The organism is Amycolatopsis decaplanina DSM 44594 (assembly GCF_000342005.1).
GTDB lineage: Bacteria > Actinomycetota > Actinomycetes > Mycobacteriales > Pseudonocardiaceae > Amycolatopsis > Amycolatopsis decaplanina.
The window spans coordinates 1-114117 of sequence record NZ_AOHO01000074.1 but is presented as its reverse complement, the minus strand read 5'-3'; the positions used below and the strand labels follow the sequence as shown (position 1 = coordinate 114117).

General features: G+C 68.2%; 108 protein-coding genes and 1 pseudogene (1 of these 109 only partly in view). 49 read left to right on the top strand and 60 right to left on the bottom strand.

Annotation, left to right across the window (positions count from 1 at the left end; genetic code table 11):
- Positions 1-676, top strand: partial view of an FAD-binding and (Fe-S)-binding domain-containing protein gene (locus H074_RS30780; protein WP_007033990.1) — the final stretch only. 2096 nt of this gene lie to the left of the window's left edge; 676 of the gene's 2772 nt are visible here — the last part of the coding sequence; its start codon lies beyond the left edge, outside the window; it ends in the stop codon at positions 674-676.
- A 25-nt stretch (positions 677-701) separates the two neighbouring features.
- Here H074_RS30780 and H074_RS30775 read toward each other — a convergent pair whose 3' ends face one another.
- Positions 702-1634, bottom strand: a complete 933-nt coding sequence (locus tag H074_RS30775) for a phosphotransferase family protein (protein WP_007033989.1) — start codon at positions 1632-1634, stop codon at positions 702-704.
- A gap of 41 nt (positions 1635-1675) precedes the next feature.
- Positions 1676-2242: a TetR/AcrR family transcriptional regulator gene (locus H074_RS30770; RefSeq protein ID WP_007033988.1), complete on the bottom strand. Its 567-nt coding sequence runs from the start codon at positions 2240-2242 to the stop codon at positions 1676-1678.
- 114 nt (positions 2243-2356) lie between these two features.
- Between H074_RS30770 and H074_RS30765 the strand changes: the two genes are divergently transcribed.
- From H074_RS30765 to H074_RS30755, 3 genes are all read left to right on the top strand, one after another.
- The gene (locus H074_RS30765; protein ID WP_007033987.1) at positions 2357-3547 is read left to right on the top strand and encodes a cytochrome P450; all 1191 of its coding nucleotides are present in this window, start codon (positions 2357-2359) and stop codon (positions 3545-3547) included.
- A gap of 2 nt (positions 3548-3549) precedes the next feature.
- Positions 3550-3765, top strand: a complete 216-nt coding sequence (locus tag H074_RS30760; RefSeq protein ID WP_007033986.1) for a ferredoxin — start codon at positions 3550-3552, stop codon at positions 3763-3765.
- Positions 3766-3834: 69 nt separating this feature from the next.
- Positions 3835-5055, top strand: coding sequence for a GNAT family N-acetyltransferase (locus H074_RS30755; protein WP_007033985.1), 1221 nt, complete (start codon positions 3835-3837; stop codon positions 5053-5055).
- Between the two features lie 31 nt (positions 5056-5086).
- On the opposite strand, the gene mtnA is transcribed toward H074_RS30755, so the two are convergent.
- Positions 5087-6052, bottom strand: a complete 966-nt coding sequence (gene mtnA, locus H074_RS30750) for an S-methyl-5-thioribose-1-phosphate isomerase (protein ID WP_007033984.1) — start codon at positions 6050-6052, stop codon at positions 5087-5089.
- 60 nt (positions 6053-6112) lie between these two features.
- Between mtnA and H074_RS30745 the strand changes: the two genes are divergently transcribed.
- Complete coding sequence (locus H074_RS30745) at positions 6113-6511, top strand: RidA family protein (protein WP_007033983.1); 399 nt, start codon at positions 6113-6115, stop codon at positions 6509-6511.
- A 237-nt stretch (positions 6512-6748) separates the two neighbouring features.
- Here the strand turns inward: H074_RS30745 and H074_RS30740 are convergent, their stop codons facing one another.
- The 4 genes from H074_RS30740 to H074_RS30725 all read right to left on the bottom strand — a co-directional run bounded on the left by H074_RS30740 (position 6749) and on the right by H074_RS30725 (position 9714).
- Positions 6749-7213, bottom strand: a complete 465-nt coding sequence (locus tag H074_RS30740; RefSeq protein WP_007033982.1) for a YfbM family protein — start codon at positions 7211-7213, stop codon at positions 6749-6751.
- 3 nt (positions 7214-7216) lie between these two features.
- A complete protein-coding gene (locus tag H074_RS30735; RefSeq protein WP_039923712.1) occupies positions 7217-8011 on the bottom strand; it encodes a PIG-L family deacetylase in 795 nt (264 codons plus the stop codon).
- Positions 8012-8122: 111 nt separating this feature from the next.
- Entirely contained in the window at positions 8123-8833 is a 711-nt protein-coding gene (locus tag H074_RS30730; RefSeq protein WP_007033980.1) for a dienelactone hydrolase family protein, read from the bottom strand.
- Positions 8830-9714 (bottom strand): arginase family protein, encoded by an 885-nt coding sequence (locus H074_RS30725; protein WP_007033979.1) that lies wholly within the window; start codon positions 9712-9714, stop codon positions 8830-8832. Before H074_RS30725 ends, H074_RS30730 begins: the two co-directional genes overlap by 4 nt.
- An 89-nt stretch (positions 9715-9803) precedes the next feature.
- Between H074_RS30725 and H074_RS30720 the strand changes: the two genes are divergently transcribed.
- Complete coding sequence (locus H074_RS30720; RefSeq protein WP_039923710.1) at positions 9804-11156, top strand: TrpB-like pyridoxal phosphate-dependent enzyme; 1353 nt, start codon at positions 9804-9806, stop codon at positions 11154-11156.
- A 75-nt stretch (positions 11157-11231) separates the two neighbouring features.
- Here H074_RS30720 and H074_RS30715 read toward each other — a convergent pair whose 3' ends face one another.
- The 4 genes from H074_RS30715 to araD form a co-directional block, all read right to left on the bottom strand.
- Positions 11232-12446 carry a GGDEF domain-containing protein gene (locus H074_RS30715; protein WP_235096913.1) on the bottom strand — a complete coding sequence of 405 codons (1215 nt, stop codon included), beginning with the start codon at positions 12444-12446 and terminating at the stop codon, positions 11232-11234.
- Between the two features lie 161 nt (positions 12447-12607).
- Positions 12608-13819, bottom strand: coding sequence for an MFS transporter (locus H074_RS30710; RefSeq protein ID WP_007033976.1), 1212 nt, complete (start codon positions 13817-13819; stop codon positions 12608-12610).
- A gap of 144 nt (positions 13820-13963) precedes the next feature.
- The gene (locus tag H074_RS30705; RefSeq protein ID WP_007033975.1) at positions 13964-15766 is read right to left on the bottom strand and encodes a VanW family protein; all 1803 of its coding nucleotides are present in this window, start codon (positions 15764-15766) and stop codon (positions 13964-13966) included.
- Between the two features lie 150 nt (positions 15767-15916).
- On the bottom strand, positions 15917-17635 hold the full coding sequence (araD, locus tag H074_RS30700) for an L-arabinonate dehydratase (protein ID WP_007033974.1): 1719 nt from the start codon (positions 17633-17635) through the stop codon (positions 15917-15919).
- Between the two features lie 35 nt (positions 17636-17670).
- On the opposite strand from araD, the gene H074_RS30695 reads away from it, so the two are divergent.
- The 3 genes from H074_RS30695 to H074_RS30685 are packed head-to-tail and all read left to right on the top strand — an operon-like array spanning position 17671 to position 19844.
- Positions 17671-18330: a GntR family transcriptional regulator gene (locus tag H074_RS30695; protein ID WP_007033973.1), complete on the top strand. Its 660-nt coding sequence runs from the start codon at positions 17671-17673 to the stop codon at positions 18328-18330.
- Positions 18330-18833 carry a metallophosphoesterase family protein gene (locus H074_RS30690; RefSeq protein ID WP_007033972.1) on the top strand — a complete coding sequence of 168 codons (504 nt, stop codon included), beginning with the start codon at positions 18330-18332 and terminating at the stop codon, positions 18831-18833. The genes H074_RS30695 and H074_RS30690 overlap by 1 nt, the downstream gene beginning before the upstream one ends.
- 18 nt (positions 18834-18851) lie before the next feature.
- Entirely contained in the window at positions 18852-19844 is a 993-nt protein-coding gene (locus tag H074_RS30685; protein WP_007033971.1) for a PHP domain-containing protein, read from the top strand.
- A 243-nt stretch (positions 19845-20087) separates the two neighbouring features.
- On the opposite strand, the gene H074_RS30680 is transcribed toward H074_RS30685, so the two are convergent.
- From H074_RS30680 to H074_RS41735, 3 genes are all read right to left on the bottom strand, one after another.
- Complete coding sequence (locus H074_RS30680; protein WP_007033970.1) at positions 20088-20939, bottom strand: chitosanase; 852 nt, start codon at positions 20937-20939, stop codon at positions 20088-20090.
- A gap of 183 nt (positions 20940-21122) precedes the next feature.
- Entirely contained in the window at positions 21123-21269 is a 147-nt protein-coding gene (locus tag H074_RS41740) for a hypothetical protein (protein WP_235096911.1), read from the bottom strand.
- Between the two features lie 184 nt (positions 21270-21453).
- Positions 21454-21717, bottom strand: coding sequence for a hypothetical protein (locus tag H074_RS41735; RefSeq protein ID WP_007033969.1), 264 nt, complete (start codon positions 21715-21717; stop codon positions 21454-21456).
- A 616-nt stretch (positions 21718-22333) separates the two neighbouring features.
- Between H074_RS41735 and H074_RS30670 the strand changes: the two genes are divergently transcribed.
- The gene (locus tag H074_RS30670) at positions 22334-22723 is read left to right on the top strand and encodes a hypothetical protein (protein WP_152521528.1); all 390 of its coding nucleotides are present in this window, start codon (positions 22334-22336) and stop codon (positions 22721-22723) included.
- Between the two features lie 2 nt (positions 22724-22725).
- Here the strand turns inward: H074_RS30670 and H074_RS30665 are convergent, their stop codons facing one another.
- Both H074_RS30665 and H074_RS30660 read right to left on the bottom strand, forming a co-directional pair.
- Complete coding sequence (locus tag H074_RS30665; protein ID WP_007033967.1) at positions 22726-23907, bottom strand: saccharopine dehydrogenase family protein; 1182 nt, start codon at positions 23905-23907, stop codon at positions 22726-22728.
- A 19-nt stretch (positions 23908-23926) separates the two neighbouring features.
- Complete coding sequence (locus H074_RS30660; RefSeq protein WP_007033966.1) at positions 23927-24568, bottom strand: GOLPH3/VPS74 family protein; 642 nt, start codon at positions 24566-24568, stop codon at positions 23927-23929.
- A 202-nt stretch (positions 24569-24770) separates the two neighbouring features.
- On the opposite strand from H074_RS30660, the gene H074_RS30655 reads away from it, so the two are divergent.
- The 5 genes from H074_RS30655 (at position 24771) to hrpA (ending at position 33095) form a co-directional block, all read left to right on the top strand.
- Complete coding sequence (locus H074_RS30655) at positions 24771-26237, top strand: APC family permease (protein WP_007033965.1); 1467 nt, start codon at positions 24771-24773, stop codon at positions 26235-26237.
- Positions 26238-26328: 91 nt separating this feature from the next.
- Positions 26329-26640 carry a hypothetical protein gene (locus tag H074_RS39615; protein WP_083920526.1) on the top strand — a complete coding sequence of 104 codons (312 nt, stop codon included), beginning with the start codon at positions 26329-26331 and terminating at the stop codon, positions 26638-26640.
- Positions 26641-26680: 40 nt separating this feature from the next.
- On the top strand, positions 26681-27898 hold the full coding sequence (locus H074_RS30645) for a cation:proton antiporter (RefSeq protein ID WP_007033963.1): 1218 nt from the start codon (positions 26681-26683) through the stop codon (positions 27896-27898).
- A 13-nt stretch (positions 27899-27911) separates the two neighbouring features.
- Entirely contained in the window at positions 27912-29075 is a 1164-nt protein-coding gene (locus tag H074_RS30640; RefSeq protein ID WP_007033962.1) for a lactate 2-monooxygenase, read from the top strand.
- Positions 29076-29213: 138 nt separating this feature from the next.
- Positions 29214-33095: an ATP-dependent RNA helicase HrpA gene (hrpA, locus tag H074_RS30635; RefSeq protein ID WP_039923706.1), complete on the top strand. Its 3882-nt coding sequence runs from the start codon at positions 29214-29216 to the stop codon at positions 33093-33095.
- Between the two features lie 239 nt (positions 33096-33334).
- Here hrpA and H074_RS30630 read toward each other — a convergent pair whose 3' ends face one another.
- On the bottom strand, positions 33335-35041 hold the full coding sequence (locus H074_RS30630) for a bifunctional 3'-5' exonuclease/DNA polymerase (protein WP_007033960.1): 1707 nt from the start codon (positions 35039-35041) through the stop codon (positions 33335-33337).
- Positions 35042-35240: 199 nt separating this feature from the next.
- Here H074_RS30630 and H074_RS30625 point away from each other — a divergent pair, with 199 nt between their 5' ends.
- A complete protein-coding gene (locus H074_RS30625; RefSeq protein WP_007033959.1) occupies positions 35241-36878 on the top strand; it encodes an acyl-CoA synthetase in 1638 nt (545 codons plus the stop codon).
- A gap of 60 nt (positions 36879-36938) precedes the next feature.
- On the opposite strand, the gene H074_RS30620 is transcribed toward H074_RS30625, so the two are convergent.
- Entirely contained in the window at positions 36939-37928 is a 990-nt protein-coding gene (locus tag H074_RS30620) for a hypothetical protein (protein WP_007033958.1), read from the bottom strand.
- Between the two features lie 261 nt (positions 37929-38189).
- On the opposite strand from H074_RS30620, the gene H074_RS30615 reads away from it, so the two are divergent.
- The 5 genes from H074_RS30615 (at position 38190) to H074_RS30595 (ending at position 42988) form a co-directional block, all read left to right on the top strand.
- A complete protein-coding gene (locus H074_RS30615) occupies positions 38190-39440 on the top strand; it encodes a S8 family peptidase (RefSeq protein ID WP_007033957.1) in 1251 nt (416 codons plus the stop codon).
- Between the two features lie 99 nt (positions 39441-39539).
- Positions 39540-40292, top strand: coding sequence for an SDR family oxidoreductase (locus tag H074_RS30610; RefSeq protein ID WP_007033956.1), 753 nt, complete (start codon positions 39540-39542; stop codon positions 40290-40292).
- A complete protein-coding gene (locus H074_RS30605) occupies positions 40289-41353 on the top strand; it encodes a phosphotransferase family protein (RefSeq protein ID WP_007033955.1) in 1065 nt (354 codons plus the stop codon). Before H074_RS30610 ends, H074_RS30605 begins: the two co-directional genes overlap by 4 nt.
- Positions 41354-42010 carry a histidine phosphatase family protein gene (locus H074_RS30600; RefSeq protein ID WP_007033954.1) on the top strand — a complete coding sequence of 219 codons (657 nt, stop codon included), beginning with the start codon at positions 41354-41356 and terminating at the stop codon, positions 42008-42010.
- A 60-nt stretch (positions 42011-42070) separates the two neighbouring features.
- Positions 42071-42988: an SMP-30/gluconolactonase/LRE family protein gene (locus H074_RS30595; protein WP_007033953.1), complete on the top strand. Its 918-nt coding sequence runs from the start codon at positions 42071-42073 to the stop codon at positions 42986-42988.
- 1 nt (position 42989) lies between these two features.
- On the opposite strand, the gene H074_RS30590 is transcribed toward H074_RS30595, so the two are convergent.
- On the bottom strand, positions 42990-43460 hold the full coding sequence (locus H074_RS30590) for a VOC family protein (protein ID WP_007033952.1): 471 nt from the start codon (positions 43458-43460) through the stop codon (positions 42990-42992).
- A 62-nt stretch (positions 43461-43522) separates the two neighbouring features.
- On the opposite strand from H074_RS30590, the gene H074_RS30585 reads away from it, so the two are divergent.
- Complete coding sequence (locus tag H074_RS30585) at positions 43523-44467, top strand: helix-turn-helix transcriptional regulator (protein ID WP_039923705.1); 945 nt, start codon at positions 43523-43525, stop codon at positions 44465-44467.
- Between the two features lie 410 nt (positions 44468-44877).
- Here H074_RS30585 and H074_RS30580 read toward each other — a convergent pair whose 3' ends face one another.
- From H074_RS30580 to H074_RS30565, 4 genes are read right to left on the bottom strand one after another with little or no spacing between them, the layout of a single operon-like run.
- Positions 44878-45705 carry an enoyl-CoA hydratase family protein gene (locus H074_RS30580; RefSeq protein WP_007033950.1) on the bottom strand — a complete coding sequence of 276 codons (828 nt, stop codon included), beginning with the start codon at positions 45703-45705 and terminating at the stop codon, positions 44878-44880.
- Positions 45702-46394 carry an SDR family NAD(P)-dependent oxidoreductase gene (locus H074_RS30575; RefSeq protein WP_007033949.1) on the bottom strand — a complete coding sequence of 231 codons (693 nt, stop codon included), beginning with the start codon at positions 46392-46394 and terminating at the stop codon, positions 45702-45704. Before H074_RS30575 ends, H074_RS30580 begins: the two co-directional genes overlap by 4 nt.
- A complete protein-coding gene (locus H074_RS30570; RefSeq protein WP_007033948.1) occupies positions 46391-47893 on the bottom strand; it encodes a benzoate-CoA ligase family protein in 1503 nt (500 codons plus the stop codon). Before H074_RS30570 ends, H074_RS30575 begins: the two co-directional genes overlap by 4 nt.
- The gene (locus H074_RS30565; RefSeq protein WP_039923704.1) at positions 47890-48615 is read right to left on the bottom strand and encodes a creatininase family protein; all 726 of its coding nucleotides are present in this window, start codon (positions 48613-48615) and stop codon (positions 47890-47892) included. The genes H074_RS30570 and H074_RS30565 overlap by 4 nt, the downstream gene beginning before the upstream one ends.
- A 48-nt stretch (positions 48616-48663) precedes the next feature.
- Here H074_RS30565 and H074_RS30560 point away from each other — a divergent pair, with 48 nt between their 5' ends.
- The 4 genes from H074_RS30560 (at position 48664) to H074_RS30545 (ending at position 52857) form a co-directional block, all read left to right on the top strand.
- A complete protein-coding gene (locus tag H074_RS30560; protein ID WP_039923703.1) occupies positions 48664-49485 on the top strand; it encodes a PaaX family transcriptional regulator in 822 nt (273 codons plus the stop codon).
- A 169-nt stretch (positions 49486-49654) separates the two neighbouring features.
- Positions 49655-50437, top strand: a complete 783-nt coding sequence (locus H074_RS30555) for a tryptophan 2,3-dioxygenase (RefSeq protein WP_007033945.1) — start codon at positions 49655-49657, stop codon at positions 50435-50437.
- On the top strand, positions 50434-51627 hold the full coding sequence (locus H074_RS30550; RefSeq protein ID WP_007033944.1) for a PLP-dependent aminotransferase family protein: 1194 nt from the start codon (positions 50434-50436) through the stop codon (positions 51625-51627). Before H074_RS30555 ends, H074_RS30550 begins: the two co-directional genes overlap by 4 nt.
- A gap of 159 nt (positions 51628-51786) precedes the next feature.
- Positions 51787-52857 carry a Glu/Leu/Phe/Val family dehydrogenase gene (locus H074_RS30545; protein WP_007033943.1) on the top strand — a complete coding sequence of 357 codons (1071 nt, stop codon included), beginning with the start codon at positions 51787-51789 and terminating at the stop codon, positions 52855-52857.
- An 83-nt stretch (positions 52858-52940) separates the two neighbouring features.
- On the opposite strand, the gene H074_RS30540 is transcribed toward H074_RS30545, so the two are convergent.
- Complete coding sequence (locus tag H074_RS30540) at positions 52941-53129, bottom strand: DUF5302 domain-containing protein (protein ID WP_005162443.1); 189 nt, start codon at positions 53127-53129, stop codon at positions 52941-52943.
- A gap of 74 nt (positions 53130-53203) precedes the next feature.
- On the bottom strand, positions 53204-54169 hold the full coding sequence (locus H074_RS30535) for a winged helix-turn-helix transcriptional regulator (RefSeq protein WP_007033942.1): 966 nt from the start codon (positions 54167-54169) through the stop codon (positions 53204-53206).
- Positions 54170-54298: 129 nt separating this feature from the next.
- On the opposite strand from H074_RS30535, the gene H074_RS30530 reads away from it, so the two are divergent.
- Both H074_RS30530 and H074_RS30525 read left to right on the top strand, forming a co-directional pair.
- Entirely contained in the window at positions 54299-55774 is a 1476-nt protein-coding gene (locus H074_RS30530; RefSeq protein ID WP_007033941.1) for a carotenoid oxygenase family protein, read from the top strand.
- A gap of 126 nt (positions 55775-55900) precedes the next feature.
- Positions 55901-57124 carry an acetyl-CoA acetyltransferase gene (locus tag H074_RS30525; RefSeq protein WP_007033940.1) on the top strand — a complete coding sequence of 408 codons (1224 nt, stop codon included), beginning with the start codon at positions 55901-55903 and terminating at the stop codon, positions 57122-57124.
- Here H074_RS30525 and H074_RS30520 read toward each other — a convergent pair.
- Together H074_RS30520 and H074_RS30515 are read right to left on the bottom strand one after the other, a co-directional pair.
- Positions 57040-57450, bottom strand: a complete 411-nt coding sequence (locus H074_RS30520) for a hypothetical protein (RefSeq protein WP_039923702.1) — start codon at positions 57448-57450, stop codon at positions 57040-57042. The genes H074_RS30525 and H074_RS30520 overlap by 85 nt on opposite strands.
- A 91-nt stretch (positions 57451-57541) precedes the next feature.
- A complete protein-coding gene (locus H074_RS30515; RefSeq protein WP_039923803.1) occupies positions 57542-58411 on the bottom strand; it encodes an alpha/beta fold hydrolase in 870 nt (289 codons plus the stop codon).
- 61 nt (positions 58412-58472) lie between these two features.
- On the opposite strand from H074_RS30515, the gene H074_RS30510 reads away from it, so the two are divergent.
- Entirely contained in the window at positions 58473-59210 is a 738-nt protein-coding gene (locus H074_RS30510) for a TetR/AcrR family transcriptional regulator (protein WP_007033937.1), read from the top strand.
- Between the two features lie 100 nt (positions 59211-59310).
- On the opposite strand, the gene H074_RS30505 is transcribed toward H074_RS30510, so the two are convergent.
- Positions 59311-59931 carry a TetR/AcrR family transcriptional regulator gene (locus tag H074_RS30505; protein ID WP_007033936.1) on the bottom strand — a complete coding sequence of 207 codons (621 nt, stop codon included), beginning with the start codon at positions 59929-59931 and terminating at the stop codon, positions 59311-59313.
- 201 nt (positions 59932-60132) lie between these two features.
- On the bottom strand, positions 60133-61500 hold the full coding sequence (locus tag H074_RS30500; RefSeq protein WP_007033935.1) for a sensor histidine kinase: 1368 nt from the start codon (positions 61498-61500) through the stop codon (positions 60133-60135).
- Between the two features lie 77 nt (positions 61501-61577).
- Between H074_RS30500 and H074_RS30495 the strand changes: the two genes are divergently transcribed.
- From H074_RS30495 to H074_RS30485, 3 genes are read left to right on the top strand one after another with little or no spacing between them, the layout of a single operon-like run.
- Positions 61578-62093 carry a P-loop NTPase family protein gene (locus tag H074_RS30495; protein ID WP_039923701.1) on the top strand — a complete coding sequence of 172 codons (516 nt, stop codon included), beginning with the start codon at positions 61578-61580 and terminating at the stop codon, positions 62091-62093.
- A complete protein-coding gene (locus H074_RS30490) occupies positions 62090-62749 on the top strand; it encodes an ATP-binding cassette domain-containing protein (RefSeq protein WP_007033933.1) in 660 nt (219 codons plus the stop codon). Before H074_RS30495 ends, H074_RS30490 begins: the two co-directional genes overlap by 4 nt.
- On the top strand, positions 62746-63861 hold the full coding sequence (locus H074_RS30485) for an ABC transporter permease family protein (RefSeq protein ID WP_007033932.1): 1116 nt from the start codon (positions 62746-62748) through the stop codon (positions 63859-63861). Before H074_RS30490 ends, H074_RS30485 begins: the two co-directional genes overlap by 4 nt.
- 98 nt (positions 63862-63959) lie before the next feature.
- Here H074_RS30485 and H074_RS30480 read toward each other — a convergent pair whose 3' ends face one another.
- The 5 genes from H074_RS30480 to H074_RS30460 form a co-directional block, all read right to left on the bottom strand.
- The gene (locus H074_RS30480; RefSeq protein WP_007033931.1) at positions 63960-64661 is read right to left on the bottom strand and encodes a response regulator transcription factor; all 702 of its coding nucleotides are present in this window, start codon (positions 64659-64661) and stop codon (positions 63960-63962) included.
- A 76-nt stretch (positions 64662-64737) separates the two neighbouring features.
- Positions 64738-66222 (bottom strand): apolipoprotein N-acyltransferase, encoded by a 1485-nt coding sequence (locus H074_RS30475; RefSeq protein WP_007033930.1) that lies wholly within the window; start codon positions 66220-66222, stop codon positions 64738-64740.
- A gap of 69 nt (positions 66223-66291) precedes the next feature.
- Positions 66292-67098: a sugar phosphate isomerase/epimerase family protein gene (locus H074_RS30470; RefSeq protein WP_007033929.1), complete on the bottom strand. Its 807-nt coding sequence runs from the start codon at positions 67096-67098 to the stop codon at positions 66292-66294.
- Positions 67098-68249: a dihydrodipicolinate synthase family protein gene (locus H074_RS30465; protein WP_007033928.1), complete on the bottom strand. Its 1152-nt coding sequence runs from the start codon at positions 68247-68249 to the stop codon at positions 67098-67100. Before H074_RS30465 ends, H074_RS30470 begins: the two co-directional genes overlap by 1 nt.
- Positions 68250-68327: 78 nt before the next feature.
- A complete protein-coding gene (locus H074_RS30460; RefSeq protein ID WP_039923700.1) occupies positions 68328-69368 on the bottom strand; it encodes a LacI family DNA-binding transcriptional regulator in 1041 nt (346 codons plus the stop codon).
- 38 nt (positions 69369-69406) lie between these two features.
- On the opposite strand from H074_RS30460, the pseudogene pip reads away from it, so the two are divergent.
- From pip to lpdA, 4 genes and pseudogenes are all read left to right on the top strand, one after another.
- Positions 69407-70345, top strand: a pseudogene (gene pip, locus H074_RS30455) (prolyl aminopeptidase); the annotation flags it as partial.
- Between the two features lie 66 nt (positions 70346-70411).
- Positions 70412-70819 carry a nitroreductase family deazaflavin-dependent oxidoreductase gene (locus tag H074_RS42485; protein WP_476692310.1) on the top strand — a complete coding sequence of 136 codons (408 nt, stop codon included), beginning with the start codon at positions 70412-70414 and terminating at the stop codon, positions 70817-70819.
- Positions 70820-70882: 63 nt separating this feature from the next.
- The gene (locus H074_RS30450) at positions 70883-71656 is read left to right on the top strand and encodes a lysophospholipid acyltransferase family protein (RefSeq protein WP_007033925.1); all 774 of its coding nucleotides are present in this window, start codon (positions 70883-70885) and stop codon (positions 71654-71656) included.
- A gap of 51 nt (positions 71657-71707) precedes the next feature.
- Positions 71708-73093: a dihydrolipoyl dehydrogenase gene (gene lpdA / locus H074_RS30445; RefSeq protein WP_007033924.1), complete on the top strand. Its 1386-nt coding sequence runs from the start codon at positions 71708-71710 to the stop codon at positions 73091-73093.
- A 64-nt stretch (positions 73094-73157) separates the two neighbouring features.
- Here lpdA and H074_RS30440 read toward each other — a convergent pair whose 3' ends face one another.
- The 9 genes from H074_RS30440 to H074_RS30405 all read right to left on the bottom strand — a co-directional run bounded on the left by H074_RS30440 (position 73158) and on the right by H074_RS30405 (position 79986).
- The gene (locus tag H074_RS30440; protein WP_007033923.1) at positions 73158-74411 is read right to left on the bottom strand and encodes a site-specific integrase; all 1254 of its coding nucleotides are present in this window, start codon (positions 74409-74411) and stop codon (positions 73158-73160) included.
- The gene (locus H074_RS30435; RefSeq protein WP_007033922.1) at positions 74411-74590 is read right to left on the bottom strand and encodes a helix-turn-helix domain-containing protein; all 180 of its coding nucleotides are present in this window, start codon (positions 74588-74590) and stop codon (positions 74411-74413) included. Before H074_RS30435 ends, H074_RS30440 begins: the two co-directional genes overlap by 1 nt.
- Before the next feature lie 10 nt (positions 74591-74600).
- Positions 74601-76220 carry a replication initiator gene (locus H074_RS30430; RefSeq protein ID WP_007033921.1) on the bottom strand — a complete coding sequence of 540 codons (1620 nt, stop codon included), beginning with the start codon at positions 76218-76220 and terminating at the stop codon, positions 74601-74603.
- Complete coding sequence (locus tag H074_RS30425; RefSeq protein WP_007033920.1) at positions 76220-76606, bottom strand: hypothetical protein; 387 nt, start codon at positions 76604-76606, stop codon at positions 76220-76222. The genes H074_RS30430 and H074_RS30425 overlap by 1 nt, the downstream gene beginning before the upstream one ends.
- A complete protein-coding gene (locus tag H074_RS30420; protein WP_007033919.1) occupies positions 76603-78177 on the bottom strand; it encodes an FtsK/SpoIIIE domain-containing protein in 1575 nt (524 codons plus the stop codon). Before H074_RS30420 ends, H074_RS30425 begins: the two co-directional genes overlap by 4 nt.
- A gap of 316 nt (positions 78178-78493) precedes the next feature.
- Complete coding sequence (locus tag H074_RS41730; RefSeq protein WP_083920525.1) at positions 78494-78748, bottom strand: AMED_5909 family protein; 255 nt, start codon at positions 78746-78748, stop codon at positions 78494-78496.
- A complete protein-coding gene (locus H074_RS30415) occupies positions 78729-78974 on the bottom strand; it encodes a hypothetical protein (protein ID WP_007033918.1) in 246 nt (81 codons plus the stop codon). Before H074_RS30415 ends, H074_RS41730 begins: the two co-directional genes overlap by 20 nt.
- A 303-nt stretch (positions 78975-79277) precedes the next feature.
- A complete protein-coding gene (locus H074_RS30410; RefSeq protein ID WP_007033917.1) occupies positions 79278-79736 on the bottom strand; it encodes a hypothetical protein in 459 nt (152 codons plus the stop codon).
- A gap of 4 nt (positions 79737-79740) precedes the next feature.
- Complete coding sequence (locus tag H074_RS30405) at positions 79741-79986, bottom strand: hypothetical protein (RefSeq protein WP_007033916.1); 246 nt, start codon at positions 79984-79986, stop codon at positions 79741-79743.
- A 242-nt stretch (positions 79987-80228) separates the two neighbouring features.
- Between H074_RS30405 and H074_RS30400 the strand changes: the two genes are divergently transcribed.
- Entirely contained in the window at positions 80229-80972 is a 744-nt protein-coding gene (locus tag H074_RS30400) for a helix-turn-helix domain-containing protein (protein WP_007033915.1), read from the top strand.
- Positions 80973-80982: 10 nt separating this feature from the next.
- Complete coding sequence (locus H074_RS30395; protein ID WP_007033914.1) at positions 80983-81453, top strand: NUDIX hydrolase; 471 nt, start codon at positions 80983-80985, stop codon at positions 81451-81453.
- Positions 81454-81474: 21 nt separating this feature from the next.
- Here H074_RS30395 and H074_RS39605 read toward each other — a convergent pair whose 3' ends face one another.
- The 5 genes from H074_RS39605 to H074_RS30375 all read right to left on the bottom strand — a co-directional run bounded on the left by H074_RS39605 (position 81475) and on the right by H074_RS30375 (position 88323).
- The gene (locus tag H074_RS39605) at positions 81475-84360 is read right to left on the bottom strand and encodes an NACHT domain-containing protein (protein WP_152521527.1); all 2886 of its coding nucleotides are present in this window, start codon (positions 84358-84360) and stop codon (positions 81475-81477) included.
- A gap of 745 nt (positions 84361-85105) precedes the next feature.
- Positions 85106-85477, bottom strand: coding sequence for a PH domain-containing protein (locus H074_RS30390; RefSeq protein WP_007033912.1), 372 nt, complete (start codon positions 85475-85477; stop codon positions 85106-85108).
- Positions 85478-85731: 254 nt separating this feature from the next.
- Positions 85732-86028, bottom strand: coding sequence for a hypothetical protein (locus H074_RS30385; RefSeq protein ID WP_007033911.1), 297 nt, complete (start codon positions 86026-86028; stop codon positions 85732-85734).
- A gap of 76 nt (positions 86029-86104) precedes the next feature.
- Positions 86105-87184: a winged helix DNA-binding domain-containing protein gene (locus H074_RS30380; protein ID WP_235096910.1), complete on the bottom strand. Its 1080-nt coding sequence runs from the start codon at positions 87182-87184 to the stop codon at positions 86105-86107.
- Between the two features lie 2 nt (positions 87185-87186).
- Complete coding sequence (locus tag H074_RS30375) at positions 87187-88323, bottom strand: epoxide hydrolase family protein (RefSeq protein WP_007033909.1); 1137 nt, start codon at positions 88321-88323, stop codon at positions 87187-87189.
- Between the two features lie 62 nt (positions 88324-88385).
- Here H074_RS30375 and H074_RS30370 point away from each other — a divergent pair, with 62 nt between their 5' ends.
- Positions 88386-89339, top strand: coding sequence for a helix-turn-helix transcriptional regulator (locus H074_RS30370; RefSeq protein ID WP_007033908.1), 954 nt, complete (start codon positions 88386-88388; stop codon positions 89337-89339).
- Here the strand turns inward: H074_RS30370 and H074_RS30365 are convergent.
- Positions 89317-89778: a GNAT family N-acetyltransferase gene (locus H074_RS30365; RefSeq protein WP_039923696.1), complete on the bottom strand. Its 462-nt coding sequence runs from the start codon at positions 89776-89778 to the stop codon at positions 89317-89319. The genes H074_RS30370 and H074_RS30365 overlap by 23 nt on opposite strands.
- 100 nt (positions 89779-89878) lie before the next feature.
- Here H074_RS30365 and H074_RS30360 point away from each other — a divergent pair, with 100 nt between their 5' ends.
- From H074_RS30360 to H074_RS30350, 3 genes are all read left to right on the top strand, one after another.
- Positions 89879-90790, top strand: a complete 912-nt coding sequence (locus H074_RS30360) for an NADP-dependent oxidoreductase (protein ID WP_039923799.1) — start codon at positions 89879-89881, stop codon at positions 90788-90790.
- A 260-nt stretch (positions 90791-91050) separates the two neighbouring features.
- Positions 91051-92943 carry a S8 family peptidase gene (locus H074_RS30355; RefSeq protein ID WP_007033905.1) on the top strand — a complete coding sequence of 631 codons (1893 nt, stop codon included), beginning with the start codon at positions 91051-91053 and terminating at the stop codon, positions 92941-92943.
- Between the two features lie 343 nt (positions 92944-93286).
- Positions 93287-94027, top strand: coding sequence for an SDR family oxidoreductase (locus H074_RS30350; RefSeq protein WP_007033904.1), 741 nt, complete (start codon positions 93287-93289; stop codon positions 94025-94027).
- 60 nt (positions 94028-94087) lie between these two features.
- On the opposite strand, the gene H074_RS30345 is transcribed toward H074_RS30350, so the two are convergent.
- Positions 94088-95122 carry an SDR family oxidoreductase gene (locus tag H074_RS30345; protein ID WP_007033903.1) on the bottom strand — a complete coding sequence of 345 codons (1035 nt, stop codon included), beginning with the start codon at positions 95120-95122 and terminating at the stop codon, positions 94088-94090.
- Positions 95123-95193: 71 nt separating this feature from the next.
- Here H074_RS30345 and H074_RS30340 point away from each other — a divergent pair, with 71 nt between their 5' ends.
- Positions 95194-96072: a LysR family transcriptional regulator gene (locus tag H074_RS30340; protein ID WP_007033902.1), complete on the top strand. Its 879-nt coding sequence runs from the start codon at positions 95194-95196 to the stop codon at positions 96070-96072.
- On the opposite strand, the gene H074_RS30335 is transcribed toward H074_RS30340, so the two are convergent.
- Positions 96073-97515 carry a peptide ABC transporter substrate-binding protein gene (locus H074_RS30335; protein WP_007033901.1) on the bottom strand — a complete coding sequence of 481 codons (1443 nt, stop codon included), beginning with the start codon at positions 97513-97515 and terminating at the stop codon, positions 96073-96075.
- A gap of 101 nt (positions 97516-97616) precedes the next feature.
- On the opposite strand from H074_RS30335, the gene H074_RS30330 reads away from it, so the two are divergent.
- The 3 genes from H074_RS30330 to H074_RS30320 all read left to right on the top strand — a co-directional run bounded on the left by H074_RS30330 (position 97617) and on the right by H074_RS30320 (position 100546).
- Positions 97617-98954 carry an LVIVD repeat-containing protein gene (locus H074_RS30330; protein WP_007033900.1) on the top strand — a complete coding sequence of 446 codons (1338 nt, stop codon included), beginning with the start codon at positions 97617-97619 and terminating at the stop codon, positions 98952-98954.
- 14 nt (positions 98955-98968) lie between these two features.
- Positions 98969-99406: a hypothetical protein gene (locus H074_RS30325; protein ID WP_007033899.1), complete on the top strand. Its 438-nt coding sequence runs from the start codon at positions 98969-98971 to the stop codon at positions 99404-99406.
- 66 nt (positions 99407-99472) lie between these two features.
- Positions 99473-100546: a hypothetical protein gene (locus tag H074_RS30320; protein ID WP_007033898.1), complete on the top strand. Its 1074-nt coding sequence runs from the start codon at positions 99473-99475 to the stop codon at positions 100544-100546.
- Here the strand turns inward: H074_RS30320 and H074_RS30315 are convergent.
- Positions 100512-101981, bottom strand: coding sequence for a sensor histidine kinase (locus tag H074_RS30315; RefSeq protein ID WP_039923695.1), 1470 nt, complete (start codon positions 101979-101981; stop codon positions 100512-100514). The two genes, H074_RS30320 and H074_RS30315, sit on opposite strands and share 35 nt — an antisense overlap.
- The gene (locus H074_RS30310) at positions 101978-102667 is read right to left on the bottom strand and encodes a response regulator transcription factor (protein WP_007033896.1); all 690 of its coding nucleotides are present in this window, start codon (positions 102665-102667) and stop codon (positions 101978-101980) included. Before H074_RS30310 ends, H074_RS30315 begins: the two co-directional genes overlap by 4 nt.
- 149 nt (positions 102668-102816) lie before the next feature.
- Between H074_RS30310 and H074_RS30305 the strand changes: the two genes are divergently transcribed.
- Both H074_RS30305 and H074_RS30300 read left to right on the top strand, forming a co-directional pair.
- Positions 102817-103080, top strand: a complete 264-nt coding sequence (locus H074_RS30305; protein ID WP_007033895.1) for a hypothetical protein — start codon at positions 102817-102819, stop codon at positions 103078-103080.
- Between the two features lie 354 nt (positions 103081-103434).
- Positions 103435-103680, top strand: a complete 246-nt coding sequence (locus H074_RS30300) for a hypothetical protein (protein WP_161630705.1) — start codon at positions 103435-103437, stop codon at positions 103678-103680.
- On the opposite strand, the gene H074_RS30295 is transcribed toward H074_RS30300, so the two are convergent.
- The 5 genes from H074_RS30295 to H074_RS30275 all read right to left on the bottom strand — a co-directional run bounded on the left by H074_RS30295 (position 103670) and on the right by H074_RS30275 (position 110440).
- A complete protein-coding gene (locus tag H074_RS30295; protein ID WP_051072037.1) occupies positions 103670-104218 on the bottom strand; it encodes a DUF4232 domain-containing protein in 549 nt (182 codons plus the stop codon). The genes H074_RS30300 and H074_RS30295 overlap by 11 nt on opposite strands.
- 26 nt (positions 104219-104244) lie before the next feature.
- The gene (locus H074_RS30290) at positions 104245-106023 is read right to left on the bottom strand and encodes a choline/carnitine O-acyltransferase (protein WP_007033892.1); all 1779 of its coding nucleotides are present in this window, start codon (positions 106021-106023) and stop codon (positions 104245-104247) included.
- Positions 106020-106874, bottom strand: a complete 855-nt coding sequence (locus H074_RS30285; RefSeq protein WP_200865832.1) for a class I SAM-dependent methyltransferase — start codon at positions 106872-106874, stop codon at positions 106020-106022. Before H074_RS30285 ends, H074_RS30290 begins: the two co-directional genes overlap by 4 nt.
- A 9-nt stretch (positions 106875-106883) precedes the next feature.
- Entirely contained in the window at positions 106884-107735 is an 852-nt protein-coding gene (locus H074_RS30280) for a HalD/BesD family halogenase (protein WP_007033890.1), read from the bottom strand.
- 149 nt (positions 107736-107884) lie between these two features.
- Positions 107885-110440 carry a bifunctional FO biosynthesis protein CofGH gene (locus H074_RS30275; protein ID WP_007033889.1) on the bottom strand — a complete coding sequence of 852 codons (2556 nt, stop codon included), beginning with the start codon at positions 110438-110440 and terminating at the stop codon, positions 107885-107887.
- A 185-nt stretch (positions 110441-110625) separates the two neighbouring features.
- On the opposite strand from H074_RS30275, the gene H074_RS30270 reads away from it, so the two are divergent.
- The gene (locus H074_RS30270) at positions 110626-112182 is read left to right on the top strand and encodes an IS1634 family transposase (RefSeq protein ID WP_007033888.1); all 1557 of its coding nucleotides are present in this window, start codon (positions 110626-110628) and stop codon (positions 112180-112182) included.
- Here the strand turns inward: H074_RS30270 and H074_RS30265 are convergent.
- Together H074_RS30265 and H074_RS30260 are read right to left on the bottom strand one after the other, a co-directional pair.
- Positions 112179-112937, bottom strand: coding sequence for an SDR family NAD(P)-dependent oxidoreductase (locus tag H074_RS30265; protein ID WP_039923792.1), 759 nt, complete (start codon positions 112935-112937; stop codon positions 112179-112181). The two genes, H074_RS30270 and H074_RS30265, sit on opposite strands and share 4 nt — an antisense overlap.
- 8 nt (positions 112938-112945) lie before the next feature.
- Complete coding sequence (locus tag H074_RS30260; RefSeq protein ID WP_007033886.1) at positions 112946-113749, bottom strand: alpha/beta fold hydrolase; 804 nt, start codon at positions 113747-113749, stop codon at positions 112946-112948.
- Positions 113750-114117 lie beyond the last annotated feature (368 nt).

Genomic DNA, 114117 nt, shown 5'->3' with positions numbered 1-114117 from the left:
CAACTACCTCACCCCGGACGTCCTCGACGCCGCGACCGAGGTGCTCACCGCGGCGGGCTACGACGTAGTCCTGCCCGATCGCGGCGTCTGCTGCGGTCTCACCTGGGTGTCCACCGGGCAGCTCGACGTGGCGAAGAAGGTGTTGCGCCGCACGCTTTCCGTGCTCGAACCGTATCTGCGGTCGGGCTACCTGGTGGCCGGGCTGGAGCCGAGTTGCACGGCTCTGTTCCGCGGCGATCTTCCGGCGCTCCTGCCTGGCGACCCGACGGCGGAACTGCTCGCGGAACGGACCAGGACCTTCGCCGAACTCGTCCAGGACTCACCGCTCGAATTCCGGTCACTGAACGTCGAAACACTCAGCCAGGTGCACTGTCACCAGCATGCCGTGCTCGGTTTCGGTGCCGACGAGGCCGCGATGCGCGCCGCGGGTATCCACAATTCCACAATGGATTCCGGATGCTGTGGATTGGCCGGCAACTTCGGTTTCGAGCGCGGGCACTACGACGTTTCCGTCGCCTGCGCCGAAGACCGCATGCTGCCCGCGATCCGTGCCGCGGCCGAGGGCACCGAAGTGGTCGCGGACGGGTTCAGCTGCCGGACACAGATCGAGCAACTCGACGGGCGGCGGGCCCTGCACCTGGCCGAACTGCTGCGGCGCGCGTTGCCTCCCTCGTGAGTGGTAAGGACGGTTAGAACCGTCCTTACCACTCACGAGGTGGCTCACCACCAAGCGCGGCTGAGGCTCTCCAGCGTCGGTTCCTCCGGCGCCGGAAGAACCCGGAAGTACCAAGTGAAGTCGCTGTAGACGTGCAAAGCGCGTACGACAGGCAGCGCAGGGAGAACTCCTCGTCCGGCTTGGCTCCGTATCCGGCGAGCAGCCGTCGCAGGAAGTCCTTGTCCCCGCCGGAAACGAACAGGCCGACGGCGACGAAGTCGTATTCGGCCGCGCCTCGCATCGCCGGTTCGAAGTCGAAGAGCCCGGTCAGCCGCGGGCGTTCGCCGTCGTGGGTGACCATGAGGTGGTCGCGCATGAACTCGGTGTGCAGCGGGACGATCGGCGGACTGCCCAGCTCCACGGAGTCGAGGAACGCCGGGATCCGCGCGATCCAGCTCTCGCCGAGGCCGGTTCGCCGGTGGTGCTCGACGACGTTCGCGCGCTGCTCGGCGACGAACGCGGCCCAGTCCGGCGGATCCAGGGCGTCGAGCCGCGGGTCGTGCAGCGAATGCAGGGCGGCCAGTGCCTCGCCGAGTTCGGGAGCGAGCCGATGTTTGTCCTCTGTGGACAGCCTCGGCCAGGCATCCTTCAGTGTTTCGCCACGTAGGCGCTCCATGAGCACGTAGCCCCAGCCGTCCCGCTCGCCGACGCCGTGCACGGCTGGGGTCGGGATCGGCAGTCTGCCGTGCAGGATCTCGAGCATCGTCCGCTCGGTGGGGAGTTCGTCGAGATGCACCGGCGGGAACAGCTTGAGCACCAGATCGTCGCCGACGGCGTAGACCGGCAGCGAGCCCTCGGTGAACGGGACGACTTCGCCGAGTCCGAGCGACCCGGTCAGCGATGTCACCGCCGGAAGCAGGTCTTGCCTGGTCAGCGCTTCGAACTCGGCTTCGGTGCCGGCGGGCGGGAACGAGATCACGGCACCGACCGTAGAACAGCGCGCCGTGGACGGCGACGCAATTACCCGCTGCGCTCCAGCAGGGTCCGCGCGGCGCCGAGCACCAGACGGCAGACGTCCTCGGGATCGGCGCTGGCCAGCGGTTCCTTGCCGGTGATCTCGCGGACCAGGCCGATCCCGAGCAGCCAGGCGAGGACGAGGTCGGCACGCAGTTCCGCGTCGTCGGCGTCGGTCAGCGTGGCGAGCACCTTCGCGTACTCCTCGCCGAGCTGCCGCCGGACCGCGGCCGCGGCGCTGTCGTGTCCCGTCGAGCGCAGGTAGGCGTCGAGGGTGCGGTCGCGGGCGGTGTCGGACTCCAGCATGCTGCGCAACGCCGTCCCGAGCAGTTCGCCCGGTGGTGTGGTGGCGATCTGCTCGCGTCCGCCGCGCGCGAGGACCTCCTCGAAGAGCGCGTCCTTCGAGCCGAAGTAGCGGAACAGCAGTGCTTGGTTGACCCCGGCGAGTTTCGCGATGTCGCGCACGGTCGTCCGGTCGAAGCCGCGCTCGGCGAACAGCGCCGCCGCCGCGTCGAGCAGTGCCGCCCTGGTCGCGGCCGCGTCACGCTTGCGGACCTGCGGTTCTTCCGTCATCGGGCAAAGGCTAGCCGGACGTCGCAGGGTAGGCGCATTGACGCTCACCGTGATCGTGGTTAGCGTTGTAAGCAGTTGCTTACAAACTGCCGAGCCGGGGGGTTTCCGGACAAAATGACCACCACTGACACTGAATTCGTCGCCTATCCGTTCAACGAAGACGCTGGACTCGAACTCAACGAGGCGTATGCGACCGCCCGCGCCACCAAGGGCATGCTCCGCGTCCGTCTTCCGCACGGGGAGCCGGCGTGGCTCGCCACCCGCTACGCCGACGCGCGCTTCGTGCTGGGCGACCGGCGGTTCTCCCGCGCGATGGCCGCGGACAAGGACGAGCCGCGGATGGCGCCGGGCAGGCGGCCCGGCGGGATCCTGAGCATGGACCCGCCGGACCACACCCGGCTGCGCACGCTGGTCGCGAAGGCGTTCACCATGCGCCGTGTCGAACTGCTGCGCCCGCGCGTCGCCGAGCTGGCGGCGGGCCTGATCGAGGACATGAAGGCCAAGGGACAGCCCGCCGACCTGGTCGAGGACTACGCGCTGCCGATCCCGGTCGCGGTGATCTGCGAACTGCTCGGCGTCCCCGTCGAGGACCGGCCGAAGTTCCGCGTGTGGAGCGACGCCGCGCTGTCGACCAGCCCGCTGACCACCGAAGAGATGATGGCGAACCAGGACGAGCTGCGGGCGTACATGCACGTGCTCGTCGAGCAGCACCGCGCCGAACCCCAGGACGACCTGATGACCGCGCTGATCGAAGCGCGCGACGTCCGCGACAGGCTGAGCGAGCTGGAACTGGTCGACATGTGCATCGGCATCCTGATCGCCGGGCACGAGACCACCGCCAGCCAGATCCCCAACTTCGTCTACGCCCTCCTCGAGCAGCCGGAACAGCTCGCCCGCCTCCGCGCGGACCTGGACCTGATCCCGGCCGCGGTCGAGGAACTGCTGCGGTTCATCCCGTTGGGTGCCGGAGCCGGGTTCGCCCGCTACGCCACCGAAGACATCCAGGTGGGTGACGTGCTCGTGAAGGAGGGCGAGCCGGTGATGGTCGCCATCGGTGCCGCCAACCGGGACGCGCTCCAGTTCACCTCGGCGGAGACCCTCGAATTCGGCAGGGAGGCCAATCCCCACCTCGGTTTCGGGCACGGCGTGCACCACTGCCTCGGCGCCCCGCTGGCCAGGCTGGAACTGCAGGAGGCCTTGCGGGCCCTGCTGCGGGATCTCCCCGGACTGCACCTCGGCGGCGATATCGTGTGGAAGACCCAGATGCTGGTGCGGGGGCCCCGCTCCATGCCGATCGGATGGTGAGCATGAGCTGGAAAGTCGAGGTCGATGGCGACACGTGCATCGGCTCGGGGATGTGCGCGGCGCTGATGCCGGAGGTCTTCGAACTCGAAGGCGCCACGGCGACGGTGGTCAACGGGGAGGTGGATCCGGACGAGACGGTGCTGGACGCGGCGGACTCCTGCCCCGCGATGGCCATCGAAGTGACGGAAAAGGGTGAGGTGATCGGACCGCGGCCCTGAGGCCTGCCCGTCTGTGCTTGCTTCGAAAAAGGCGTGGCGATCGTCGGTGGAGAGGCGTAGGACGACAGGGTGAGCGATGACGGCTTGACCCTCCGCACCCTGACCACCGACGACCTGCCCGCGTTCTCCGCGATGCTCGCGCGCGCGTTCCTCACCGATGACACGGAAGGCATGCAGTACCGCGAAGGGCTGGTGTTCGAGCCCGAGCGTTCACACGGCGTCTTCGACGGGGACCAGCTCATCGGAACGGGTGAACTGCTCACCCGCCGAATCACGGTGCCCGGGGCCGGGCAAACCCCGCTCGCCGCGGTGACCTCGGTCGGGGTGGCGCCGGGCCACCGCAGGCGCGGCGCCCTCACCCGCGTCATGCGGGCGCAGTTGCACGGCCTGCACGAGGACGGCGGCGAGCCGATCGCCGCGCTGTGGGCGTCCGAATCGGTCATCTATCCCCGGTTCGGCTACGGCCTCGCGGCGCAGTTCTACCGCGCGAAGGTACACACGAAGTCCGCCTTCCGGCCCGGCGTCGAACTCGAAACCGAGCGGGTGCGGGAAGTCGCCCGTGACGAGGCGATACCGCTGCTCAAGGCGATCTACGAGAAAGAGGCGCCACTGCGGGTCGGCGCGCTCGACCGGCCCGAGACGGCGTGGGACTTCAACCTCGACGACCGCGAGGTCCGGCACAAGGGCTCTTCGGGCATGAAGTTCGCCGTCCTGTCGGACGGTTACGCGATCTACCGGGTGAAGAGCGACTGGGACGAGGAGGGGCCGCGCGGGACGCTGAGCCTGCAGGAACTCGTCGCGACCACGCCCCGGGCGTACGCGACCTTGTACCGCTTCCTGCTCGACTACGACCTGGTCGGCACCATCGAGCTGAACGCGGCGCTCGACGAGCCGCTCATCCACCTCCTCGCAGACCCCCGCAAGATGTCCCGATCCGCCGGTGACTCCTTGTGGCTCCGGCTCGTCGACGTCGATCGCGGCCTGGTCACCCGCCGCTACAACGCACCGGCCGACCTGGTTTTCGGCGTGCGAGACGCCTTCTGCCCGTGGAACACCGGGAACTGGCGGCTCGCCACCGACGCCGACGGCAACGCCGAGGTGACGCGAGTGGAAGACGCGCCGGATCTCGAACTGGACATCACCGACCTCGGCGCGATCTTCCTCGGCGGCACCAGGCCGAGCACGCTGGCCGCGGCGGGCCGGATCAAGGAGCGGACCGCCGGCGCGGTCTCGCGGGCGACGGCGGCGTTCGCCACCGACCGCGAACCGTCCTGCCTCGAATCCTTCTAGCGCGGCATCACCTGGCGGGTGATCGTGCTGCTTACGGGCGCAGCACGCCTCGCTCGGTGACGACCGCGGTGACCAGCTCGAACGGAGTCACGTCGAAGGCCGGGTTGAGCACCTCCGCGCCTTCGGGCGCCACCTTCGTGCCGCCGAAGCTCAGGACCTCGCCGGGATCGCGTTCCTCGATCACGATCCCGGCACCGTCCGGCATCGCGATGTCCACAGTGGACGATGGGGCTACGACCACGAACGGGACTCCGTGATGCTTCGCCGCGATCGCCAGGCCATAGGTGCCGATCTTGTTGGCGACGTCGCCGTTGGCGGCGATCCGGTCGGCGCCGACGAGCACGCAGTCGACGAGGCCACGGCTCATCGCGGCGGCGGCCGCGCCGTCGGGCTGGATCCGATACGGGACACCGGCTTCGGCCAGTTCCCAAGCGGTCAGGCGGGCGCCCTGCAGCAGCGGCCGGGTCTCGTCGACCAGCACGGACTCGACCAGCCCGCGGGCCTGCAGATGCCATACGACGCCGAGCGCGCTGCCCCAGGCGACCGTCGCGAGGTGGCCCGCGTTGCAGTGGCTGAGCAGCCGCAACGGCCGCCGTCCGCAGTGTTCGAGCACCACTTCGGTCGCCAGCCGGGAGGCTTCGTGGTTGATCCGCTCATCCTCGTCGAGGATCGCCAGCGCCTCGGCGAGGACGGCTTCCGGCCCCTCCGGGAGCTTCGCGAGGGCGCGGGAGACGCCCCAGCTTAGGTTGATCGCCGTCGGCCGGGCCTGGGCGACGCGGTGCGCCTCGGCCTCGACGTCACCTTTCGCGCGAGTCGCGAGCACGACGCCGAGCGCCCCGGCCGCGCCGAGCGCCGGTGCCCCGCGCACCGCGAGCCGCTGGATGGCACCGACGAGTTCGCCGACCGTGCGCAGTTCGAGCACGCGGTACTCGGCGGGAAGGACGGTCTGGTCGATGATCGTGACCGCGGCACCGGTCCAGTCGATCGTCCTGCGCATGGTGTGGTTCCCCCGGAATCCAGTTGGCCGGCCTCGGCCGGTTCGGTGAGGATGCGGTTCGTGACCATTGAACGCCACCATCCGCCCGGTTTGCACCCCACGCCCACCTACCACCACGTGACCATCGTCGAAGGACGGCGGGACATCCACCTCGCCGGCCAGTGCCCGCTCGCCGAAGACGGCAAGGTCGTCGAGGGTGACGTGCTCGCCCAGGTCGACCAGGTCGTCGCGAACACCGCCGCCGCGCTCGCCTTCGCCAAGGCGACCCCGGCCGATGTGGTGCGCACAGTGATCTACGTGGTGACGCCGGACGCCGACGTGCTTTCGGCCGTGTGGGACCGGTTCGTCGAGTCGGAGATCGGGGAGGCCTTCACCACCGCGAGCACCCTGCTCGGCGTCGCGCAGCTCGGCTACCCCGGGCAGCTCGTCGAACTCGACGTCACCGCCGCCACGGCCTGATCTGCCGGCCGAGACTGTGAAGTCCGTGAAGGCCTCCTTGAGGGACTTCGGGTTCGGGCTCGGCAGGTAGCGAAGGGCCCCTTCCTTACCCTCAGGGTAGGGAAGGAGGCCTTCACGGACCGCCGCCCGCCCACGCCCTTGCACCCGGTTCTGTCGCTCGGCCGAAGTACATGAAGGCTCCCTTCCTTGCGATAGGCGCAAGGAAGGGAGCCTTCATGTACTTGGGGCCCGCCGTCGTCAGGTGATGATCGTGACGACCGGCTCCCCGGCCTTCGCGGCCCCGGCGAAGAAGGTCGCCAAGCTGTCGTAGTTGCCCCGTACGTAATCCAGCGCGTCGGGCTCGTCCCAGATCGGCGGGTAGATCCCCTCGGCCTCGAGCTCCGAGAGCTCGACGCCTTGCGAGAGCCGATCGAACCCGGTCCGTGACAACTCCGCCGAGATCGTCCGCACCTCGTCCGCGGTGAAATGCCGCGGCGGCCCGTCACTGTCGGCTTCCCCCAGCAGTGTTCCGCCCAGCACGAAGTCGATCTCGAACCCGGCTCGCTGGACCAGGAACCACAGCGCGTGCCATGCCTTGTCGATGTCCACCGAGCGCTCGGTGCCGTCTGCTTTCTCCGCGTACTCCCAGTACCGATCGGGATCGTCGATCAGCTCGCGCAGTTCACCGAAGGTGACGCGCAGGTACGCACCGCACATGCCCATCGGTCAGAGCCCCGCCATGATGTCGGTCTCGGTGATGCCCGGCCCCTGACCCGCGCGGATGAACCACTCGACACCGAACGCCTGCGCGAACCCCTCGTCGGGCATCGCGAGGAAGAACGAGTCCTCACTGATCTGACTGGCGTGCGCGCGCATCGCGGCCCTCTTGTAGGGCAGGTACGCGGTGACGTCGACCCTCGCCGTCAGGATCGCTTCCGGCTTGCCGAACTCGGAACCGTCCTCGAAATCGGGAAGGTCCTCGGCCTTCATCTGCCCCGTCCGCACCGCCTCTTCCATGCCGCGGCGCATCTCGTCGCTGTTGCTCGTCGCCTCGTAGACCCGCGGCGTGCCCGCCAGCTCGGCCGCGCGCATCCCGACGCGATGCACCTGGATGTGGTCCGGATGCCCGTAGCCGCCGTTGTCGTCGTAGACGGTCAGGACGTCGGCCTGCTCCTCGCGCAGGATCGCGGCCAGCCGCTGCGCGGCCTCCTCGACGTCGGCCTGCCAGAACGTGCCGGACACGTCGTTGCGCGGCTCGCCCATCATGCCGGAATCGGTGTACCCCAGGAACTCGACCCGCTTGGCCCCCAGTACCTCGGCGGAAGCGTGCGTCTCCTGCACGCGGCGCTGCCACAACTCCTCTCCGTCGTCGAGGAAACCGTCCGGCACCTCGCCGACCTCCCCCCTGGTCGCTACGACGAGCACGACACGGTGACCTTCCTCGAAGGCCTTGCGCATGACGCCACCCGCGACGATGCACTCGTCGTCGGGGTGGGCATGAAAACTCACCAATGTGGCCATGGTGGGGAAACTACCGGGAGGCACCGACATATTCCGTAACGCGGGCAGCCCGGATCATTTACCCGGTCGCGTCTCGTGAGTGGTGAGGACGGTTCTAACCGTCCTCACCACTCACGAGCCCCCATCACCCACTCGCGCCGGGAAAACCCGCCCGAGGAACTCCAACGTCAGCGCCCAAGCCGCCGCGGCGGGCTCGGGCTGGTGGAACATCGGCGCCACGTGGTTGTGGAACGCGTGCCCCGCGCCCTCATGGATGTGGATCTCCGCCCCGTCGTGGGAAGCCACCGCGTCAGCCAGCTTCCGCACGCCCTCGACGGGAATGTACGGATCCGCGCCGCCGAACTGGAACTGGATCGGGCAAGTGATCTTGTCCAGCAACGGAAGTTGCTCCGGAACGCGCGACCCGTAGTACGAAACCGCGACATCCGGGTCGCCTTCGGCGGCGGCCGCGTAGGCTATCGAGCCGCCGAGGCAGAAGCCGAAGACGCCCCCGCGGCCGTCGGTTTCGGGCAGCGCGCGCAGCGTCGCCAGGGTCGCGAGCACGTCGGTGACGGCGCGTGCCGGGTCGAGTCGGCCGGAGACCTCCATCGACGCCGAGACACCGGCCTCGTCGTGCGTGGCCGACCAGCCGGGAGCGATCCGCCAGAACAGTTCGGGCACGGCGACGACGTAGCCGAGCGCGGCGAGATCGGCGGCGACCGACTTGAGGTAGTCGTCGAGACCGAAGATCTCCTGGATCAGCACCAGACCCGGACCGGAGCCGGATTTGGGCAGCCACAGCGGGGCGTCGAACGAGCCGTCGGTGACGGTCACCTGGGTCATCGGGTTCCTTCCAGTGCGCGCACGAGGCAGTCCGCCACCAGGGCGGCCTGCGTGCCGTCGGGATCGAGGTCGGGATCGAAGATCGTCAGCTCCAGCCCGGCCGCGCCGGGGATCGCGACGAGGCCGCGCAACAGTTCCACGAGCTTGTCCGGGCTGAGCCCGCCGGGATCGGGACTGTCCACAGCGGACACGAATTCCGGATCGAGGGTGTCGATGTCGATGTGGATCCAGAAACCGTCCAGTGGCGTGAAAATCTCGCGGGCGGCGGCGAGCGCGCCGCCGGTGCCGGACGCCATGATCTCCTGGCTGGTCACGACGCGCAGCCCGGCGTCCCTTGCCTCGGCGGACTCCTCCGCGCGAACGCCGAGCACGAGGACGTCTTCGTCGCGGACGTAGGGACTCAGACCGTCCACATCGGCCAGTTCCGGTTGGCCACGGCCGGTGACGACGGCGAGGGCCTCACCGCCGACGGAGGCGACGTGATCGGAATTGCCCAGGTGCCGGAAGTCGTCGTGCCCGTCGAAGTAGACGATGCCGAAGCGGCCTTCGCGACGCAGCGTCAGCATCGCGGCGAGCGCGATCGAGCAGTCGCCGCCGAGCACGACCGGAAAGCCGCCGTCCGCGCGGATCTTCGCGAGACGGCCGGCGAGGGCGGCGGTGTAGGTCGCGATCCCGGCGGCGTTGCGGACACCACTGCCGGGCGACCAAGCGGGCAGATACCGCGGCGGGGTGACGACGCCGCCGTCGGTCGCCCCCAAACGGGTGAGCAGGCCGTGGTCACGCAGTGCGCCCGGCGCCTTGTAGCAGCCGGGGACCACACCTTCGGCGGGCGGGCGCAGTCCGAGATTGGACGGTGCGTCGAGCAGTACGAGATTCCCCATGGTCACACCGTAGTAGCGATCTCTGGTGCCGCGCCGTCCGTCCCTTTAGGTTGGAGACCGGTCCCGAGGCTCGAACGCAGGAGGCTCAAGTGGTGGAGCGGACGAAGTACGTTCTCGACGAAGCGGACATGCCGGCCAGGTGGTACAACGTCGTCCCGGACCTGCCGGAGCCGCCACCGCCGCCCCTGCATCCGGGCACCCGCGAGCCGGTCGGTCCGGACGATCTCGCGCCCCTGTTCCCGCAGGCGCTCATCGCTCAAGAGGTCAGCACCGAACGGTACATCGACATCCCGGAAGAGGTCCTGGACGTCTATCGGCTCTGGCGGCCGTCGCCGCTGTTCCGCGCGAGGCGGCTGGAGAAGGCGCTCGGCACCCCCGCCCGGATCTACTACAAGTACGAGGGTGTCAGCCCGGTCGGCTCGCACAAGCCCAACACCGCCGTGCCGCAGGCGTTCTACAACGCGGCGGAGGGTGTCACCAGGCTGACCACGGAAACCGGCGCCGGACAGTGGGGTAGCGCGCTCGCGTTCGCCTGCGCCACCTTCGGGCTCGAATGCGAGGTGTGGCAGGTCCGCGCTTCGTACGACCAGAAGCCGTATCGCAAGCTGATGATGGAGACCTTCGGCGCGACGGTGCACCCGAGCCCGTCCGAGCTGACCGCCTCCGGTCGCGCGATCCTGGCCGCCGACCCTGGATCGACCGGGAGCCTCGGCATCGCGATCAGCGAGGCGGTCGAGCAGGCGGCGCAGGCGGAGAACACCCGCTACGCGCTCGGCAGCGTGCTCAACCACGTGCTGCTGCACCAGACGATCATCGGCGAAGAGGCGCTCAAGCAGTTCGAACTGGCCGGGGACACTCCGGACGTCCTCGTCGGCTGCACCGGTGGCGGATCCAACTTCGGCGGGCTCGCCTTCCCGTTCCTGCGCGAGAAACTCGCCGGTCGGATGGACCCGGTGATCCGCGCGGTCGAACCGGCCGCCTGCCCGACCCTCACCCGGGGGAAGTACACGTACGACTTCGGGGACACCGCCGGGCTGACGCCGTTGCTGAAGATGCACACGCTCGGTCACGACTTCATCCCCGACCCCATTCACGCCGGTGGCTTGCGCTACCACGGGATGTCGCCGTTGATCTCGCACATCTACGAACTCGGGCTGATCGACGCGGTCGCCATCGGGCAGGAGGACTGCTTCGCGGCAGGCGTGCGGTTCGCCCGCACGGAGGGCATCATCCCCGCGCCCGAGCCGACCCACGCGCTCGCCGCGTGCATTCAGGAAGCGTTGCGGTGCAAGGAAACCGGAGAGGAGAAGGTGATATTGACCGCGCTGTGCGGGCACGCGCACCTCGACCTTCCGGCGTACGGCGCGTACCTGGCGGGCGACATCTCCGACCACGCGCTGCCCGATGAGGCCCTCGAGAAGTCCCTCGCCGGCCTTCCCTGATTCGCAATTCGGCACCTACTTGCGGTGAATGCGTGCGCAACCATCGCAAGTAGGTGCCGAATCGCGGCGGTGGGGTCAGCCGGTCACCTGGTAGCCCGACGTCCGGTTCCGCCCGGTGTTCTTGGCCTCGTAGAGCGCCCGGTCCGCGACGGCGATCACCGCGTCCAGATCGCTGACGCCCGGCCGGTCGGCGAGGCCGATCGACACGGTGACGTGTTCGGGCAGGTCGCCGGTGCGCGAAGCCACGCTCGACCGGATGCGTTCCGCGATCGCGTGTGCGTGCACGGCGGGCGTGCCGGGCAACAGGACGACGAACTCCTCGCCGCCGAACCGCCCGACCAGATCCGTGCCGCGCACCTCGGTGCGCAGCGTTTCCGCGATCGCCGCCAGATACCGGTCGCCGACCAGATGCCCGTGGCGGTCGTTGATCAGTTTGAACCGGTCGACGTCGACCATCAGCAGACTGGTGTGCCGTCCCGCGCGCCGCGCGCGGTCGAGTTCGTCGGTCGCCGCCTCGCGCCATGCCTTGGCGTTGAGCAACCCGGTCTTGGCGTCACTGCGCGCCTGCCGTCTCAGCTGCCGCAGCAGTACGCCGCGGTGCAGCACCAACGTGATCCCGACGACCAGCAGCAGCACCACCGGCCAGTCGCGCAGCGCCCACGCGACGATGACGCCGAGCGCGATCGTCGCCGCTTCGAGGGCGTATTCGAACGGCTTCGCCACCGCGTCGCGCAGTCGCTCGTGCGGGGTGCCGTAGTACACCGCGACCGTCATCAGCGCGGTATTGACCAGCAGGAACACTCCGCCCGCCGCGACCACCGACACGAACGAGGAGGCGTCGCGGGGGAGTACGTCGAACGGGGCCGCGTACAGCGAGAGGAAGGCGGCGGCCGCGAAACCCGAGAGCACGGTCGCCGACGTGGAGAACGTCCGCCGGAACAACGGGTTCGGCTGACCGCGAAACCAGCGGTAGAAGAACGACACGGCGATGACCAGCGCGGCGAGCCCCGGGTGCACCAGCAGCACGGCCGCGAAGGTCCAGACGCTGTCGAGCGAGATGTGCGGCGTGCCCGCGAACCGTTCCCGCACTTGCTCCACCGGACGTGACAACTCCGTGTACAGCACGGCGCTGGTGATCAGGATCGCGAAAGGGAGGGCGTCACCCTGAGTGAACGGTATCCGGAGAAAAGACCAGGCGGATCCGGCGATCGCCGCGACGTCCACCAGGAGGACGAAGCCGATCAAACAGCGGTTGGGTAGCCGCCACAGCGCCCAATTCGTTAGCGCCACGGAGAAGAACGTAATCGATTGGATACTAGGTGTCACTACGCTGTATGGGTAGGCGTGGGTGCACCACGTGTGACCGGAAGCGGCGCGGGGGAGAGGGCCGCGGGGTGGGAGAGGGGGTGAGCCCCATGCGCGGGCAGAACTGGTGAGTACCGGGTTCCGGTCTAGAGGGGGTGAAGAGGGGCCACGTGGCGCCAAGCCCGGGTGGCCGGAACAGCCACTACGAGACCGGCGAGTGCGATGACCGAGACCGTCGTCGCGGGTGAACCGAGCACGCCGACGAGCAGGCCGCCGGCGATGAGCCCGATTCCCTGCACGGCGATGAGTCCCGACCCGGCGAGGCCGAAGGCCTGGCCTCGTTCGGTGTCGGGTACCAATCGCATGAACGTGGTGCTCGCGGTGACCTGATAGGCCGCGCACATCCCGGACAGCACGAGCAGTCCGGCGGCGTAGGGGAGCGACGGCCGGAACCAGAACGCCGCGAGCGGCACGATCGCGCCGAGCGCCAGCGTTCCGACCATCCGCAACCGGACTTCGGGCCGCACGAGGCGGCCCAGCACGAACACCCCGAGCACGATCCCCGCCGGATGCGCCGCGAGCAGCAGTCCCGCCGTCGCCGCCCCGCCGCCGATCTCCGCGGCGTAGGGCACGGCGAGCCCTTCCGGCACGATCACGAAACCCGCGAGCCACGCCAGGCCGACCAGCGCGCGCAACCGGCGGTCGAGCCAGATCGTCCTTGCGCCCGCCGAAAGCCGCCGCAGGGTCGACGTCGCCGGGCCGCCGGAGCCCGAAGCGGGCCGCGCGTGGACACCCAGTCGCAGGACGATCGCCGAGACACCGAACGTCACCGCGTCCAGCGCCAGCCCGCGGCCCGGCCCGATCGCGGCGATCACCGCTCCGCCCAAGGCGAAGCCGGCGAGCTGGCCGATCTGGTTGGTGATCTTCAGCAGGGACTGGCCGAGCATGTAACGATCCCCGCTCAGCACCGACGGCAGGACCGCGGCCTGTGCGGCGGTGAACGGCGCGTTGGCCAGTTGCACCACCACCAGCACGGCGGCGAGCACGGGCAACGGGATGCCGGGGACGGCGAGCACCGCGACCAGGAGCGCGCGGACGACGTCGGAGCCGACCATCACCGCGCGGCGCGGGAACCGGTCGGCCAGTCCGCCGAGCAACGGCCCGCCGACCAGATCGGGAAGGTAGGTGAGCGCGTAGGTCAGCGCGGGCCAGGTCGCCGAACCGGTCCGCTGGAACACCAGCACCGACAGGGCGACCCTGGCCACCTGGTCACCGAGGATCGACTGGAGTTCCGCGAGCCAGATCGCCCGTAGTTCACCGACCGCGAGGACCTGCCGGAAGGTCGCCTTGGAGTCCACGAGGTGATCACCCCACTCGGTCGGGTGAGCGACTCAGCGTACCGCCCCGGACGCGCGCGGTGAACCTCGTAAGTACGTGAAGGCCCCCTTCACTGCGCTAGACGCAATGAAGGGGGCCTTCACGTACTTACGGGTCCCGTGGGGCTACTCCGTGCCGCAGGTGATCTTCGGCTGCGGGTTGTAGTGCACGTTCCGGGTGTGGCGCCGGATCTCGCGGCCGGTCGCGGCGTCCTTGATGACCCGGGTGTCCGACGTGGTGAAGCCGGGCGCGCCGTTGCTGGGCTTGCAGTTCTCGGCGGGGCCGGGCTTCGTCGGCGGGTCGGACGGGTTGGAGCGGCCGCCCGGGATCGACTCGACGGTGTACTTCTTGGTGCCCCAAAGCCGGATCGTGATGTCCGACGGCGTCCAGATGGTCTGGATCGCGACACCGGTGTCACCGTCGTTGGTGAACTTCAGGTCGATCACGCTGCCGCCGTTGTGGTTCTGGAACACGGTCGCCTCGCGCGCGGCGGGGTAGCGGCTGATGTAGTAGCTGTGTTCCTTGTGCTCGGTGTCCTTCATGCCGGCGAAGTACGAGGCGTTGTACAGCGTCGTCGCGAACTGCGAGATCCCGCCGCCGACCTCGCGGCCGGGCGCGCCGTCCTTGATGACCCCGGCCTCGACGTAGCCCTGTGCCGCGCCGCGCGGCCCGGTGAACCCGTTGAGGCTGAACGTCTCGCCCGGCTTCACGATGGCGCCGTTGACCTTCTGCGCCACGACCCGGATGTTCGTCCCCGAGTCCGGCGCGAACCCGCCGGTCTTGAACTCGCTGACGACCTCCTTGATGCCGAGCTGGTTCGCCTGCTCGGTGGTCACCTTGGCCGGGGTCTTCTTGTAGGTCACCGGCAGCTCGCGGGGCGCGGCGCGCTTGAGCACGTCGAGCACCGGCTTGAGACTCGGTTCCCAGTCGACGACGTTGGCGTCCTCGGAGGGCTGCACGGTCGGCTTGCCGCCTTCGAAGACGATCTGCGCGTCCTTGCCCTCCTTCTCGGTGGACTTCAGCTGCGGGCCCGCGGCCTCGATGATCTTGTTGTTGTCCACCTTCGGGTTCAGCACCCCGCCGTCGGCGGTTTCGAAGGTGAGCGCGCCCGCGATGTCCTCGGGTTTGACGACGGCGTCCTTGCCTTCGCCCTTGATGACCATCGGCGCCGCCACGGCGGGCTTCGCGATCTGCTCGAGGGCGGCGTGGACCGCCTCCGGCGAAACCTTGACCGGCGTCTGGGTGACCGCGAGCGTGAGCGGCTCGCCGCCGGCCCAGCGCTCCAGGACCGTCCGCTTGGCGGCTTCGAGGTCGAGCTTCTGCCCGGTCTTCGGCTCGACGGCGACCGGCTTGGCCTCCTCGAAGCGCACGGTGCCTTCGACGGGGTCGCGGTCGACCTTGTCGCGCAGGTTCTCCAGCGCGGCGGTGAGCTTGCCGTCGTCGGTCTGCGTGACGACGCCGACCTCGGTGGTCGAGAAGAACGACGCGATCCGCGTGAACGGGTTCAGCGGCTGATCGCCCGCCTGGTCGAGGGTGGCGGGCCAGTCGAGGCGCAGACCCGCGGTGTTCGGCGCCAGCGACTCCTCGGCGTCGCCCGCGACGATCTTCACCGGCCGGGTCAGCCGCGGCTCGATGCCGCCCCGGAGCTCCTTCTCGGCCGCCGCGCGGTCCATCCCGCCGACATCGACCCCGGCGACGGTGACGCCGCGGGGGACGCTGCCCTGGGAGACCAGCACGTCGAGGGCGTACGCGACGACCAGCAGGCCGAACACGCCGCCGCCGATGAAGGCGGCCTTGCGGTAGCTGCGACGGCGCTTCGGTGGCGCGGGCTCCTGAGGCGTGGCAGACTCCGCGAACCCGGACGTGACGACCGGGAGAATGTCCGTCTGCTCAGCGTGGGACTCGGGCCAGCGCGGTTCCTGCGGCAACTCTCCACCCTCCACGGTCCGGCTGGAGCCGGGCGTCGTGATCCAGCATCCGGGCCTTCCACACGTTCCGGACGTACGTTCAAGATACGGGGCGCGTTTTGTGGTCGTGCAACTCGCCCGGTTGGGTGAGCGGGCCACTCCGCCGAGTGGTCACTGGGCGTCAGGCTCCGGGTTTTCACCCACATGTGCGAGAAAGTCGAAGTCGCAGCCTTCGTCGGCTTGCGTGATGTGTCCGGAGTACAACGCGCCGTAACCCCGTTCGTAGTGTGGCGGCGGCGGAGTCCACCGAGCCCGGCGGCGTTCCAGCTCCGCGTCGGTGATATCGACACTGAGCCGTCGCGAAGGGACGTCCAAAGTGATCGGATCACCGTCTCGGACCAGTGCGAGCGGCCCGCCCACGTGGGATTCCGGCGCGACGTGCAGCACGCAGGCGCCGTAACTGGTGCCGCTCATCCGGGCGTCGGAAACGCGGACCATGTCCCGGACCCCCTTGGCCAGCAGGTGATCGGGCAGCGGCAGCATCCCGTACTCGGGCATGCCGGGGCCGCCGAGCGGGCCGGATCCGCGTAATACCAGAACGGAGTCCTCGGTGATGCCGAGAGCGGGATCGTTGATGCGCGCCTTCAAGTCCTTGTAGTCGTCGAAAACCACCGCGGGTCCAGTGTGGACGAGCAGCCGGGGTTCGGCGGCGATGTGCTTGATCACCGCGCCCGACGGCGCGAGGTTGCCGCGAAGCACCGCGACTCCGCCTTCGACGGCGACAGGGTTGTCGCGGGTGCGGATGACGTCGTCGTCGTGCACCCGCGCCGAAGTCAGGTTCTCGCCGAGAGTCCGGCCGGTGACCGTCACACGATCGGTGTGCAGCAGGTCGGTCAGCCGGGAGAGCAGACCGGGAAGTCCGCCGGCGTAGTAGAAGTCCTCCATCAGCCAGTCCCCGCCGGGTCGGATGTTCGCCAGTACCGGGACCCGGCGCGCGATCGTGTCGAAATCGTCGACGGACAACGGGATCCGCCCGCGCCCGGCCATCGCGATCAGGTGGATGACGGCGTTGGTGGAGCCGCCGAGCGCCAGCACGGTGGTGATCGCGTCGGCGTACGCGCGCTTGTCGAGGATCTTCGTGATGGTGAGGTCCTCCCACACCATCTCGACGACGCGCGCGCCGCTCGCCGCGGCCATCCGGTGGTGGGCCGAGTCGACGGCGGGGATGGACGCCGCGCCGGGCAAGGTCAGCCCGAGCACTTCGGCGACCGACATCATCGTGGCGGCGGTCCCCATCGTCATACAGGTTCCGGGGGAACGGGCCAGTCCACGCTCCAATTCGGACAGTTCCTCGTCACCGATCAGCCCGGCCCGTTTGTCGTCCCAGTACTTCCACATGTCCGTGCCGCTGCCGAGCACCTCGTCGCGCCAGTGACCGCGCAACATCGGGCCGGCGGGCACGAAGATCGCGGGCAGTCCCGCGCTCGTCGCGCCCATCAGCAACGCCGGTGTCGTCTTGTCGCAGCCGCCCATGAGCACCGCGCCGTCGACGGGGTAGGACCGCAGGATCTCCTCGGTCTCCATCGAAAGCAGGTTGCGGTACAGCATCGGTGTCGGCTTCTGGAAGGTCTCCGACAGGGTCGCGACCGGGAACTCCAGCGGGAACCCGCCCGCCTGCCACACCCCGCGTTTCACCTGTTCCGCCCGCTCGCGCAGATGCATGTGGCAGGGGTTGATGTCGCTCCAGGTGTTGAGGATCGCGATGACGGGTTTTCCGAGGTGTTCCTCCGGGTTGTAGCCGAGTTGCCTGCTCCGGGCCCGATGGCTGAAGCCGCGCAGTTCGTCGCCGCCGAACCAGCGGTGGCTGCGGAGTTCCTCAGGGTTCCTCATGACCGCGAGTATGGCATCTCATATATGATCGGCCCATGTCTTCGACCTTCAGCCTGCCCGCTTCGCGTACCGAAGTGGTGCTCGAAGAGATCCGCCGCGGCATCCTCACCCGGGAGCTGAAACCCGGCCAGCAGTTGGTCGAAGCCGAACTCGCTGCCCGGCTCGGAGTGTCCAAGACGCCGGTCCGCGAGGCGCTCAAGGTGCTGTCCAACACCGGACTCGTGACGTTCAGCCCGTACAAGGGCGCCTCGGTGTGCGTGGTGGACGCGGAGCTGGCGAAGTCCGTCTACGACGTCCGCATGGTGCTGGAGCCCGAAGCCGTGCGCCGATCGGTGGAGCGCCGTTCGCCGGACCTGCTCGAAGACGCCGCGGAAGCGTTGAAAGAGGCGTCGGCGGCGATCTCGGACAAGGACCAGGCCGCGCTCAGCCTGCTCAACCGCCGGTTCCACCGCGCGCTCTACCGCGGCTGCGGCAATCCGCTGATGGTCTCGATGCTGGACGATCTCAAGGACCGCGCCGCGCTGATCAGCGTGGTCGGCTGGGAGACGAATCCCAGCTGGCGCAAGGAATGGACCGAGCACAAGGCGGTGCTGGCGGCGGCGAAGAAGGGTGACGCCGACGGCGCGGCCGGGCTGCTGCGCGCCCACATCGGCGACTTCCTGGACCGGATCCTCGAAGCCATCGGGGACGAGTGATGCGCCTGCTGCTCATCGCCGACACGCATCTGCCGCTGCGTGCGAAGGCACTGCCGGGCCAGGTCTGGCGTGAGGTCGAAGCGGCGGACGTCGTCGTCCACGCCGGCGACTGGGTCGAGGCCGCCCTGCTCGATGAACTAGAGGCCCGGAGTGAGCGGCTCATCGGGGTCTACGGCAACAACGACGGCGCGGACCTGCGAGCGCGGCTCCCCGAGATCGCGCGGGCGGACCTCGACGGCGTCCGGCTCGCGGTCATTCACGAAACCGGCGGCAAACAGGGGCGCGAGCGTCGCTGCGACGAACTGTTCCCGGACGCCGACGTCCTCGTGTTCGGGCACAGTCACATCCCCTGGGACACGGTCACGCCGAACGGGTTGCGGCTGCTGAACCCCGGCTCGCCGACCGACCGGCGGCGGCAGCCGTTCTGCACGTATCAGACCGCCGAGATCCGCGACGGGGAGTTGAGCGACGTCGCTCTGCATGAGCTGCCTCTTCGCCGTTGACGGGGTAGACAGGTAGCCATGGAACCGGCACAGGCGTTGAGGGAGATCGCGTTCCGGCTGGAGCGCGCGGGCGAGCCGACCTACCGGGTGCGGGCGTTCCGGCAGGCGGCCTCGGTGATCGCCAAGGTCAAGCCGGACGACCTGCGCGAACGTGCCGCGGCGGGCACCTTGACCGCGTTGCCGAACATCGGCAAGGCGACCGCGGCCGTCGTCGAAGACGTCCTCGCCGGACGCCGTCCCGCGTACTTCGAGAAGATCGGTGAGCCGAAGCTGCCCGACGGCGGTCCGATGCGGGCGGCGTTGCGCGGCGACTGCCACACCCATTCGGACTGGTCCGACGGCGGAAGCCCGATCGAGGAGATGGCCGAGGCCGCCCGCGCGCTCGGCCACGAATGGATGGTGCTGACCGACCACTCGCCGCGCCTGACCGTCGCCAACGGCCTTTCGCCCGAGCGGCTGCGACGGCAGATGGACGTCGTCGCGGAACTGAACGAGACCATGGCGCCGTTCCGGATCCTGCACGGCATCGAGGTCGACATCCACCTCGACGGCACGCTCGATCAAGAGGAAGAACTGCTGGAGCGGCTGGACTTCGTCGTCGCGAGCGTGCACTCGAAACTGCGGATGCCCGCGAAGGAGATGACGCCGCGGATGATCGCCGCGGTGCGGCATCCGCGGGTCCGCGTGCTGGGGCACTGCACCGGCCGGCTGGTGATGGGAGCGCGAGGGAAGCGGCCCGAGTCGGAGTTCGACGCGGAGGCGGTGTTCACCGCGTGCCGGGACAACGGGGTCGCCGTCGAGATCAACTCGCGTCCCGAACGCCGGGATCCGCCGACGCGGTTGCTGAACCTGGCCGTGGACCTGGGCTGCGACTTCGCGATCGACAGCGACGCACACGCGCCGGGGCAGCTGGACTGGCTGGTCTTCGGCTGTGCGCGGGCCACCGAGCTGGGCATCGAGCCGGACCGGGTGATCAACACGCGGACCGCCGAGGACCTGCTGGCCTCGTGAGTGGTGAGGACGGTTCTAACCGTCCTTACCACTCACGAGCCCCCATCACGTACTGGCCGACCACCTGGGCCGACCATGCGCCCCGCCACCGCCCACGTCGCGAAAGCCACTTTCAGGACATCCAACGTCGCGAAAGTGGCTTTCGCGACACGCCCCCACACCACGCCACGTTCGCCTTACCCCTCAATAACTGTCCTCACCGCTCACGAGACGCGCCCCAACGCCTTGCCGCGCGCCGTGCCCCTAGGAGATCTCGTACGAGTCCCCGTACACCGCCCACTGCAGCGGGGTGTGCAGGTCGAGGTTGCCGTCGTTGAGCCACACCAGCTGGGCGGTGTCGATCCGCGAGGTGTCCGCGTGCGCCTCTTCCTGCTTCATGACCACGCGCCGCGCGTCGAGGAACGCCTTGAGGTACGCCGTCTCGTCACCACCCTGGGACGGCGGCTCGGCCTGCTGGATCGCGGCCGAACGGATGCCGCCGAAGCTGTCCTGGCTGGTGCCCGGGCCGTGCATCACGATGGCGTCGTAGTAGATGAATTGTCCCAGTGCGCCCAGACCGTCCGATTTGGCCTGGTTCACCGCCGGGTCGAAATAGACGCGGTCGCGTTCGCTGTTCTGCGCCGCCTGGAAGTCCTGACGAGCGGCGGCCTCCCGCCACGCGTTTTCGAAACCGCTGCCGAGGCCTTCGTGCGAATCGCTGCCGTCGACCTCGCGCAACGCCGGGAGGTATTCCGCGAGCGGGTTGTCCGGGACCGAGTTCGTATAGCGCTCGACGAGTTCCAGCATGTCGCCGGTGCCGGAGCAGAACCCGATGATGCCGGCGGTGTACCCGCGTCCATCGTTGATGTCCTCGATGTAGGAGTACTGCGCTTTCCAGTCCAGGGAGGAGTTTTCCGCGCTGGAGACGATCTGCATCGCGATCTCCTTCTTCTCCGGCGAGGCGAGATCGCCACCGGAACCGAAGATCGACGCCGACGCCGGGGCAGGTTCGGCGGACGCGAGTGAGGAGATCGCGACCGGGCCGGAAACGGCGAGAGCGAGAACGGAGATAGCGCCGAGAGCGCGGCGCATCGCGGGCCGCAGGATGTCACTCATGAAAGGTGTCCCTTTCCACAGAGAATTGTCATCTTCTGTCAGGTGTTGCTGCGGCGTGCGCACACGATAACCACGGGTGACAGTTTCCGGCAAGGGGGAGAGGCGGTTAAAGATTCCTGCGCAGCAAGGCCGATGCCAGCGGCGTGAGGTGGTGCCGCACCGTGTTGCCCTGGCGCAGGCTGATCACGAGACCCGCTCCAGTACGGCGGCACGGGGGTGCCTCATCAGCGCCGACAAGGCGGAGCCGTGGTCGTGGGGCACGGCCTCGGGAAGTTGCTGCTCGATGGGATGGACGAGCACCGGCACCTGGTCGTTCTCGATCAGGGTCATCCCCGGTCCGCCAGCAGAAGAACGACGGGATGAGCGGCAGCCGCCGCCCGCCGAGGTGGAGGTCGTGGCGCACCGGGTGGTCGACCTCGAGTACCGGCGCTCAACAACCCTTCGACGCCGTTGGTGAGCAGAATCCACGCCTGTCTCGCCAGATCCCGTCGCAGGGCACAGCGCTTGGTGCCGCTCACCAGTTCAAGTTGCTCTTCGAGGTCTTCGCCCGAGGGCGCGAGGAAATCGGGAAGTACCCGCTGGGTGGGACCAGCGTCAGCAACGGCCCGGCCGCCTTCGGAAACCGGCTACGGACGGTGCCGCGCCACTTCCGGACCGGCAGGCCACCGTCCCCACGCTGCAGCCGACGCAGGCTCAACGTCGTCTCCCACATCGGATCCGGCTTCTTCGCGACCCTGACCCTGCCAAGGTCCTCCCCGGAAACATGCACGCGCAGCACAGCTTCTCCTCCCCAGTCCCCGGAGGAATTAGCGCACGAGAGGCGCGGTTTGGCGATGTTTCAGCCGGAACTATTGAGGGGTAAGGCAAAGGTGGCTAAGTCCTGATGGCGAGGCTCGTGAGTGGTAAGGACGGTTAGAACGGACCGGTATTTGCCTACCTGCTGCTGACCTGCACAAGGGCGACGATCCCAGCGGGGTCGGGATCGTCTATGAAGGAATCAGGACACTCAACGTCCCGATTCCTTCATAGACGCGACGTGACCCCCGTCGCGGACCATGATCAACGGAGGATCCGGGACACTCAACGTCCTCAATCCTCCGTTGATCAAGGCTGTGCCACTCAAACCCGGCGGCCGACACACCGCCCACCCGCACCAGCCCCACCGCTCAGGTCGCCTGAATGAAGTACGTGAAGGTCGAGTTTCCTCGGCTCAGCCGAGGGAAGGGGGCCTTCCCTCGCCGACCACCTGGACCGACCGTCCACCCCTGCCTACACGACGTTGCGAAAGAGGCTTTCGCAGCCACCTTTGCCTTACCTCTAACTAAAACTGCGCTGGGCGGCCCAGTGTGCCTGGCACGGTTCGTGGAGCCAGGTCCACTACTGAGGGGATGAAGATGAACATCGGAAAATTCGGCCTCGCCGCCACGGGTGCGGTGATGGCGTTCGGGTCGCTGTTCGCGGCCACGCCCGCCACCGCGGCGACCAGCGGAGAGATCTCGATCCAGCAGGAGTGCCGGAACGCGCCGTACTATCCGTCGGTCGCGGGCGGCTGGGCCGAGTTCACCGTCAGGTGCGGCGGCAACACCGTGACGGTCTCCGGCCGGGTGGTCGACACGAGCGCCGACAACAGGTGCGCTCGGATCAAGGTGTACTGGCCCAGTGAAAACCGGACCTCCTACAGCCCGAAGGCCTGCCCGGAAGGCCAGTCCAAGGACTTCACCTTGTACGGGCTCTACGCGGCCAACCCGCAGGTCACGCTCTACACCGAGCGTGCCGGCGGCTGATCTCAGCCGGCGCGGTGAGGCAGTGTCGCGAAGCGCAGGCCGGCGTCGCTCAGCCTGTCGATCAGCGCCTGCCCCATCGCGGTCGCCGTGGTGACCTGCCCGGCCGTCGCGGGCAGGTCGTCCAGCGCCAGGCACAGGGCGGACTCGCCGAGCATCTTCGCCGTCTCGCCGTAACCCGGGTCGCCGCCGGACACCTCGGTCACGACACGTTCACCGCCGCTCTCGGCGTGGAATCGCACGGAGAACCACGACCGTGCCCGCCGCTGCTCGTCCGGTCCACCGCCGGGTTTCAGCAGCTTCGACAGCGCCCGCCGCGCGGGCGGGAGCTGGGCGGCGGCGAAGACGAGACCCATCCCGGCGGCACCGGCGGCCACCACCGGAAGCCGTTTCACGGCCGCGAAATGCCGGTACGTGAAGTCGGGTCCGTACGCCGGGAGGGCGGCGGCGGAACGTTCGACGATCATCGGGTCGATGGTCGGCAGCGGCACCGCCCAGAAACCATCGGGGTTGCGGTGCGGCGTGCCCAGCGGGGCGCGCGCACGACGGTCTTCCGGCCGCGGTTCGGCCGCCGCGCGGTCGCGCGCGGCGCGGAAACTCGACGGCAGCCGGGAAAACGCTGTCAGCGCTGAAAGGAAAGTGCCGCCGGACGGCACTGCGCCCGCGCGCACGTATCCGTCGATCCGGATCGGTTTACCTTGCGGCAGCTGGGAAACCGTGAAGAGGGCGCCGAGGTCGTGCGGGATCGAATCGAAACCGCACGCGTGCACCAGCCGGGCTCCGGTCCCGGCGGCGCGGGCGTGGTGGGCGAGGTACATCCTGTCGACGAACTCGGGCTCGCCGCACAGGTCGGCGTAGTCGGTCCCGGCCTCGGCGCACGCGGCGACCAGCGGCTCTCCGTAGTGGACATACGGGCCGACCGTGGTGGCGACGACCTTCGCGGACTCCGCGACCTTCCGCAGCGAGTCCGCATCGGAGACGTCGGCTCGCAACAGCGGTAGTCCGGAGAACTCCGGGTTGATCGAGAAAAGCTTTTCCCGCAAGGCTTCCAGCTTGACGGGGTCGCGTCCGGCCAAGGCGAGGCGCAGACCGGGCGGTGCGGTTCGGGCGAGATACTCCGCCGTCAGGCCACCGGTGAATCCGGTGGCGCCGAACAGCACGACGTCGTGGTCACGGTCGGTGGGCATGGCGTCAGGCTACCGCCGGTCATCGCCTGTCGCCGGTGTAGACGACGGCGGCGCTCACCGCGTCCACCCCCGAGATCAGTTCGGCGAGCGCCTTCGGGAGATCCCGGTGGGTGGACTCCGCCCAGGCCCGCAGGCCGGCGCGGTCGAGTTCCGGTTCGCAGAAGTCGTCGAGACCGATGGTCCAGGCCAGCAGGGCCAGGCACACCGAATGCGGATCGGGCTGTTCGGTGCCGAGGACGGCCGTCCTCACCTTGCTGCGCGCGGCAGTCGACATCAGCAGATCCCGCGGCGGGTACCGGTGATTCTTCCGCATGGGCACCCGGTCTGTCTCACGGTCGATCACTCCCGCGGCGAGCAGATTGTCCGCGACCGTTTCCCCGAGATCCTGGCGGAGATGGCCGACCCATTCCCGGACGGTGTGCCGCTCGCGTTCGCCGAGGATTTCCGAGAACACCTCGTCCAGCGGGGGATGGGCGAGGCCGCGCCGGGACAGTGGCCGGATTCGCTTGCGTTCCACGGTGATCCGCTCGGCGAGGAGGAGATCGCAGAGCGCGGAACCGGCCATTCCGATGCCGAGTCCCGTGCGGCGCAGCGCGGGTTTTCCGGTGAACTCGTCGTGGGCGAGGAAGAACAGGGAATCGACCAAGGTCAGCCGACGCATGAATGGCACGCCCCCCGGCGTTGTAGTGCGGGACGGCCAAAGTAGCGGTAGCACGCGTACCGCTGCGACCCTAGGTCCGTTTTTAGCCTGAACGGACGTATCTCGCCGGGGTGCCCGGCCCTAGGGTGGGATGGCTCTCGCAAGATCAAGAACGCGCGCCGAACACGTTCGCCGCCAAACCGACGTCCGGGGGGACGGGTTCATGGGTATGCAAAGGCCGAGGCGCGGTCTCGGTCATCGGCGGCTCGGAGCCGCCCAGATCGTCTTCTTCGTGGTGGCCGCGGCGGGTCCGCTCTTCGCCATCGCGGGCGGGGTCCCGACGAACTACGCGGTCACCGGCAGCGTCGGGGTACCGCTGTCGTTTCTTCTGCTCGCCCCGATACTGGGCCTGTTCGCGGTCGGGTACGCGGCGATGAGCCGCTACATCACCAACGCGGGCGCGTTCTACCCCTACGTCGCCAACGGGGTCGGCAAATCCACCGGCGCCGGGATCGCGTTCGTCGCGCTGGCCTCCTACAACGCCATCCAGATCAGCATCTACGGCCTGTTCGGCTGGTCGGTGTCGACCTGGCTGGGCACGCTCACCGCATCCCCGCCGCCGTGGTGGCTGTGCGCGCTGGTGATGGTGCTGATCGTGGGCGCGCTCGGTGTCCTGCGGGTCGATCTGAACGCCAAGGTGCTCGGGGTGGCACTGTGCCTCGAGGTGGCGGTCGTCGCGATCGTCGACATCGCGTTGTTCGCGAATCCGGCCGGTGGCGCTGTTTCCTGGGTTCCGCTGGAGCCGTCGAGCCTGTTCACCACCGGCGTGGGCGCGGTGTTCGCGTTCTCCGCCGCCGCGTTCATCGGCTTCGAGGGCGCGGCGACCTACGGCGAGGAGACGCGGGAACCCAGCCGCACGGTCGGCCGGGCGACCTTCGCCGCGATCGGGCTCACTGCGGTGCTCTACGTCGTCTCGTCGCTCGCGCTGGCCGTGGGCGCCGGACCGGACGTCATCGTCACCACCGCGGCCGCGCAGGGACCGGATCTGCTGTTCAACCTGGCGGGCCGGCATCTCGGCGAGACGTTCTCCGACGTCGCGTACACGCTGTTCGTGACCGGTCAGTGCGCGGCGCTGCTGAGTTTCCACAACGCCGTCGCGCGGTACTTCTTCGCGCTGGGCAGGGAAGGGCTGCTGCCGCGCGCACTGGCCAAGGTCAGCAAACGCACCGGCGCGCCGGTGGCCGGTTCGCTCACGCAGACCGCGCTCGCGCTGGTGGTCGTGTCGCTGTTCGCGATCGCGGGCCGCGACCCGGTGACCGAACTGTTCACCTGGCTCGGCACGACGGCGTCCACCGGTGTCGTGGTGATCATGATCGCCGTCTCGCTGTCGGTGATCGGCTTTTTCAAACGGCGCCGCCACGCCGAAAACGCTTGGCGCCGCTGGATCGCGCCAGGACTGGCGATGCTCGCCCTGTCGGTCGTCCTCGCGCTGATCCTGCTCAACTTCGATCTGCTGCTCGGCCCGGCCGGGACGTTCCTGTTGCGCTGGGGGCTTCCCGGTCTCGTGCTCGTCGCCGCGCTGGTGGGCTTCCTGCGCGCGGAAGTGTTGCGGACGCGGGATCCCGAGACGTACGCGGCCATCGGCGGTCCGCCCGAAGACGAGGAGTCCGTCGCCGCCAAACTGTCCTAAATGGACATCGTGATCGACGTGCCCAGGTGGCGCGAGTCGTGACGGATCCCTCGTCGATATGTCTATAAAGGAATGGTAAAGTCGTGGGCAGATGACGACGAACCGTGCCCCCGCCTCACGGCACCGTTCCGTCTTCTTCCTCCTGATCTTGCTTGTCTTCGCCTTCGTCACGCCGACCGTTCCCCACGGGCACGGCCGAGCCGCGAAGGAAGACCCTGTAGCCGTCTTCGCGACCCATCCGCTGCCCGCCTTCCATGGCGGGCAAGCCGTTCCCCTCGCCGACGTTCCCGCCGAAGCGGAGACCGTCGACCTCCCCGACGCCGGCCACGTCCCTGAGCAGGGCGAATCCGTCGTCGTCACCCGTGCGGTGCCCCAGGCGCCCGCGCGGGCGCCTCCGCGCTGAGCCGGTCCTCATCCCGCATCAGCCACCATCGGAGGTCTCCATGAGTTCCGGTCATGCCCTGCTGGCCGTCGGCGGGGCGTTCCTCGCCGCCGGTGTCATCGCCAGAGCAGGCGCCCGCATCGGGCTGCCCACCATCCCCCTGTTCATGCTGGCCGGTTTCGTCTTCGGCCCCAACACTCCCGGGCTGTCCCTTGTGGACGATCCGGCCGAACTCGGTGTGCTCGCCGGGCTCGGTCTCGTCTTCCTCCTGTTCTACCTCGGCCTCGAGTTCTCGCTCGACGACCTGGCCAAGGGCGGGCGCAAACTCGTCTGGTCCGGGCTGAGCTACCTGATCCTCAATATCGGCGGCGGGCTCGCCTTCGGCTTCCTGCTGGGCTGGGGGACCAGGGAAGCGCTGGTCATCGCCGGTGCGATCGGTATCTCGTCGTCGGCGATCGTCACCAAGCTCCTGCTCGAATCCCGCCGGATGAACAACCCCGAATCCCGGCTGATCATGGGCATCATCGTGATCGAGGACCTGTTCCTCGCGCTGTACCTGGCCTTGCTGCAACCGGTGCTGTCCGGTGCCGGGAGTTTCGGCTCGGCGATCGCGGACTTCGGCAAGGCCTTCGCGTTCCTGATCGTGATGGCCGCGCTCGCCCGCTGGGGTGGTCGCGTGGTGTCGAAGCTGTTCGGTTCGGCCGACGACGAACTGCTGACCGTCTGCTTCGTCGGTGTCGCCGTCATGGGTGCCGCCGTCGCCGAAGAGGTCGGCGTGTCCGACGCCATCGGCGCGTTCATGGTCGGCATGATGCTCGGCGGGTCGAAGGTCGCGCCGCGTATCCACAAGCTGGTGCTCCCGCTGCGGGACGCGTTCGGCGCGTTGTTCTTCTTCATCTTCGGGCTCAGCATCGACCCGAACGCGGTCGGCTCGGTGGTCGTGCCGGTGCTGGTCGCGGTGGCGCTGACGATCGTGCTGAACCTGGGCGCGGGCGCGCTGGCCGCGCGGCTGCACGGGTTCGATCGCCAGGCCGGGGTGAACATCGGGCTGACCGTGCTCACCCGCGGCGAGTTCTCACTGGTGCTCGCCACGATGGCGACCGCGGCCGGGCTGGACTCGCGGGTCGCGCCGTTCGTCGCGGGCTACGTCCTGCTGCTGGCCGTGATCGGTCCAGTCGCGGTCATCCGCTCGGAGAAACTCACCTGGTTGCTACCGGCGAGTATTGTCCGGGGGACTTCGACCCGCCGAGGCCGCGAAGAACCGGCCCGGGCGACGTGACTAGGAGGCCTGGGTGACGGAGTGGTTCGGCGGCTACCAGAACGAGATCTACCTGCAGGGACTCGGCGGGACCTTCCCGCCGTGCTCCACCGACGCCACGAAACTGGAGGAGTCGGCGCGGGAGATCCTCGGGCCCGGCCCGTTCTGGTACGTCGCGGGATCGGCCGGTTCCGGCGCCACCGCACGCGCCAACCGCGAGGCGTTCGACCGCTGGCGCCTGGTGCCCCGGATGCTCACCGGCGCCACCGAACGCGATCTGTCGGCGACGGTACTGGGGACGCCGGTACCGGCGCCGGTGCTGCTGGCACCGGTCGGCGTCCAGTCGATCGTGCACGAGGGAGCCGAACCGGCGGCCGCGCGGGCCGCGGCGTCGGTCGGCCTGCCCTACGTCATGTCGACGGCGTCGTCCACGAGCATCGAGGACGTCGCCGAAGCCAGTGGTGAGGGGCCGCGCTGGTTCCAGCTGTACTGGCCGACCGACAACGACGTCTGCGCGAGCATCCTGGCGCGGGCGAAGGCGGCGGGCTTCACCACGCTCGTGGTCACGCTCGACACCTGGACCCTCGCGTGGCGCCCGAACGACCTCGACCACGCGTACCTGCCGTTCATCAAGGGCGAGGGGCTCGGCGTCCCGCTCAGCGATCCGGTGTTCCGCGGCCTGCTGGAGAAGACGCCGGAAGAGGATCCGCCCACCGCGATCCTGCGCTGGATCTCGATGATCACCGGCACCGACAGCACCTGGGACCGGCTGCCGTTCCTGCGCGAGCACTGGGACGGGCCGATCGTGCTCAAAGGCATCCAGCACCCCGACGACGCGCGCCGCGCCGTCGACGCCGGGATGGACGGGATCGTCGTGTCCAACCACGGTGGCCGCCAGGTCGACGGCGCGGTCGCCTCGCTCGACGCCCTCCCGGAGATCGTGGCCGCGGTCGGCGACCGGCTCGAGATCCTGTTCGACTCCGGGATCCGCACCGGCGCCGACATCGCCAAGGCGCTCGCGCTCGGGGCCAAGGCCGTGCTGGTGGGGCGGCCGTGGGTGTACGGGCTGGCGCACGCGGGGGAGGCGGGTGTCCGGCACGTGCTGCGGAGCCTGCTCGCCGACCTCGACCTGACCATGGGCCTGTCCGGGCACCGCACCCTCGCCGACCTCACCCCCGCCTCCCTGCGGCACTCCTGACCCCTCGCAATTCGGCACCTGGTTGCGATAGTTCGCTCTGCCAACTATCGCAACCAGGTGCCGAATTGCGGTTGTGGTGGTGACGTGCGGGATATTCGGAGGCCCGGATCGTCACGCAGGGCTATCCTGGTGCCGGTCATGGCTGCTCAACCTTCCCCGCTCGGCGCCCTGCGCGCTCGCCTGCCCGAATTGATGTCGCGCGACGAGCACCGCCTCCGGCGCCGGCTCGACGGTGCCCGGAAAGCGCGCGACGCCCAGAGCGTCGCCGCGCGGATCGAGGCCGACATCGAGGCCGCCGAACTCCGGATCACCCGCAGGCGCGACAGCGTCCCGAAGATCTCGTTCCCCGAAGAGCTGCCGGTCAGTCAGCGCAAGGACGAGATCGCCGAGGCCATCCGCGACCACCAGGTGGTGATCGTCGCGGGCGAGACCGGGTCCGGGAAGACGACCCAGCTGCCGAAGATCTGCCTCGAACTCGGTCGCGGCATCCGGGGCCAGATCGGGCACACGCAGCCCAGGCGGCTGGCCGCGCGCACGGTCGCCGATCGCATCGCCTCCGAGCTGAACACCGAACTCGGCGAGACCGTCGGCTACAAGGTCCGGTTCACCGACCAGTCCGGCCAGGACACGCTGGTCAAGCTGATGACCGACGGCATCCTGCTCGCCGAGATCCAGACCGACCGGATGCTGCGGCAGTACGACACGCTGATCATCGACGAGGCGCACGAGCGCAGCCTCAACATCGACTTCATCCTCGGCTACGTCAAGCAGCTCCTGCCGCGCCGCCCCGATCTCAAGGTGATCATCACTTCGGCGACGATCGACCCGGAGCGGTTCTCCAAGCACTTCGACGACGCGCCGATCGTCGAGGTCTCCGGCCGGACGTATCCGGTGGAGGTGCGCTACCGGCCGATCATCGACCCGGACGATCCGGACGCCGATCAGGATCGCGACCAGACGCAGGCCATCTGCGACGCCGTCGACGAACTCCAGCACGAGGGCCCCGGAGACATCCTGGTGTTCCTCTCCGGCGAGCGGGAGATCCGCGACGCGGCGGACGCCTTGTCCAAACAAGACCTGAAGAACACCGAGATCCTCCCGCTGTACGCCCGGCTTTCGTCGTCGGACCAGCATCGGGTGTTCCAGCGCCACACCGGCCGCCGTGTCGTGCTCGCGACGAACGTCGCCGAGACCTCGCTGACCGTGCCCGGCATCAAGTACGTCGTCGACCCCGGCACCGCGAGGATCTCGCGCTACAGCCACCGCACCAAGGTGCAGCGGCTGCCGATCGAGCCGGTCTCGCAGGCGTCGGCGAACCAGCGCAAGGGCCGCTGCGGCCGGACGTCCGACGGTATCTGCATCCGCCTGTACTCCGAGGACGACTTCGACGCCCGGCCCGAGTTCACCGATCCGGAGATCCTGCGGACCAACCTCGCGTCGGTCATCCTGCAGATGACCTCCCTCGGGCTCGGCGACATCGCGGCGTTCCCCTTCGTGGAACCGCCGGACCGCCGTCAGGTCACCGACGGTGTCCAGTTGCTGCAGGAACTCGGCGCGTTCGAGATGTCGGACGGCAAGAAGCTCACCGAAACCGGCCGCAAGCTCGCGCAGCTCCCGGTCGACCCGCGGATGGCGCGGATGGTGCTGGAGGCCTCGCGCAACGGCTGCGTCCGCGAAGTGATGATCATCGCGGCCGCACTGTCCATTCAGGACCCGCGTGAGCGGCCGGCGGAGAAGCAGCAGGCGGCGGACGAGCAGCACGCGCGGTTCGCGGACAAGACTTCCGACTTCCTGGCGTACCTGAACCTGTGGGAGTACGTCAGCGAGCAGCAGAAGGCGTTGTCCACCAACCAGTTCCGCCGGATGTGCCGCAACGAGTACCTGAACTACCTGCGCATCCGCGAATGGCAGGACATCTTCAGCCAGCTGCGTCAGCTGGCCAAACCGCTCGGCATCACCCTCGGCACCTCCGGCCCGGTCGATCCGCAACGTGTGCACACGTCGCTGATCGCCGGGCTGTTGTCGCACGTGGGCCTCAAAGACCCGGCCAAGGGCGACTACCTCGGCGCGCGCGGGGCGCGGTTCTCGGTGTTCCCGGGTTCGGCGTTGTTCAAGAAGCAGCCGCGGTTCGTCATGTCGGCCGAACTGGTCGAGACCTCGCGGCTGTGGGGCCGGGTCAACGCGCGGATCGAGCCGGAATGGGTCGAGCCGCTCGCCGGTCACGTGGTGAAGCGGAATTACTCCGAGCCGCATTGGGAACGCAAGCAGGGCGCGGTGATGGCGCTCGAGAAGGTGACCCTGTACGGCGTTCCGCTCGTCGCCGACCGCCGGGTCAACTACGGCCGCATCGACCCGGAGACGAGCCGCGAACTGTTCATCCGGCACGCACTCGTCGAGGGCGACTGGGAGACCAGGCACAAGTTCTTCTCCGAGAACCGCGCGCTGCTCGACGAGGTCGAGGACCTGGAGAACCGGGCCCGCCGCCGCGACATCCTGGTCGACGACGAGACGCTGTTCGAGTTCTACGACCAGCGTGTCCCGGCCGACGTCGTCTCCGCGCGGCATTTCGACAGCTGGTGGAAGAAGGCGCGGCACACCGAGCCCGACCTGCTGAGCTTCGAGAAGACGATGCTCATCAACGAGACCGCGGGCGGCGTGCGCGAGGCCGACTACCCCGACTTCTGGACGCAGGGCAGCCAGACCTTCAAACTGACGTACCAGTTCGAGCCGGGTGCCGACGCGGACGGCGTCACCGTGCACATCCCGCTGCCGGTGCTGAACCAGGTCACCGCGGACGGCTTCGACTGGCAGGTCCCCGGTCTGCGCGAAGAACTGGTGACGCAGCTGATCAAGTCGCTGCCCAAGGCGATCCGGCGCAACTTCGTGCCGGCGCCCGATCACGCGAAACTGGTGTTGGCGCGGGTCGGCCCGGCCGACGGGCCGCTGCGGCACGCCGTCGCCGACGAATTGGAAGCCCTGCGCGGGGTGGTGATCCCCGACGACGCCTGGCAGCCGTCGGCGATCCCCGAGCATTTGAAGATGACCTTCCGCGTGGTCGACGTCCGGGGCAAGAAGGTGTCCGAGGGCAAGGACATCGAGGCGCTCAAACGAGACTTGAGCGGCCAGGTGCGGGCGACGATCTCCAAGGCCGCCGACAGCATCGAGCGCGAGGGCCTGACGACGCCCGCGTTCGGCGAACTGCCGAAGGTGTTCGCGAGCAAACAGCGCGGACACGACGTCAAGGCGTATCCGGCGCTGGTCGACGAAGGCGGTTCCGTGGCGGTGCGGCTGCTGGACACGCCGGGCCAGCAGGAACAATCGATGTGGGCGGGCACGCGGCGGATGCTGCGGTTGAACATCGCGTCGCCGATGAAGTTCATCACCCGCAACCTCGGCAACTCGTCGAAACTCGTGCTGAACCGGAATCCGCACGGCTCGGTGGCGGCCCTGCTCGAAGACTGCGTCGACTGCGCGGTCGACAAACTCGTGGCCGACAACGGTGGTCCGCGCTGGGACGAAGCCGGATTCGCCGTCCTGCTGGAAAAGGTGCGCGCCGGGCTGAATCCCGGGGTGCTCGACGTGCTGACCGACGTCGAGAAGATCCTGCGCGCGGCCAACGACGTCGAAACGCGGCTGGCCGACACCAGGGGCCCGGCGGATTCGCTCGCGGACATCCGGGCGCAGCTGGACGGCTTGGTGTACAAGGGTTTCGTCACCGAAACCGGGCAGGACAGGCTGAAGCACGTCGTCCGCTACCTGCGGGGGATCGAACGGCGGCTGGAGAAACTCCCGACCGAGCCCACGCGCGACATCCAGCGCACCGGCGACATCGCGTGGCTGCGTAACGAGTATCAGGCCGCGCTCGACGCGGTTCCGCCGGGGACGAGTTCTCCCGCGCTGCGGGAGATCCGGTGGATGATCGAGGAACTGCGGGTCAGCTTCTTCGCCCAGACGCTGGGTACCGCCCACCCCGTCTCCCTGAAACGCGTCATCCGCGCCCTCGACGACGCCGCCGCCTGATCACGCGAGTTCCGCCTTCAATCACGCGAGTCCCGCGCCCAATCACGCGAGTTCGCCGCCTGATCACGTGTGTCGTCCATCTGATCACGCGAGCCGTCCGGCTGATCACGCGCTCCGCGACGTGGAGGCCGGACTCGCGTGATTGGGGTCGGAACTCGCGTGATTGGAAGCGGGACTCGCGTGATTGAACGGACGACACGCGTGATTGGAGGACGAACTCGCGTGATCGGGGGCGGAACTCACTTCGCGTCCGCGTAGGTGTCCACGGCGGCGATGTGCAGCGGGAACCGTACCGGGCAGGCGGCCCCGAACAGCATCCGCGCCGCCTCGGTCATGCTGTCCACAATGGACTTCGATACCTCGTCGGCGAACTCGGCCGGGGTGTGCACCAGGACTTCGTCGTGCTGGAAGAACACCAGATGCGCGGGGGAGGGGAGCCTGCTCCGCAGGGTCGCCAGCAGGACAGCGGTCATGTCCGCCGCGCTCGCCTGCACGACGAAGTTCCGGGTGAACCGGCCCCAGTTGCGTGACGCCTGGCGCGCCTTCATCTCGGCGGCCTCGTCCTCCGCGCTCCCGCCGGTCAGCGCGCGCCAGGCCTCCGACGGCGCCGGCGAGGTCCGGCCCAGCCGGGACCGGACGCGCTCACCGCGTTCCCCGGCCTGGGCGGCACGCTCCACATAGGACACCGCGTCCGGGAACCTGTTCCGCAGCAACGCCAGCAGCGGTCCCGCCTCTCCGGACGTGCCGCCGTACATCGCCGACAGCATCGCGATCTTCGCCCGGTCACGGTCGTCCCTGTCGTCCCAGGCGGGCACCGGCACCCGGCGCGCTCCGGAGAACATCGCCTCGGCGAGGCTCGCGTACAGATCCGTGGCCGCGGCGACTTCGGCCAGCTTGCGGTCCCCTGACAACGCGGTCAGCACCCGCGGCTCCAGCTGGGCGGCGTCGGCGACCACCAGTTTCCAGCCCGGATCGGCCCGGACGCAGGTCCGGAGGATCTTCGGGATCTGCAGCGCGCCACCGCCCCGGCTCGCCCAGCGGCCGGAAACGACCCCGCCGACGACGTAGTGCGGGCGGAACCGGCCGTCGCGCACCCACTCGTCGAGCCACGTCCAGCCGTTGGCCGAATGCAGCCGTGCGAGTTCCTTGTACTCCAGCAGTGGCGGGACGGCGGGGTGGTCGATGTCGCGCAGCAGGTACTTCCTGGCCGACGTGACCTCGATGCCCTCCCGCCCGAGCGCCCGGACGACGCTGGCCGGGGCGTCCGGATTGACCGGCCGTCCGCCGAACGCGTCGCTGATCTTCGCCGCCAGTTCGACCAGCCGCTTCGGCCGGTGCCCGGCCGGTACACGGGGGCCGAGCTGCTCGGCGAGCAGCTCGAGGTGCAGGTCGGCCCGCCACGGCAGCCCGTCGGCCGACATCTCGGCGGCCGCCAGCGCGCTCGCCGATTCCGCCGCGAAGAGCAGCCGAAGCCGCTCCGGATGATCAGTGAGCGCGACCCGCTTTTCCTGTTCGGCCAGCACCCGGCGCGCCGCGTCGAGCACAGTGACGCCGGAGGGCAGCCGCGGGCCCCGTGTCTCGAACAGCGTCGGCTGGTCGTCCTCGGTCCAGAGCGGCGGCTCGTCGGCGGGCGCCTCCTGCCCGTTCGCCCTGGCCAGCGCGGCAAGCAGGCTCCGCGACTCCTGTGGGCGGCCCTCGTGGCCAAGGAGCAATCCCTCGGTCAGCGCCAGGTCGTGACAGCGCCGCACCCGGACGCCCGCCTTGATCAGCGCCGGGTATGTCCCTTCGGCCGACGGGAACACCCAGCGGGGAGAGTGCTCCGCCTCCAGACGCCGTACTTCGTCGACGAACTCCGGAAGCTTCAGGCCCCGCCGCGGCGGCTGCCCGGAAAGAGAGATCGCGAAGTCGCCATCCTCCTCTTGACCTGCGATCGCCTGCACACTCACATTGTGGTGGTTCCCCCCGACATTTCTGTCACTTGGGTGTGGGGGTCAGCGCAGCTGTCCGTTGAGGGTGGTGGTGGGGCGGGGAGGGCTAGTGCGCCTGCGCTATCGGTCGGCTACTGTCGAGTAGCAACCCCATACCGCCGGTACGCGAACCGCGGGCGGCATGGCGTCTCGCCGCAGCAGCAACGGAGGTGCCCGGATGAGAAACCCCACCGGCCTCGCCACCCTGGTGGCGGGCAAGGTGACCGAGACCGTGCGCAGCATCGACGTGATGCGCCAAGCGGGGCTGCTCCCGATCCCGCGGGTCGACGAGGGCCTGCGTTCGCTGGTCATGGTGCGGAAGTGGGGCCCGTTCGCCGGGGCGAACATGATCGCCGCTCGCCGGGACCCGACCGCGACCGGCATCATCGACGAACTGGGCCCGCTGACCTTCAAGCAGCTCGACACCCAGTCGAACGCGCTGGCCAGGGCGTGGTCCGAGCGTGGCCTCGGCCCTGGTTCGGTGATCGCCGCGCTGTGCCGTGACCACCGCGGTCTCGTGCTGACGATGCTCGCCTCGGGCAAACTCGGCGCCAAACTGCTGCTGATGAACACCGGGTTCGCCAAACCACAGCTCGCGGACGTCGCGAAGCGCGAAGGTGTCACCGCGCTCGTGTACGACCAGGAGTTCACCGACCTGCTGGACGCTGTCGAGGGTGACGTCGACCACTACCTCGCGTGGGTCGATACGGACGCCGAGCTCTCCGGGCACGAGATCCCGATCGTCACCGAACTGGTCGCCAGCACCGACGACCGCCCGTGGCCGGCGCCGGCCAAACCGGGCGGGTTCATCTTGCTGACCAGCGGCACCACCGGGACGCCGAAGGGCGCGCCGCGACCGCACACCTCCGCACTCGCCTCCGCGCAGTTCCTCGACCGCATCCCGTTGCGGACCGGCGAGGCGACCTACATGGGCGCGCCGCTGTTCCACGGCACAGGGTTGTCGCAGTTCATCCTGTCCTTCGCGCTCGGTTCGAAGGTCGTCATGCGGCGCAAGTTCGTGCCGGAGGAGACGTTGCGCGGGGTCGCGGAGAACCGCTGCACCACGCTGGTCCTCGTGCCGACGATGCTGCAGCGGATCGTCGACCTGCCCGAGGAGGTCCGCGCCAAGTACGACACCTCGTGCCTGCGGATCATCTTCGTCGCCGGCTCCGCGCTGTCCCCGGACCTGGGGAACCGCGCGACCGCCGCGTTCGGCGACGTCGTGCACAACCTCTACGGCTCTACCGAGGTCGCGGTCGCGACGGTCGCGACGCCCGAGGACTGGCGCAAGGCGCCGGGCACGGTCGGCCGCGCGCCGGTGGGCTGCAAGGTCGCGCTGTACGACGAAAAGGGCGGCAAGATCACCGAGCCGCATGTCACCGGCCGGGTGTTCGTCGGCAGCGGGCTGAGCTTCCAGGGCTACACCGACGGGCGCAACAAGGAGATCATCGACGGGCTGCTCTCCAGCGGCGACGTCGGCCACTTCGACGAGGACGGTCTGCTGTTCATCGACGGCCGCGACGACGAGATGATCGTCTCCGGCGGTGAGAACGTCTTCCCGATCGAGGTGGAGAACCTCCTGGTCGAACGCGAGGACGTGATCGAGGCCGCCGTCGTCGGCGTCGAAGATCCCGAGTTCGGGCAGCGGCTGAAGGCGTTCGTGGTGCGGGCCGAGAAGTCGGAACTGGACGTCGACGGCGTGCGCGAGTACGTCAAGGCCAACCTGGCCCGGTACAAGGTGCCGCGTGACGTGGAGTTCCTCGACGAGCTACCGCGCAACGCGACCGGGAAGGTGCTGCGCAACAAGCTGCACTGATACTCCCGGCCTCGTGAGTGGTAAGGACGGTTCTAACCGTCCTTACCACTCACGAGGCGGCTAGTACTCCCAGTCGATGCCGAAGACGCCAGGGCCGAAGTCGAGGGCGACGGCGTGGACGCCGTTGCCCTGGTCCGGTTTGAGTTCCTTCCGGTCCAGCGGCGACGTGCCTTGGCGCAGGCCCGAGGTACTCGCTCCGGCCGAGGGCCCGTGTGCGCTGTACTGCCAGCATTTCGCCGGGATGGTGCCTGGGGCGAACCGGACCTCCAGCAGGTACTCGCGCACGGGACGCCGGAACTCGCGGTAATGCGTGTTCCGGCATTCCGGGTACGGCGGCCCAGGGTTGGTCAGCGAGTACTCGATCAGGTGAGTCTCGCCGCGATCGATGGGCCGGTCGAAGAGCAGTTCGGCCACCGTGAGCCCGTGCTCGTCGTCGACCTCGGCGCGGCCGACATGGCAGTTGCGCAGCGTGTTCAGCACGGGCGGCCCGGCCTCCGGGTCACCTTGCGCGTAGACCAGCAGCCAGCGGTCCTGCCCGTCGGCGCCCGCCTGGAACACCGCCCGCGCGGTCACCGCGCGTTGCCCGCCGTCTTCGGCGATCTCGCACAGGTCGTGCAGGCCGACGAGTTTCAGCTGATGGTGTTGTTCGAGCGCGTTGGGCGCGCCGACCTTCTTCAGCAGCGCCTGAAGCGCTTCGAGAGGGAAGGTCAGCGGCTGCTCGGTGGTCGCCCGGCTGCGGCGTGACGACGCCCCGCGCGGCCGCGGCGGCGGCAGCAGGCTGAGCAGTGAACCAGCGGGGATCGCCAAGACCTCTTCGAGGACCCGGACCGCGGACAGCGAACTCTGCCGTTCCGGCTGGCGTTTACCGGACTGCCAGTAACTCAACGCGGTGACACTGACCGACGCGCCCCGAGCGAGGAGCCTGGCTTGGATGCGGTCGAGGCTCAGCCCGCTGGTGGCGATGGCCGATCTCAACGCGGTGGCGAACGCGGTACGCGGCTGATCGTCATCGTCCGTGGTCACTCGGTCCGCCGCGCTCCCCGCCACCATATGCTGCCCGACCGCCCCCGTCTGCCTTTTCCCGACACCGCCCGGTTGATAACAACACGAATAACTTTAACAGTCTGAGGTAACGCTTCAGGGGCACCTTCTGCCAGGCGAAAACGACTTTCCGGACGAGCGCCGTTAGTCCTTATGGCCTAGTACTGGTAACTGTGAATCATTGCCCGGCCGCCAGCGCACCGGCTTGCATGGCTCTCAGCAACGATCATCCTCCCGGGTGATCCGCACGGCGCGGCAGGAAGGGAACCAGTGAGCAAGTCCCGGAAGAACCTGAAGTCCCGAAAGACCCGTAGCGGCCTGGTGGCGGGTGTCGCCCTCGCCGGCGTGACCGCGGCTGTCGCGACGTTCGGCGCGGGTGTGGCCAACGCCGACCAGCAGGGCGAGATCCGCGGCGCGGGTGCGGCCAACGCGGTCGGCGGCAGCTACATCGTCGTCCTCAAGCCCACCGCGGTCGGCCAGGGCGTGGCCGCGGCGAACGAGGTCACCGCGAACGTCGCCTCGAAGGCGCAGGGCCTCACCGGTCAGTACGGCACCACGCTGTCCCGCACGTACGGCTCGGCGCTGAACGGCTTCTCGATCAAGGCCGACGAGGCCGCCGCGAAGCGCCTCGCCGCCGACCCGCAGGTCGCGTACGTCGTCCAGAACAAGACGTTCAAGATCAGCGAGACCCAGGAGAACCCGCCGTCGTGGGGCCTGGACCGCGTCGACCAGGCGGACCTGCCGCTCGACGACAAGTACACCTACCCGAACAAGGCCGACAACGTCACCGCGTACGTCATCGACACCGGTGTCCGCGGCTCGCACGCCACCTTCGGTGACCGTGCCACCGGCGGCAAGGACTTCATCGACAACGACGACACCCCCAACGACGAGCACGGCCACGGCACGCACGTCGCCGGCACCATCGGTGGCACCGAGTACGGCCTGGCCAAGGGCGTCAAGATCGTCGGCGTCCGCGTGCTGGACGCCAACGGCAGCGGCACCACCGAGGGTGTCGTCGCGGGTGTCGACTGGGTCGCGGCGAACGCCAAGGGCCCGTCGGTCGCCAACATGAGCCTGGGCGGCGGCGCGGACGACGCCCTGGACGAGGCGGTCAAGGGCGCGATCGGCAAGGGCGTGACCTTCGCGCTCGCGGCGGGCAACGAGTCCTCCGACGCCGGCACCACCTCCCCGGCCCGCGTCAAGGAGGCCATCACGGTGGCCGCCAGCGACAAGACCGACAAGCAGGCCAGCTTCTCGAACTACGGTTCGGTCGTGGACCTGTACGCCCCGGGTGTCGACATCACGTCGTCGTGGGGCACCGGTGACGACGCCACGAACACCATCAGCGGTACCTCGATGGCTTCGCCGCACGTCGCCGGCGCTGCCGCGCTGTACCTCTCGGCGCACCCTGACGCCACCCCGGCCCAGGTCGCCGAAGGTCTGGTCGCTGCCGCCGCGGACGGCAAGATCAGCAACCCCACCGGTGGCACGGCGAACAAGCTGCTCCAGGTGAAGTAAAACCCTTTCGGACAGGCTGCCCCCGGCGAACTCCAGGCGCCGGGGGCAGCCCCCTGTCCGAGGGCTTCCAGACTTGTTACCAACGGGTAAGCTCCAGTCATGGTCCTGCGGAAGAACATCCTGATCACCGGGGCGAGCTCCGGACTCGGCGAGGGAATGGCCAGGCAGTACGCCGCCAGAGGTCGCAACCTGGCGCTGGCCGCCCGCCGTGTCGACCGGTTGGAAGCGCTCGCCGCGGAACTCAAGAAGGCCTATCCCGGCATCACCGTGGTCACCCGGAAGCTGGACGTGAACGACCACGACCAGGTCTTCGCCGTCTTCGAGGAGTTCCGCGACGAACTCGGCTCCCTCGACCGCGTGATCGTCAACGCGGGGCTCGGCAAGGGGCAGCCCATCGGCTCCGGCCGGTTCGACGCCAACCGGCAGACCCTCCAGACCAACTTCCTCGCCGCGGCCGCCCAGATCGAAGCGGCCGTGGGCATCTTCCGGAAACAGAAGGAAGGCCACCTCGTGGTCGTCTCCTCCTTCTCCGCGCTTCGCGCCTTCCCTGGCAACCTGACCGCGTACGCCGCTTCGAAGGCGGGCGTCTCGGCTTTGGCCGAGGGCACGCGGATCGAGCTGATGAAGACGCCGATCAAGGTCACCACGCTGCTGCCCGGGTTCATCGAATCGGAGATGAACGAGGACATCTCGAAGGTCCCGCTCGGGACGAGGGCGGAGGCGGGCGCGCAGGCGCTGGTCAAGGCGATCGAGTCCGAAGCCGCGAAGGCGTATGTGCCCTCGTGGCCGTGGGCCGTGCTCGCCAAGGTGTTCCCGTTCGTGCCGGCGTCGGTGCTGAAGAAGTTCGCATGACCCTGGCCGCGGACAAGACCGTCGAGGTACGCGGGGAGGACTCGTTCGATCCCGCCGCGGTGCACGCTTGGCTGGCCGGACGGGTGCCCGGGCTCGGCGACTCGCCGCCCGGCATCCGCCAGTTCCCCGGCGGTGCTTCGAACCTCACGTACCTGCTGACCTATCCCGGCAGGGAGCTGATCCTGCGGCGCCCGCCGCTGGGGCACAAGGCCACGTCCGCGCACGACATGCGCCGCGAGTTCCGGGTCCAGCAAGGGTTGCGGCCGGTCTTCCCTTACGTGCCCGAGGTGCTCGCCTTCTGCGAAGACGAAACCGCGCTCGGCGGCGACTTCTACGTGATGGAGCGGCTCGAAGGCCTGATCCTGCGCGGAGATCTGCCCGCCGATCTCGAACTGCCGCCGGAGAGCGCGCGCGAGCTGTGCGGCAAGGTCGTCGACAGGCTGGTCGAGCTGCACGCCGTCGACGTCGAGGCCGCCGGACTGGCCGATCTCGGCAAGGGCGCCGGATATGTCGAGCGCCAGGTGCGCGGCTGGTCGGAGCGGTTCCTCAAGGCACGAACGGAGAACGTCCCGGACTGCGCCGAGGTGATGGCGTGGCTGAAGGAGAACCAGCCGTCCGAGGTGAAGATCTGCCTGATCCACAACGACTACCGGCTCGACAACCTGGTGCTCGACGACGACCTCGATATCGTCGGCGTCCTCGACTGGGAGATGGCCACCCTCGGCGATCCGCTGATGGAACTGGGCAGCACCCTGGCGTACTGGGTCCAGGACGACGATGACGACGTCATGAAGCTCAGCCGCCGTCAGCCGACGCACGTGCCGGGGATGTACACGCGCGAGGAGTTCGTGCGGCGGTACGCGGAGCGATCCGGCCTCGAGATCGGCGACTGGACGTTTTACGAGGTGTACGGCCTGTTCCGGCTCGCGGTGGTGATCCAGCAGATCTACTACCGTTTCCACGAAGGACAGACGACCAACCCGGCGCTGAAGGATCTCTGGCAGTTCGTCGGTTACCTGGACGGGCGCTGCCGCCGGATCATCGGAGGAGGACACGCGTAGATGGGTGCGATCTACCTGGTCCGGCACGGGCAGGCGTCGTTCGGTGCGGAGAACTACGACCAGCTCTCGCCGCGCGGCTTCGAACAGTCCACTGTGGCCGGTGAGGAACTGCTGCGCCGCGGTGTCGAATTCACCCAGGCGCGCTCGGGTTCCCTTGCCCGCCAACGGGACACGGCCGCGACGGCGTTGAAGGTGCTCGGTTCCGGGATCGCCGTCGTCGAGGACGAACGCTGGAACGAGTACGACCACGTCGGCATCGCGAAGTACCACGCCGCCGGTGTCCAGCAGACCGATTCACGGGCGTATCAGGCCGCTTTGGACGGTGCGCTGAACGCCTGGGTTTCCGCCGGTGACGACAGTCCGTGCGCCGAGAGCTGGCCCGCGTTCCTGGCGCGGGTCAAGGGTGCGCTGGCCGACGTCGTGGCGTCGCTGGGCAAGGGTGAGCACGCCGTCGTCTTCAGCTCCGGCGGCGTGATCGCGACCGTCTGCGGCGCGCTCATGGGCACGCCCGAGGCGGGACTGCTGAAACTGAACCGGGTCACCGTGAACGCGGGCATCACCAAACTGGTGTCCGGCCGAGGCGGGGTGACCCTGTTGTCGTTCAACGAACATCCGCATTTCGAGGCGGAAGCCGCGGAACTGCTCACCTACCGCTAGTGTCCCGCACCGGACCGACTCATGCACCGCATTCCGGTGCGCGACACTAGGAGATACGCGATGGCGTTCGGCGAGGTCACGGTCATCCCGGTCAACGGGCACGGTCCCGAGGACGTCGTGGTCGACGACCAGGGGCGGATCTACACCGGCGTCGACGACGGGCGGATCCTGCGCGTCACGCCGGACGGCAAGCGGATCGACGTCCTCGGCGACACCGGCGGCCGTCCACTGGGGCTGGAGTTCTACGGCGACGATCTCCTGATCTGCGATGCCAAGGCCGGTCTGCTCACCATGCCGCTCGCGGGCGGCCCCGTCACAACATTGGCGACTTCGGCGGTGGGCCTCGATTTCGTGTTCTGCAACAACGCCGCCGTCGCTTCCGACGGCACGGTGTACTTCACCGACTCGTCGCGCCGCTTCGGCATCGAGAAATGGCGTGACGACCTGATCGAGCAGACCGGCGGTGGACGGCTTCTGCGGCGTACGCCGGACGGGAAGATCGACCAGCTCGCGGATGGTTTCCAGTTCGCCAACGGTGTCGCGCTGCCGCCCGACGAGTCCTATGTGGCCGTCGCGGAGACCGGCGCCTGCCGGGTCGCGCGCGTGTGGCTCACGGGCGACAAGGCGGGCACGCGGGACTACCTCGTCGACGACCTGTGGGGGTATCCCGACAACATCTCCACCGGCAGCGACGGGCTGATCTGGATCACCGTGGCGAGCCCGAAGGTGCCCGCGCTTTCCTTGGTGCAGAAGCTCCCCGCGCCGCTGCGGGCCGGTGTCCGGGCGTTGCCGACGTCCCTGCAGCCCGCGCCCGCGCGCGAATGCGGGGTGCGAGGGGTGACTCCGGACGGGAAACAGGTTCACGAACTACGCGGGGAGATCGACGGGTTCCATGTGCTCGTCGGCGTTCGCGAGCGGGCCGGAACCCTCTACTTCGGCTCATTGGAGGACAACGCGATCGCCGTGACGGCGGTCTGACTCAGTCGAGGCAGAACTCGTTGCCCTCCGGGTCGTTCATCACGATGAAGCCGAGGCTCAGCGGCTGCTCGGGCTCGAAGCGCTGAATCCGCTTCGCCCCCAGGGCGACAAGCCTGTCGCACTCGGCTTCGAGCGCCGCCATGCGTTCGTCTCCCACCAGCCCGGGAGCGGCACGGAGGTCGAGGTGGACGCGGTTCTTCGCGATCTTGTCCTCCGGGACCTGCTGGAAGAAGATCCTCGGCCCTTCGCCGTCCGGATCTTCGAGGGCCGAGCGGGTGTTGCGCTGATCCTCGGGCACGCCGGCACGCTCGAGGAATTCGTCCCAAACGTCCAGCGGATCGGTGCCCTCGGGCACCTCGACCCCAGGAGGACCGGGGTGGACATAGCCCAGTGCGTCGCGCCAGAAGGTCGACAGTGCTTTCGGGTCGAGGGCGTCGAAGCTGACCTGGAATTCGCGGCTCTTGCGGTTCATGGGACCACTCTGGCACACCTAGCGGACAGGATCGGTCCGCTATGTCTGGCACAGTGGGTGACATGGACGACGAGCGCGGGACGACCGAGCGGGTGCTCACCCTGCTCGGGCTGCTGCAGCAGCGCGCGGTGTGGACCGGCCCGGAACTGGGCGAACGGCTCGGCGTCACCCCGCGCACGATCCGGCGGGACGTCGAACGCCTGCGCGCGCTCGGCTATCCGGTGCAGGCCAGCAACGGTGTCGGTGGCGGGTACCAGCTCGGGCCCGGCCACGACATGCCACCACTGCTGCTGGACGACGAGGAGGCGATCGCCACGGCGGTCTCGCTGCTCGCCGGCGCGGGCAGCGGTGAAGCCGCGCTCCGGGCCCTCACCAAACTCGACCGGGTGCTGCCGGCCAGGCTGCGGCAAGAGGTGCGCGCACTTTCCGGTTCCGTGGTCGCCTTCGACGGAAGCCGCGCGCCGATCGACCCCGACGTGCTCATGACCTTGGCCCGCGCTTGCCGCGACGAGGTCGAGGCGGGCTTCGGGTATCCGTCCTCTTCGGGTTCTACGCAGCGGCGGGTCGAGCCGTACCGGCTGGTGGCCTCCGGGCGGCGCTGGTACCTGCTCGCCTACGACCTCGACCGCGACGACTGGCGCACCTTCCGCGTCGACCGGATGACCGAGGTTTCCGCGCGATCGTGGCGTTTCCGTCCGCGCCCGGCCCCCGACGCGGCGGCCTATGTGCAGGAGAACATCGCCAGCCGGGTCTACCGGCATCAGGCGCGATTCCTCGTACACGCGCCCGCTTCGGTTGTGCGGGCGCAGATTCCGGCGTCGGCGGCTGTGGTGCGGGACCGAGGCCGTTCGCGGTGCGAGGTGGTCAGCGGGGCCGGCGATCTCGACTTCCTGTTGATGCATGTGGTGGTGCTGGGGCATGCGTTCGAGGTCATCGAACCGGTGGAATTGGGGGAGCGGTGCCGGGTTCTGGCCGAGCGGTTGCTGGGGGCTCTGCCTCGCAATTAGTCACCTAATTGCGACCGGCGACGGGCCCCTCGCCATGCCGCTGACACCACGCCAAGGTCAAATGGGTCGTGAGTGGCGATTCGTGTTCTATTGAGGGTGCGGCAAAGGTGTCGTGGTGAAGGTGGCGGGAGCGGGCTCGCCAACGATCCCTGACACCTCTCTCAACTGTCCACAAGGAACGCTTTCCGAGATGAAAACGCCCGATTTGGGCAATTGGCGCGATTTTGCGAGGAGTCGTGAGTGGCAAAGACGGTTCTAACCCTCTTTGTCACTCACGACCCCTCGTATGAACTGGACATATAGGCATCAAGTGGACGATTGCCCTTCGATAAGTGTCCCTTATGGACAAACGGTGGCGAAGAAGTCGTTCACGGCGGTCCGCAATTAGGTGACTAATTGCGACCGGAGGGTCACCGGCCGGTCCACCGAGGCGAACGCCCGGCCGTCCAGGCCGCATAGAACTCGCCATGGTCCTTGGCCGTCATCAGCAGAGCCTGCGTGATCGCCTCCAGTTCGATGGAACTCCCCAGATCCATGTCCAGCTCACGTGTCAACAGAACCTTCGTCGTGCTGTAAGCCAACGCCGGACCATCGGCCAAACGCCGTGCCAGAGCAGAAGCGGAAGAAGCCAAGTCGGAGTCGGGAACGACCTGGGAAGCCAGCCCGATCGCCTCCGCGCGAGCCGCGTCGATCTTGTCGCCCAGCATCAGCAATTCCGTCGCCCGGCCCAGCCCGACCAGCCGCGGCAGCAGGTATGCCGAGCCCATGTCCGCACCGGCCAAGCCGACCTTCGTGAACAGGAAGGCGAACTTCGCCGAGGACGCCAGCAGCCGGAAGTCGCTCGCCAGCGCGATCACCGAGCCCGCTCCCGCCGCGACACCGTTCACCGCGGCGATCACCGGGATGGGGCACTCTCGCAGCGCTTTCACCACCGCGCCGGTCATGCGGGTGAACTCCAGCAGTTCCGCGGACTCCATTTTCTGCAGTTCGCCGATGATCTCTTCGACGTCGCCGCCGGAGCAGAAGCCGCGCCCCCGGCCGGTGATGACCAGCACCCGGACGTCGCCGCGGTGCGGCAACTCGGCCAGCAGGTCGCGCAGGTCCGCGTAGCTGTCGAAGGTGAGCGCGTTCAGTTTTTCGGGGCGGTCCAAGGTGACCGTGGCGACGCCGTCGTCCACGGTGAACTCGAAGTGCTCCCAGTCCGTCGTGATCGGCGGCGTGGCGCGGAACGGGCTCATGACTGGATCCCACCTCCATCGAGGACGAGTGTCTGTCCGTTGATCGCGGCGGCTTCGGGCGCCGCGAAGAAGGTCACCGCGTGGGCGACCTCGTCGGGTTCGAGCAGGCGGCCGAGCGGGGACGCGGCGGCGAGGGCGGCTTCCGCGCCGGCTTCGTCGCGGCCGGTCCGTTCCTGGATCCGGGCCACCGAGGCGGCCGTCATGTCCGTGCGCACGAAGGCCGGGCAGACGGCGTTCGCGGTGACGCCGGTGCCGGCCAGTTCCGCGGCGGTCGCTCGCATCAGGCCGACGGCGGCGTGCTTCGACGCGGTGTACCCGGCCGTGTAGCGGTAGCCGATGTGCGAGGCCGTCGAGGCGACGGTGACGATCCGGCCGGTGTCGCGCGACCGCATGCCAGGCAGAACCGCCCTGGTGCACAGGAAAGCGCCGGTCGCGTTGACCTCGATCTGGGTCCGCCACTGCTCCAGCGACGTCTTCGTCAGTGGGGCGCTCGCCGAGATCCCGGCGTTGTTCACGAGCACGTCCACCGGGCCGATGCCGTCGAAGTACCGCGCGACGGCGTCTTCGTCGGTGACGTCGCAGTCGGCCCGGCCGGGGGCATGCACCTTGTCGCCGGCGGCCCGGAACCGGGCCGCGATGGCCGCGCCGATCCCCCGTGTCCCGCCGGTGACGACGACGATCCTGCTCACTCTGCCTCCACCCGGCGCAACGCGCGCCGATCGAGTTTTCCGTTGGCGGTGCGGGGGAGTTCGGTCACGAACACCACCTCGCGCGGGTATTTGTGCTTCGCCAGATGGGCCCGCGCGTGATCCTTCAGTTCCTCGGCCGTGACGGAAGCGCCCTCGGCCAGGACGACGCACGCCCGCGGGACGACAAGGCCGTCGACGGTCACGCCCAGTACCGCGCAGTCGACGACGGCGGGATGACCGATGAGACAGTCTTCGATCTCGCTCGGCGCGACGAACACGCCGGACACCTTCAGCAGGTCGTCGGCGCGGCCGTGGTGGTGGAAGTACCCGTCGGTGTCGCGGCTGAACAGGTCGCCGGTGCGCAGGGTGTCGCCGTGGAACGTCCGCGCGGTCTTCTCCGCGTCGCCGTGGTACTCGCGCGCGATCGTCGGGCCGGTCACCTCCAGGGTGCCGATCTCCCCGTCCGGCAACGGATCGCCGCTCTCGTCCAGCACGCGAGCGGTGTAGCCGGGGACCTCACGGCCGAGGCTGCCGACCCGCTGCGCGCCGGGCACATTGGACAGATAGATGTGGTAGGCCTCCGACGAACCGATCCCGTCGATCACCGGGACACCGAACAGGGCGTCCCACTTGCGATGCAGCTCGGACGGCAACGCTTCCCCCGCCGAAGTCGCGAGCCGGAGCGAGCTCATGTCCACTCCCGCCGCCGACGGATGGGCGATCATCGCGCTCATCATGGTCGGCACGTTGACCAGGATCGTGGGCCGGTAGCGCTCGATCAGCGAGAACAGCAGATCGGCGGTACTGCGCTGGCCGAACACGATCCCGGAGGCGCCCACGCCGAACGGGAACAACGCGGTCAGATCGCGCGCGTAGCCGAAGAACAGCTTCGGTACGGCCAGGACGCGGTCGTCCTCACGGAGTCCGAGCACGCCGAGCGCGTACCGGTCGAAACTCTCCAGCGCGCTGCGCGCCGGGTGCACGCACGCCTTGGGCGAACCGGTGCTCCCGGTGGTGAACTTCCAGATCGCGACGTCGTCCAACGTGGTCGGCGCGGCCTCCAGTTCGGCCGATGCCGACGCGATCAGCGCGGAGAACGAGTGTTCGCCGGGCTCCAGCGCGACATCGCCGACGACCAGCAGGTTCCGCACCCCGGCTTCGCGCAGCGCGGGCAATGTCGAGCCGTCCGCGATGACGACGACGGCCTCGGTGTAGTCCAGGTAGTACGCGTAATCCTTGGGCCGCAGGAAGGAATAGACCTCGGCGGTGACCGCGCCGATCTTTTGCGCCGCGTACCAGACGGCCACGAACTCGACGCCGTCGTTCAGTGCCAGCAGGACCCTCTGTCCACTTCGGACACCGAGGTCGCGCAGCACGTTCCCGGCCCGGTTCACCAGTGCGGCCAGCTCGGCGTACGTCACTTCCTCGTCGCCGCACAGCAATGCCGTCCGCTCGCCGGGGAGACGGTCCACGAAATGGGTCGCCAGATTGAAGGTCATACCAGCTCCCGGATCGCTTCGACCAGGATGTCGGTGAGCACCGAGAAGGTCTTCTCGCCTTCCTCGGCGGTCGCCTGGGCGGGGGTTCCGCAGTAGGCCTCGGTCATCCCGGCCGAGGCGAAGCCGGTGACCCCGCCGCGCGCCAGGTCGACGTGGACCGCGGGCAGTTCGCGCTGGACGGCCGCGTCGACGAGGTCCGGCCGGTCGGCGAGCACCAGCGACGTCTCGTACTGCCCGGCATGGCACTCGCCGGAGCGGAACTCGTCGGTGAGCCGCGCGGCGTACCGGCGGCGGACCAGGTCGACGAAGCCGACGCCGGCGGTCTCCGCCACTCGCCGTAGCACCGCCAGATGCGCCGGTTCGAAATGATTGTTGACCAGCAGGATCCGGGGAAGCCCCTGCTCGACGAGCGCGCCGCAGATCTCGGTCAGCAGCGCGTACAGGGTCTCTTCGCCGATCGAGACGCCACCCGCGAACCCGGCCGCGAACCGGGTCACGCCGTAGGGCACCTCGGGCAGGATCAGCACGCGAACGCCGGGATCACCCGCCAGCCGTGCGGCGGCGCGCTCGCACATCCCGCGGGAGATCAGGGGATCGGTGCCCAGCGGTGCGTGCGGTCCGTGCGGTTCGACGGCGCCCACCGGCAGCAGCAGCACGGGAACGCGCGCGTCGGACGCGAGCGCGGCCACTTGACGCGAGCTCAACTCCGCGAAGTACGTCACTCGAATCAAGCTACACCGCAGCGGCCTGAGGTGTATAGAGTTGCGTGCATGCCCGAATCGGCCACGCCCCACGGCGACCCAGGTCCCCAGGAGCTGGTGATGACCCTGCTCGGCACCTACGTGTCGCCGCGCGAGAGCCGCCGTGTCTGGTCCGGCGGCCTGGTCGGCGTGCTCGCCGGGCTCGGCTTCTCCGACGGCGCCGCGCGGATCGCGCTGGCCAGGCTCGCCCGCCGCGACCTGCTCGCGAGGCACAAGGCGGGCAGGCTCGTCCACTACTCACTGACCCGCCGCACGATCGCGCTGCTGGAGGACGGCGACCGCCGGATCTTCTCCCTCGGCAGACGCGAACGCGAGGTCGGGGAGTGGACCGTGCTGTGGCAGAGCATCCCGGAGAGCCGCCGCCAGGCCCGGGAACGGCTGGTGCGCCGCCTGCGCTTCCTCGGGTTCGGTCCGGTCCAGGACGGCACCTGGATCGCCCCGCACGACCGCGAGGCCGAGGTGCTCGCCCTGCTGGCCGAACTGGACGTCTCCGAACACGCCGGGCTGATGCTCGGGAAACCGTCGGCGGGCCTCGACGTCCGGCGGTTCGCCGCGAGGGCCTGGAACCTCGACGGCCTCGCCGCGCGTTACGACGCGTTTGTCCGAGACTTCGGCGGGTATTCAGGCGACCTGCCTGACGCCGAGGCGTTCCAGGTCCGAACCTGGCTGACGCACACGTTCCGCGCCTTCCCGTCGCTCGATCCGGAACTCCCGGTCGAGCTGGTACCCGCTCCGCCGAGCCGGGCGGCCGCGGTCGAACTGTTCCACGATCTCTATCAGGCGCTGGCCCCGGCGGCGCAACGCCACTTCGACGAGGTGACAGGAAAATGACAGGTGACCGTGAGGGGCTCTTGATCTTTTCGAGGTCGCGCCGTTCCCGGCCGCCAGGCCCCGTGATCGCGATGGCAGGGCGCCATCGCGGGCAACAGGCGCTGACCGCGAAGGGGGCGCCCTGGCAGCGCGATCACGGTCGGCGCGATAACTATGGAGTGACAGGAAAATGAACGACACTCAGGCCGCATTGAGCTACACGTCCTACCTTTCGCTGGACGAATTACTGGACGCGCAGCATCCGAGGTCCGACGAGCACGACGAATTGCTCTTCATCGTGATCCACCAAGTGTATGAACTTTGGTTCAAACAAGTTCTCCACGAGGCGCTTTACCTGCAGGAGCAGCTCGAAGCGGGTAACACCGCTCACGCCGTCCGCACACTGAGGCGAATCCTGACTATCTTCAAGGTGGTGGTCGCGCAGATCGATGTGCTCGAGACGATGACTCCGAGCCAGTTCACCAGCTTCCGTGCGCGACTCGACGCCTCGAGCGGGTTCCAGTCGGCCCAGTTCCGTGTTCTGGAGGCCGTCCTCGGCCGCCGGGACGAGCGGGTGTTCGCGCATTACCCCGAAGGTGGTGAACAGCGTGCCCAGATCGCGGACGCGATGTCACGGCCGTCGCTCTTCGACTCCTTCGTCACCTACCTCGCGGTGAAGGGGTACGACGTCCCGACCGGGCGCGATGTCACCAAGCCACTCGAACCCTCTCCGGCGCTCCAAGAGGTTCTGTTGCGGGTCTACCGCGATGACACCGGGCCGTCCGTCGTGGCGGAGCACCTGGTCGATCTGGACGAAGGGATGCAGGAGTGGCGGTATCGGCACGTGAAGATGGTCGAGCGCACCATCGGAGACAAGACCGGGACGGGGGGTTCGTCGGGCGCGCACTATCTGCGTACGACGCTTTTCTCCCCGATGTTCCCGGATCTCTGGGCGGTGCGGAGCAGGCTTTGACGAACCTCGACGAACTCCGCCGCGACCCCAACGCGCTCGCGGCGCACTACCGGGAATTCGGTGTGGCGGACCGGATCCTTTTGACCGGGCACTCCCACCAGGCCTGGCCGGACGTCGCGCGGGAAGGCCTTCTCGAGGCTTTCGCCGACGCGGCCGAAGAGGTCGACACGAAGTGGGACCGGGCGTTCGCGAAGGCCGACGAGCTGCGGGCCGGGTTCCGGGCGTTGCTCGGTGATCCACACGGCGCCATCGCGCTCGGCGTCAGCACCCACGACCTGGTGATCCGGTTCCTCTCGGCGATGGACCTCCCGCGTCGTCCGCGGCTGGTCACCACCGACGGGGAGTTCCACACGCTGCGCCGTCAGCTGGGCAGGCTGGCCGAGGAAGGTGTCGAGGTGGTCCGCGTCCCCGCGACGCCGGTCAGCACGCTGGCCGAACGCGTCGCGGCCGAGGTCACCGAAGACACCGCCGCCGTACTCGTCTCGGCCGTGCTGTTCGAGACTGCCCGGCTCGTGCCGGGCCTCGCGCACCTCGCCGACGTCTGCCTCGCGAAGTCGGTGAACCTCGTCGTCGACGCCTACCACGCGCTCGGCGTCGTCCCGTTCGCGCTGCACGACCTCGGGCTCACCAACGCCTGGGTGCTCGGCGGCGGCTACAAGTACCTCCAGCTCGGCGAGGGCAACTGCTTCCTGCGGATGCCCGCGCACGCGCAGGAACTGCGGCCGGTCGTCACCGGCTGGTACGCCGAGTTCGGCGCGCTCGCGGACGAGCGCCGTCCCGGCCAGATCGCCTACGCCGCCGGATCGGACAGGTTCGCCGGATCGACCTACGACCCGACGAGCCACTACCGGGGCGCTCGCGTCTTCCGGTTCTTCGCCGAGCACGGACTCACGCCCGAGTTCCTGCGCGAGGTGTCGCGGCACCAGGTCGGCTTCCTCGCCGAGGGCTTCGACAAGCTCGGTCTGCCCGAGGACGTGATCACTCGTGACCGCGAAACACCGCTGGACCGCATCGGCGGGTTCCTGTCGCTGAAGTGCGCCGACGCCGGCGCGCTGCAGGCCGCCCTCGCCGCACGCGGCGTCCGGACCGACAGCCGCGGCGCGTACCTGAGGTTCGGACCGGCGCCGTATCTGTCCGACCGGCAGCTCGACTCCGCGCTCCGCGTCCTCCGAGAGGTCGTCAACGGCTGAGACAGCCCGCCCCCGGCTTGGCGAACGAACCGGGGCGATCTAGGTTTGCGATGTGGCACCGTCGCCGCCGGACGACCTTCGTCGGGGACCGTGCCTTGTTGCAGGAACTTCGCGCGTGAGCCACAAGCCGCGTGCACTCCAGGACAAGGAGTCACCACAGTGACGGAAGTGTTCGGCCAGGGTACCGGCCACGAACAGGTCGTCTTCTGCCAAGACCAGGCCACCGGCCTGAAGGCCATCATCGGGATCTACTCGACGGCGCTCGGGCCGTCGCTGGGCGGGACCCGGTTCTACCCCTACGAGTCCGAAGACGCCGCGCTCGCGGACGTCCTCGCGCTGTCGAAGGGGATGGCCTACAAGAACGCGCTCGCCGGGCTCGACCTCGGTGGCGGCAAGGCCGTCATCATCGGCGACCCCCAGAAGCACAAGACCGAAGCGCTGCTTCGTGCATTCGGCCGGTTCGTGCAGTCGCTGGGCGGCCGCTACATCACGGCCTGTGATGTGGGCACCTACGTGCAGGACATGGACATCGTCGCCCGCGAATCGGAGTTCGTCACGGGCCGCTCGCCGGAGAACGGCGGCGCCGGCGACTCCTCGGTGCTCACCGCTTTCGGTACCTACCAGGGCATGCGCGCCTCCGCGGACGCCGTCTGGGGCGTCCCGGACCTCGCGGGCCGCAAGGTCGGCGTCGCCGGGGTCGGCAAGGTCGGGCACATCCTGGTCGGGCACCTGATCGAGGCGGGCGCGCAGGTGGTCATCACCGACGTCTCGCCCGCGGCGATCGAGCGCACCCGCGCGGCGTACCCCGGCGTCGAGGTCGTCGACGACATCGACACGCTGATCCGCACCGAGCTCGACGTCTTCGCGCCGTGCGCGCTGGGCGGGGTGCTCACCGACGAGACCGTCGGTCTGCTCCGGTCCAAGATCGTCTGCGGCGCGGCCAACAACCAGCTCGCGCACCCGGGCGTCGACAAGCAGCTCGACGACCGCGGCATCCTCTTCGCGCCGGACTACCTGGTCAACGCCGGTGGCGTGATCCAGGTCGACGACGAGCGGCACGGTTTCGACTTCGCGCGGGCCAAGCGTAAGACGACGGCCATCTTCGACACCACCAAGGCGGTGTTCGCGCTGGCCAAGGCCGACGGTGTCCCGCCGGCGACGGCGGCGGACAGGCTGGCCGAGCGCCGGATGACCGAGGTCGGCGGACTGCGGTCGATCCTGACGGTGTAGCTCTCAAGCGCAATGAAGGGGCCTTTCAGAGCAGAATTCGCTCTGAAAGGCCCCTTCATTGCATCGGTAGGACGCGGGGGAACTCAGCCGCTCTTGCGACGGAAGGTGCGCTTGTTCGCGGCCGGACCGTGCGCGTGCAGGTTCTTCCCGCCGCCGTTCTCGTGCGCCGAGCCGGAGCGCGCCTGGGCCTGCTTGCGCTCCAGGGCCTCGCGGAACTTGCGCTTCGTGTCGTCCTCTTCGCCATCCGCTGGGGACGGTGCCGGTTCAGTCATTGCTACCTCCGAGGTGACGACGTGTGACCACGCCAGCCTGTCAGGAACCGACCGGCTTGGCGAGTCGATTTACGTCACCTGGGCGGGGCGGGCAGCCGGACCGGGCCGCCGAACCGGACGCGGTTCCGCAGCAGCGGCCGCCAGCAGTGGTCGCACAGCAGGATCGGCTTCAGCCGGTTGCCGCAGTCCACGTGCTCCAGCGTGATGTCCGGCTCCTGCCCCGGGGCCTCGAAGCCCCGCGACCACTCGGCGATGAAGGCCAGCGCGGGGAAGAACGCGAGCCCTTTCGCCGTCAGCCGGTAGTCGTGCGCGTCGGTGCGGGTCTTCGCGGTCCCGGTCCGCAGCACGCCGGCGTCCACGAGTTTCGACAGCCGTCCCGAAAGCACGCTCGGCCCGATGCCGAGTTCGCGTTCGAACTCCGAGAAGTGCTGTGCCCCGAGCAGCGCGCTCACCACGAGCCCGGTCGACCACCGGTCGCCGAGGAGTTCCATGGTGTCCGGGAAGAACATCAGCGGGTCGCCCGCGAGAGACTCGGCGTCCTTGCGGCGGAAGCGTTTCGACGCCGTCGCTTCGACGACGCCGGTGTCGTCGAGCCGTCGCGCGTGGACGTCGCGGGCGTCGACCCGGCGTTCGCAGGAGGCGCAGCCGAGCGGCGCCGAGGTGGCCAGTTCGCAGTCGAGGTGGATCAGCGTCGGCAGCACGGCACGCCGTCCCTCGACCCATTCCCGTTCCCAGGCCCAGATCGAGATCAGCAGCGGCCACAGTTCCAGGCCGCGCTCGGTGAGCCGGTACTCGTGCCGTGTGCGGCGCGCGTCCCGGTACGGCGTTCGGACGAGCACGCCCGCTTCGACCATTTCGCGCAGCCGCCCGGACAACGCGGTGGGGGAGATGCCGAGCCGCAGCCGGAGCTCCTCGTAACGGCGGAAGCGCAGGAAAAGGCTCTGCAGGATCAGCAAGGTCCACTGGTCGCCGAGCAGTTCGAGCGCCCGGCGCAGCGGATCGCCCGCCGCCCGGACGCGGTGCGCCGTCGCCTCTGTCACGTACGTGCCTCTCTGGTGGTGTCGCTGTCAACGTATTACTGACTACAGCAGTAGAAGCCTATTGACACCTGACTACAGAAAACATAGTGTCTCAGCCATCGGTCAACACGAACCAGCCGGGGAGTACCGATGTCGAGCACCTCCGAGCAACCGGTCCTGGTGGCAGCGGCCACCGGGGAACCCGAGGTCAACCCGTACCTCATGGGCGTCTACGCCCCGGTCGGCGAAGAGATCGACGCGAGCGATCTCGAGGTCATCGGCAAGATCCCCGCGGACCTCAACGGCGTGTACCTGCGCAACGGGCCCAACCCCCGGTTCGAGCCGGAGGGGCGCTACCACTGGTTCGACGGCGACGGCATGATCCACGCCGTCCACCTGGAGAACGGCAAGGCCCGCTACCGCAATCGCTGGGTCCGTACCAAAGCCTTCGAGGCCGAATCCGAAGCGGGCAAGGCGCTCTGGAAGGGCGTCATGGAGTCGCCCAAGGGCAACCCGTTCGGCAACACGCACGGTCTGAACGTCAAGGACAGCGCCAACACCGACCTGATCTTCCATCGTGGCAAGGTGCTCTCGACCTGGTACATGTGCGGCACGCCGTACTCGGTCGACCCGCTGTCGCTGGAGACGCTGGGCGCCGAAGACTTCCTCGGCACGCTCGTCGGCGACATGATGGCCCATCCGAAGGTCGACGAGCGCACCGGCGAGATGTTCTGGTTCGACTACGGGCCGCGGCCGCCGTACCTGCGCTACGGCGTGATCAGCGCGGACGGCAAGGTCGCGAGCACGACCGAGATCGAGCTCCCCGGCCCGCGCCTGCCGCACGACATGGCGATCACCGAGAACTACGCCGTGCTGATGGATCTGCCGCTGGTCCAGGACATGGAGGCGGCGCGCAACGGCCGTCACAAGCTGCTGTTCGACCGGTCACTGCCGAGCCGGTTCGGGGTGCTTCCACGCTACGGTCACGGTAGCCAGATCCGCTGGTTCGAAGCCAGCCCCTGCTACATCTACCACGTCGTCAATTCCTGGGAGCAGGGCGAGGAAATCGTCCTCGACGTCTGCCGTGTCCAACGCCCGCAGCCGCGGGAGGACGCACGCACCCCGCTCGCCAAGATGTTGTCGTACCTGCGACTGGACGCCTCGCTGCACCGCTACCGGTTCAATCTGCGGACCGGACAGTGCCTGGAGAACCAGCTCGACGACGACAACACCGAGTTTCCGTCCGTCGACTCGAGGGTGGTCGGCGGCCGGAACCGCTTTTCCTACGCGGTGCACATCTCGCCGGACTCGACGCTCAAGTTCGACGGCCTGGTGCGTTACGACGATCGTGCCGGCGCCAAGACCGAATATCGTTTCGGTCCGGGCCGGTGGGGCAGCGAGGCGCCGTTCGCGCCCCGCGACGGCGCGGCCGCCGATTCCGATGACGGCTATCTGGTGACCTTCGTCCAGGACGAGCGTGAGGGGCGCTCGGAGCTGGACGTCTTCGACGCCGCCGATCTCGCCGCCGGACCCGTGGCCAGGGTCCTGTTGCCCCAGCGTGTCCCGCTCGGTTTTCACGCGACCTGGGTCCGGGCGGACCAGCTGGAACCTTCCCGCAATCGGTGATCCCCTTCGCGCTCGCCCACCGCCGCCGGTGTGGGCGGGCGCGTCAGGGCCGGAAAGCCGTGTCCGAGTCGCCCCTGCCAGGGGGTGGGGCGACTCGGACACGGCACCAGAAGGGGGAACGGGCCGATGACGGTCTTCGTACTGGGCGGGGCACAGACCGATTTCGCGCGGAATTTCGCGAAAGAGGGCGGCGGGCTGTTCGAGATGTTCGCCGAGGTGGTGCCCGACGCCTTGGTGGACGCACAGGTCGAGACGAACGACGTCGGCGTCGCCCACGTCGCCAACCTGGCCGCCGAACTGTTCACCGGCCAGGCCCAGCTCGGCGGGCTGCTGGTCGCGGCCGTCCCTGACCTTGACGGTGTGCCGAGCGTCCGGCACGAGGCCGCGTGCGCTTCGGGCGGGACGGCGGTGCTCGCCGCGAGCGCGGACATCGAGTCCGGTCGTTACGACGTCGCGCTGGTGACGGGGCTGGAGATCATGCGCAACACCGACGCGCGGACGGCGGCCGGGCACCTGGGCTCCGCGGCCTGGGTCGGCGCTGAGGCGAAGTCGGCGGAATTCCCTTGGCCCGCCTTGTTCGCCGACGTCGCCGATGTCTACGACTGGTGCTACGGACTGAATCCCGGGCACCTCGGACTGTTCGCCCGCAACGCTTTCGCGAACGCCGCGCTCAACCCGATGGCGCAGGCGCGGGACTGGAGTTTCCCCGACGGCTCGTTCGGCCAGGACGACCGCCTGAACCCGGTCGTGGAAGGTGTCCTGCGCAAGAACGACTGCGGCCGCATCTCCGACGGAGCCGCCGCGATCGTGCTCGCCTCACCGGCGTTCGCCGCGGAGTGGGCGAAACGCCGGAGACACGACCTCGCGGAAGTCCCCCGGCTGGCGGGCTTCGGGCACCGGACGGCGCATTTGTCGTTGCGGGGCAAGCTGGATCGCGCCGAAGGGCAGGAGTACCTGTTCCCGCATCTGCGCGGCGCCGTGCTCGACGCGTACCGGCGCGCGGAGGTCTCCGGCGCCGAGGAGATGGACGTCGTCGAACTGCACGACTGTTTCACCATCACCGCGCTCGTGGCGCTGGAACACCTCGGCGCGGCCCCACCGGGATCGGCGGGACGGCTGATCGAATCCGGTGGGATCGCGCGGGACGGCGTCCTCCCGGTGAACCCCGGCGGGGGGCTGCTCGGGCTCGGTCACCCGGTCGGCGCGACCGGGGTGCGGATGGTGCACGACGCCGCGCGTCAGGTCGCCGGGACCGCCGGGCCGCTTCAGATCGAAGGGGTACGGAAAGCGCTGACCTTGAACGTCGGCGGATCCTTCACGACGGTGGTCGCGATGGTCGTCGCCCGCTGAACCCACCGGCCGCGCCGTGCCGCTCCGGCGAGCGCGCCGAGCCCGGCCGCGGCGGCGAACACGACCGCGGCGGCACCGGTTTCGGCGGTGAACCGGAGGGCGCCCGACGCTCCGATGGTGAATCCCGAATGGACACCCCAGGCGATCACCGCCGTCCCGGCGGTCGCGGTCAAGCTCGTCACGATGCCGGCGACGAGCACGACGAAACCCAATGACAGCAGGGAAAAGCTGTGATGTCGCGCCGAACCGAGGAGTCCGGCGACCGACGCCACGACGACGACGGAGACACAACCGAACGGGAAGCCGAAGCACTCGGGATTCCTCATCCGCCCAGTCAACTCCACGTCACCGGCCGTGCCGCCCGCGTGAACGGCTTCCCTACGCCGCCGCCCGGAAGCTTGACGGAATCCTGACGCCTCAGGCCTTGCGCGTGTGCGCGATGATCGCGTCGGCGATCGCGGGCCACAGCTGCCGCGGCAGATCGTGCCCCATACCGGGGAACAGCAGCAGTTCGGCGTCCGGGATCGCTTCCGCGGTCGCCTTTCCGCCGCTGACGTTGATCAGCGGGTCGCTCTCGCCGTGGATGACGAGCGTCGGGACGTGGACCTCTCGCAGCTTCGCCGTGCGGTCACCCGAAGCGACGACGGCGGCGGCCTGCCGCAACGCGCCGGCGGGATGATTCGCCCGGTCGTAGTTGCGGGCGGCCTTCATCCGCTGGAACTCCACGTCGGTCGGGTGACCGGGCGAACCCACGAGCTTGAACCACTCGACGCAGTCTTCGATCGCCTGCTCCCGGGTGGCGGCGGGCGGCCGCGTCAGCCCGGCGAGCGCGGCGGGCTCCGGATGCCCGACCGAGGGATCCCCGGTGGTCGACATGATCGACGTCAGGCTGAGCAGCCGCCCTGGCGAGTCGATCGCCAGCTGCTGCACGATCATCCCGCCCATCGACGCGCCGACGACGTGCGCGCGTGCGAACCCGAGCGCGTCGAACAGCCCGGTGACGTCGGCGGCGAGATCGGACAGCAGGTACGGCGCGGAGGTCAGGTCGCCCGCGGCGAGCGCGGCAAGATCCGGTGCGGGGAGATCGTCCAGATAGGACGAGAGGCCGATGTCGCGGTTGTCGAACCGGACGACGTGGAGCCCGCCCGCGGCGAGCAGTTCGCAGAAGCCGACCTCCCACGTCACCATCTGGGCGCCGAGCCCCATCACCAGGACGAGCGGTGGATCCTCGGGGGAGCCGAAGGTGTCGTACTCGAGTTCGAGGCCGTTCACACGCGCGCGGGGCATGTCCTGATCCTGCCGGAAGCCCCCGCCGTACGACCAGCCGAATGCGGATACGGTAGCCCGCATGCCGACTTTCTCCGAAGACGCGGGTTCCCGCCCGAGGTCCCGCGCGGCTTCCGGACGACCGGCGGTCACCAGGGACCGGATCGTCGACGCCGCGCTGGAGCTGTCGGCCGAGTCGGGCCTGGAGAACTGGACGCTGCGGCAGCTCGCGGCCGCCGTCGACGCCTACCCCGCGGTGATCTACCACCACGTGGGCGACCGGGACACCGTCGTCGTCGCGGTACTCGACCGGGTGGTCGGCGAACTGACCCTGCCCGACGAGACGTGGGCGTGGCGGGACTGGTTCGGCGAGTTCCTGCCGACCGTGCGGACCGTCCTGCGCCGCTATCCCGGTTCGGCGCGACGGCTGGCCCTGTTCGGGCCGTCGGTCGCCGCCGCCGTGCCGACCATGAACACCGGGATCGGCCGCCTGCTCGCGGCGGGCTTCGGGAGTGAGGCGCCGTTCGCCTACAACCTGCTGCTCGCCACCGCCTGCCAGTTCGTCGCGATGGAGGACGACCGCGAGAGCGCGATGGCGCTCCAGCTCGACCGATGCGAGGGCTATGCGGCGTATCGCACGCGCGAGGACCTGCCGGGCATGGCGGCGCTGGGCGAGTCGATCTCGGCGCTGGTGACGGATCCCGACCTCGCGGCCGGGTACTACGAGCGTCTTTACGATTACGCCGTGCAGCGTTGTCTCGACGGACTCGAACTCCGGCTCACCCAGTTGAACGCTCTCGGAAGTTTGACAGAGCCGTGACAGTGAATCGGCGTAGTGTGGAGGAATACCGGTGCTCGTCACCGGTCCCGAAGCCCCTGGCACCAACCTCCCCCTCGAGGTGCCGGGGGCTTCTCCCTTCTCAGCCGCGCTGAATCTCGGGGAAGACGTCGCCGACCAGCGTGACCAGCGACTTGCTGAGCAACGTGTGCACCTGCGCGCGATCGAGCGAACCGCGCACGAGCCATTCGCGGCCCGCCGCCTTGACCATCCCGCCGAACGCGCGGACCAGCGCGTTCAGCTCCGGCCCGTGTTCGCTCTCGCGGGAGAGCCCGACCGCTTCGAGCACCCGGTCCGCCGATTCGCGATCGGCCTCTTCGAGGATCCGTTCGACCTCGAGGTCCCGGCCGATACCCTCCGGCGCGATCGCGGCCAGCCACATCTTCTCCTGGCTGGTGACCATGTCCAGGAACCAGTCGATGGCGACATCGGCGCGCAGTTCGAGCGGGCCCTCCGGCAGGATCTCGACCGCGAGCCGCGGCACGGTCAGCGCCCGCCGGATGATCTCCAGATAGAGTTCGCGTTTCGTGCCGAAGTAATGGTTGATCAGACCCCTGGCGACCCCGGCCTCCGCCGCGATGTCCGAAGTGGACACTTCCGAGTACGGGCGGTCCCCGAAAAGCCGGGCCGCGCAGGCGAAGATCTGCTCCTTGCGTTCGTCCGGTTCCAGTCTCCGCCATCTCGGCGCCGGCTCGGTGGTCATGCGTTCAATCTTCCCACGATCGATTCAGCCCGGCTGGGCGGTCACCGAATTTCTGTGACATCGAAAAGCAAAGTGTCAGTTAATCCGGCGTGTACCGTCTGTTGGCCCGCTGGTCTTTACGGTCTTCATTCAGGTGGCATGCCGTGCGCGCTGTCGGGGCGCGTTTGCCTCCTACCGGCCCGGCCTGGCGAGTAACCCCCCCTAGCTCGCCAGGCCCGGGCCTTCTTCATTTCGCGGTGAGGGGCGTTCGGCGGGCAGAAGCAGCGTGAACGTCGTCGGCGACGGGCTGGTCAGCCGCAGCCGCCCGCCTTCCGCCTCGGCCAGGCTCCGCGCCAGCCGCAGCCCGATCCCGTTGCCCTCGCGCTCCTCGGTCCGGTCCTCGGTCACGAACGGATCGCGCCCGTCCTCGATGGCGCCCTCGTCGCTGACGTCGATGGCCAGCGCGTCCCCGGCGTCGCGCGCGAGGACGGAGACCGTGCCGCGTCCGTGCGCCGCCGCGTTGTCCAGCAGCACGGCGAGCACCTGTCGCACGGCCGCGTCCGCCGCCCGCGCCGGCAGAGCCTTACGTCCGCTGATCCGCAGCGCGCGGCCGCGTCCGGCGAGCAGGCCGTGCCAGGTCTGCCGGACCTCTTCGAAGAGTTTGCCCAGGTCGAGCAGCGCACGCGGGGCCCTGATCTGCTTGGCCAGCGCCAGCAGGTCGTCGATGGTGCGTTCCAGCCGGTCGGCCGACGCGATGCCGTCGCGGATCGTCGCGTAGGGGTCGCGGTCAGGGCTTTCCAGCGCGGCTTCCAGTTGCAGGCGTAGCCCGGTCAGCGGCGTCCGCAGCTGGTGAGAGGCGTCGGAGGAGAAGGTCCGCTCGCGTTCCAGCGTCTCTCCGATCCGCTCGGACGTGACGTCGAGGGCTTCGGCGACCTGATCGATCTCGCGGACCCCGGTCCGGCGGGCGCGGACGGTGAAATCGCCTTCGCCGAGGCGTTCGGCGGTGCCGGCCAAATCCTCCAGCGGCCGCGCCAGCCGGGTGGCGATCCGGCGCCCGATCAGCCAGCTGGCCCCGATCGCGAGTCCGGCGAGCGCGGCCATCTTCAGCCAGGTCATCCGGATCAAGGCGTCCAGTTCGGACCGGGGATGGGCGGCGCGGACCACTCCCACCAGTGATGGTCCACTGAGCACCGGGACGGCCAGGACCACCTCGTCGTCGCGGGTCCCGGTCGCCATGTCGGTGTAGTGCGCTTCGCGGACGAAGCGGTCTTCGCTGGCCGGGCCGTTGCCGGTCAGGAGCCTGCCGGTCGGGGTGTAGACCGCGACCCTGATCCCGCGGATCCGGTCCTTGTCCGGTTTGATCGGCTTGAGCTCCGGGACCCGGCCGTTGGCGAGTTCGCCGGTCACGTCGAGGACGACCGTGTCGGCGACCCGTTCGAGGTCGTGGGTCGAGTTGCCCTCGTGGAACCTGGCGACCGCGATGGCCAGCGGCGCCCCGAAGAGGGTGATCGCCAGCACCGCGGCCAGCACGGTGAGGGTGACGATCCGGCGGCGCACGGACAGAGTGTGGCCGACGACGATGAGGATCACCCACCCGGCGCGATATTTTGCCGTCCGTTGACCTGAGGTCAAGCCGATGTTGACCCCGTTCGCCTTACCTTGGGGCAATGCGCCGACGAGCCGCCGTCATGGCAGGCCCGGGGCCCGGATCCGTCCCCCTTGTCCGGTTCGCCGTCCCGGGCGAGTGTGTGGCCGTGCTGCCCGCCGGAAGTGGCGGCGCTCCCGGCGGCGCTCCCGGCGTCGGAGTGCTGCTCAGGCGCGGGAATCTCTTCGATCACCTCACCATCGGGCAGAACGTCGTGCTGGCGGGGAGGCTCGCCGGCCGCCGCTCCCTCCCCACCGCCGACGACCTGCTCGGACTGGTCGGGCTGGCCGGACGCGGTGACGCCTATCCAGGCACGCTGTCGGCGCTGGAAGGTGCGCGGGCCGGAGTGGCCGTCGCCCTGGCCGGAGCGCCGGAGGTGGTCCTCGCGGACGAACCGGCCGGTGAACTCGACGGGCTCGCCACGCTCGAACTCATGGATCTGCTGTGCGCCGTCGCGGCCCGCGGGACGGCCGTCGTCGTGGCGACCCGTGACCCCCAGATAGCGGCGGCCGCGCACCGGATCGTGAGAGTGGCGTGACGGCACCACTGGTCCGTACCGACGAGCTGGCGCACACCTATGGTTCCGGGCTGACCGCCGTGGTCGCCGTGCACGGCGTCACCTGCGTGATCGGCGCGGAGACCCGTGCGGTGGTGACCGGCAGGGCGGGCGCCGGGAAGACCACGCTGCTGCACCTGCTCGCCGGGTTGAAGAAACCGACGGCGGGCACCATCGAGTGGCCTGCCTTCGAGCCGTCGCCGCCGGGTCCCGACCTGATCGGGCTGGTGCTGCAGGACGGCGGGCTGCTGCGCGATCTCGACGTCCGGCTCAACGTCGCCCTGCCGCTCGTCCTCGCGGGCCGGACCGGCACCGCGGTCCGTGACGCCGTCGACGGCGCGCTGGACCTGGTAGGCCTCGCCGGCTTCGCCAAGAAGGCACCCCGCGACCTGACCGGTGAGCAGCTCCGGCTCGCCATCCTGGCCAGGGCGCTCGCGCCCGCGCCGAAACTGATCCTCGCCGACGACCCGGCGGGCTGGCTCGACCAGCGTGCGGGGGAGCGAATCCTCGGCAGGCTCGTGCGGGCCGCCGACCAGCTGGCCGCCGGACTGCTGGTGGCCACGGCCGAACCGGCCCCGGCCGGGCTGTTCGGCGAACGCTGGACGATGGTCGACGGGAAGCTGGTGCGGGACCGGTGATCGCGGCGATGGCGCTGTGGGTCGGCGGGATCGCGCGCGTGCGTCCCGCCAGGCTCGGCGTGCCCGCGGCCGGGGTCGCGATCGCGACCACGCTGCTCGCGGTACACGGCTGGGCCTGGGAACCGGCACCGCCGTGGGTGCCCGCGACGGTGCTCGTGGTGCTGCTGGCGACTCCGTCCGAGCGGTCGTTGCGGGCGGATCAGGATCTCCTGCGCGCCCGGGGAGCGACCGGCGGGCAGGTGCTCGGGCTGGCCTCGGCCGAAGCCGCGGCTTCCGGACTGGCCGGTGGGCTCGCCGGTGTCGTCGTGTCACTGGCCGGTGGTTTCCTGACCGTATCCGGCATGGCTCTCGCCTGGGAAATCGTTCTCTTGCTCCTCGCCGGGACGGCCGTCGCGGCCATCGCCGTCCTGCCCTCGGTGGTGCGCGAGTGGTATTTCGTCCCCGCCGACGAAGGACCGCCGTGGTGGTCGCCCTACGGCCTCGACTTCATCCTGCTCGCGCTCGCCTTCGTCTGGCCGCTCTTCGGCTGGGCGGGCGGCACGATGCTGTTGTGGCGGCTGGTGGAGCTGGCGCTGCGCAAGGGCAAGCGGGTGATCGGCGGGGTGCTCAGGCCGCTCGTCTCGGGGCTCGCGGGTGTGCTCGCGTTGTCCATTTCGTGGCGGAGCGCGCTGCTGGGGCGGTCGGTGACGCTGGTCGCGCTGGCGGTGGCGTTCGCGATCTCGTCCGCCTTCACCCAGGACGGCTGCAGTGCGGCCAAGGTGGACCTGATCGCGTCGCTGATCCTCGCGGCCGCCGCGGCCGGACCGTCGTTCGGAGCGGCGCTCAACGAACGGCGTCGCGATCTGCTGATCGTGAGCACGCTCGGCGGGAAACGGCGTCAGGTGGCGGCGTTCATCGCGGGTGACGCGCTGGTCGTCGGCGGTGGAGGCCTGATCGGCGGGCACCTGCTGGGGGTGGTGTTCGTACTGCTCGCGCACGTGGAGAGAGCGCCTTCGCCGCACGGGTACTTCGGGATGCTGGCAGCGGTGGTGATCGTGTCGTGCGTGGCGGCGTCGGCGCGGATCGCGCAGCTCGCCGCCCGCGACGAGGTCTCCGACCTGCGCGACTACTAGCCGCACTCGCGTGCTTGAACTCCGCACTCGCGTGCTTGAAGACCGCACACGCGAGATCCGGGTTCAAGCACGCGAGTGCGGTGTTCGCGCTCGGATCCCTAGCCCTCGAAGGGCTGTTCGAGGCGGTAGCCGTGGCCGCGCAGCGTCGAAATCCTCGGCGCCTGCTCGGGGGTGGGCGCCGACTCGGTCAGCTTCCGGCGCAGCGCGGCGATGTGGACGTCGAGGGTCTTCGTGGAGCCGTACCAGTGCGCGTCCCACACCTCCGACATCAGCGTGTCCCGGCTGACCGCGACGCCCGGTTGCTCGGCCAGCCGGGCCAGCAGGTCGAACTCCTTGGCCCGCAACGAGATCTCCCGGCCGCCGACGCTGACCCGCCGCCCGGCGGTGTCCACCCGCAGATGACCGATGGCGATCGCGGGCCTGCTCTCCGGCGGAGCCGTCCCGCGCCGCAGGTGCGCCCGGACCCTGGCGAGCAGTTCGCCGAGCCGGATGGGTTTGGTGAGGTAGTCGTCGGCGCCGGCCTCCAGGCCCACGACGACGTCCATCTCCTCCTGCCGGGCGGTCAGGATGACCAGGACGGCGCCGGGGAGCTCCGCCCGCAGCCGACGGCAGACCTCGACCCCGTCCAGATCCGGCAGACCGAGGTCGAGCAGGACGAAGTCGATGTCGCCGCCCGCGGCGGCCGCGAGCGCGGTGCGGCCGTCGCGCTGCCACGACACCTCGTAGCCGTGGAGACGGAGGGTCGATTCGAGGACGCCGCCGATCGCGTCGTCGTCTTCGACCACCAGCAGTTTCGGCATGCGGGGGAGCTTAACCCTTGAACACTGTTCTTTTCGGGTATGACGTTACGAACACCACCCCTTCCGTAACAGGGCGCTAACGTTTCCCTGTGCGCCTTCGCCGATAAGTCCACAAAGGACAGAGCGTGGCGGCGGCGAGACACAGCCAGGCGAACACGTCACCGACACGGCCGTACACGGTCTGTGTCCTCGGTTGCACCGGCAGATCCGCGACGAGCGTCTGCTGATCCGTGCGGTGGAAGTCGGCGTGCCCGAGCACCCGGCCTTGACTGTCCACAGCTGTTGAATTCCCGTGGGTGGAGTGCCGGAAGAGTGAGTAACCGTTCTCCACCGCGCGGAAGCTCGCCTTTTCCGCGTGCAGTGAGCCGAACCCCGGCCAGTCGTTGGCGGGGACGAGCATCAGCGAGGTCTCCTTGCCCGCCGCTTGGCGCATCAGGCCGGGGAAATCCGCGTCGTAGCAGATCACCGCCGCGAGCCGCCCGTACGGAGAGTCCGTGGTGTGGACCGTGCCGGGGCCCGGAGTCATCGGTTCCATCGGCGTCGGATGCGTTTTGTCGTAGGTCCACGCCACTTCACCGGTCGGCCCGACGAGTACGGCCACGTTGCGGATGTAGGGAGCCTGTGCGGTGTAGAGCGCGTACGCGAGTCCGACGTGGATCCCGGCTTGCTTCGCTTCGGCGCCGACCCGGGCCAGCAGCGCCGCCTGATCGCGTTCCAGCACGCGGGCATGCGTTTCCGGCCAGAGCACGATCTTCGCCCCCGCCGATGCCTGCTGCCGGGTCCTGATCACGAGATCCTCGGTGACCGGCGCGAACGCCTTACCGACCGCGACCGGGTCGGCCGCGCCGACTTCCTCGGCACGCCAGTACTTCACCCCGATCCGTTCCAGCGCGTCGGAACTCGACCGGTCCGCGTCGGACGAGGGGCTGATCCCCGCGATCCGCACGGTCTCCGTCGTGGGGGCGTCGAACAGCAACCGCGCGCCACCGGCGGCGAACACCACGCCGAGCACGCAGGCGTGGACGAGCGCCGTGCGCCTGACCCGCGGCCACCCTTCCGTCCAGACGGTGTTCGCCACCGAGGCGAACCACGCGAGGACGAAGGTGACGCCGTACACGCCGGTCACCGACGCGGTCTGGAGCAGCGGCAGATTCGTGGACTGGGTGCTGCCGAGCGCGCCGAAGTCCCCGAAGCCGGTGATCACCGTGAAGAGGTACTCGCCCGCGACGAGCGTCACCGGGAACACCAGTGTCCTCACCGGTCCGGCGCGGTCGGCGAGCAGGCGATCGGCCAGGAACGCGGTCGTCTGCAACACCGTGAGCAAGGTGAACGCGAGCAGGCCGGAGAGCACGAACAGCAGGCCGGTGACCCCGAGCCAGAACAGTTGCCCGATCAGCAGGGACAGGCCCACGATCAGGATCGCGCGCCGGAGAGGTACCTGGCGGGCGTAGCGGAGAAGGAAGACCGGGAACACCCAGGCCGCGAGCGGAACGTTCCAGTCGGTGTGGACGGCGAGCAGGAGCAGCGCTGTGCCCAGCCACCAGAGCAGCCGTGGTTTCATACCGCGAACGGTAGGAAACCACGGCCGCCCGGACAGCGGACCTTGGGCAGCGAGCGACCCTTACTTTCGTCAGGAAACGTGGTCCCGGTACGCCTTCACGGTCTCCGCGAGCACCTCGCCACCGGGGCGGCGCCAGAGGTCGGCGTCGAAGACCTCGACCTCGATCGGACCGGTGTATCCGGCGGCCTCGACACACGCCTTCAGGCGCCGGTGGTCGATCGGGCCGTCACCGGGCAGCGCCCGGCCGAGCAGGGTGTCGGTCAGAGGTACCTTCTGGTCGCACACGTGGAATCCGGCGATCCGGCCCGTCGCGGCGGCGATCGACTCCTCGATCCGCGGGTCCCACCACACGTGGAACTCGTCGACGATCACGCCGACCTGCTCGGCCGGATGCTCCAGCGCGATCGTCAGCGCCTGATCCACTGTGGACAGAACCGAACGTTCGGCGCATTGCATGGGGTGCAGCGGTTCCAGGCCGAGGCGGACCCCACGCTCACCGGCGTACGGCGCCAGCTCGCCGACCGCGTCCGCGACCCGCTGCCGCGACGACGCCAGATCGCCGTTCACCCCGCCGACGACCAGGACGAGCACGTCCGCGCCCAGCGCGGCGGCTTCGTCGATCGCCTCCCTGGTCTGCGCGACACCGTCCACAGGGGACCCTTCCGGGGTGATCCCGGTGAAGAAACCACCACGGCACAACGACGACACGCCGACGTCGTACTCCTTGAGCAGCCGGGCGGTCTCTTCGACGCCGGTCTCGGCGACCTTGTCCCGCCACAGGCCGATCCAGCGGACGCCCGCCTCGGCGCAGCCCGCCACGGCCTCCGGCACCGACCACGCCTTGGTGGTGATCTGGTTCAGGCTCAACCGGTCCATCAGGCCACCCCCGCCGCGGCCAGCAGCGGCCGCATCCTCGCGACGGCGAGATCCGGGTCGGTGAGCGCGCCCGCGGCGTCGGCCAGGCGCAGCAGTTCGGCCAGATGCGTGATGGAACGGGCCGACTCGCGGCCCGCGACCATGCGGAAGTGCTCCTGGTGCCCGTTGAGGTAGGCGAGGAAGACGACGCCGGTCTTGTAATTCCTGGTGGGGGCCCGGAAGATCGCCCGGCTCAAGGCCACCGTCGGGTCCAGCAGGCCGTGGAAGCCGGCCTTGTCGCCTTCGTCGAGCCGGGCGAGCGCGGCGCCGGCGACCTGCGCGACGGCGTCGAAGATACCCAGAAGCGCTTCGCTGTGTCCCTGGTCATCCCCGGCGATGAGCTCCGGGTAGTTGAAGTCGTCGCCGGTGTAGCACTTGACGCCTTCGGGCAGCGCGCGGCGGAAAGCGGTCTCGATCGACGCGTCGAGCACCGAAACCTTGACCCCGGCGATCACGCCGGCGTGCTCGGCGCAGAGCCTGCCCAGTTCCTTGGCCGCCTCACGGACGTCGCCGTGGCCCCAATAGCCGGCCAGCGCCGGGTCGAACTGCTCGCCCAGCCAGTGGAGCAGGACCGGACGATCCGTACCGGAAAGCAGTTTCCCGTACGCGGCATGGTAGTCCCCGGGGCCGGACGCCGACGCGGCCAGCGCCCGGCTGGCCATCACGACCGGGATCGCGCCCGCCTCGCCGACCAGGTCCAGCTGCTCGCGCCAGGCGTCCACAATGGACCCCGCAGTGGCTTCACCGTCGGGAAGCTGGTCGGTGCCGACGCCCGCCACCCACGGCCGTCCGGCGGCGAGCGCCCCGGTGCGCCGGATCAGGTCCTTGGTAGTGGCCCAGTCCAGGCCCATGCCGCGCTGCGCGGTGTCCATCGCCTCGGCGACGCCGAGACCGCAGGACCACAGGTGCTCGCGGAAGGCGAGCGTGGTGTCCCAGTCCAGCACCGCGCCTTCTTCGGGGTCGGCGGCGGCGAGCGGGTCGGCGACCACGTGTGCGGCCGCGTAAGCGATCCGGGAGGTCGGCGGTGACGCCGGTTTCGCGGGCGTTTCCGCCCCTCGCGGCGTCCACTCCACCAGTCCGCCTTCGGCGGTGGGCAGGGCGATCAAGGTCATCGGGTCTCCGTGGCGCGGGTGTGAGAAAGCGCTTTCTCGGGCCACGGTAGGTCACCTCGCGGCTCGCACACAAGGGTTTCAGCGAGCGGGAGCGGCGGTGCTGTGGCGCAGGACGACCTCGCCGGACATCCGCACCATCCGCGGCCGGGTGCCGGGGGACGCCTTGAGTGCCAGGTCCATGGCCCGTTCGCCCAGCTTCTCCAGCGGCAGCGCGACGGTGCTCAGCGCCGGCGTGAGATCGCGCACTACCGGGATGTCGTCGAAACCGGCGATCGACATCTCGCCGGGCACGGAGACACCGGCGTCACGCAGCGCCGACATCGCGCCGATCGCCATCACGTCGGTCACCGCGAACACACACGTCGGCCACCGCTTCCGCGGCCGGGCGAGGACCTTCTCCATCGCCTCGTAGCCGCCGTCGCGGGTGAACGCCGCCTCGACGACGTCGTCCTCGGCCAGTTCGACGCCGTGCTCCAGCAGTTCCGCGGCGAAGCCGTCGAGGCGGTCGACGACGGTGGTCAGGCTCTTCGGACCGGCGAGCACGGCGAATCGCCGGTGCCCCAGGTCCAGCATGGCCTTCGCCAGTTCGGCACCGCCGCCCCGGTTGTCGGGCTGGACGGTGTCCACTTTGAGCCCGCGATGCCTGCTGACCGCGGCGACGTGCCCGCCACCGCGCCGGTACGGCTCGAGTTCGGCGGCCATCGCCTTCTCCCACGCCTTGTCTTCGAACGCGGAACCGATCAGCAGAATGGCCGACGCGCGCTGGGCGCGCAGCGTCGAAACGTAGGCGACCTCCTTGGCCGGATCGCGGAACGTGCTCGCGAGCATCACCAGAAGATCGTTTTCACTCGCCACTCGCATGACCCCGCCGGCGATCGCGGCGAAATACGGGTCGCCGACGTCGTGGCAGATCACCCCTACGGTGGGCTGTGAGCCACCGGCCAACGCCTGAGCGTGAGCATTGGGGGTATACGACAGCTCGGACGCCGCGGCGATCACTCGTTCGCGGAGATCTCCCCGGACGGTGGCGGTGCCGTTGAGTACGCGGGACGCGGTCGCGAGCGACACGTCCGCGGTGCGCGCCACATCTTCCAGCGTCACGTGGGGGCGAGCCTTCATCGATCCTCCAAGCTGGCGTTTGGGGCATAGTGGCGGACATGCTCGGCCTTTATCCGGAAATCGAACCTTACGTCCAAGGGATGTTGCCTGTCGGTGACGGCAACGAGATCTATTGGGAGGAATGCGGCGATCCCGAGGGCAAGCCGGTGATTTTCCTGCACGGCGGCCCCGGAGGGGGTTCGAGCCCGAGACATCGGAGACTGTTCGATCCCGGGCGGTACCGGATCGTCCTTTTCGATCAGCGCGGCTGCGGGCGCAGCACGCCGAACTGCGCCACCCCGGAGGCGGATCTTTCGGTCAACACGACGTGGCACCTGGTCGCCGACATCGAGCGCTTGCGCGAGCATCTGGACATCGAACACTGGATGGTCTTCGGCGGCTCGTGGGGGAGCGTGCTCGGGCTGACCTACGCGGAAACCCACCCGGGACGGGTCACGGAACTCGTGCTCCGCGGTGTCGCCACTTTGCGGGTGAAGGAACTGCAATGGCTCTACGGCGGGGGAGCGGCGTTCCTCTTCCCCGAGGCGTGGTCGCGTTTCCTGGCCCCGGTGCCGTTTTCGCGCCGGCAGGAGAACCTGATCGAGGTCTATCACGAACTGCTGAGCCATCCGGATCCCGCCGTGCACGGCCCCGCCGCGATCGCGTGGAGCCGCTGGGAGGGGGAAACGGTCAAACTGCGCCCGCGGGACGAAGTGATCGACGCGTTCAGCGATCCCGCGTTCGCCCTCGCGATCGCGAGGATCGAGAACCACTACTTCCGGCACGGCGGCTGGCTGGCCGAGGACCAGCTGCTGCGCGACGCCGGGAAGCTCCGGGGCATCCCGTGCGTTCTGGTCCAGGGACGCTACGACGTGGTCACCCCGGCCATCACCGCGTGGGAGCTCAGCCAGGTGCTGGCGGGCGCGGAACTGAAGATGGTCGGCGACTCGGGTCACGCGTTCGACGAACCCGGCACCCTGCACGAGTTGATCAGCGCGACCGACCGGTTCGCGTCAGACTGGCAGGGCGCCATCGCACCCCAGGACGAGGAGAGGAACGCAGACATGCTTTTCGGTGACGAGCACGTCCGTCGCTACGAAGAGACCGACGGCGAGGTGGGTCACGACTGGGAGAAGGGCGCGCCTTGCCTCATCCTCACCACCAAGGGCCGCAAGACCGGCGAGGACCGCAAGTTCGCGCTGATCTACCAGTTCGACGACGATGACAACCCGGTGATCGTGGCCTCCAAGGGCGGCGCGCCGGAGGACCCGGGCTGGTACAAGAACCTCCAGGCCACCCCCGAGGTCAAGGTCCAGGTCAAGGCGGACAAGTTCACCGCGCGGGCCCGGACCCTCGAGGGCGAGGAGCGCGCGAAGCTGTGGGAGAAGCTCGCCGCGGTGTGGCCGGATTACAACGAGTACGCGAAGAAGACCGACCGCGAGATCCCCGTGGTGGTGCTCGAGCGCGTGTGATCCACGCCGCGTTCGCGCGTGGTTTCAGCCGAACCGGGGCGGGTTCGGCTACGAATTACCTCCATGGTGCTGAGACCCCGTGAACGCTGGACCGCGCTGAGCCCCGCTTCGGGTGACTTGCTGACGTTCCGCCAGATGATCGCCTTCGGCCGGCGCTTCGCCCGCGCCGGCCGGGGCGCCTGGTTCGCTTTCGCGATCAACGTCGTGTGGCCGTTCCTGGTGCTGTTCACCCGGTTCCGGGTGCGCGGCGGGGAGCACCTGCCCTCGTCGGGCGGCTTCCTGGTCGCGTCGAACCATCTCTCGTTCGCCGACCCGACGACAGTGACGGCATATTGCCTCGCGCACGGACGCGTGCCCCGATACCTGGCGAAAGCCAGCTTGTGGGACGCGCCCGTCATCGGCTCGGTGATGCGCTCCGGCAAGCACATCCCTGTCTACCGAGGGGCGGCGACGGCGTCGGACGCGTACCGCGACGCCGTCAGCGCCGTCCGTGAGGGTGAATGCGTCGTCATCTTCCCGGAGGCGACCTTCACGGATCATCCGGACGGGTGGCCCATGCGCGGCAAGACCGGGATCGCGCGGATCGCGCTGGAAACCGGCGTCCCGGTCATCCCGCTGGCGAACTGGGGCACGCACCACCTGCTGCCGTCGGACGCCGTGCTTCCGCGCGCCTTCCCGCGCAAGACGGTGAACCTGATCGCCGGCCCGCCGGTGGACCTCTCGGACCTCATGACGCCCTCGCCGTCCCGTGAGGTGCTGGAGGAGGCCACGAAGCGGATCATGACCGCGGTGACCGACCTGCTGATCGAGATCCGGGGCTCGCGGCCGCCGGCCTGAGTAGGCAGTCTCACCCTTCGGACCGTCCCGGTGAGGGGTAGGTTTCGGGGTATGAGCGCACACTATGACGTCGTTGTTCTGGGTGCCGGGGTCGGCGGTTACGTGGCGGCGATCCGGGCGTCGCAACTGGGGCTGAGCGCGGCGGTCGTGGAGGAGAAATACTGGGGCGGTGTTTGCCTCAACGTCGGCTGCATCCCGTCGAAGGCACTGCTGCGCAACGCCGAACTCGCGCACATCGTGACCAAAGAGGCGAAATCCTTCGGGATCCAGGTCGAAGGGAAGGTCAGCTTCGACTACCAGGCCGCCTTCGACCGCAGCCGCAAGGTCGCGGACGGTCGCGTCAAGGGCGTGCACTTCCTGATGAAGAAGAACAAGATCACCGAATACGACGGGCACGGCACCTTCCTCGACGCCAACACCATCGAGGTCAACGGCGAACGGGTCACCTTCGACCACTGTGTGATCGCCACCGGCGCCACCGCGCGCCTGCTGCCGGGGACCACGCGCAGCGACCGTGTGGTCACCTACGAACAGCAGATCATGGAAAACGAACTGCCGGAGAGCATCGTCATCGCCGGCGCGGGCGCGATCGGCGTCGAATTCGCCTACGTGCTGCACAACTACGGTGTGAAGGTGACCATCGTCGAATACCTCGACCGGATGGTCCCGCTCGAGGACGCCGAGGTCTCCGCCGAACTCGCGCGCCGCTACCGGAAGCTCGGCATCGAGGTGCTGACTTCGACCAAGGTCGAGTCCATCGACGACACCGGCGAGCGCGTACTCGTGACCGTGTCGAAGAACGGCGAGTCCCGGGTGCTGGAAGCGGACAAGGTGTTGCAGGCCATCGGTTTCCAGCCGCGGGTCGAGGGCTACGGCCTCGACAAGACCGGCGTGGAGCTGACCGAGCGCGGCGCCATCGCCGTCGACTCGCGCGGCCGCACCAACGTCCCGCACATCTTCGCGATCGGCGACGTCACCGCGAAACTGATGCTCGCGCACGCGTCCGAATCCATGGGCGTCGTCGCCGCCGAAACCATCGCGGGCGCCGAGACCATGGAACTCGACTTCGTGATGATCCCGCGCGCGACCTACTGCCAGCCGCAGATCGCCAGCTTCGGCTGGACCGAAGAACAAGCCCGCGAAAAGGGCTTCGACGTCCAGGTGGCGAAGTTCCCCTTCACCGCCAACGGAAAGGCGCACGGCCTCGGCGAAGCCGTCGGCTTCGTGAAGATCCTGAGCGACGCTACGCACGGCGAACTTCTGGGCGCGCACCTGATCGGCCCGGAGGTGACCGAACTGCTGCCGGAACTGACTTTGGCGCAGCAGTGGGACCTGACGGTGCACGAAATCTCGCGGAACGTGCACGCTCACCCGACCCTCGGGGAAGCGGTGAAGGAAGCGGTGCACGGTCTCGCGGGCCACATGATCAACATGTAAACGTGAACCTGCCCTGACCTGCGGTTTCGCGGGTCAGGGCAGGTGTCAGGCCGTGGCCAGGCCGTCATGCAGCTTGGTCATCGGAGGCGGAGTCTTCGAGCGCCTCCGCGAAGAAGTCGTCGACGGCCTTGCGCGTCCGGGCGTGGCTACTCGGCAGGAGATGCGTGTACACCCGGAGCGTGAAGCCGGGATCGGTGTGGCCGAGGTACTGAGACAGCGCCTTGATCGACTCGCCAGCGTCGAGCAGGACCGAGGCGTAGAGGTGCCGCAGCGCGTGCACGCCGTCCGCCCTGGTCGGCTTCTCCACCCCGGCGTCCTTGAGCGCGGGCAGCCAGAAGTTCACCCGGAACCACTCCGCGCGGAAGACCCGTCCGTACCCGTTGACCATGAGCAGACGAACCGTGGTCGGTTCGCCGCCCGGATGCGACCAAGGGAGCGTGACTTCGGTCGCCGGGAACTCCTCGGCGTACTCGTCGAGGAGCCCGAGGAGCTTCCGCCCGATCGGCACCTCACGCGACTTACCACCCTTGGGCGGAGCGAACACCGGTTTCCCGGCGACCACTCGCACCTGTCGGGTGATGTACGCCAGGTCCTTACTCCGGTCGACATCATCGAGCGAGAACCCGAACAGCTCACCCTTCCGCAGGCCCAGACCGGCCGGGACGTCGACAGCGGGCTTGTACCGCCTCGGGAGGTTGTCCCGCACCGCCCGAGCACGTTCACGGGACCAGGGCACGACCTGATTGCGACTCGCCCTCGGACGCGAGATCACCTTGGACAGCGCCGGATTCTCGGAGATCTTCTTGTCCGCCATCGCGAAGTTCAGGATCGACACCAGGTGCCCGAAGTAGAGCGCCCGCGAGGTCTCCGAGGCTTCGTCGTCCTGGAGCTTCCGTAACCAGGTCTGGATGTGACTCGGCCGGATCGACCCGACCGCCTTCTTGCCGAAGTACGGAAGCAGGTGAACGTTGACGCGCGTCGCGAAGCGCTCCCGGCTGGTGTAGTCGACCGTCTGCGAGTCCAGCCAGCTCTGTGCGACGACCTCAAAGAGCACCAGGCCCGCGCGCGGGTCGATGTACTTGCCCTCGCGCTTGTCCGACTCCATCTCGATGAGGAAGTCTTCGGCGCGCTTCTTTTGCTTGTCCGGAAAGGACTTTGACCGTTCGCTGCCGTCCGGGTCGAGGTAGCGGACCTTGTACCGCATCCCGACGCCGTACAGCTCGGTCTTCTCCAGAACGGGTTTTCCGCGAGCGTTGAGCCGCAGGTGCCCCTTGGCGTCCTTGGCGGGTTTGTACCAACGGTCTTGGATGTGTCCCATCAGGCGGCCTCCTCAGCAACCCAGGCCCGGACCTTGGTCGGGTCATAGCGGAGGTGACGGCCGATCTTCCGTACCGGTGGTCCCTCACCGAGCCATTTCCATTGGTAGAGCGTCTTCACGGGCACGCGGAGGTAGTCCGCGACGTCTTCGACTGACCACAGTGGATCGATGCTGTCCATGCCTTCCCCCTTAAGCCGCGAGCGGAGTTGCCGAAAGATTTGGTGGACTCTGCGCGGCTAGTAGTGCCTTGTCGTACTCGGCTTTCCAGGTGATGCGTTCCGAGATGGCGTGCATCACCAGGTGGTCCCGAGGTGGCACATTCGCGTCGCCGGAGTCGACCTTGCGCCACACCAGCCGGGCCGGGTCCGGTGCCGGTTTCTCGATCCCGACCGCCGCCAGCGCCTCTAGGACGAACGCCTTTCGGTCCGCTTTGTGGTCGACGAGCGTCTTCCCCGACCACTTGCGCGACACCAGAACCCGACGCCCAGGTAGCCCGAGCGTGGTCCGCCGGTGAGCCCGTCCTTTGCAGTGTCCTGGTGTGGTCTTTCCGTTGGTGCCCTTGGGATTGATCCCGTACAGCAGCCACACGGCACACCGGGGCGAGCAGGGTGTTACCGACAGTTCCGCGTGCAACCTGTCGTGGTGATCCTTCTGCCGTGCGGTGTCGGCTTCGACGACCTCACCCGTGGATTTGGTGAGGTACTTCGTGAGGTAGCCGATGTGCCGTCCGGCTTCTTCGGAGCCGCCGAGGATGCCCTTGGAGTGGACCTGACGGCCGAAGGTGACCACGTGCGCCGGGTTCTCCACGGCCTCTACCGCGTCGTCCCACGAGGTGAGCGGTTCGCGGGTGTCCGGGTCGACGAACACCCGGCGGTCGCCGTCCCACAGCGGCATCCGGTCGACGTAGACGACCTGGTCATGGTTGGGCCACCAGACCTGGTGATAGGTCGCTTCGGTGACTTGGCGGATCACGTCGTGCGGGACCGATCCCCGGATAGCCGCGTGCAGGTGCGGAGCCGCCCGCCGTTGGGGTTCGACGGTGGCGAAGTACTGCGCGTCCCAGCCCACGACCCGCCGCAGGTTCTGCCACCACCGGTCCACCAGCGCGGAGAAGTGGACCGCGTCCCGAGCCGCCCGCCGGTAGTCATAGGTCGACGGGTCGACCGGGGCGCCGTCGGAGCGGACTGGGCCGTAGGTGTCGCAGGTGAGCGTGACGAACATCGACGGCCGGAACCGCCCCGCGTACTCCCGCCCGAGCGTGGTCTTGGCGACCTTGCGCCGAGGCAGGTTCGGCGCGTCCTGCCGCCGCTTGGTCGACCGCTTCACGACCTTCTTCGTCGGCAGGTCGATCGAGGGGAGACGGCCACGCATCCCGAGTTGCCGAAGTTCGTCATCGACGCCCTGGATCTCTGCCCGCAGCTCGTCGGCTTCCGCCTGATCTGTCTCTTGCCGGTAGGCGGCGACGAGGTCAGCCCGGAACGCCAGAAGCTCCGTCTGGACCTCGGTCGGTGGCTCTGGGGTGAAGTCCGGTTCGGTGTCCATGTGCCAGCCCTCGCGGCACTGGACCTGTCGCAGCGCTTTCGCCTTCCGAGCGCAGGGCAGGCAGACCGATTCGACGGTGGAGCCGCAGGGGACGGGGACGTAGCGGAGTTCTCCGGTGTCGGTGTCGCCGACTTCCATCGTGAACGGCCGGACACAGACACCGTGCTTCTCGGCGGTCGCTTTCACGACGTCGGAGGCGAGGGGTTCCCGCATCCGGGCGGCCCGAGAGTTGGCCGGCATGGTCACCGCGGATTCGGTGGTACTCATCAGGCGGCCACCTCCCCGGGCGTGTTCCACTGCCGCAGGACGAACACCGGCATTTCCTGCCGCATCCCCGCAGGCAGGTCCGGGAACGTGGCTTCGTCGAACCAGACGCCGCCGTAGACGACTACCGGGATGCCGCAGGGAGTCCGGCCGCTGAGTTCGAGGTGCACCGAGGCACCGCCTTCAGGACGCCACAGCGATGCCGTCACGTCCTCCAGGGAGTTGGCCCACGTGAGCAGACCACGGGCAACGTCCTCAAGCCGATGAGAGTCGAGTTGCACCGTGATCGGATCAGCACCCACCCCGACACGTACGGACGCGGCCGGAGGCAGAGCGAATGAGTCGAGGTGATCGCGGATCGCGTCGAGGAAGACCATGAGCCGGTTCACGCCGCCACCCCCTCAGGTCCGCGACGGGTGGCCAAGTCGACGACCTGAGCGCCGCCGTTGGTCACGTAGGTCTCCAGCGCCTTGACCGTCTCGTCCGGCACCCAGCCAGCCCGGACCCGCAGCGGTTCGCGGATGCCCTCGCCCCAGATGTAGCCGACGCCCGCAGCCGACTCTTCGATCCGGTTCGCCCACGCCCCGCGCTCATAGGCGCCGTCGCCCAGGACCATCCCGACGTGCGTCTTCGAGGTGACGCGCAGGCACACCCGCCGGGGGAACAGCTCCCGCACGGGAACGGTGTCCTTGGTGGGTTCCTGCACATACCCGCGCACCGTGTAGCCCAGTGCCCGACCTTGAGTGGTCAGAATCGCCACCCGTTCGACGATCGCTTCGCGGGTCTTGCGGTCGGTGTACTTGGTCAGCGCCCCGATCTCGTCGAACTCCAGAACCTCCAAGGGATGCTCGGTGGAAATCGGGACGTTGCGGGTGTGTCCGGCGAACTCGCGCTTGCGCGATTCGAGACCGTCGAGCAGGTCGTCCAGGACCTCGATGGCTTCCTTGCCCGTGACGCCGTAGCGGGCGAAGATCCCGCGTCCGTAGGCGAGTTCCATCCCCTTGGGGTCGATCCCCGAGACGCGCACCGTTCCGGCCCGGATCGCCGAGGCCGCCGACATCAGCGGGCACCACATGACCGAGTTCTTTCCGGCTCCGGTGGCTCCGGCGACGAGCATGTGCGCGCCAGGACCGGTCAGCGGCAGCCGCCAGTCCTGCCCGTACTCGGTGCGTCCGGCGAAGACCCGCCGTAGATCCACGCCGTCGACGGCCGCCAGGTCGGGCAGCTCCGCACAGTCGACCGGTGCTGTGAGGAGGTCACGGCGTTGGAAGTCGAGCGAGACGACGTTGGGTTCCAGCTCGCGCACCTGGCACCGTGTGACCTTGCGAGCTACGGCCAGAGCGCGGGCGGCGTCGTCGAAGTCCTCCGGCTTCTGACCAGGTACGAGCCGGACCCGCACCTCATCCCACGACGGACCCGACTTCACCCCGAGCACCTTCGGGACCTGCACAGCCGTGCCACCCGCAGTGCGCGAGACTGCCTTGCGACGGCGGCCGACGAGGTTGACCGTCACTTCCACGGGCACGGTGCCGTCGGAGATGGACAGGCCGCAGGCGTGCAGCCAGCCCGGCAGTTTCCGAGCGTAGGTGAACCAGCGCAACCACCACGCCCGCAGGAACCGACCACAGCACCGGTCGAACGACACCAGGTCAAGCAGCCGCCACGCCAGCAGTACCGCGCCGACCGAACCCGCCGTGATGGTGAGCGAGAGCCAGCCGAGCCACTGCCACCAGGCCACCAGCGCGACCACGCCGAGACTGGTCCGCCAGCGTTGGAAGACTTGCTTTCCCAGCCACACCAACAACTTCACAGCCGACCACAGGGCGATGAAGACCACCGCAGCGGCGGCGAGGACTTCCGCGATCGTGGCCAGGGCGCGGCCGAGTTTGTGCAGCAGCCACACCATCACACCCAGCACCCCGCCGCCGACGAGGAGAACACCGATCCCGTTCGTGTTCATCGGCGACCACCGCCCGCACCGGTCAGATCCAGCGGCAGCATTCCCCGGCAGGGAGCGCACTCGGTCTCGCCGGGTAGAAGCTTCGCGAAGCGTTTGCATATTGTGCAGCGCGTTCGGGTGACCCCGTCTAGCGCATGGTTGTTGCCATCGTTTAGCGTTGTCATTGTTCACTTCCAGAGGTTGTGGACAGCGCAGGACCGGCGAGGTTTCCTAGGCCAGGTACCGGTTCTGCGCCTTACGAGACACGGGAAGCGCGTGAGGACGTGTTTGTACACCGCACGTCCCCACGCACGTTTTCCCTACAGCTATTCAGTTCTCAGCTAGCTTGTGACTTCCTCTTTTGGATCTGTGCGGCCACCTCCTCCGCTTTCCCTAGCTCATAACCAACCCAGTACTTGAGTTCGTGGTGGTGCCAGCGGTCCACATCGGACACCGCTTGGTACATGCGCGCGTTGGCCTGATGGAACTTCAGCCAGGCCGTCAGATTCGCCCCAGGCTTCGGCCTGCGAGCCGAGGCGACCGCGTGCGCGTCCCGGAGAGTCTGCGGCTCATTACCTCCGGGTGTCGTCATTGCGCACCGCCTTGTGCTTGTCGAGGAACACGGCCAGTTCGTCCGCGCTGTCGCGGATTTGGCGAAGGAGCCGGATGAACTCCGGCCACCCGGCCGGATCGGACGGCGGCAGGATCGCCAGGCTGTCCGGATCCAGATAGATCACCAGCGCCGGGTTCGCCGAACCATGCCCCTGCATCCCCGCGACCGCCTGCGACCCCGGCTTCCACATCGCGTTGAACGCCACGGACCTGCCCTTCCTCACGTCGTGCGCGCATCTCCCAGGACCGCGCGTTCTCTTCGAAACCTTCTGCCGCCGCTGTCACGGCCGCGAGCACCCACCACGGCAACTGGCTCTCGGCGGCCAGGTCCCGCCAGGACGCCGCCACCGCCACCGAGGCGACAGCCAGGTCATGAGCCGCCACAGCATCAGCGCCGGGTGCCGCCGTCGCTCTCAGTGCGCTGTAGTGGCGATAGGCCCTCTCCCACGCCTGGACCAGGTGCGGAGGAACCACCGCCACGCAGTGGCTCCCCGGCACCCCGCCCGGCATCACGCAGCCTTGGGCGTCGACTCGGCAGCGCCCGAGGTCCGCGACGACTTCGACGCCCCACCCGCCGCCGCCTTGAAGCCGGTCGCGCGGAACACGTAGGACTGATATTTGAACTCGCCCTGACCCGCCACCTTCGGCTCAGCCGTCAGGCCCTCCAGCTCAATCGGCCGCATCCCCGGCAGCACCTCCGACGTCGTCGGCACCGGCTGCACATCGGCCAGCAACGTGATCTCGAACGACGCACGCTTCGCCTTGACCTCGTCCGGGTCGGTCACTGTGGCCTTCCACTGACGCTTGCCCGTCACCTCATCGACCCGCTGCCGCGCCGGACGACCCGCAGCCCGGTCTTCCCGCGACTGGTACTCGTTGTCCGGCGAGACCTCGCCGACCATTACGAGGCCCTGCGAGAACGCTTCGTCGAAGTCAATGGTGAAGCGGTGTCCTTTGTAGATAGCCATGTCATTAGTTCCCTTGCTTGTCTGTGTCTGTCGGCACTTCGTCGCCGTCTTTGCCCCTTGCGGCAGCCGCGTTCAGTACGGCCTGTACCTCTGCGAGTTCTCTCCCCAGCACCGCTATCGCGTCGGAATCGACGAGCAGGACCACGGGGAACGCCTTGCCGAAACGGATCTCCGCCCGGTTGGCGTAGGTGAGCGCGCGGACGCGGATCGGCAGGTCTGCCGTGACGTGGATCTGGACCGTGTCACGCATCAGGCGCTCAGATCGCGAACCGGCGAGCTGTCCATGTTCCCGAGCCGCGCGCGGACACTGCCCGACCGGCGGTTGGAGTCGTCATGCCTGCCTCCCTCTTGGTGTCGAGGTGCTGGGGCGAGTCCCCGGCAACCTGGCACCTAATCTCCGCCAAAACGTGGGACGTGATCACCATCTGGCGGGACATCTAGGGACGTCCCTGGTACGGTCGAAGACGTCCCTACAAGTCCCTAGGAGGGCGAATGCCGAACGAACGCCTGCGGGACGCCCTGCTGCGCAACGGCCTCACGCCGAAGCAGGTCGCCGACGCCACCGGGGTCGATCAGAAGACCGTGGAACGGTGGATTACCAAGGGGCGGACGCCGTACCCGAAGCACCGGCACAAGATCGCCGCGATGGCACGCGAGTCCGAGACCTACCTCTGGCCGGACTCGGTGGCCCCGGAGCGCAAGGCCGAGACGGCAGCCGCCGAGGTCGTGCGCGTGTTCCCGCACCGCAACGCCATCCCCGTCGAATTGTGGGACCGGCTGATCAAGGAAGCGTCGGACACCGTCGAAGTCCTGGTCCACGCTGCGCTGTTCCTGGTGGAGCGCCCGCGGTTCATCAAGGACCTGACAGCAAAAGCGCAGGCCGGGGCCAAGATTCGACTGATCTTCGGGGACCCCGAAGGGGACAGTGTCGCTCTGCGCGGGGACGAGGAGCAGCTAGGCGACGGGACGCTACCGGCGCGCATCCGTAACGCACTCGCGTTCTACCGGCCACTGATCGGGGTAGACGGGGTGGAGATGCGCTTCCACAACACCACGCTCTACAACTCAATCTTCCGCTTCGACGACGAAATGATCATCAACACGCACGTCTACGGCTTCCAGGGAGCCCACGCCCCATCCCTGCACCTCCGCCGGCTATCCGCCGGGGACCTCTTCGAGACCTACTCGGAGAGCTTCGAAGCCGTCTGGAACCTCGCCAAGCCCGCCACCTTCTAGGAGGCCACACATGGCACGCGTCGACTACTACAACGACCCCAACGCCCCCAAGGCCAACAGCATCGCGGTCGCAGTGTCCGCGTTCATCCAGGACGACGAAGGCCGCATCCTCATGATCCGGCGCACCGACAACGACCTGTACTCGATCCCCGGCGGACAGCTCGAACTCGGCGAGACGCTGTCGCAGGCCGCCGTGCGAGAGGTCCGCGAAGAGACCGGGATCGAGTGCGAGGTGACCGGCGTCATCGGTCTGTACTCGAACCCGAACCACGTCATCGCCTACGACGACGGCGAGGTTCGGCAAGAATTTTCTATATGTTTCCGGGCAGATCCTCTGAGCGGAGTCCTCCGCGCCAGTGATGAAAGTTCAGAGGTGCGGTGGGTTTCTTCCGCCGAGCTGGCCGATCTCAATATCCATCCTTCAATCCAACTTCGCCTTGGGCACGGTCTCGGTTCGGGCGGCGATATATACTATCAGTAGCAGTGAAATTGAGCTCTCGCATCAACCTAATTCTTTAACTAGTCTCGCGCCATTGACCCAATTCTTCGCCCAAGCGGGAAAGTCGGCGACCAGTGCGGTTGCCTGCTTTCGCGATAACACTTTTGCTTCCAGTGATTCGCTGTATAGTCCAAGCCTGCTTTCGCGTGTTGCGACGATGTTGGCGAAGTTTTGTAGCCCGATCACGCCATCGACCATCTCATGAAACATAGTTATGGTGTTGTCGCGGGCCTCGCATGTAATAAATGCTAACCAGAGGAGTATTTCCCTGAGGGGCTCTACTTTTGAAGCCTGCCTTTCGATGTCGCGTCTAGATAGTCGGCTATGAAATCTAATCTCGTCATCTAGTATGTAAGAGACGGCCTTTGCTAAGTTTGTCTCGATGTAGCGGTTTCGTTCAAGATATTTAGACAGCCAAGCTAAGATATCCACGCGGGCACGTTCGTCGTGCAGTGCTTCGATTACTGCAGTCATTAAAGCGCCTGGCCCGTATTCGTCGAAGGTTGGAACGATCCAGTCCGGGCGTATCGGCCCGTCCTCGGTAAACTCCGAAACCTCAAATTCGCTCCGGCTTATCAAGTAGTTCACTAGAGAAGATGATGAACGCGCGAACAAGCCCTCCCTAATGTCATTGGCAACAGTTGTGAAGTGAGGAGATAGCTCTTCTTCCCATTCTGGCTCGAAATGGTGAGTTAGTCCTAGGGAGTCGAAACGAGCCCATCTTCCACAAACGGAATGGCGGAATTCGGTCGATGGTAATCCTTCGATAGGGTTATCTTCGGACATGGCGCGAATCATTCTTCTTCTGGGGTCTCGATATAGCTCGAAGAAGGCCACGGAAGAGACTCGAGTCTTGTCCATTCCGTCTAATCTCTTCCAGAAGTCATGTACCGATTTTGGAAGATCGCTAGAGATTCTTGCTGACATTGGCGAAGAATTTACGATGCGCAGGCAGAGGGACAGATAGCTGTCGCCGTACCTTGCTACCTTGCGAGCTCTTCTCAATAGTTCAATTAGGATTTGCTCGGCGCCACGGTTAACTTTGTCTTCGGAACATTGCACCATCACGTCGGCAAGAACGGAACTGGGATCTGATTCATATACTCGAATTACTTCGTCGACTATCTCGTTGATATTATCTGCATTGCGCACCAGGGCTTCCGCCGCCATGTACTCCATGAACGTTCGATGTGTGAAGGAGAAGAGTCGTTGGCCTCGACTGCTTGTTCCTTTTGCGGATAGTAGCCATGCGCGGTCGGCGCAGAAATCGAGGAACATTTCGGCGCGACTGTGACTCTCGGGTGGTTCAATACCTGCGGTATCCTGAAAAAAATGCGATATAAGGCGCTTCAGTTGCTCTTCCTCGATACCTGCCTGTGCGTTCTGGCTGCGGTAGAAGAACCTGGCTAGCTCCTGCATTAATCTTTGACCATACTGTCGATGGTCAAAGGGCTGCTCGATCTGCCGCATTGAGTCCCATCGTTGAAACAGTAGGTCAGTGCAGTCCTTATATACTTGTCTGCGATTTCGAGGGATATGCCCACGAGCCCTATAGAGTGCGCAAAGTAGAGACAGAATAAGGGGATTTCTTCTGATGTCCGGAACTACTTCCGATTCTCTAATAAAAGCCCACTGTTCATCCTCTGCCCGGTGCGTGATCCTAAACCAGCGAATTACGTATTCAAGAAACTGATTATGGGTGAACTCTTCAAGTTCGTACAGCTTAAAGTAATTTGGCTGAAACTGTGCACGCTGGTAGCCAACGAGCCTGCTAGTGGCTAGGACATGGACCAGTGGATATCGACGCGAGAAAGATTCAATTTTCCGTATCATTTCGCGGCGCTTCTGAATATCCGTGATTTCGTCGACACCGTCAAATATTATAGATGCAGATCCGGTGGATAATATGTCTTCGAGCTCGTCGTCTTGAAGTTCAAGCGAGCACTCCACGGATATCTTCACTCTTAGAAAGTTGTTGAACGACGAACCCCAATGGCTTCCAGCGTACTCGCGGCATTGAAAAAGCAGGGGAGCTACGCGTGAGTTGAGTTCGTCGATCGTTGAATGAATCAGGTGTCTAACTAGAGTGGTCTTTCCGACGCCTGGATGCCCTAGTACTACGACACGTGGACTTTGATGCTCAGGTGAAAGTATTGACTCGGCGCTGATTATTTCATCATCGGATCTCCGCTTGAGTGTGCGGTCTACGTAGAGCTCGGAAATCTCGAACCGATAGTCGTCCTGCGTGTGCGTCAGCTGAATTTCGCTAAATTTCTTCTCGATCTCTGTGCATAGATCCGAAACTGTGTGCCTGATTCGTATCAGTCTTTTCGGGTCCCCTAGTGCGGCGACAATGTCCCTGGCAAATTTAGGCGCTTCCCGTTTTCCGGATTTAGTAAGGCGGGTTGTTATGGTAAAGCGTTCAAATATTTCTCGCCGGTCTTTACTTTCGAGCTGGTAGCGTCTTATGTTGTCTGCGATCGATTCCAGGTTCCTGGTTGTTAATTCCCATATCTTTCCGGCTAACGAACTCCATTCCTGTCGGGTTTGATGACACCATTGAAGTGCCATGGAGGTAAAAGTGTCTTCTAGGCGCTCAAGAAGTTCAATTTTCTCCGAATCGGCAAAATCGCCGATTCGGAGCACGCACCACGATTGAATAAGCGCTGAGACTTGTGGTGTTTCTAAGAAGCGGTCTATATCGTCTAGTTGTTCCTCTGTGACGATAGCAAAAGTGTCATTCTCGCCTGATTCCAGCGAGTGCAGTGCATCATGAGAATGAAGGGTAGGGTCACTTGCCTGGTTCTCTGGGCCGAAGATTGACGTTAGGGCTCGGCCACACAGTCGTCCGACTATTGCGCCGACGATTGGGCTTACAGGGTCCACCACACGCGGTCCTTTCGACACTTCTCTTCTACAAGGCGTACGCGAACCCGATCCGCAGAGCAATCGTCCATGCTGCCGAACTTGGCTCTATGGGATCAAGGCGCGCCGCCGTCGGCGGCGCGCTGGTCACCTTGCGTCCGCGTCTCGCCTGCGGGCGCACCTTGCCCGACACGGCGGGCTGCCGCTCCGCTCCGCCCACCGGCCGGGCGGCGCGCCCGCTGCCGCCGTGGACAGGTTTAGCCGCCGCCAACGGCGCACAGTTACGTCAATGAGCACGTCGGCCCCCTCCCTGAGACGTTCGTGTCACCGATGTCGCGAACGGACCAACGGCTGTTACGCGGAGCCATCGCCCCGATGCCAGATCGTCACAACGGCCGTCACGACGCGTCAAGGCGGGAAAGCGTGCCTTGACCCGACGCAACGGCCGCGTGGATGGCTTCGTATCGGGGAGATGGGGGAGGAGTGGGCGAGTGCCAGGCCGTCTCCAGGCCGTCGGACGTCGGGCAGGGGTGAGAACACGCGAGAAGTGCCCAGCCCTGTCCGCGCAGCTCAACGGCAGTGCGCGGCGATCATGCCCAGGTCGGCAGAGACCGGCGATTAAAAGATCAACATGTAGGAAATGGTGAGTGTGGAGGATTTGGGACACTCGGCTCCCAAATCCCACATCGTCAAGGCGTGCCAAGGTCAAGCGGGTCGTGAGTGGTAAGGACGGTTCTAACCGTCCTTACCACTCACGAGGCCCCGGAAGCTAAAGCGTGTGCGTGGCGATCAGCTGGCCGATCGCCCGGATGTCCGATCCCCGGAACTCCAGGCGCACGTTCCCCAGCCCGCTGAACCAAAGATCCAGTTCGGCGTCCAGGTCGAAAGTGCCCGCGGTCTCGATCGAGAACGCCTGGATCCGGTTGTAAGGCAGCGAGTTGAAGTCCTTCTTCTTGCCCGTCATGCCCTGGACGTTCACCGCGATCAGCCGCTTGTTCGTGAACACCACGAAGTCGCGCACCGCCTTGAACGACGAGATGATCTGTTCTCCGGGGATGATGATCGGTTGCACCGTCGGCGCGATGTCCTTCGGTTTGCACGGCGTGAGCTTGAAGACGGTGTCCTTGGAGAAATCAATCATGCTCTTCACGGTACGGACGAACGCGACATCGGGTCGACCCCTTCCTGGCGGTGCCCCGCATACTGCCGGGCAAAGTTCGCGCTCGCGGGCGGCGAGATCGGGATCGGCCGCAGGCCGACGTCCGCGTGGGGGAGAACGCCTGGTGGAGCGGTCGCCCGTCGGCGGCTGTCGCGAGAGCTCGCGCTGTCCACGACCCTCGTTACGCCGGGCCTCGCCCTGATCGAGGCACTCGACTGAGTGTCCATAGAGGACGGTTAGCGCACGCCTTCCATCGCCGCCTTCGCGACGTCGCTGTCCTCGTCCGCCTTGGTGGCCACCTTCACCAGAGCCGCTGTCGCCTGATCCCGGCTTTCTTCGGCCTTCACGCGTCCCGCCGAGGCCGCGTTCACGCCGAAGAAGGCGCCCACCACGGTGCCGATCACCGTTCCCGCCGCGGTGATCACCGCCGTGACGTCCGACGTGTTCGGGTACCGCCAGACCGCCGCGACCGCGATCACCGCGAGTGCGCTCAGGCCCGCCAGCACCGTCATGAAGCCGTAGTTCTTGCTCATGGCCCGCTCCCTCCAGGCTCTTTGCGGCATTGCTTCGCCCGAACGGTGCCCATCGTTACGGCAAAAGGCAGGACTGTTATCCGCCGATGTCGAAACGGATGTCGTGGGCCAGTCCCGGAACTACGAATTCCAGTAGCCGCGCCCCCTCTTCGGCGATCGAATCCTGATCTCGCAAAGGTTTCCGCGATTCGATCGCCAGAGTCGCCCCTTTGATCGCCCAAATGGCCAGGAATTCACCGTCGACGAGCAGGGTGCCCCGGCGGCCGCCGTTACCCGGTGGCAACGGCACGCGGCGGCCGTCCGGGATCATCCGCGCGCGGTCGGCGTGGGAGAGCAGGACGTTGTCGTATTCGGGCAGGAACCGGTGCGGCGCCGGGGTTTCCGGGTCGGGACGCGGTGCGTCGGGAAGGTCGAACAGTTCCTTCCCCTCGGCGTCGGTGAAGGTGATCAGTTGTGGACGGAGCCGCTCGAAGACCTCCTTGAGCTTGGTGAGCCCCGACCAGACCTGCGCGTCGCGGACGGTCGCCGGGCCGAACGCCTCGAGGTAGCGCAGCACCAGGTCGTCGAGGGTGATGCCGTCCGTGATCGGCTCGCCGACCCACTCTTCGAGCAGCGAGAACGCGGCCGGGCCGGTCTGGCCCCACAGGCCACGCGGGGTCACCTGCGCGAGGGGAAGAAGGCTCTGGATCGCGTAGGCGAGGGTGGTCGGGTCGGCGTCAGGCCATCGGTCGGCCAGCGCGGTCCGGAGCTCGGCGCGGGTGCGGGGCCGTTCGGACAGCAGGGCGCGTCCCGCTTCGGCGATCGCGGCGAGGTCGAGTCCGGCGACCTCCCGGGAGTAGTGGCCCAGGAAACCGCGCTCGACCACCGGTTTGATGGTGGGCCACAGGGCGAGGCCGTCACCTGCCGTCACCAGGTGCACCGTGCCGCGCATCAGGGTCGACCGGACGACCTCGCGGGCGGCCAGCGGTTTCGCCAGCTCGTCCACCTGGAAGTCCCGAAGCCGTGACCACAGCCCGACATAGGACGAGTCGGGGGCCTGCGCCTGGAGGCCGGCCAGCCGCTCGATCGCGGTGATGGCGGGCAGATCGGCGCGGTCGAGCAGGAGCTGCCTCGCCAGGGTCGCGCGGTTGAGGGCCCGGGGGCTCAGCTGCTCCATCGTCAGGCGCACTTTCGCAGGAAGGAACGGAGGTCTTCGGCGAACAGGCCGGGGACCTCCATCGCCGGGAAGTGGCCGCCGGTGTCGTACTCGGACCAGTGTGCCACCGGGCCGTCCTGGAGGCTCCGGATCGTGGTGTCCCCGGCGAAGACGGCGATCCCGCGCGGCGGACCGGCGGGCGCCTCGCCGCCGTCGTCCCAGCCGCCTTGGGACATCTGCCGGTAGACCTCCATGCCTTCGTACACGGCGTGCGCGGAAGAGGCTCCCGCGCCGGTGAACCAGTACAGGCTCACCGCGGCCAGCAGGTGATCGCGATCGACGGCGTCGTCCGGCAGTTCCTTGGCCGGATCGGTCCACTCCGCGAACTTCTCCACGATCCACGCGAGCTGGCCGGTGGGGGAGTCGTTCAGTGCGTAGGCCAGCGTCTGCGGCCGGGTCGCCTGCAGGTGCAGGTAGCCGATGCCGTCGGACTGGAACCGGTTGAAACGTTCGCCGCGCTCGCGATCCTTCTCCGTGAGGCCCTCCAGTTCGACGGCGGGACCGAACGGCATGCCCGCGCTGGTCCCGGTGAGGTGCACGCCGACGACCCGGTGCGCCGCGATCATCGACAGGATCCCCGCGACTCCGGCGCCGGCGTCGGTGCCGTGGACGCCGAAGCGCTCGTAGCCGAGGCGGTCCATCAGCGTGGTCCACGCCTGGGCGACCCGGAACAGGTTGCCCCAGCCGGGTCCGCTCACCGGGTTCGAGAAGCCGTAGCCGGGCAGGGACGGGATGACGAGGTGGAACTCTTCGGCGAGCTCGTCGACGACCCGCCGGAATTCGAACGGCGAGCTCGGCCAGCCGTGCGTGAGGAGCACCGGCAGCGCGTCCGGGGCGGTCGAGCGGATGTGCAGGAAGTGGATGGTCTGGCCGTCGATCTCGGTGGTGAACTGCGGGAACTCGTTCAGCTCCGCTTCCTGGGCGCGCCAGTCGAAGCCGTCGGCCCAGTACTCGGCCAGTCCCTTGAGGTAGGCGACCGGGACACCTCTGCTCCAGTCACCGGTGACCTCGCGCGGCCAGCGGGTGCGGTTCAGGCGGTCCTTGAGGTCGTCCAGTTCGGCCTGGTCGATCGAGATGCGGAAGGGCTTGATTTCGGTCATGGGGCTAGATTAGGAACGATTGCGGAAGGTTTCGTTCCGCGATTGCGGACAAGGTGGGATTCATGGCGGAAACTTCGGCGAGACTGCTGCGACTCCTGTCGTTGCTGCAGGCCAGGCGCAACTGGACGGGCCCTGAACTGGCGGAGCGGCTCGACGTCACGACCAGGACCATCCGGAACGACGTCGAGCGGCTTCGCGGTCTGGGTTACCCGGTCGACGCCACCCCCGGCGTCTCCGGTGGCTACAGCCTGGGCGCCGGCGCTGCCATGCCACCTCTGCTGCTCGACGACGAGGAGGCCGTCGCGGTGGCGATGGGCCTGCGCACCGCCGCGGGCGGCACGATCGCGGGGATCGAGGAGACGTCGGTGCGCGCGCTGGCGAAACTGGAGCAGGTGCTGCCGTCGCGCCTGCGGCACCGTGTCGCGGCGTTGAATTCCGCGACGCTCGCGGTGCAGGGCGGCGGCCCCACGGTCGACGCCGAGGTGCTCGCGGTCATCGCCGCCGCCTGCCGTGACCGCGAGACCCTGCGCTTCGACTACGTGGGACACAACGGATCCGAGACGCGAAGGCAGGTCGAGCCGCACCGCGTCGTGCACATGAGCCGCCGGTGGTACCTCGTCGGCTGGGACGTCGACAAGCAGGACTGGCGCACGTTCCGCGCGGACCGGGTGCGGCCGCGTACGCCCAACGGACGACGTTTCGAGGAGCGCGAACCACCCGAAGGCGGCGTGGTCGCCTACCTCCAGCGTGGTGTCGGCGCGGCGTTGTGGCGGCACCAGGCGACGATCCGGCTGCACGCCCCGGCCGCCGAAGCCGTGGCGAAGGTGCCGCCCGCCGTCGTGGTCGAAGCCGTCGACGAGCGGACCTGCCTGCTCAAAGCCGGTGCGGACACGCTGGAGTATCTGGCGCTCTACCTGGGCCTGCTCGACACCGACTTCGAGGTCGTCGACTCCCCGGAATTTGCGGGGCACCTGCGCAAACTGATCGGCCGGTTCAGCCGTGCGGTGGATGTTTGACGTCGAAGACCAGTTCCGGGCGCTCCCAGGTGATCTTCGGCGGCCTGGGCGGTACGACCCCGACGCGGCGGGCGCCCATCCGCTCGTAGAACCCGGCGGCGGGTGGATGGGAAACGACACGGATCTCGGTCATACCGAGGTCCCCGGCCTGCCCCAGCATGTGCTCGACCAGCCATGCGCCGATGCCCGTGCCCTGTGCCGAATCGGCGACGAACAGCAGGTCCAGTTCGGCCGGGTACTCGATCAGGCTGTAGAAGCCGACCACGTCCCGCTGCGCGTGGGCGACGAACGCGGGATGGGTGGCGAGATAGTCCTCGGTGACCCGGTAGTCCTCGAGGATCGAGGCGTATTCCCCTTGGTAGGCGGCCGATTCGTGCATCAGCGTCGTCAGCCTGGCGGCGTCGGAAGCGCTTGCCCTGGAGATGCGGTAGCTCGTCACGAGCGCAGCTTAGAACGTCACACCGACAATTCTTGACCTCCAGTTATCTGGAGGTATGAGGCTGGGTTCCGACAGCTGGGGAACGAACTGGAGGAACGAGATGAAAGCGGCCGCGTTCACGGAAGCCGGCGGCCCGGAGGTGCTCCGGGTGCTGGAGCTGGAGGAGCCGCACGCCGGGGCGGGAGAGGTCCGGGTGCGGGTGAAGGCGGCGGGGGTGCAGCCGTACGACGCGGCCGTGCGGGCGGGCTGGGAACCCGCCGGGCTCGAGCTGCGTTGGCCGCGTGTCCCGGGGAACGAGTTCGCCGGGGTCGTCGACGAGGTCGGTTCCGGGGTTACCGGCCTCGTCGCGGGGGCCGAGGTGCTCGGCTTCACCGCCGTGCAGGCGTACGCCGAGTACATCGTGGTGCCCGCGGAGAACGTCACGCCGAAGCCGGACGAGATGCCGTGGGAAGTCGCCGGTGGGTTCACGGCGGGGACGCAGACGGCGTATCTGGCGCTGGACGCACTGCGGGTCGCCCGTGGCGAGACGCTGCTGGTCCACGGGGCGGCGGGAGCGGTGGGCACGGCCGCCGTCCAGCTCGCCGTCCTGCGCGGTGCCAGGGTGATCGGGACGGCGAGCGAGGCGAACCAGGACTACGTCCGCTCGCTCGGCGCCGAACCGGTGGTCTACGGCGACGGTCTCGCAGGCCGGGTGCGTGCCCTCGCGCCGTCCGGCGTCGACGCGGCGCTGGACGGCGCGGGCGGTGCCGCTTTCGACCTTTCGCTGGAGCTGGTCGGCAACCCGGACCGTGTGCTCACCCTGGTCGAGCACGCCCGCGCGCCCGAGGCGGGGGCGCGAGTGGTCACCGGCACGAGGTCGGCCGAGCGGCTGGGGATGCTGGCGTCGTTGTACGTCAAGGGGGAACTGCGATTCCTGGTGCGGCGGACGTATCCGTTCACCGAGGCCGCGGCGGCGCATCGGGAGATCGAGACCGGGCACGGTCGGGGCAAGATCGTGTTGACCTTCCCGTGAACCTCGTGAGCGGTAAGGACGGTTCTAACCGTCCTTACCACTCACGAGGACCAAGGTATTTCGGTCTTTTCGGACTGAAATCGCTCTCACGATGTGGATCCTCCCCCGTTCCCGACTTTGGTCGGTGGACTCGTCACCGATCGCTCTTTAGATTCTCCCCATTACACCCGGTCAGGGGTAATTCATTCGGGCAACCGAATGAATTTCTGTTACGGGCCGTGTCGTGTGAGCAGGGTTTTTGAAAAGCCAGGGAGAGTTCGATGAGCAGATTCAGCCGGGTGGTCACATGCTCGGTTCCGGTCGCGGTCGGCGCTTTGCTGCTGTCGACAGCGGTTTCCGTCGCCCAGCCGTCCGAGGAGGCGCGCACGCAGGCCGGGATCACCGCACTGCAGAGCATCAAGAAGACCCTGACGCCGGCTGAGCGCAAGCAGTCGAGCCAGCTCGTCGTCGAGAAGCGACTCCGCGCAGACAAGGGCCTGGCGGGCAAGCTGCCCGAGTACCGGACCGGGCTGGGCGTCAGCGACGCAGGCACGGTCGCGGTGGACATCAAGGGCGCCGGACAGTCCTTGGTGGACGCGGTCAAGGCGGCTGGCGGCACCGTTCGCTACGCCTCTCCCGCCGGCGCGATCCGCGCCGACCTCCCGCTGAACGCCGTCGACGCGATCGCCGGACGCGGCGACGTCGCCGAGGTCAAGGCCGCTTCCCAGGCCATGACCTGGAACGAATCCGCGTCACAGGACCGACGGCAGGCCGCGGTCAAGCAGACCGCCGCCGCGCTGCAGGTCGCCGAGGGCGACAAGGCGCACGGCAACGACACCGCCCGCACCAAGTACGGCGTCACCGGCGCGGGCCAGAAGGTCTGCGTGCTTTCGGACGGCATCAAGTCGCTGAAGGCGTCCCAGACCGCGGGTGAGCTCCCCGCCGTCGACGTCCTCGCTGGTCAGGCGGGCAGCGGTGACGAAGGCACCGCGATGCTGGAGATCATCCACGACATGGCGCCCGGTGCCGCGCTCGGTTTCGCGACCGCGTTCACCAGCGAGCAGAGCTTCGCCGACAACATCCGCGCGCTGCGCACCACCGGCAAGTGCACGATCATCGTCGACGACGTGTCCTACTTCGACGAGTCGCCCTTCCAGGACGGCCCGGTCGCGCAGGCCGTCAACGACGTGACCGCGGCCGGTGCGCTCTACTTCTCCTCCGCGGGGAACTCGGGCAACCTGACCGACGGCACCAGCGGCTACTACGAGGGCGACTTCCGCGGCTCCAGCAGCAGGATCTCCGGGATCACCGGAACGCCGCACGACTTCGACCCGAGCAGCACGACCCAGTTGTACAACGCGCTTTCGCCGAACTCGGTCGGCCGCTACGTCACCCTGTTCTGGTCCGACCCGTGGGGCAAGGCCACCAGCGACTACGACCTGTTCGTCCTGAACTCGTCCGGTTCGGTCGTCGCCTCCAGCGAGGGCACGCAGAACGGCACCCAGAACCCGTACGAGATCGCCCAGGTCCCGGCCAGCGGCACGGGCTTCAAGGTCGCCGTGGTCAAGTACAGCGGCTCCGACCGGTTCATCGCGCTCAACGTGATCCGCGGCCGCTTCGTCACCTCGGGTGCGCTGAAAGCCTTCAGCACCAACGGTGTCACCTCCGGTCACTCGGCAGCCGTCAACGCCTTCAGCGTCGCGGCCACCCCGGCCGCCGGTGCCTTCGGCCGCGCGCTCGAGACCGGTGACCCGGCGAACCCGGCGGGTCCGTACCCGGGCCTGTTCACCTCCGCCAGCAAGTGGGAGCGGTTCACTTCGGACGGTCGCCGTCACCAGTTCTACAACCCGGACGGTTCGGCGATCACCCCCGGCAACGTGTCTTCGACCGGTGGTACGACGCGGAACAAGCCGGACATCACCGCGGCCGACGGCGTCGCGACCTCGGTGAGCGGCTTCCAGCCGTTCTTCGGGACCTCCGCCGCCGCGCCGAGCGCCGCCGCCATCGCCGCGCTGCTGATGCAGGGCAAGCCGACCGCGACCCCGGCCGAGATCAGGAACGCGCTCGTGTCGACCGCGATCGACCTCGGTGCTCCCGGCTTCGACCCGGTCACCGGCGCGGGCGTGATCATGACCGACCCGGCGCTCGCCGCGCTGGGTGTCGCCCCGAAGTAGTCTCACGTTCCGCGTGAAGGCCCCCTTCCTTTCGGCTCAGCCGAGGAAGGGGGCCTTCACGTACTTCAGGCAGCCTGAGCGGAGGCCCGCCACCAGGACACGCCACGTTTGCTTACCCCTCAATAATCTCCGGGGAACGCACTTTCCGTGAATGGTCTGTTCGCCGGTCTTGACCAGGTGAAAGCGTAAATTCTTCTTCACTGTCCACTGCTCCGGCGACGAAGGCGCGACGGCCGACGGGTGAACGTTTTCCTCCGGCGGCGCGCTAGCCTGAACGGACGCGGGTAACGCGGAAGACAATCACCGAGCCGGATCGGTCCGGCACGGTCTGCGAGGAGGATCGATGGGCAACGGCAGGACCGCGGTCGTCACCGGGGCGGGTTCCGGGCTCGGCAGGGAGATCTCCCGCGCGTTGCTCGGCGCCGGTTACCGAGTCGCGCTCGCCGGCCGACGCGCGGACGCGCTGGCCGAGACCGCCGGCGGTGAAACGAACGCGCTTCCCGTGCCCGCCGACGTCGCCGATCCCGATTCCGTCGCCGCGTTGTTCGAGAGGGTCCGCGCGGAGTGGGGGCGGCTGGATCTCCTGGTGAACAACGCGGGCGTGTCCGTGGGCGGGACCGTCGACGAACTGTCCATCGCGGACTGGAAACGCGCCGTCGACACCAACCTGACCGGGATGTTCCTGTGCGCGCAGCAGGCCGTGCGGCTGATGAAGGCACAGGACCCGCGCGGCGGCCGGATCATCAACAACGGTTCGATCTCCGCGCACGCGCCGCGGCCCGCGTCGATCGCCTACACCGCGACGAAACACGCGGTCACCGGGTTGACGAAGTCGATCTCCCTCGACGGCCGGGCCTGGAACGTCGCTTGTGGACAGATCGACATCGGCAACGCCGCCACCGAGATGACACTGAGGATGGCCGACGGGATCCCGCAGGCCGACGGCAGCGTCAAGGCCGAGCCGACCTTCGACGCCCGGCACGTCGCGGACGCCGTGCTGTACATGGCCGGGCTGCCGCTGGACGCGAACGTCCAGTTCCTGACCGTCACGGCGACCGCGATGCCGTACATCGGGCGGGGCTAGGGCCTCAAGTCTCGTGAGTGGTAAGGACGGTTCTAACCGTCCTTACCACTCACGAGGGCCTCAGGGGATCACCTTCGCCTTCCGGAACTCGTCGAACAGCCGGAAGAACATCGCCGGCGTCTCGGCGTATTCGTGGAAGCCGGCCCGCCGGGCCTTCGAGCCGTCCGCGAACATGTCGTAGTCCCAGCCGAACACGAAGTCCGCGAACGCCCACGAGGACGAAACGACGCCGTAGGGCACCTCGAGGCCGTACTTGGCGGCGATCGAGGTCCAGAGTTCCTCCTTGTCCGCCATGACGACGTCCAGCGACATCGGCAGCGGCGGCGCCACCTCCAGGTCGAAGTACCGCGCGATCCGCGGCCAGAGGTCGTTCCACCGGAACAGGTCACCGTTCGCGATGTTGAACGCCTCGTTCTCCGAGCCGGTGGCCCAGAGGGTGGCCTTCGCCAGCAGTCCGGCGTCGGTCATTTCCAGAAGACTGTCGTACGTGCCGGGTTTGCCGGGAAAGCGCAGCGGCAGGCCGAGTTCCTTCGAGATCGACGCGTAGACGGCGATGGCCAGCGCCAGGTTCATCGGGTTGCCCAGCGCGGTGCCGCCGACCACCGACGGCCGGATCGCCGACCACGTCCAGGTTTTCCCGGCCTGACGCTTCTCCAGGAACTGCTGCTGGTCCACATTGAACTCGGGTGGCATATGCCCGGCGTCGTCTTCGCGCGCGGGCGTCTTGAACGGTCCGAGGTGGGCGCCGTAGACCTTGTAGCCCTGCATGAGGCTGATGTGGCGCAGTCCGGGCGCGGCGGGTTCGATCGCGTCGACGAGGTTGGTCAGCATCGCCAGGTTCGGCGGGACCAGTTCGGCCCAGGTCGGTTTGTCGACATAGGCCGCGTAGAACACGTGCGTCACGTCGTCCAGGTTGCCGAGCTTCGCGCGGGTGTCGTCCGCGTCGAGCAGGTCGACGGCGATCTGACCGGGGCCGCCGCGCCGCGACAGGCCGATGACGCGCCAGCCGGGCAGGGTCTCCAGGTGTTCGATCAGGTTCTTGCCGATGACCCCGTTGGCCCCGGCGACCAGGGCGACCTTGCGTTCTTCGTTCATGTCACCGAGCCTGGACCCGCCGCACGGATAAGTCCAAGGCATAGTTATCACCGAATCGATAAACTCTCTTCATGACCAGTCTGCGGCAACTCGAATACCTGGTGACCGTCGTCGACACCGGCTCCTTCACCAGGGCCGCCGAGTTGCTGCACGTGACGCAGCCCGCGCTGTCGCACCAGGTGCGCGCGCTGGAGAAAGGCGTCGGCGGCCCGCTGCTCGAACGCCTGCCGCGCAGTGTCCGGCTCACTCCGATGGGCCGCGCCATGCTGCCGCACGCCCGCGCCGCCCTCGCCGACGCCGAACGCGCGCGGTGCGCGGCCCGGCAGGCGTCCGGGCTGGAAGCCGGGGAACTGCAGATCGCCACGGTCTACTCGGTCGGCATCGGGGTCCTGCCCGCGGCGTTGCGGGTGTGGCGCAGGGAGCGGCCCGACGTCGACGTCCGGCTGGTGGAGTTCCGGCACGCGGACGAACTCCGGGAGGCCATGGCGGCGGGGGAGGCCGACGTCGCGGTCGGCCCGGTCCCGCCGGACTGGGACGGGCCCGTCCGCGAACTCGGTGCCGAGGAATTCGTCGTGGTTCTCCCGATCGACGGGCCGCGCGAGGACGACGGCACCGGCGTCGTCGACCTGGCGACCCTCGCCGACTGCGCGTGGGTGCACTACGCGCCGGGCAACGGCCTGGCCGACCTCGTCGACCAGGCCTGCGCCGCGGCGGGATTCCAGCCGAGGGCCGCCGTCCGGACCGAACAGACCGCGGCGGCCCCGGTCCTCGCGGCGGCGGGACTAGGTCCCGCGCTGGTCCCGGCCAACGTGCTGCCCGAAGGCTTCCACGGCCGTGTCCTGCGGCCCGAACCGGCGATCCGGCGCACGCTCGCCGCTTACTGCCGGAGCACGCCCGACCCGTTGACCTCGGCCTTCATCGACGTCGTCGCGGGGAAGTGCACGCTCTGATCACCGCACGGAAATCGCTGACAGATCCACGCCGCCGAACGTCGTCGCCGTGACGTCGCCCGCCCGGTCCGACCAGACGGCGTGCCCGTGCCCGGACCACAGCGGGACGACCGGGAGATCCCGCAGCAACTGGTTCTCCACCAGCCGGTAGACCTCGCCGCTGTCGGTGGACTCGGTCTCTTCGGCCGATTTCAGCAGGTCGGCGAATCCGTCGCTGGCGTAACCGGTGGCCTTCGCGATCTCGGACAGCACTTCCTGCGGGCTCGGCGTCATCAGGTTCATGTCGATCGCGAACGGACCTTGGCCGGGTTCCGGGGCGAGCGGGACACCGACGGCCGCGCCGACCTGTTCCGCGAGCGGACGCAGCCAGTTCGCCCTCGACTGTCCGAAGTGGACAGGTGTGGTGGGGAACTCCGCCTGGGTCAACAGGGATTTCCCGGCCCCGGCGTCGAACGTGCAGGGGCGGCAGGTGCTGCTGCGCTCACCCGGCGCGACGGCGGGCGGCAGAAGCGATTTCGCCGGGTCCACCTGCCTGCCGAGAGCGCCGGCCTCCAATGCCCCGCGGTCGATCCCGAGTGCGAAGCCGTGCCGGACGGTCGCGTCGGAGAAGTGCTGTGCGGTCAAGGGAAACCCGAGGTATGCGGCGGTGGGCAGGGCCCACATCACATGCCGCTGCGCGAAATCCGCGTGCATGGCCTCGTGGCGATCGCCGGGGACGAACGTGGAAAGGTCGAGTTTTCCGGCCTTGACCTCGTCGTACTGCGCCGCCGCGTCACCGGTCCTCAGTTCGATCACGCGCGCCTTGCCCGGCGCGTCCGCGACACGGACCAGTTTGCCGCCCGTCGGCTGCCACTCGCCGTCCAGCCGGAACGGCCCGTTGCCGACCGGCCGCCGCGCGAACCCCGCCCAGTCACGCGAAGCCAGTGCCGACGCGGGCAGCGGGACCAGCGCGGGCGAGGAGAGCAGCGCCGGGACCTGGCCGGACGGCCGGTCGAGCACGAGCCGGATGGTCAGCGGGTCCGGCGCGGTGATCTCCTTGGCTCGCAAGAGATCCTTGACCACCCGCGACGCCTGCCACTGCTCCGTGCCGATGGTCTTCCAGGTGTCCACATAGGACTGAGCGGTCACCGGGGTGCCGTCGTGGAACTTCCCGCCGTCCTTGAGCTTGACCGTCCACGTGATCCGATCGGTGCTGGTGAACGATTCGGCCGCCCGCGGCGTCGACTCTCCCGTCGCCGGGTCGTAATCGGCCAGCGGCGTCCACAGCGCTCCGGCGAGCATTCGCCCGGACTGGTCGTGGACGTCGGCGGGCAGCAGCGTCACCGGGGCGGCCAAGCCCACGCGAAGGATGTCCGGTGCGGGCGGTTCGCCGGATTCCGTGCAGCCCGCGGCGACCAGGGCGGCGGCGAGGAGCGGGGCCAGAAGACGCAAGCGCATGGTCATGTCATAGCAGTCTCACGCCGACCATCGGCGGTTGTGCCGGGCAAAGTGATGATCATAGGCTGAGGAGACCAGCCTGGGAGGTTTCTGTGCGAGGAAACTGGTTGCTCCGGTCGTGCCTGGCGCTCACCACGGTCACCGCGACCCTGATCGCCACCGGCCTGCCCGCCGCCGCTTGCGGTGAGGAGGACAAGCCCGCCAGTGAGAAGGTCCGGGTCGCGGGCGCCCCCGGCGCGGTGAAGAACGTCAAGGCCGTCGGCAACGTGCCCGACGCGCAAGGCGCCATCGCCATGGGGTTCCTGCAGTACGGCAAGCGTGACGTCATGGCGGTTTCCGGCGAGTTCGGCCTGAAGGTCTACGACCTCACGAAGAACCCCGCCGCGCCGAAGCTGATCGGTGAAGTCAGCCTTCCCGGCCTGTGGGAGACCGAGGACACCGAGGTCGACGTCAAGCGCAAGCTCGTCTTCCTCGCGCGGGACCCGCGGGCCTACGGCGGCACCACGCAGACCGGCGAGTCCGGCATCTACATCATCGACCTGAAGAACCCGGACAAACCGGCCATCCTGAGCTACACCAAGGTGCCCGCCGGCCACACGACCAGCTGCGTCGACGACTGCCGGTACCTGTGGACCGGCGGCCCCGCGAAGGCCGCGAACCAGCCCGCGGACTGGGGCGGCCGCCCGATCTGGGTGACCGACATCCGCGACCCGCGCAACCCCAAGACGTTCCCGAACCCGATCGAACTCGCGCGCAACGACGGCAAGACCGACTACGTGCACGACGTCCAGGTCGACGGCGAGGGCGTGGCGTGGGTGTCCGGACGAGGTGGCGTCCGCGGCTACTGGACCAACGGCTACCACCGTGATCCGGTACAGGGCAAGGTCCGCCGCGCGACGGCGTTCGATCCGGTGCCCTATGCGGGCGGCGGGATCGAGGAGACGGCGGCGCCGTCGAAGTTCATGCACAACAGCTTCCACCCGGCGGGACACCGCTCGGCCGACGGCGCCGACTCGAACCGCTGGCACGGTCGCGACCTGATCTACGCCACCGAAGAGAGCTTCCTCGACGGTTGCGCCGGTGACGGCGTGCTGACGATCTCGTCGCTGCAGAACTCGTACAACGGCGAAGGCTGGCGTTCGACTCCGGAGAAGCCGTTCCGCCTCAAGTCCGTCGGCACCTGGAGCGTCGCCGGGCAGGAAGGCAGCGACCCGGCGACGGGTGACTGCTCCGCGCACTACTTCGACGTCCGCGGCAAGGTCCTCGTGCAGTCGTTCTACACGCAGGGCACGCGTTTCCTCGACGTGAGCGACCCGACCGACCCGAAGCAGATCGCCTACTTCCGCCCGGCGGACGCCAGCGCGTGGGCGCCCTACTGGCACAAGGGTTACGTCTATGTCGCCGACAACACTCGCGGAATCGACATCCTGAAGCTCACGGCCTGAGTCAAGATGTCCCCATGCGCACCATGGGGAAGACGTTGGGGATCACGGCCGCGGTCGTCCTGATCGCGGCCTGTGACCCGGCACCGCCGGAAGAAGCGGCCGTCCGCACCGATCCGGCGCCGGTCGCCGAGACCTTCCCGGAGGTCGGCGAGATCGTCGAGGCGTCCTGGGTCGAGGAGAAGCTGGGCGCCGCCGAAGGCCGTGTCGCGGCACCCGGTCCGACCGACTACCGGCTGTCCGCCCTGGTGAAGCTCGGACCGGGCGCGGCCCGGAAAGTGCGGAGCGACCACGAATGCCACGCCGGTGTTCCGGCGGTACCTGAGCCCTTGAAGGGGCTCGTGCCGTCCGGGGTGGCGTGGCTTTCCTGCGAGCTGCCCGCGAACGGCAAGGCACGGGCCGCGTTCGTGGTCGACGGCTCCGAACAGGCTTTCCTGACGTCGACGACGATGTGACAGACCCGTGCGGAGTCGTTGATCAGCGGTCATGGTGGCGGCATGATCCGTTTCTAGCTTGGCGCCATGACCACCTTGCTCGAACGGGTCCCGGTGCCCGTCCCCGGGAAGACCCCGCGGCGAAGCGTCACGGCGCTGTTTGGGATCGCCGTCCTCGTCGCCGGATACACCGGGTTCCGGCTGCCGGGGGAGTGGGCGGCGACCCTGCAGGCCGTGTCCCTGACCGACGGTTTCCACCGGCGTTTCCTCGTCGGCACGCTCCTGAAGCCGTTCGGGCACGACTACCTGGTCTTCGCGGTCGCGAGTTTCGTCGTCCTCGGTGCGGTGCTGGCTGCCGTGGCGCTCGCCTTCTTCCGCGGCCGCACCGAAAGCCGGCGGCTGCTGATCGTCGCCTGGCTCCTGCTGCCGACCGGCGGCTACCTGTTCCACGAGGTCGGCTACCTCGACCAGGTGCTGTATCTCCTGCTGTTCGGCGCGCTGTGGGCGTTGCACCGGAACAGGACGGCGCTCGCGAGCGCGACGATGGCGCTTTCGGTGACTGTGCACGAGATCGCGCTGCTCACCGTGCTGCCGATCTTCGGGTTCGCCCTGCTGCGGACGGCTCCGTTCCGGCGCGCGTGCGCACTGCTCGCTCCGGCCGCGGTGCTCGGCCTGGGGATTCTCGCGCTGCCGCCCGTCGCTCCCGACGCCGTCGACGGTCTCCGGCGTTCACTGTCCACAGCGGACTTCGCCTACCGCGCCGACGCGCTGAACCTGTTCGGGCGCACCCAGACCGAAAGCTGGCGGCTGTACTCGATCACCGGTGTCCTGCTCTATCTGCTGCCGATCGCGGCCGTGGTGATCGGCGGCTTCCTTTTCCTGCACCGTCCGACGCTCGCGGCCGCGGTGCCCGTCGCCGCGATCGGGGCACCGGCGCTGCTCGCGTTCGGCGGCTGGGACGACGCACGCTGGGGATTCCTGCTGGTCACCGGCTTCGTCGTCGTGGTGTGGCTCTGGCTCGATCACCGCGAGCTGAAGCTGTCCCAGCTGGGCGTGCTGACCGCGCTCCTGCTGATCCTCACCCACGTCCCGATGCCGTACTTCGACGGCTACGCGCCACGCGGGCTCACGCTGGTGATTCCCGTGGAAGACTTACGGTGAAGACGGCGCCGCGGTCGTTGTGCACGGTGATCTCACCGCCGTGGATCAGCGCGTTCTCGCGGGCGATCGACAACCCGAGCCCGCTGCCCTCGGTCGCCTGGCGCGCGTGATCGCCGCGCACGAACCGGTCGAACAGGATCGGGCGTAACTCGTCGGGCACCCCCGGCCCGGAGTCGGCGACCCGGATCGTCACCGAGTCGGAAAGGCCTTCCAGGGACACGGTGATCGGGGTCCGGCCATACCGTTCGGCGTTGACCAGCAGGTTGCACACGATGGTGTGGACACGGCGCGGGTCGGCGGAGACGGTCGTGTCGCCGGTGCTCGTCACCTGGACGGGCGTCTCCGGCACGCTCACCTCGATCGCGTCCTCGACGAGGGCGGGCAGGGCCACGAGTTCGGGGCGCAGGTCCGCGGAACCCGCGTCGAACCGCGAGATCTCCATCAGATCCTCGACGAGCCGTGTCAGCCGCCGGGCCTGCGTGCCGAGCAACTCGGTCGCGCGGGTCCTGATCTCGGGGCTGGCGTTGTCGAGGGTGTCGACCGTGGCGACCATCGACGCGAGCGGGGTCCGCAGGTCGTGGGCGACGTCGGCGACGAACCGCTGCTGCTGGCGGTCCTTGGCGCGCAGCTCCTCGATCGCCGTGCCGACCCGATCGGCCATCGTGTTGAACGACGCGGCGAGGTCGGCGAGTTCGTCGCGGCCCTTCACCGGGACACGCACGTCGAAGGCGCCGCCGCCCAGTTCGCGGGCGGCGGAGGCCACTCGCAGCACCGGCCGCCGGATCCGGCCCGCCGCGAAGACGGCGGCCGCCACGCCGAGGACGGTGACACCGAGCGCGATCCACGCCAGCTTCCACCGCTGTGCGGCCAGATCCTGCTCGAAGGTGGTGAGGTCGAAGAACTGCACCACCCAGTACGCGACGAAGTTCGCGCTCACCACGAGGAGTCTGCGGCCGGTCGCCGGATCGGTCGTGATCGTCGACAGCAGCTTTCCCGGGCCGGTGGTCCGCAGGAGGACCACGTCCTGCACGCTTTCCAGCGCGGCTCGCCGGTCGGGAGGATTCGCGTTCTTGTCGCCCGTCGTCCAATCGAGGCTTCGCGACGAGGACTTGACGATTTCGGGAGGTCCTTCGGGCGCCTTGAAGTCGTCGTTGGTCAGCTGGGGATGGCTCGTGACGAGCATCCAGTCCACCGCCGCCGTGTCCATCCCCTGGGAGAACAGCTCCAAGGCCCGCGGGTTGCCCGCCATGAACTGTTCGAGATGGGGCCATGCCTGTCCGAACATCGCCCCGAACGACGTCTTCGCCGCGGCGGTGAACCTGTCGAGCGCGTCGTCCTCTTGGATTTTGGCCGCGCTGAAGGCCATCAAGACCGTCGCCGTCGTGGTCACCACCACGACCGCCGCGGTCACCCGGGCACGGAGTCCGAACCTCATTCGCTCACCACCCGGTAGCCGAGCCCGCGCACGGTCTTCAGGACCACGGGATTCGCCGGATCGTCCTCGATCTTCGCCCGCAGCCGCGCGACCGCCGCGTCGACGATCCGCGAGTCGCCGACGTAGCCGTAGTCCCAGACTCGTTTCAGCAGCGTCTGCCTGCTCAGTACCTGGTTGGGATGTTCGGCGAACTCGACGAGCAGCCGGATCTCGGTCGCCGTCAGGGCGAGTTCGACGCCGTCGCGGGTCACGCTCATCGCGGCCGCGTCGATCTCCAGCCGTCCCACCCGCAACTGACCGGCCGACGGCCCGGGAGCGGTGACGGCACGCCGTCCGATCGCCTTGATCCGTGCGTCGATCACCCGCGGTTCGGCGGGTTTGACCACGTAGTCGTCGGCGCCGCATTCCAGCCCGGCGACGATGTCGATCGGGTCGCCGCGGGCGGTCAGCAGGACCAGCGGCAACCGGCTGCGCGCGCGGATCCGGCGGCACACCTCGAAGCCGTCCATCCCGGGCAACATGACGTCGAGCAGGACGAAGTCGAGTTCGAGCCGGTCGGTGAACAGCGCCTCCAGCGCCCGCTCCCCGGTCGGCGCGACGACGACATCGTGCCCGAGTGCCTTCAGCGCGAGTGTGAGCGCTTCGGCCAGTGCTACGTCGTCCTCGACGAGCAGGATGCGCGGCATGGTTCTCCCAAGATCGAAAGGCTCACCGATCGTAAGGGCGCTCTGTCGCACTCGCCCGGATCCGCGGCGGAACCGTCGCAGAGCCGTGCGGTCTCGTCACAAACCCCGGTTCTCTGTTTCACTGTCGTATTCGCGAGCGAGGGGGAACCATGTCGGTCGAGGTGGGGAAAGACCATGCGGGAAAACGCGCGTCCGGCTACTTCGGGTTCTCCGACGTAGCGGTGATCGCGGCCGGTGCGGTTTCCGGCGCGGTCGGTGCCTACGCCTACTACAGCGAGCCGCTACGGCCACTGGCTCACAGCTTCACCCTTTGGATCGTGCTGATCGTCGCGGTCGTCCCCGGGATGCCCAGGCGGCGGGCGGTGGCTCGAGCGGGCTGCGCGCTGATCGCGGCGGTACTCGCGTTCTCTTGAGGGGTAAGGCAAGGGTGGCGTGGTGTCGGGGTGTGTCGCGAAAGCCACTTTCGCGACGTTGGATGTCCCGAAAGTGGCTTTCGCGACGTTGGCGGAGGCAGGGAGCCTTCACGCACTTCAGGTGACCTAAGCGGCGGACCGTGGTGGGCTCGTGAGTGGCAGGGACGGTTCTAACCGTCCCTGCCATTCACGAGTCTCGTCACCAGGACATGCCACCTTTGCCCTACCCCTCGATATCTCGGTAATCGGATCGACCTGCCGACGCTCGTGCTGTGGTGTGGTCTGGCGGTTGCCGGTGGCCTCGCCGCCGGACTGCTGTTCCAGGCGGTGGGGCGACCCGATCGTCACGGCACCGTGGCCACCGCGGCGGTCGTGGGCCTGCTGGTCGCCGACCTCGTCCGGCGGTCTGACCGTTCCGGTGTCGGAACCTTGTCGGTCGCGACGGCGATCGCGATCGTGTTCGTGGCCTGGCGGGGAATTCGTTCGCCCCGGCAGGCCGCCCAGGTCGCCCTCGTCGCGCTGCCGATGGGACTTGCCGGCATCGTGGTCGTGTCGGCGCCGGACTTTCTCGAGCTGCTGTTCGCGAACCTCAGTTCTTGAGCTTGGCGTTCCAGGCCGTCAACGTCAGCTTGCCCGTGGTCCCGAGGTCGGTGTCGACCGTGATCCGCTGCTCCGGATCGCCCTTCGCGGCCGCGACCGTCACATAGGCGCCCGCCTCCGGCGAACCCACGGTGACGGTGTTCGACCACGAGACGACCGACAGCAGCGTGCCGCCGGGCCGGACCGTCTGCGGGCTGACACCGGGATCGATCGCCATGTACGACGTCCCGTGCTCGACCTCCACCGCCATCGGCCGCTTTTCCTTGTCCAGCAAGCGGACTTCGGGGTAACCGGTGATCGTGCGCGGTGTCGTGCCGCAATTGGTGAGGGTGAGCACGACCGCGCGATGGCCCAGCGCGGCCTCGACCGGTCCGGACTTCACCGTGACCCCGGTGTCGAGGCAGCCCGCCGGTTCGACTTCGCCCGGCACGGGCGTGTGCACCGTCGGCGGGGCCGGCGGTGGTGGCGGCGGAGGCGCACTGCACCCCGCCACCACCAGCGCCGTCCCGGCCGATGTCAAGATCGCTTTCCCCAGCACGACTGAACCGTACTGGGTCGGCGAATTCAGGCCAGCAGCTCCTGCAACTCGGTGACGGCCGCGGCGAGTTCCGTCGCGAACAGTTCCATCTCGTGCGCCACGTGCTTCGGCGTGCACAGGTAGATGTTGAGGCTGTCCGGCAGGAGGACGTACGCGACGCCGATGCATTGCGGGCTGGTCGACCCGAAACCGAAGTACCGGATGTTCACCGACGGAGCCGAGCTGGTGCTCAGGTAGTCGTTGCGCATCTTCAGCCAGCCCGGAGACGAGTACAGCGCCGGAGAGTCCTCGACGCCGCGCCGTTTCTGGATCAGCTGCAGCTCCCACAGGTGCTGCTCCGGCGCGTCACCCGCCTGGCATTCCTTCGCCCGCGTGACGTGCTTCGCGGCCGCCGCGCGGAAGGCCGCTTGACGCGTCTGCCGGTCGGCCTGCGGGTCGTCCATCACCTGGACGAACCACTGCACCTCGGGCGTCACCACACGCATCGCTTCGGTGCGCCCGTTCTGGTACTGCCGCGTCGCGATCGACTCGTACGTCGCGCCGGTGATCCCCTTCGCCCGCTTGTGCGCGAGCTGGTACGCCATCTGCGCGAAGGCGTCCGGGGACATCCCCAGCTCCTTCGCCCGCTTCGCGCCGAAGTCGGTGAAGGACACCGTCTTCGTAGCGGTCGCGTCGGCGTACGCGGCGAAAGACGCCGCAGCGGCACGGGCGTCCTCGCGCAGCGCGTCACCCAGGACGAACTCGATGACCTCGGACGCCGGGACGCCGTCGGCGGGCGGCCGCTCCAGCCGTGAACCGCTCAGCAGCGCGTCGGTGAACCCGAGGATCGTGGTCCCGTCCAGTTCGCAGTGCTCGACGTTGATCCCCGCCGTGCCGTCCTCGAACACGATCAGCGACACGGCCTTGTCGAACCACCGGTTCCCGCTGTCGCCGTGCAGCAGCTTGTCGCACGCCTCCTGCGTGTCCGCCGGTGTGAAGTCCTCCAAGCACAGGCAGAACAACGCCGTCTCGATGTCGTCGAGCGCGGACGCGTTCCCCGCGGCCAACAACGCTTCACGCGTCGCCGCCCACTCGGCCCTGGCCTTGGTGGTGAAATGCCCGGCGGCGGTCTGCGGGTCCTCGGCGAAATTCTCCGACTTCACGATCGCCTGCAGCCCCGCGACCAGCTGTTCGGGGGAGTACGGGCGGCCGTCCGGCGCGATGACGTCCATCCGGAACGGGGTGTCGCGGTGGAAGACCACGATGTGCCGCGCCCTCGACGGCCCCGGCCAGTCCTCGCGGTACGGCGTGCGCGCGGTGTCCTGCACCTTGCCGGGGATCCGCGTCGCCGAGAACAGGAACTTGTGCTGCACCATCGACTGCGGCTGCCCGCGCAGCACGATCGGCGGCACCAGTTCCTCGTCGAGCTTGAGCTTGTAGTCCACCGCCGACGCCGCCAGTTCGGCCGCGCGCTCCAGCTGCCCCAGCGGGGATTCGGAGAACAGGAAGAAGAAGTTCGCGTTGAGCGCGATCCGGTCGCGGCGGCCGAGGTAGCGGTACGGCCAGAAGGTGTCGAGCCAGCTGCGGACGCCTTCACGGTTGTCGTAGGCCTCGAGCGCGCTCTGCAGTTCGTGTGCCGGGCTGCCTTCCGCGAGGAAGTCGGCGACGGCGCCTTCGGTCTCCGCGAGTTCGCCGGGCGTGAGCAGCGGCGAGCACCACTCGAGGAACCGGCGGCAGGTGTCCTCCAGGCTGGGGACGGGGACCCGCGGCAGGATGTCCTCGTTGCCGAACGTGCGGGTGGACGGTTCCGGACTGCTCACGATCATCCTTGATCTCGAAGGGGAAGGGTGTTCAGCGCGGAGGCGAGTTCTCCCGCCGCGCCGTTCGGGCGGGAGACGAACAGCCGCGCGTACAGCCGGCCTTCCGTTTCCAGCCCACGCGGGTCGACGCCCGCGACGGACAGATTGTCCAGGATCTGCGCCTGTTCCTCATCCGAAGCGAATCTCCGCTGCCGGAAGACGCCTTCCACCCCGGTCGTGTCGTAGTCCAGCTCGCCGAGGCTCTCGGCGACAGGAGCGTAGGAGAACATCCGCAGGACGAAATGCGCCATCCACGGCCGGTTTTCCCGCGCGATCCGCACGAGGGTCTTCTCGGTGACGTAGCCGACGCAGCCGGTCGAGATGACGATGTCGACCTCGGACAGCAGCGCGCGCCGTTCCTCTGTCGGCTCTTCGTTCTCCAGATCGGCGTGGATCGCTTCGTCGATGAAGCCCGCGGCGAGCGCGTAGTCCAGAGCGGGAGCGGAGGCGTCGAGGCCGATGAAGCGGACTTCGTCGCAGACGGCGACCCTCTCGACCATCCGGCGATCGCGCACGATCAGTTCGTCCCGGCTCAGCGACGAGGCGGACGCATAGTGCTCGTACAGCCGCTCCATCGAGGTGTCACAGCGGTACAGCGCCGCGTTGACGCCGTAGGAACAGCCGAGGTCGAGCACCGTCGGTACCTTGACGCCGGCTTCGGTGCGGTACTCGTCGATCAGTTTCGTGAAGTAGGCCTTGGCCTGCTGGGGGATGTCGTAGTCCAGCCGGCGCAAGGTGCCGAAGAAGGGGCGTGGATCGGGAGCGGTGTAGATGTGATCGAAATTGATCTTGCCGGTCGAATCCAATGGCACGGCCATGCTCCTGACTCAGTCGAGCAGCTGATCGCCCCGGACGGCCGTCGAGGCGACGTGTTCCGGCAGGACCCGGCCGAACAGCTGTCTCGTCCGTTCCGGACTGCCGATGACCCCAGGACGCTCGCTGTACGCGAAGATCGCGGAATGGCGGGCGGTTGCCCCTCGAACACTACTCACGCGGTGCAGCGCGAAGCGTCCGCGAAACAGCTGAAGATCGCCGGGACGCAGAGTGAGCCGCCGGATCAGGTGATCCCCTTCGCCCGCCAGGACGGCACGGACGTCGTCGAAGTTCTCCGCCGTTTCGGAGCGGATGTTCGGGCAGTATTCGAAGACACCGCCGTCGGCCGCTTCTTGCGTGAGCATGCTGACCGTGTACTCGTTGGTGTCGAAATGCCATGGATGCGAGCGGCCGGGTTCGATCACGTTGAGCACCAGTCCGGACAGCGGATCGGCGAGTTCGTGGAGTTCGGGCAGTTCGAAACAGTCGGCCACGAACCGCTGGAACTCGCGGCTCGAGTACAGCTGCTGGATCACCGCGTCCGCCGGGATCCGATCGCGCGCCACGAAGGCGTTGCCGCGTTCCATGATCGTGCGGCCGGGATGATCCTCCGGCAGCGGAGTGTCGATGGCGATGTTGTAGGCGTTGACGCGCTCGACCTTCGCGTATGCCTCCGGAGCGATCTTCGCGCCTTCGTCGCGAAGGACGTCACGCAACTCCGGGCGGATGAAGTCGGCCAGCACACTGCAGCCCGTTTCCCGCAGTTCGGCGCGAGTCCGGGAAACGATTTCGCGCCACACCGGGCTTCCAGGTTCGGACAACGGATAGCGGGCGGTGTCGGCCATCTGGACTGCGCTCGCGGTCATCGACGTCCTCTCGGCTGCCCGGAAGTGATCCTCGGGTTTAGCACAGAAAACGCCCGCGACCCCCGCGCCTTGTGAGCGGTGCCACACGGAACGTGACGGCCTCCTTTCCCGCGCCGTACGCGGGTAAGGGGGCCGTCGCGAACTTTTCGTCAGCTGGTGACAAGCGGCAACAGCGGTCGGCGCACCGCGGTCGCGACACCGTCGGACGCCTGGGCCGCGGCGATCCGCTCGGCTGTCGGCGTGCCGTACTCGGTGGTCCGCTGCCGCAGCGGACGGCCCAGCGGCTCGACCATCGCGCGCATGTCACTGATCGTCTTGTACGACCCGTTGGCCGCACCCGCCATCCGGCTGATCGTCTCCTCCATCAGCGTCCCGCCGATGTCGTTGACCCCGCCCTGGAGCACCGCGCGGCTGCCTTCCTCACCGAGTTTCACCCAGGAACTCTGGATGTTGTCGATCGTCCCGTGCAGCAGCAGCCTGGCCAGCGCGTGCACCGCGCGGTTCTCGCGCAGCGTCGTGCCCGCCCTGGCGAGCCCGGCCAGGTAGATCGGGGAGCTCTGGTGGATGAACGGCAGCAGCACGAACTCGCTGAACCCGCGCCGCCCGTTGCGCTCCAGGCCTTCCCGCTGCAGTTTCGCCAGCAGCTTCAGATGCCCGACCCAATGCGCCGGGGTGTCGACATGGCCGTACATCATCGTCGACGTCGTGGTGATGCCGAGTTTGTGCGCGGTGGTGACGACGTTGATCCATTCCGACGTCGGCAGCTTGCCCTTCGTCAGCACCCAGCGGACGTCGTCGTCGAGGATCTCCGCGGCCGTGCCCGGCAGCGAGTCGACGCCGGCTTCCTTCGCGCGCGCCAGCCAGTCCTCGATCGAGAGGTTCGTCCGCGAGGCGCCGTTGACGACTTCCATCGGCGAGTACGAGTGCAGGTGGATGTCCGGCTGACGGCGTTTCACCTCCGCCGCGAGGTCGAAATACGCCGTGCCCGGCAGATCCGGGTGGATGCCGCCCTGCATGCAGATCTCGGTCGCGCCCGCGGCCCAGGCCTCGTCGACCCGGTCACCGACCTGCTCCAGCGAGAGCGTGTACGCGTCGGCGTCGGTACGCCGCTGGGCGAACGCGCAGAACCGGCAGCCGGTGTAGCAGACGTTGGTGAAGTTGATGTTGCGCGTGACGACGAAGGTGATGTCGTCGCCGTTCACCTCGCGACGCAGGTCGTCGGCGATCTTGGCGAAGGCGTCCAGCTCCGGCCCGTCGGCGTGCAGCAGTGCCAGCGCCTCGTCGTCCGACAGCCCGGCGGGGTTCTTTTCCGCGCTGCGCAAGGCATCTCGGATGTCGGTGTCGAACCGCTGCGGCCCGGTCTTGATGTTGCCCTTGATCTCGGCCCAGTCGCCGTAGACCGAGTCGAAGTCGCTGCGGCGGTCTTCCGTGCGCCCGACCGTGTCGACCTCGACGTGCAGATCGGTGCGCCCGGCCTCCTTCCAGCCGCCGTCCGGCTCCTGCCACGGGATGCCCACCGGGATCGCCTCTTCGATCGCGAGCCCGGTCTCGGTGTCGGTCAGCGGGGCGAGGTGCGCGTTCATCCGCGGGTCCAGCCACGGCTCGCCCGCCTTGACGTACTCCGGGTAGATCGGCAGCCGCTCGCGGACGGTGAACCCGAGGGCCTCGGTGCGGCGTTTGAGCTCGTCGATCTGCGGCCACGCGCGTTCGGGGTTCACGTGGTCGGGGGTCAGCGGCGAGACGCCGCCCCAGTCGTCGATACCCGCGTTCAGCATCAGTTCGTACTGCCGGCCGATCAGGTTCGGCGGCGCCTGGATGCGCATGCGCGGCCCGAGCACCAGCCGCGCGACGGCGATGGTCGCGGCGAGTTCTTCGAGATCGGCGTCCGGGGTCGCGCGCATCTTCGTGTCCGGCTTCGCGCGGAAGTTCTGGACGATGACTTCCTGGATGCCGCCGTAGGTCTTCGCGACCTTGCGGATGGCGAACAGCGCGTCGGCGCGTTCGGAGAAGTTCTCGCCGATGCCGATCAGGATGCCCGTGGTGAACGGCACCGAACTGCGGCCGGCGTCCTCCAGCACCCGCAGGCGAACGTCGGGGTCCTTGTCGGGCGAGCCGTAGTGCGGGCCGCCCTTCTCGGTGTACAGCCGCTTCGCCGTCGTCTCCAGCATCATGCCCATCGACGCCGAGACCGGCTTGAGCCGTTGGAAGTCCTGCCAGGTCAGCACGCCGGGGTTGAGGTGGGGGAGGAGACCGGTCTCCTCCAGTACCCGGATCGCCATCGCCCGGACATAGGACAGCGTGTCGTCGTACCCGTGCGCGTCGAGCCAGTCCTTCGCCGCCTTCCAGCGGTCCTCCGGACGGTCGCCGAGGGTGAAGAGCGCTTCCTTGACCCCCATCTCGGCACCCTTGCGGGCGATGTCGAGGACCTCGTCGGGGGAGAGGAACGGCGATTCGACGCGGCCGGGGACGGTCGCGAAAGTGCAGTAGCCGCATCGGTCCCGGCACAGCCGGGTCAGCGGGATGAACACCGAGCGGCTGTAGGTGACCACGCCGGGACGGCCCGCCGCGACGAGTCCGGCGTCGCGGACGCGGGAGGCGTGCTCGGACAGCGTCTCGAGGTCGTCGCCGCGCGCCTGGAGCAGGATCGAGGCCTCGGTGATGTCGAGGGTCTTCCCGTCGCGCGCCCTGGCGAGCGCCCGGCGCATCGCCGAGGTGGTGGGGGCGTTCGCGTCTGCATCCGATGCCATTCCCGCACGCTATGGCCGGACTCGCTCCACCTGCCAGTGTGCATCCCGCCACCGCGTCACCCACGTGGGTGTGGTCACTGTTTCCGCTGGTCAGAGCAGGATCTTGGTTGCCGATCAGTGGGCCGGAGTGTATTACCTAAAGTGTGGCTTCGGTGATCGGCAAGAAGGTCGGCGGGCGGACGTACTACTACCTCGTCACCTCCGCGCGGGTCGACGGCGAGCCCAGGGTGGTGTCGCAGCGTTACCTCGGCACGGCCGAGGAGATCGGGCGCGCGATGGACGGCGACGTCTCCGCCCCCGGCGAAGCGCGTCACCGGACCTTCGGTGACGTCGCGGCGGTGTGGGCCACTCTGCGACGGCTCGACTTCGTGCGCCGGGTCGACGAAGCCGTCGGAGCCCAGCGCGCCGCCACCACGCTGGGGACGCATCTCGCGCTCGCCGTCCTGCACCGGGCGACAGCGCCCGAAACGCCCTTGGCCGACTGGTGGCGCGACGGCGTCGCCAGGGAATTCGTCCAGGCCGACCTTCCGAATCACTGGCGGGCGCTGCAACGCCTCACGCCGGAACGGATCACGCGGATCGAGACCGCGGTCGCCGGCGCCGTGCTCTCCTGGCTGGGGACGGGCAACGCCGCGCTCGCCGTCGACGTCCCGCGGTTCGCCACCTTCACCACGGCCGATCCCTGCCGCTGCGAACTCGCCGGGCTCGGCCTGGTGGTGACCAAGGACGGCGCGATCCCGCTGGCGTCGCACGCGTACCCGAGGGAAGCGGCGCCGCCGTTCGCCGCGCTCGCCGACGACCTTCGCGAGCGGCACCCGAATGGCGAGGTGACGCTGGTCTTCACCGCGGGCCAGGCCGCGCAACTGGACCTCGGACGGCATTTCGTCGGCGCGCTCCCGCTCTCGGAACACCCGGACCTGCTGGCGAAACCGCCGTCCGCGCGCGAGCCCGTCGACCCGGAGCGCTTCGCCGGGCTGACCGCCCTGGACACCAGGGCCGTGGTCGCGGGCGTGCGGCGGCGCGTGATCCTGACCCATTCGGAAACCCTGCACAACGCGCAGGCCCGCGCGTTCGGCGAGGAACTGGGCACCGCGACCCGCGAACTCGCCGGCCTCGACGCCGCACTGGCCGCGGGCACGTACCGGGGTGACCGGCGCCAGGTGAACGCCGAAATCGCGCGGATCACCCGCGGCCGTCGCGTCGAACGCGTTCTCTCACCTTCGCTGACGGGTACGAAACCGGGGGAGATCCGGCTGACCTGGAAGGTCGACGACGCCGCCGTGTCGCGGTTGCACGACGAGTTCTTCGGCAAACAGGTGCTGGTCACCGATCACGACTGGCCGGTGTCCGAGGTCGTCACCGCGTATCGGGCCCGGACCCACCTCGACTCGACGTTCCGCTGGCTGACCGGTCCCGCTGTCGCCGGCCCGGCCCCGCGCTGGGACTGGACCCCGCATCGGATCGCGGTGCACACCCTGGTCACGGTGCTCGCGTCCACGGTCACCCACCTCATGCGGCGCGAGGCCGACCGCGCCGGGATGAACCTGTCGGTCCGCGAACTGATGGACAGCCTGGCCGGGATCGGGGAGACGGTGCTGCGCTATCCGTCGACAGGAGGCCGCCCGCGGACGCGGCGCCTGCTGACCGAGCGGAGCCCGGAACAGCAGGCGCTCTTCGACCTCTTCGGCCTCGGCTCTTAGTTCTCCCGGTGGATGTGCAGCGCGGAGAAGCTCTGCACCACCGGCATCAACTCGATGACGTTGATGTTCACGTGCTCCGGCTGCGAAGCCGCCCAGAAGACGGACTCGGCCACGTCGGCGGCCGTCAGCGGCGTCGTGCCCTTGTAGACGTTGTCGGCCTTGCTCTGGTCGCCCTCGAACCGGACGACGGAGAACTCCGTACCGCCGACCAGACCGGGCTCGACGTTGGTCACCCGGACGCCGGTGCCCTGCAGGTCCGCGCGCAGGTTCAGGCTGAACTGGTGCACGAACGCCTTGGTCGCGCCGTACGCGTTGCCGCCGGGGTAGGGGTAGCTGCCCGCGACCGACCCGATGTTGATCACGTGCCCGCGGCCGCGCTCGACCATGCCGGGCAGCAACGCGCGGGTGAGGTGCGCGAGTCCCTTGATGTTCGTGTCGATCATCTGGTCCCAGTCGTCGAGCTTCGCCCGATGGGCGGGTTCGAGCCCCTTCGCGAGGCCGGCGTTGTTGACCAGCAGGTCGACCTCGGCGAACTCGGCGGGCAGCGTGCCGGGGAGCGCGGCCACCGCGTCGGCGTCCCGGACGTCGAGCTCGAAGGGGAGGACGTTCTCGCCCAGCTCGTCGGCCAGCTTGTCGAGCCGGTCCTTGCTGCGCGCGGCCGCGACGACCTTGGCGCCGTCGGCGGCGAACCGGCGGACGATCTCGACGCCGAACCCGGCGCTGGCGCCGGTCACGAAAACGGTCTTCTGGGACATGGAAAGCATCAAGCGATCTCTTTCAAGAATTGGGCGAACACGGTGTTGAACTCGGCCTCGCGCTCCAGGTTAGGCATGTGGGCGGCGCCCTCGATCACCGCCAGGGTGGAGCCGGGGATCAGCTCGTGCATGAGCTCGGCGTCCGAGACGGGGGTGAACTCGTCCTCGGTCCCGACGACGATCAGGCTTGGCACGGTGACCTTCGTGAGGCTGTCCCGGTAGTCCGGGCGTTCGGCCCGTCCCCTGAGCGCGGCCGCCGCTCCTTCCGGGGGAGTCGTGCGCATCATCTCGAGGACGTGCGCCGCCACGTCCGGCATCGTGCGGACGTTGTCAGGGGCGACCATCTTGGTGAGCACCTCGTCGGCGTACCAGCCAATGCCCTCGGCGAGGACCCGGTCCGCCGTCTCGTTGCGGACGCGCTTGCCCTCCTCTGTCTCCTCCTGTGGGGAGGTGTCGGCGAGCAGGAGCCCTGCGACGCGTTCGGGGTAGGTCCGGTGGAACTCCATGACGATCTGCCCGCCCATGGAGAGGCCGCCGAGCACGAAGCGCTCGAGACCGAGGTGGTCGACGAGGCGGGCGATGTCCTGGGCGAAGACGTCGAGCCTGTTCTTCGCGTCGTGTGGCGGCTTGGTCGTCTCCCCGTACCCGCGGAGGTCCGCCGTGATGACCCGGTAGCCCTCCCGGCTGAACCGTTCGGCCTGGGGACGCCACATCGAACGGTTGAAGGGGTGGCCGTGGACGAGGACGACGGGCAACCCGGTGCCGAGGTCGTCGTAAGCGACGGAGATGCCGTCGAGTTCCGCAGTGCTCATGAGCCCGACGCTAATCGGAGCAATCAGTGGGATCAATACGGTGCAATGTATTCGGAGCAATGTTCTTGCCCGCGAGTTCACCTGGGGTCTCCCGGGGCGATCGCCGCGTGATCGCCGGGTCTGGGCTCATTTAAGGCCTCTGACCTGCGCGAATGTCGTTAAGGTACCCCCCTGTTTTCGGGGGTTTCCGGCCATGTAAAGTTCTCTTCGTCGCCAGGGAAACCGAGCGGCCGACCGGGACACGAACCAAGCTCTCGCCTCAGGCGATTGAGTGGGTGTCCCACCAAAAACTGCTAGAAATAACTGCTTCGGATAAGGCCGCTTGATTGTGGTGCGATTCGGGGTGTGTTGCTTGAGAACTCAACAGT

Coding starts and splice junctions, on each gene's coding strand:
- H074_RS30470 (WP_007033929.1), bottom strand. CDS start 67,098: ATGGACCGGTTGAGCCTGAACCAGATCACCACCAAGGCGTGGTCGGTG.
- H074_RS30560 (WP_039923703.1), top strand. CDS start 48,664: ATGCCCGAATCGGCCACGCCCCACGGCGACCCAGGTCCCCAGGAGCTG.
- H074_RS30360 (WP_039923799.1), top strand. CDS start 89,879: ATGAAAGCGGCCGCGTTCACGGAAGCCGGCGGCCCGGAGGTGCTCCGG.
- H074_RS30280 (WP_007033890.1), bottom strand. CDS start 107,735: ATGACCGCGAGCGCAGTCCAGATGGCCGACACCGCCCGCTATCCGTTG.
- mtnA (WP_007033984.1), bottom strand. CDS start 6,052: ATGCGCAGGACGATCGACTGGACCGGTGCCGCGGTCACGATCATCGAC.
- H074_RS30315 (WP_039923695.1), bottom strand. CDS start 101,981: ATGAGGTTCGGACTCCGTGCCCGGGTGACCGCGGCGGTCGTGGTGGTG.
- H074_RS30290 (WP_007033892.1), bottom strand. CDS start 106,023: ATGATCGTGAGCAGTCCGGAACCGTCCACCCGCACGTTCGGCAACGAG.
- H074_RS30385 (WP_007033911.1), bottom strand. CDS start 86,028: ATGAGCAAGAACTACGGCTTCATGACGGTGCTGGCGGGCCTGAGCGCA.
- H074_RS42485 (WP_476692310.1), top strand. CDS start 70,412: ATGCTTTTCGGTGACGAGCACGTCCGTCGCTACGAAGAGACCGACGGC.
- H074_RS30405 (WP_007033916.1), bottom strand. CDS start 79,986: ATGCGTGACACGGTCCAGATCCACGTCACGGCAGACCTGCCGATCCGC.
- H074_RS30725 (WP_007033979.1), bottom strand. CDS start 9,714: ATGGGGAATCTCGTACTGCTCGACGCACCGTCCAATCTCGGACTGCGC.
- H074_RS30765 (WP_007033987.1), top strand. CDS start 2,357: ATGACCACCACTGACACTGAATTCGTCGCCTATCCGTTCAACGAAGAC.
- H074_RS30420 (WP_007033919.1), bottom strand. CDS start 78,177: ATGAACACGAACGGGATCGGTGTTCTCCTCGTCGGCGGCGGGGTGCTG.
- H074_RS30310 (WP_007033896.1), bottom strand. CDS start 102,667: ATGCCGCGCATCCTGCTCGTCGAGGACGACGTAGCACTGGCCGAAGCG.
- H074_RS30530 (WP_007033941.1), top strand. CDS start 54,299: ATGTCGAGCACCTCCGAGCAACCGGTCCTGGTGGCAGCGGCCACCGGG.
- H074_RS30410 (WP_007033917.1), bottom strand. CDS start 79,736: ATGGCTATCTACAAAGGACACCGCTTCACCATTGACTTCGACGAAGCG.
- H074_RS30400 (WP_007033915.1), top strand. CDS start 80,229: ATGCCGAACGAACGCCTGCGGGACGCCCTGCTGCGCAACGGCCTCACG.
- H074_RS30540 (WP_005162443.1), bottom strand. CDS start 53,129: ATGACTGAACCGGCACCGTCCCCAGCGGATGGCGAAGAGGACGACACG.
- H074_RS30390 (WP_007033912.1), bottom strand. CDS start 85,477: ATGATTGATTTCTCCAAGGACACCGTCTTCAAGCTCACGCCGTGCAAA.
- H074_RS30265 (WP_039923792.1), bottom strand. CDS start 112,937: ATGTCCCAGAAGACCGTTTTCGTGACCGGCGCCAGCGCCGGGTTCGGC.
- H074_RS30580 (WP_007033950.1), bottom strand. CDS start 45,705: ATGAGCCCGTTCCGCGCCACGCCGCCGATCACGACGGACTGGGAGCAC.
- H074_RS30600 (WP_007033954.1), top strand. CDS start 41,354: ATGGGTGCGATCTACCTGGTCCGGCACGGGCAGGCGTCGTTCGGTGCG.
- H074_RS30695 (WP_007033973.1), top strand. CDS start 17,671: ATGTCTTCGACCTTCAGCCTGCCCGCTTCGCGTACCGAAGTGGTGCTC.
- H074_RS30685 (WP_007033971.1), top strand. CDS start 18,852: ATGGAACCGGCACAGGCGTTGAGGGAGATCGCGTTCCGGCTGGAGCGC.
- H074_RS30395 (WP_007033914.1), top strand. CDS start 80,983: ATGGCACGCGTCGACTACTACAACGACCCCAACGCCCCCAAGGCCAAC.
- H074_RS30625 (WP_007033959.1), top strand. CDS start 35,241: ATGAGAAACCCCACCGGCCTCGCCACCCTGGTGGCGGGCAAGGTGACC.
- H074_RS30515 (WP_039923803.1), bottom strand. CDS start 58,411: ATGCCCCGCGCGCGTGTGAACGGCCTCGAACTCGAGTACGACACCTTC.
- H074_RS30430 (WP_007033921.1), bottom strand. CDS start 76,220: ATGAGTACCACCGAATCCGCGGTGACCATGCCGGCCAACTCTCGGGCC.
- H074_RS30690 (WP_007033972.1), top strand. CDS start 18,330: ATGCGCCTGCTGCTCATCGCCGACACGCATCTGCCGCTGCGTGCGAAG.
- lpdA (WP_007033924.1), top strand. CDS start 71,708: ATGAGCGCACACTATGACGTCGTTGTTCTGGGTGCCGGGGTCGGCGGT.
- H074_RS30760 (WP_007033986.1), top strand. CDS start 3,550: ATGAGCTGGAAAGTCGAGGTCGATGGCGACACGTGCATCGGCTCGGGG.
- H074_RS30585 (WP_039923705.1), top strand. CDS start 43,523: ATGGACGACGAGCGCGGGACGACCGAGCGGGTGCTCACCCTGCTCGGG.
- H074_RS30505 (WP_007033936.1), bottom strand. CDS start 59,931: ATGACCACCGAGCCGGCGCCGAGATGGCGGAGACTGGAACCGGACGAA.
- H074_RS30465 (WP_007033928.1), bottom strand. CDS start 68,249: ATGACCTTGATCGCCCTGCCCACCGCCGAAGGCGGACTGGTGGAGTGG.
- H074_RS30475 (WP_007033930.1), bottom strand. CDS start 66,222: ATGAAACCACGGCTGCTCTGGTGGCTGGGCACAGCGCTGCTCCTGCTC.
- H074_RS30495 (WP_039923701.1), top strand. CDS start 61,578: ATGCGCCGACGAGCCGCCGTCATGGCAGGCCCGGGGCCCGGATCCGTC.
- H074_RS30665 (WP_007033967.1), bottom strand. CDS start 23,907: ATGCCCACCGACCGTGACCACGACGTCGTGCTGTTCGGCGCCACCGGA.
- H074_RS30340 (WP_007033902.1), top strand. CDS start 95,194: ATGACCAGTCTGCGGCAACTCGAATACCTGGTGACCGTCGTCGACACC.
- H074_RS30355 (WP_007033905.1), top strand. CDS start 91,051: ATGAGCAGATTCAGCCGGGTGGTCACATGCTCGGTTCCGGTCGCGGTC.
- H074_RS30525 (WP_007033940.1), top strand. CDS start 55,901: ATGACGGTCTTCGTACTGGGCGGGGCACAGACCGATTTCGCGCGGAAT.
- H074_RS41730 (WP_083920525.1), bottom strand. CDS start 78,748: ATGACGACACCCGGAGGTAATGAGCCGCAGACTCTCCGGGACGCGCAC.
- H074_RS30260 (WP_007033886.1), bottom strand. CDS start 113,749: ATGAGCACTGCGGAACTCGACGGCATCTCCGTCGCTTACGACGACCTC.
- H074_RS39615 (WP_083920526.1), top strand. CDS start 26,329: ATGACGACGAACCGTGCCCCCGCCTCACGGCACCGTTCCGTCTTCTTC.
- H074_RS30370 (WP_007033908.1), top strand. CDS start 88,386: ATGGCGGAAACTTCGGCGAGACTGCTGCGACTCCTGTCGTTGCTGCAG.
- H074_RS30605 (WP_007033955.1), top strand. CDS start 40,289: ATGACCCTGGCCGCGGACAAGACCGTCGAGGTACGCGGGGAGGACTCG.
- H074_RS30520 (WP_039923702.1), bottom strand. CDS start 57,450: ATGAGGAATCCCGAGTGCTTCGGCTTCCCGTTCGGTTGTGTCTCCGTC.
- H074_RS30460 (WP_039923700.1), bottom strand. CDS start 69,368: ATGAAGGCTCGCCCCCACGTGACGCTGGAAGATGTGGCGCGCACCGCG.
- H074_RS30285 (WP_200865832.1), bottom strand. CDS start 106,874: ATGGCCGTGCCATTGGATTCGACCGGCAAGATCAATTTCGATCACATC.
- H074_RS30510 (WP_007033937.1), top strand. CDS start 58,473: ATGCCGACTTTCTCCGAAGACGCGGGTTCCCGCCCGAGGTCCCGCGCG.
- H074_RS30555 (WP_007033945.1), top strand. CDS start 49,655: ATGAACGACACTCAGGCCGCATTGAGCTACACGTCCTACCTTTCGCTG.
- H074_RS41740 (WP_235096911.1), bottom strand. CDS start 21,269: ATGACCCTGATCGAGAACGACCAGGTGCCGGTGCTCGTCCATCCCATC.
- H074_RS30735 (WP_039923712.1), bottom strand. CDS start 8,011: ATGGCCACATTGGTGAGTTTTCATGCCCACCCCGACGACGAGTGCATC.
- H074_RS30480 (WP_007033931.1), bottom strand. CDS start 64,661: ATGCCGAAACTGCTGGTGGTCGAAGACGACGACGCGATCGGCGGCGTC.
- H074_RS30595 (WP_007033953.1), top strand. CDS start 42,071: ATGGCGTTCGGCGAGGTCACGGTCATCCCGGTCAACGGGCACGGTCCC.
- H074_RS30770 (WP_007033988.1), bottom strand. CDS start 2,242: ATGACGGAAGAACCGCAGGTCCGCAAGCGTGACGCGGCCGCGACCAGG.
- H074_RS30375 (WP_007033909.1), bottom strand. CDS start 88,323: ATGACCGAAATCAAGCCCTTCCGCATCTCGATCGACCAGGCCGAACTG.
- H074_RS30620 (WP_007033958.1), bottom strand. CDS start 37,928: ATGGTGGCGGGGAGCGCGGCGGACCGAGTGACCACGGACGATGACGAT.
- H074_RS30325 (WP_007033899.1), top strand. CDS start 98,969: ATGCGCACCATGGGGAAGACGTTGGGGATCACGGCCGCGGTCGTCCTG.
- H074_RS30275 (WP_007033889.1), bottom strand. CDS start 110,440: ATGCGCCGGGCGCTCGCCAGGGCGCGCGACGGGAAGACCCTCGACATC.
- H074_RS30345 (WP_007033903.1), bottom strand. CDS start 95,122: ATGAACGAAGAACGCAAGGTCGCCCTGGTCGCCGGGGCCAACGGGGTC.
- H074_RS30450 (WP_007033925.1), top strand. CDS start 70,883: ATGGTGCTGAGACCCCGTGAACGCTGGACCGCGCTGAGCCCCGCTTCG.
- H074_RS30570 (WP_007033948.1), bottom strand. CDS start 47,893: ATGACCTTCAATCTGGCGACCCATTTCGTGGACCGTCTCCCCGGCGAG.
- H074_RS30440 (WP_007033923.1), bottom strand. CDS start 74,411: ATGGGACACATCCAAGACCGTTGGTACAAACCCGCCAAGGACGCCAAG.
- H074_RS30645 (WP_007033963.1), top strand. CDS start 26,681: ATGAGTTCCGGTCATGCCCTGCTGGCCGTCGGCGGGGCGTTCCTCGCC.
- H074_RS30335 (WP_007033901.1), bottom strand. CDS start 97,515: ATGACCATGCGCTTGCGTCTTCTGGCCCCGCTCCTCGCCGCCGCCCTG.
- H074_RS30660 (WP_007033966.1), bottom strand. CDS start 24,568: ATGCGTCGGCTGACCTTGGTCGATTCCCTGTTCTTCCTCGCCCACGAC.
- araD (WP_007033974.1), bottom strand. CDS start 17,635: ATGAGGAACCCTGAGGAACTCCGCAGCCACCGCTGGTTCGGCGGCGAC.
- H074_RS30380 (WP_235096910.1), bottom strand. CDS start 87,184: ATGGAGCAGCTGAGCCCCCGGGCCCTCAACCGCGCGACCCTGGCGAGG.
- H074_RS30305 (WP_007033895.1), top strand. CDS start 102,817: ATGTCGGTCGAGGTGGGGAAAGACCATGCGGGAAAACGCGCGTCCGGC.
- H074_RS30655 (WP_007033965.1), top strand. CDS start 24,771: ATGGGTATGCAAAGGCCGAGGCGCGGTCTCGGTCATCGGCGGCTCGGA.
- H074_RS30320 (WP_007033898.1), top strand. CDS start 99,473: ATGACCACCTTGCTCGAACGGGTCCCGGTGCCCGTCCCCGGGAAGACC.
- H074_RS30730 (WP_007033980.1), bottom strand. CDS start 8,833: ATGACCCAGGTGACCGTCACCGACGGCTCGTTCGACGCCCCGCTGTGG.
- H074_RS30590 (WP_007033952.1), bottom strand. CDS start 43,460: ATGAACCGCAAGAGCCGCGAATTCCAGGTCAGCTTCGACGCCCTCGAC.
- H074_RS30740 (WP_007033982.1), bottom strand. CDS start 7,213: ATGGGCATGTGCGGTGCGTACCTGCGCGTCACCTTCGGTGAACTGCGC.
- H074_RS30670 (WP_152521528.1), top strand. CDS start 22,334: ATGAACATCGGAAAATTCGGCCTCGCCGCCACGGGTGCGGTGATGGCG.
- H074_RS30610 (WP_007033956.1), top strand. CDS start 39,540: ATGGTCCTGCGGAAGAACATCCTGATCACCGGGGCGAGCTCCGGACTC.
- hrpA (WP_039923706.1), top strand. CDS start 29,214: ATGGCTGCTCAACCTTCCCCGCTCGGCGCCCTGCGCGCTCGCCTGCCC.
- H074_RS30680 (WP_007033970.1), bottom strand. CDS start 20,939: ATGAGTGACATCCTGCGGCCCGCGATGCGCCGCGCTCTCGGCGCTATC.
- H074_RS30435 (WP_007033922.1), bottom strand. CDS start 74,590: ATGGACAGCATCGATCCACTGTGGTCAGTCGAAGACGTCGCGGACTAC.
- H074_RS30350 (WP_007033904.1), top strand. CDS start 93,287: ATGGGCAACGGCAGGACCGCGGTCGTCACCGGGGCGGGTTCCGGGCTC.